Origin of the sequence: Nocardia sp. GP40 (assembly GCF_050434125.1) — a bacterium.
Taxonomy (GTDB): Bacteria; Actinomycetota; Actinomycetes; order Mycobacteriales; family Mycobacteriaceae; genus Nocardia; species Nocardia albiluteola.
In genome coordinates this window covers 113097-228439 of the sequence record NZ_JBNPVW010000012.1, presented here as the reverse complement: position 1 = coordinate 228439, position 115343 = coordinate 113097, and the positions used below count along the sequence as shown (strand labels likewise).

Genomic DNA, 115343 nt, shown 5'->3' with positions numbered 1-115343 from the left:
ACAGCAGCGGCGCGAACACACCCGCCGCCGCGCCCGCGATCACCAGCGAGCCGTTCGGTCAGGTGAGTGGTACGGCGGTGAGCCGCTACACCCTGACGAACGGTCACGGCATGCGGGTGCGAATCCTGACCTACGGCGGCATCATTCAATCCGTCGAGGTCCCCGACAAGTCCGGGCACGTCGACAACGTGACGCTCGGCCTCCCGACCCTGGATTCCTACCTCGCCCTCACCGGCTCGGCAAAGACCTTCTTCGGGGCCATCATCGGCCGCTACGGCAACCGGATCGCCAAGGGCACGTTCACCCTCGACGGCATCCAATACCATCTGCCGATCAACAACAACGGCAACAGCCTGCACGGCGGCACCGACGGCTTCGATACCAAGGTCTGGCAGGCAACCTCGCTACAGGGCGGCGGCACGGTCGGACTGAAGCTGCAATACACCAGTCCCGCAGGCGAAATGGGGTATCCGGGCACCCTGTCGACCACGGTCACCTACACCCTGAATCAGAAGAACGAGCTGAAGATCGACTATGCGGCGACCACCGACGCCCCGACGGTGATCAACCTGACCAATCACAGCTACTTCAACCTGGCCGGCGAGTCCGCGCTCAACGTCTACGACCAGAAGGTGACGATCAACGCCGATTCGTACACCCCCACCGACGCGACCCAGATACCCACCGGGCAGATCGTCCCGGTCAAGGGCACCCCGTTCGATTTCACCACGCCCACCGCGGTCGGCGCGCACATCAACGCCGATGACCCCCGGCTGCTGCTGGCTCAGGGCTACGACCACAACTGGGTCATCAACCGCGGCAGCAGCACCGGGCTCGTCGAGGCGGCCAAGGTGGAAGATCCGGCGTCGGGCCGCACACTGACGGTGTCGACCACCGAGCCCGGAGTCCAGTTCTACACGTCCAATTTCATCGTGGGAACCTTCACCGGCACCAGCGGTCACATCTACCGCCAGGGCGCGGGAATGACCTTCGAGACCCAGCACTACCCCGACTCCCCCAACCACGCCGACTTCCCCTCCACCACGCTCAATCCGGGCCAAACCTACAACTCCACAACGGTTTTCGCTTTCGGAACCGCATAGACGGCAGTGCGGGCCGCGCCGGCGCACCCGGAGCGGCCCCCGGGCCGAGCCGGAGACGGTCTGGAGATCTGCCTCGGGCTGATCACCCTGCAGGTGTGCTTCACCAGCGGGTCGGTCCGAGAAATACGCCAGTGGACCATGCGCTGCCTCGACGCCACGCGGGAGGCGATCCCACGGCCCACCGAACTCCAGATCGGGGCCATGGCCACCATCGCCTCGATCGCGCGATCGTCTCCAGGATTCCTTGGGAAAAGGCGTGTGCCGAACTCGTCAGGTCGGCCGTGACCCGATTCGGCAACCCGACCGAAGCACTGGCCCTGGAACGGTCCTCGCTGGCGTATCACCTCGCCACCAACGAGCAATGGGCCGCGGTATGGCTGGTGCAGTGGTCGCCATGGCCCTCGAAATCGCCCACCTGGCCGGCGGCACCACGACCCTGCGAGCCAAGCTCGGCATCGACACACAGGCGTCGGGCCCCCTCCTCGACGAATCCGAGAAGGCTATCGCCGCCGCCCACCGGGTACTGGGACCCGATGCCTACGCCGCGGCAGCGGCCTGGGGCATGCGTCTGCGTCCGGAGCGCAACGAGGTACTGCGGCTGGCGCTGGGCACACTGACCACCGAGACGTCAGCGGACAAGGCCCTCGAATCGCACTGGTACGACCTGTCCCACACCGAACAGCAGGTTGCGATTCTGGCCGCGGCCGGGTGGATCACCGCCGCCATTGCCGGCCGTCGTGGCAAGTCGCCCCGGACCGTCGACGCCCAAATCTCGGCCATCTTCCGTAAGCTGGACATCACCTCGCGCGGACATCACCGCGCACATACCCGGGGAATTCGCCGACCAGGTCCGGCGCGAAGCCACCCGGCGACCGCACTGACCGGACGAGACGGTCGTTGTTCGATGCGTAGCCGGTCACGACCGTGTTCGGCCCAGGCGCGCGGCGCTGCCGGGAAGGCGCTTGGGTCCGTGACTCGACCGCAGGTACGTATCAAGTATCGGTAGTCCCTAGGTATGTTACCGATGCACTCTTGCTATCATCGGCGCATGATGGTAGCCGTGTGGCGAGATGGCCGCACAGCGACAACAGATCCATCCGGCTCACCACGCAATGTCTCCGGTGGCCGGCCGACGCCAACCGGAACCGAATCACCCATGACTACTGTTCTACTACCTCTGGCATACGGATACCTGCGCGACGATCTACTCGGTGACGGCGACTCGAATTCGATTGAAGACCGGCTACGCAGGGCCGCCCGGTCGCTCGGCTTCGAACTCGCCACGGTATTTCATGAGCCCTCGCCCCAGAATGGGACGCTGCCGCCCGCGTTCGTCGATCTCGTCCAGGAATGCCGGCGAGCGGCGGCACATGTGGTGATAACCCTCCGTGGGCACCTGTCCGAAATGGCAACATGCAAGATGGTGCTGCTGACGATTCTCGATGTGCGTGCCGGCGCCGCGGTGCACGAAGTGGAGATCTGATCCGATCCTGCGGGCCGCCCCGGCTTCCGGAGCGGCCCGCATCCCCTCATTCGCTGGTCGCGATTCACCCGTCCGACGCGCGCGGCAGCCGGTATTCGGCATGCACCAGCGCCAGCAGCTCCTCCACCGAGGTCTCGGCGGAGGGCTTGTCGAAGGTGATCTCGCCGTGCTGGAGCAGATTCACCCGATCACACACGTCCACGACCTGGCTGTAGTTGTGCGCGATCAGGATGATCGCCAGATCACCCTGCTGCTTGAGCCGATCCAGCAGCTGCAGGATCTGCCCGCCCTCCTTGGCGCCCATGGCCGCGAGTGGCTCGTCGAGCAGCAGCAGCTTGGCATCGGAGTGCACCGACCGGGCCACCGCGATGGCCTGGCGCTGGCCACCCGAGAGGGACCCCACCTCAGCGGTCACCGACGGAATGTTGATTCCGATGCGGTCCAGGGATTCTCGCGCCTTGCGCTTCATCTCCGCCCGGCGCAGGAACGGCAGCGGACGATGCACGAGTTCCTTGTTCAGGTGCAGGTTCAGGTACACCGGAAGGTCCGGGACCAATGCCAGATCCTGGAACACCGTCTCGATGCCGAGCGACCGGGCGTGCACCACCGAGCGCAGCCGAGTCTGGTTGCCCTCGAACAGCAGTCGGCCTTGGTCGGGTTGATGGAATCCGGTCAGGATCTTGATCAGCGTCGACTTACCCGCGCCGTTGTCTCCGATGAGTCCCAGGATTTCGCCCCGGCGCACATGGAGATTGATATCGCGCAGCGCCTGCACCGCACCGAACCGCTTTCCGACGTGCTCGGCGCGGATGATGTCATCGGAATCACCGCCGCCGGACACGTTGTCCGGCACGGGATTCGAATCGGACTCTGTCATGTGCGACTCACTCGCTTGCGTAGGTGACCGAGGTACACGTTCAGCAGCATCGCGATCACGATCGCGATACCCAGCACCACGTCGAAGGTATTGGCGTTGACCCCGGCCAGGGCGAAGCCGTCGAAGACGATGCCCAGCAGTATCGAGCCGAGCAGAGCGCCGACCACGGTGCCGCGCCCGCCCAGCAACGCGGTGCCGCCGATCACGGCCGAGGCGACCGCGAGGAACATCGTGTTCGGGCCGCCGTTGGTCGGATCGAACGATCCCAGCCGCAGCCCGTCGATGATGCCGCCGAGGCCCGCCAGGGTGCCGGCGATCGAGAAGTTCACGATCTTCACCAGATTCACCCGGATACCGGCCTCGGCCGCCCCCACGGGATTACCACCGGTGGCCTGCGTGCTCACGCCGAATCGCGTGGCGGACAGCAGGATCTGCATCACCACCACGATTCCGAGCACCCACAGTGGCTCGGCCCAATGGGCCTTGCCGAACAGCTGTACCACCCAGCCCGAGGACGGCGCGGCGACCGGTGCACCGTTCGACATCAGCAGCGAGATACCCTCCAGCAGGAAGGAACTGCCGAGCGTCACGATGAACGACGCGATCCCGAACCGAGTGGTGACGAAGCCGTTCAACGCGCCGATTCCCGCGCAGATCGCCAGCGCCAGCAGCACCGCCAGGATCAGTGGGGTGCCGCCGTTGTAGAACGACATGAGAATGAACGGCGACAGGGTGAACATGAAGCCCGTCGACAGATCGATCTCGCCGCAGATCAGCAGCATCACCTCGCCCGCGGCCACGATCGCCCACGGCGCCAGGTAGTGCACGATCGTGAGGTAGTTGTCCGAGCTGGTGAACCCGTGGGTCGTGCCGCTGAAATAGATCGCCACCGCGACGGTGGCGATCAGGATGCTCAATTCCTTCTGCCGCACCAGCGGTTGCAGCACGGCGGCGCCGAAGGTCCGTTCCGTCACGCCGCCGCCACCTCTGCCGCCGGGGTCGCCCGTGCCCGTTGTCGCAATGCTCTGCGCACCATGCACGCTCACTCAGATCTGCACGGTCGAGGGCTGCGGTAGCGGGATCGCCGAGGGCATCGTGCCGAGGTTGTGCCCCTGCTGGCCCTCGTACGCGCTGCCCGTGTTGTACGCCGCCACATTGCCTTTCGTCACGAAGGTCAGGCCCGTGTCGGTCTGCGGCGGCGCGAGCAGCGTGCCGGACACCCGATACAGGTACAGGTACAGCACCGACAGGAAGCCCTGCATGTAGGCGGACTGGTCGATGGTGAAATCCAGTGCGCCCGAGGCGACCCCCTTGATCGTGTCGGACAGCGTGTCGAAGCCGCCGGCATGCACCTTGCCCGCGATGTTCTTGCTCGAGATCAGCTGGGCGATCGAGGCGGTACTGCCCGCGTCGACGGCGTACAGGCCCGCCGCGTCGGGCTGACCGGCGTACGCGGCGGTCATCGCGTTCAGCTCACCGGCCTGCTCCGCACCGGTATTGATCGACTTGACCACCACATTCGGCGCGGCCTGCTTCAGCGCCGCGGTGAGCCCGTCGAGGCGGGGCTGCAGATTGTTCGCGCCCGGCTGGGCGATGCCGACCAGGATCGTGCCCGAGGTGACGGTCTGCGCGATCCGCTGCCCCATGAGCAGCCCGGACTGGTACAGATCCTGCCCGATGTATGCCAGCGGATAGTTGCCCGGCGCGGTCGCGTTGTAGGCGACCACCGGAATGCCCTTGGCCAGCGCGGATTTCGTGGGCTCGATGAAGGCGTTGTTGTCGGTCAGCGGGATCGCGATGCCCGCGGCGCCGGAATTGATCGCATTGTCGAAGGCACTCACCATCTCCGAGACGGTGCCGTTCTCCGAGCCGGTCCACTGCGGGGTCGGCAAGCCCAGCAGTTTGGACGCATCGTCGAGGGCGGTGCGGGTCGGGATGAAGAACGAGTTCGTCGTGACGTGGTTGACGAAGACGAACTTCCATCCCGGCGTGGACGGGAAATTGCCAACGCCGCCACCGGATTTCGTGCCTGTCGCGCTCGCGCAGGCCGAGAGCAGCGAGCCCACCGCCGCGGCGCCGCCCACGCCACCGAGCAGCTTCAGCGCTCCGCGCCGACTGGCGGAACCGGTGATCCGGGCCGCCGTATCGGAAACATTCTCTGTCATCAGGAATTCCTCATCTACCAACTGTCCCGGATGTACCCCGGGTGTACTTCGTGTCGTCCGGCCGCGCCGGACCGGATCGAAACTCAGTCATCGGCCGCCTGGCGGCGCTCCCAGCCGGTGCTGAACAGGTTGAAGTTCACCGGCTTTCGCGGATGGTCCGCCAGCTTCTCGTGATCGAGCGCGATGCCCAGACCGGGCCCCTGCGGCAGCGGGAAGTACCCGTCGACGACCTCGGGCAGGCCCGGGCAGCATTCCTTGACGAAGACATCGGCGAAATCGTTGAAATGTTCCTGCACCTTGAAGTTCACGGTCGTCGCGGCCAGGTGCAGGTTCGCGGCGGTGGAGATGGGTCCGCCGACGTTGTGCGGGGCCATCAGGATGTAGTGCGATTCCGCCGCGGCCGCCAGTTTCTTCGCCTCCCAGAGCCCGCCGGAATGCGTGATATCGGTCTGCAGGATGTCCGCGGCCTGCAACTCGAACAGCTCCCGGTAGTCGAACCGGGTGTGCATGCGCTCGCCGGTCGCGATGGGAATGTCGGTGTGCTCGGCCACCTTCGCCAGCGCCCTCAGATTCTCCGGCGGCACCGGCTCCTCGAGCCAGGCCGGACGGTACGGCTCGAGCAGACCGGCCAGGCGGATCGCGGTGGCCGGATTGAACCGGCCGTGCATCTCGATCATGATCTCGACGTCGGGCCCGACCGCGTCGCGCACCGCCGCCACCAGCTCGAGCGAGCGCGCGGTCTCGGCATTGTCCAGCTCGAACATGCCCGCGCCGAACGGATCCAGCTTCAATGCCCGGTAGCCGCGCTCGACGACCCGGCTCGCGGCCGCGGCGAACTGCTCGCCGGTCCGCTCCACCTGGTACCAGCCGTTGGCGTAGGCCTTGATGCGCTCGCGCACCGCACCGCCGAGCAGGCGGTACACCGGGACCCCCAGCGCCTTGCCCTGGATGTCCCAGCAGGCGATCTCGACCGCGGCGAGCGCGGACATCGCGATCTCTCCGGCCCGTGCGTAGTCCAGGCGCATCATCCGGTGCACCAGCGATTCCACCTCGAAGGGATCGCTGCCGCGGATGTGATTGACGGTAGCCTCGGCCAGGAACCCGAGCAGCGCATCGGTGTGATTGAGCATGCGGACCTCGCCCAGCCCCGTCACGCCCTCGTCGGTCTGGACCTCGAGGATGGTGAGATTGCGCCACGCCGTGCCCAGGACGTGGGTGGTCAATCCGGTGATCTTCATCAGTTTTCCTGTCGTGCAGTCGAATCGAAGGGTACAACGCTTTGACATTTACCATCCAATCATTCGATGATTTAGTCATGACCGATTTCGCGGGAGGCCCACTGGGCAGGCATCGCACGATGCACGGGCGGGTGGTGGACCTGCTGGGCGCACGGGTGGTCTCGGGCATCTACGCCGAGAACGCCCAGCTGCCCAACGAATCCGACCTCGCGTCCGAGCTGGGGGTGAGCCGGGGGGGCGTGCGGGAGGCCGTGAAGGCGTTGGCCGCCAAGGGTTTGGTGGATCCGCGGCCGCGCGTGGGCACCAGGGTGCTGCCGCGTTCGGCCTGGAATCTGATGGACCCCGAGGTGATCGGCTGGCACAGCACCGATTCGTCCTTCGTGCGCGACCTGCTCGAGCTGCGGCTCATCGTCGAGCCGGGTGCCGCGCGCCTGGCCGCCGAGCGGGTTGACCCCGCCCAGATCGCTGCCATGACCACCGCTTACGACGCGATGGCCGAGCATGCGTCCCAGTTACCCGAGCGCTCGTCCGAATTCGTCGCCGCGGACCTCGCCTTCCATCTGGCGCTGCTGCGTGCCAGCGGAAATCAGCTGGTGGAACAGCTCGGGCGGCTCCTGGAGACCGGACTGCAGCACGGGCTGGAGGCGACCAGCGAGCTGCCCGGCGGGGTGGAGCGCACCCTGCCGATGCATCGGGCGGTCCTGGATGCGGTGCGCCGCCACCGACCCGAGGCCGCCGCGAAGGCGAGCAGGCAATTGATCGAGACCACCGCCGCGGCGATGGCGGCCCGAACGGAGTAGCACATGCCCGGACGAGTACGAGATTTCCTGCGGGCCGGGGGTTTTCCCGAAGCGGACGGTCCCGCCCCGGCGTCGAGCACGAAGCGCTTTCCCGACGGCGCCCAGTACCGCGTCGAAATCCCCAGTGTGGAGGGGCCCGCGGTGCTGGAGGCGGTTCTGCAGGAGGCCGCGGCGCGAGATGTGCTGCTGCACCGGATCTCCCAGGGCAGCGGGGTCATGCTGCTGACCGATACCGAGCTCGCGGCGATGGCGGCCCTGGGCGCGCGGGCCGCGGTCGAGGTGAGCCTGTTCGCGCGGCCGCTGGCCGGATGGGCCACGGGGGCCGCGGCGCTGGCGTCCGGCGCGGGTGCCCTCGCCGCGCAGGCCCGCGGTGCCGAGCAGCTGACCCAATGCCTGCTCGACATCGAGCGGGCAGCCGATTTCGGGGTGCGCAGCGTGCTGATCACCGATATCGGAGTGCTGGCCACCGCCGCGCGGATGCGCGCGGAGGGATACCTGCCCGCCGATCTGCAATTCAAGATCAGTGTGCAGATGGGCCTGGCGAATCCGGCGTCGATCCGGATCGCGCAGGACCTGGGCGCGGACACCTACAACGTCCCCACCGACCTGAGCCTGTCCCAGCTGGCCACGATCCGCGCCGCGGTCGACATTCCGCTGGACATCTACATCGAGGCCCCCGACGATCAGGGCGGATTCGTGCGGCACTACGAGATCGCCGAGATCGTGCGCGTCGCCGCGCCGGTGTACCTGAAGTTCGGGCTGCGCAACGCTCCGAACATCTACCCCAGCGGCACGCATCTCGAGGCGACCGCGGTGGCACTGGGCCGCGAGCGGGTGCGCCGCGCGCGCATCGGACTGGATCTGCTGCACCGGTTGGACCCGGATACGACCACCTCCGAGCGGGCAGCGAAGGGGTTGGCTGTGCCGGTTCCGGCTGCGAATGCCGAGGTCCCGAGATGATGTCCCACGCACACGTGGATGCCGGTAGTCAGCGGTCGGCCGAGCACCTCCACTCCGAACTCGGCCCGGACATCCGCCGGATTCCGTACCCGACGCCGAGCTCATTTACCTCGCGCAGACACTCGGTGGCGCTGTGCCGCAGCCGTTTTCACCGAGCGGCCCGCTGATGTCCTCGCGGGCGGTCTACGTCGACGCGCCGGGGCAGGTGCGGGTCGCGGAGATGGCACCGCGCGAGCCCGGGCCGGGAGAGGCGCTGGTCCGGGTAGCGTGGGCGGGTATCTGCGGATCCGATCTGGAGGTGGTAGCGGGAACCCGGCCCGCGCCGTATGTGTCCTATCCGGTGACGCCGGGACACGAGTGGTCCGGGACGGTGGACTCGGTCGGCCCGGATGTCGCGCCCGGTCTGGTCGGCAAAAAGGTTGTGGGCGAGGGCTTTCGCTCGTGCCTGCGCTGCGACGCCTGCCGTAGCGGGGATACCAATCTGTGTGTGAGCGGTTACGCGGAGACCGGATTCACCGATCCCGGCGCCTGGGCCGGCTACCTCACCCTGCCCGCGCGGCTGCTGCATGTACTCCCCGATGCGGCCGATCTGCGGGCCGCCGCGGCGCTCGAGCCGGCGGCGTGTGTCGCAGCGGCATGTCTGAAGATCGCCGTACAGCCCGGCGAGCGGGTCGCCGTGGTCGGCGCGGGTACCCTCGGGCTGCTGGCCACGCAGTTGCTGGCGGCTGTGTATCCGGGGGCACTCACCGTCATCGATCGCCGGGCGGAGCGTGAACCTCTGGCCCGGCTCTGCGGCGCAACGCATTTCACGACGCACCCGACCGATTCCGGCGCGCGTTACGATGCGGTGCTCGAGGCCGCGGGCGGCACGGCGACCGCGCGGCTGGCGATCGGGCTGGTGCGCCGGGGCGGGCGAGCGGTGCTGACCGGCATTCCGGCCGGGCCGGCGGACCCGATCTCACCGTCCGATCTGGTGCTCGACCAGATCACCGTGCACACCGTATTCGGCGCGCCCTCGCGCGCGTGGACCTACGCGGTGCGTGCCTTCGCCGCCGGAGCGCTGAATCCGGCCCCGCTGATGTCGCGGGAGTTCCCGCTCGAGGAGGTTTCGATGGCCCTGCAGGCGCTGCGCGACGGCGATTCGGTGAAAGTGCTGCTACGCCCGTGACTCTCGCAGAACAGATCACCGCGCCGGTCGCCGATCACGGTGAAGGCCCGGTATGGCACCACGGCTGGCCCGGCCTCCGCTGGGTGGACATGCTCGCCGGTGACGTGCTCGAACTCCATTCCCGCACAGGCGAGATCCGCCGACTCGGGGTCGGCACGGTGGCCGCGGCCCTGCGCCCGCGCGCGGACGGCGGCGTGGTGATCGCGATCGAGCGCGGATTCGCCCTGGCCGACAACGATTTTCACACCGTCACGCCACTGCCCGAACTCTGGTCCGATCCCGGCATCCGGATGAACGAGGGCGGCTGCGATCCGGACGGCCGGTTCTATTGCGGCTCCATGGGATACGACGCGGCATCCGGCGCGGGTGCCCTGTATCGGCTCGACCCCGACGGCACCACCCGCGCGGTGCTCGGCGGGGTCACCATCTCCAACGGCCTCGCCTGGAGCCCGGACGGAACCACCGCGTACTACGTCGACACCCCCACCCAGTGCATCGACGCCTTCGACTACGATTCGGAATCCGGCCTCTCCCACCGCAGAACCGCAATACGGATTCCCGAGGAGTCCGGCTCCCCGGACGGCCTGACCGTCGACGCCGACGGCAACATCTGGGTGGCCCTCTGGAACGGCGGCGCGGTCCATCAGTACTCCCCCACCGGCACCCTGCTCGACATCATCCACCTCCCCGCCGCCCAGGTCACCGCCTGCACCTTCGGTGGCCCGAACCTGAACGAGCTCTACATCACGACATCCCGAAACGGCCTGGGCGACAATGCCGAACCGGCGGCGGGCGCACTCTTCCGCGCCACCCTGGGCGTCACCGGCCTGCCGACCTCGACCTACCGCGGCCCGGGGTAACCTGTCCGCCGTTCGATGTGAGCCGGCCTCGTTGGATCGGATCCAGGGCCGCCGCCGCCGCGGCCATGGCGAGGCCGAAGGCGCCGTCGAGGACGGCCCGGTCCGCGGAATCCGATGCGCCGTGCTCGGCGAAGGCCGCGGTGTGGTGGGCGGCGCCGTGGACGTCGTAGCCGAGGAGGGGATGAATGACCGGCACGACATGGGACACGTTGCCCATGTCGGTGGAGGCGATCGCGTCGGTGGTCACCGCCACGGTCCGGCCACGACTGCGCATCGCATTCCGGTATGCGCCGGAAAGGAATTGGTCCTGCCGCAGGTCCGCGAAAGCATTGCCGGTCCTGCTCACCGTCAGCTCCGCGCCGGTGGCACACTGCCCCGCGGCGAGACAGCCGTGCACCCGGGACTCGACCGCTCGCAGGGTCGCGGCGTCGGGAGCGCGCACCTCGATCTCGAGCCGGGCGCGGTCGGGGATGACATTCGTGGCGCTGCCACCCTCGACGGCGATCAACGAGACGACGACCCCGGGTGGAAGCTGCTGTCGCGCAAGGCCGATGGCGGTCTGAGCCACAGTGATGGCGTCCAGCGCGTTCACACCGTCGAACGGTGCGGTGGCGGCGTGGGCCGGTCGGCCGCGGTAGAGCACGTCCCACTGCGACATGGCCAGCGAGGTCCCGCCGACCGCGTCGACGGCGGCGGCGTGGGCCATCATCGCGAAGGAGACGTCGTCGAAGAAGCCCTCCTCGAGCAGGTCCACCTTGCCGCCGGTGGTTTCCTCGGCCGGGGTGCCCAGGACCTTGACCGTCAGCCCCAGCGGCTCCGCGACGACCGCGAGCGCGAGCGCGGCGCCCACCGCGGCGGCGGCGTTCACATTGTGCCCGCAGGCGTGTCCGATGCCGGGTAGCGCGTCGTACTCGACGCAGAGTGCGGCCGTCAGGCCGCCGTCGCCCGATCGAGCGCTCAATGCCGTTGAGGCAGTGGGCTGTTCGGCATCGAGCGTGAAACCTTCGGCGAGCAGCAGCTCGCGGACGCGACGCACCGCGCGTTCCTCCTGGCCGCCGAGCTCGGGGTCGGCGTGCAGGGCATGACTGAGGGTCAGGATCGACGAGCGCACCTGGGACAGCCGTTCGGTGATGCCCTCCGCGATGTGCGGGGGTACACCCGGGACGTCGACGGTCATGCCGGAATCTCCGCCGCACCGGTCTTCATCGCTCGCGGGTACGCCGCACCGATGACGCCGGCGAACGCGGCGGCGACCCCGAGGACCGCCCAGATCGACAGCATCCCGGTCTCGGTGATCCGCCCGGTACCGGAGACGAACGCCGCGGACAGCATGCGCACCACCGCGGCGCCGACCGCGATGCCCACCGACAGGGCGAGCTCGTTCAGGCCCGCCGCGGACGAGGTCTCGTGCACCGGCACCGCCTCCACCGACAGCGCGCGGGTAGCGGCCTGATACGTGCCCAGGGCGAGGTTGAAGAACGTGAAGCCGGCGATGTACAACGCCAGGGACCGATGCCCCAGGGCCATGGTCGCGAAGCCGCCCGCGAGCAGCACACCGGCGACGACGAAGCCGCTGCGATCACCGAATCGCGCGAGCAGGCGAGCGGTGGAGACCGATGTCAGCAGCGACCCGATGGACGTGAGCGCCAGCACCAGGGCGATGGCGAACGACGACATCCGGAAGCCGTAGCCGGCGTCGGCCGGGTCCGCGTGGAGAAATATGTCGTTGGTCCCGAAGTAGCTGATCGATGCGAAGCCGAACAGGAAGGTCGAGCCGGTGACCACGCTGAGCCGCCGGATTCGCAACATGCCCAGATCGAGGAAGCGGCGCCCGGGGGTATGCGCGTAACGCAGGTCCATGCGGATCCACGCGATCAGCAGCAGCACGCCGGCCACACCGGACCCGAGCGTCTTCGGATCGGCCCAGCCCCAGTCGGGTCCCATGGACAGCGCCACCACGAGGCCGATCAGCCCCAGCGAGCAGGCGCCCAGCGGCAGCACGGCGAGCGGCTCGCGCGAGGGTGTGCCGGCATCGGGGATGACGAACGAGCAGATCACCGCGGCGGCCGCGAACGGTACCGCCACCCAGAAGCCGAGCGTGGGATCGTGCTCGCTGACGATGCCGGCGAGCAGGCCGCCGCAGCCCACCATGATCATCAGGATGCCGATCAGCACGCTGACTCCGGTGCGCGTATGCGCCGGGGCGGCCGCGCGCATGATGCCCATCATCAGCGGGATGAATCCGACCACGCAGGTGAGCGCAACGACCCCGACGGTGACCGTGAGAAGGGTGGGGTGCACGGCCATCAGCAGGGCTCCGAGCGCGACCACCAGGGTTGACCAGCGCAGCACGAGGCGGTAGCCGTAGCTGTCGCCCAGCCGGGACAGGATCGGCGTCAGCACGGCGAAGCTGACATTGGAGATCAGGAACAGCCCGTTGATGGCGGGGTCATCGATGCGGAAGACGGGGCCGAGCGCGGGCAGGATCGGATTCAGATAGCCCTGCGTCACGCCGCTGAGCGATTCGATCACCGCCATGGCCGCGAGGGTTGTGGCTATCGTGCGGCCGACCGGCGGCGCCACTGCTGCCGGAAGATTGCGAACCATGTCGACTCCTTCGTACTTCCCCGACACCCGGCTCGGCAAGCTCGCGGAGCCGGGCGCCCGATTCATGAGGTGGATCACACCGTATGGTCGAGGTTGCATAACGCGGAGAATTGAGGGGAATCAGCCATCGAAGGCAGGACAGTGCAGGATTCATCCACATTCGATGAGATCGATCTCGAGATCATCGGTGCCCTCCAGGTCAATCCGCGCATCGGCTGGGACGCGCTGGCCCAGGTGCTCGGGTCGTCCGCGGCCACCGTCTCGCGGCGGTGGGCGGCGTTGCACGACGCGCGCCTCGCGTGGGTCACCCCGGCCCCCGGGCCCCGCTATCTAGCGGCCGGCTGGTCGGCATTTCTGCAGATCGCGGCCACGCCGAACGCGCATGAGGCACTGCTGGAGCAGCTGTGCGAGGAGCCTGCCTTCGCCACCGTGTCGCTGGTGTCCGGGCGGTACGACATCCTGGTGGACTGCTTCGCCTCGTCCCCGGCGGAGCTCACCGACGTCGTCACCGCGTCGTTCGCGCGATTGCCCGGAGTGATCCGTCGCGATGTGCTCTTCACCGCGGAGGTGTACCGGCAGGCCACCGAGTGGCGCAGCGGGGTGCTCGAACCGTCCGAGACCAGGAGCCTGACGACGCCCCCGCACACCGCGTCTCCTGGCTTCTCCCCCGATCGGATCGACCGGGCCATGCTGGCGTCGCTGACGCACGATGGCCGCGCGAGCCTGGCCACGCTGGCGCAGGAGTGCGGTATCTCACCGCAGACCGTGCGGCGGCGGCTGGACCGGATCCTCGACGCGGGCTACGTGGCCCTGCGCTGTGACGCCTCCTCCGACGCCAGCCCAGGGTTCCGGGAGGTCACGCTGCTGCTCAACGTGCCGGCCGACGATATCGCCACCGTCGGCCGCTATTTCGCCGACCTGACCGCCTGCCGGGTCAGCGCCCATGTGATCGGCGCGGAAAATCTGCTGGTCACCCTGTGGGTGCGGAACTATCTCGAGGTCCGCGACCACGAGCGCGTCCTCGCCCGGCTCGCGCCGGGCAGCACGGTCGTCGGCCGCCAGGCGGTCATCCGCACCTACAAGCGTCTCGGTCACGTGCTGGATGCCCGGGGCCGGCGCACCCGGTACATCGCGTTGCCCCTGGGGTGATCTTCCCGGCGTCGATCGTCATTCCTGCCCCAGGGCGGACGGCACCGGCGTTCCCGATGCGAATCTGCGCCTTCCCGACCGGGTCGTCGAAGGGAATACGCAGCGTCTCCACCTCGGGGTCCGGACAGTAGGTCGCGTCTTAGAGAACCCAGAGTTGCCCCCTTCGTAGTCACGCGACTACAGTAATGAACACGCAAGTGTAGTCAAACGACTACATCTCGGAGTTCGAGGAAGAAGGTTGCGATGACAGTCGTTGTCGACAAAGATCCCGCTGCAGGATTCGGTGCTCAGCCGGTCCAATTGCCGGGCTACCCGGTGTGGTCGGGGCCGTTCAGCTATCTGGCCGCCGAGCGCGATCGGCTGGCCGGACTGCAGTGGGAGCATTTCGATGCCCGCCAGGTGGCCGCGACGATCGGCGCGGAGATCTCCGGGGTGGATCTGACCGCCGAGCTCCCGAATTCGGTAGTGGTCGAACTGCGTCGGGCACTGCACGAGTACAAGGTCCTGTTCTTCCGGGACCAGCCGTTCACCCCGGAACAGCAGGTGGCCTTCGCCCGTCGGTTCGGCAAGCTGGAGGTCCACCCGTTCATCCCGTCCAACACCGGTCAGCCGGAGCTGGTGCGGTTCGAAAAGAGCGCGCAGGTCAGCGGATTCGAGAACGCGTGGCATCACGACGTGACCTGGCGGGAGCAGCCGTCGATGGGCGCGGTCCTGCATGCGATCTCGGTGCCTCCGATCGGCGGCGACACGTTGTTCTCGGACATGTACGCCGCCTACGACGCCCTCGACCTCGACACCCGTGCCCTGGTAAAAAACCTCGATGCCGTACACGATTTCACCCGCGCGTTCGGCCATATGCTCGACGAGGAGAAGCGCAAGGAGATGCGCGCGCAGTACCCGCCCGTCCTGCATCCGGTCGTGTGCACGCACGCGGTCACCGGCCGCAAGCACCTCTACGTCAACCGGGTGTTCACCGACCGGATCGAGGGCATGGACCTCGAGGAGGGGCGGGCACTGATCGATCGCCTGTGCCGCACCGCCGATGCCCCCGAGCACCAGGCGCGGTTGCAGTGGCAGCCCGACACCGTCGCGTTCTGGGACAACCGCGCGGTGCAGCACTACGCCGCCAGCGACTACTGGCCCCGGATCCGGGTCATGGAGCGGGCCTCGATCGTCGGCCCGCGTCCCGCCCGCTGAATGGGAACCCGCACCGGCCGGCCCGAGCGCTCACCCGGGCCGGCCGGGGTGCGCACCGCGGCAAAGACGCTGGCACGCACGATCGTCGCGCATGGCCGGTCGATCCCCGATTTCATCTGCGTTGATATCAGCCACTGACATGCGACGCCATTCACACGAGCGCCGAAGCAGCGACACGAAGGTCGGCGTTGTCGACGGGTTCGTCCGACAGCCGGGGCCCCGTCCACGTGTACAGGGTGCCGCCCGCGGCGAGCTCGAGTAACACCGAATCCAAACCGCTTGTGCGCGACGGAGTGTCGTCGGGATAGCACAGGACGCTGGTCAACGCCCGGGGCGCGCGGAGGGCGTCGTCGGCGGGTGCGTCCATGCCGAGTTCCAGGCGGTGCCGAAGCAGGGGCGTGTCCGTGATATCGGCGATCAGGTCGCCACCCCAGTGGCCGAAATCCTCGCCGGTGCGGCCGATCTGGATGCGCTCGCGCAGGCGCAGGCGGGCATTCGGGGCCAGCAGGATGGTGCTGGCGGATTCGTGTGCGGCCCCGCCCGCGACGATCGTCGGTTCCGGGTCGAAGTCCAGCTCGGCCTGCTCACCGACCTCGAAATGCCAGTGCGCGTGCGAGATTCGCGTCGTGCGGCCGGGCAGGGCGATCGTCGCTGCCACCGAGCGCACGCGCAGGCGGGCGCCCGGTTCGACCACTATCGTGATATCGAGCCGGTCGCCGCCCAATGGTGTTGCGGCCGTGCCGATCAGGTGGACCGTGTCGGGGCCGGTGTGCCGTGCGGCCAGCCCGCCCGTGGCGTGGATCCGCGGCAGGACGCCGGGGCGGGCGACGATGCGTAGGTCAGTGTCCAATGGTCGAACCCGCGGCCGCGCTCGCCTCGGGAGCGGCGGCGGACCGCGCCTGCGCGTCCTGTGCGGCGGCCGCGCGCAGCTGCTCGCGCACCCAGGCCAGCACGGGGGACGCGGCCGGATCCTCGGTGAGCGAGGTGAACACGAACGGGCGGCCCTGGCGCACCTTTGCCGAATCGCGATCCATCACCGCCAGATCCGCGCCGACCATCGGGGCCAGATCGGTCTTGTTGATCACCAGCAGATCCGAATACGTGACGCCCGGGCCGCCCTTGCGCGGCACCTTGTCACCGCCCGCGACGTCGACCACGAAGATCTGCGCGTCGATCAGGCCGGAGGAGAAGGTGGCGGTCAGATTGTCGCCGCCCGATTCGACGAGGATCAGGTCCAGCGGCGGATTGGCATCGATCAGGTCGTCGATGGCATCGAGGTTGGCGGTGATGTCGTCACGGATCGCGGTGTGCGGGCAGCCGCCGGTCTGCACCGCGGTGATCCGCTCGTCCGGCAACACGGCGTGGCGACGCAGGAAGTCGGCGTCCTCGGTGGTGTAGATGTCGTTGGTCAGCACCGCCAGCGACAGCTCGTCGCGCAGCTGGCGGCACAGTGCGGCGGTCAGCGCGGTCTTGCCGGACCCCACCGGGCCGCCGATGCCGATCCGCAGCGGCTCGCCCGGTGTGCGCGTGCGCTTGGGGCGGTCGTGGCCGTGATCGTGCGGTTCACCGTCGATCAGATGTGGGGGCATATCGGTAACTCCTCTCGCCCGGTCATCCTGCCCGATCCGCATGACGGGCCTGTTACCCGACCGCATCGACGAGTCGGTTGCTAGGACGCGAACAGCGGCATTTCACGGTCGGGATGGCGCTGGGCGAGCAGGTCCTGCAGCGGATCGGACAGCGCGGCCGGGCCGCGCACCGCCGCCGCGGCGGTGGCGTCGCACAGCTCCGCGAGCCGGATGGTGCACGCGGCGACCGCGGCCGGATCCAGGGCCAGCAGGCGCTGCGCGGCCGTCGCGGCGCCGGTCATCGTGGTGTAGACGACGACCGCCGCGATCTCCCGTGGGCTCACAGCCGCGGCGATCCCGACCATCCCGAATACGGTCGACTGATGCGGACGCGATCGCAACGCGGCCCAATCATGCTGCGGCCATACCTGTTTCGCCAGTCGCAGCAGGCCCCGGCCCTGCGCTCGCGAGGCAGCCCGCGCCGCCGGTGCGGGCGTGCGCGCATCGGCCTCGGCCTCCGCCCGCGCGGGTTCCAGCTCCCCCGCGCAGACCGCCGCCGCCAGCGACGCCGCCACCAGCCCCGAGGTGCGAATCCGCCGCCGCAGATACAGCTCCACCGACGCCACATCGCGCACCAGCCCGGAGGTCACCGCCTCCTCGACACCGCCGGAATGCACGTGCCCGCCGATCGGCAGCCTCGAATCGGCCAGGGTCAGCAGGGTCGCGATACTCATTCGCGCATGTCCGGGTCTTGCATGCGTCCGAGCATAACCGCCTGCTCAGCGGCGAAAGGTCCGCGACATGAAGCGCTGCGCGGAACCGCGCGTGATATCCGACCACGCCTGCACCGGCCCGCTCCACCACGGCGAGATCTCCACCGGCTTCGCGACGACGGCATGGCAGACCACGTCGGCCGCCTCCTCGGCGGTCAGGCCGGGCATGTTGCCGAAGTTCGTGGGCGCGCTCATCCGGGTGTGCACCAGCGGCATGTACACCGAGGTGGTGGTGACGTTGTCACGGGCGATCTCGGTGGCGACGGTGCGCAGCCACACGTCGAAGGCACCCTTGGACGCGGCGTACGCCGACCAGCCCGGGGCCGGCGGCATCCGCAGGCCCCAGGTGGAGATGTTCACGATGTGGCCCGCACGACGCTCCTGCATGGTGGGCAGCAGGGTGAGCAGCAGCCGGACCGGGCCCAGGTAGTTGATGTCGATGGTGCGAGTGAAGTCGTGGAAGCGGTCGTAGGACCGGTCGATCGCGCGGCGAATGGACCTGCCCGCGTTGTTGATCACGATATCGACGTGTCCGTGCGCGGCGAGCAGGTCGCGCCCGAGCCGATCGGTGGCCTCCAGGTCGGTGAGGTCGGCACGGTAGACGTGCGCGACACCCCCGGCATCCGCGATCTCCGCGGCCACGGACTCCAGCTCCTGCATCGACCGCGCCACCAGCAGCACGGTCGCCCCGGCCGCGGCGAGCTTGAGCACCGTCTCGCGCCCGATCCCGTGCGAGGCACCCGTGACGAGCACGACCTTCCCCGACACCGCCTCGCGCAGGGCGTGCTCGCGCGGGCGGAAGGTGGGATACAACAGCCGTGTCGCAACCCGCTCGGCCAGCGGGCGTCCGTTGCCGGACGGTGTGTCGGTCACGACTCCACCTCGCTGGCGCTCGGCTCCGTCGCGCCCGACGCGGACTGCGCCCATGGTTCGCTCCGCTGCGCTCCACTCACGACTCGACTCTATGCGCAGGCGGTGATCTTCGCGCCCGAAAAGTGGAGTAGATCCCGCCTCCCGAGGCCCGGCTCCGGCTGCGGCACACCGTGATCACCACCGCCCGCGGCCTGTCCCCGCCAATCGCCGGAGTCCGCAGGTCTTCGACGGTCTCCCAGCAGCCCGCCTACGACCTCGTGACACCGCGGTCCGCTGTGCCGGTCTGCGGCGTGTGGGCCGCCCGGCGCCGCCCCGCGAACACCGCGATCACCGCCATGATCGCCATCAGACCCGCGCCGGTGGCCGTCGCGGCATGCAACCCGTCGACGAACGACGAGCGTGCGGCGTGCGCGAGGGCCGTATCGCCGCCGGCGCGCAGCAGCGTCTCCCCCAGCGTCGGCGCGTAGTGCCCGCCGGACCGGAACACCAGCGCCGCAAGCGATCCCAGCAGTGCCAGGCCCAGACCGTTGCCCAGTTCGAAACTGGTCTCGGAGATGCCGACGGCCGACCCGGCCCGCTCGGGCGGCACCGAGGACACCGAGACCTCCGACACGAGGGTGAACATGATGCCGTAGCCCATCCCCGCGATAGTGGAACCCGCGATGTACCAGCCGATTCCGCCGTCGACGCCGAGTCCGACGAGCATCAGGGTGCCCGCGGCCGCCGCGCTCATCGCGATCACGAACGCGGCGCGCGTGCCGAGGCGCCGGGCCACCCGTGCGCCACCCATCGAGCAGGCGAAGACCGCCGCCGCGGCGGGGATACCCAGCACCGCCGCGGTGAGCACGTCCTTCCCGGCCACCGACTGCAGATAGGTGCTGACGAGGTAGCTCGAACCCGCCAGCGCCATCATGCCGACCGTCGAGGTGCCGATCGCGACGGGAAACAGCCCGCGCCGGAACAGGCTCAGGTCCAGCAGCGGTTCGGCCAGGTGGCGCTGCCGGCGCACGAATGCCACCAGCACCACCAGCCCGAATACGCCGAGCACCACCGCGAGCGCGTCGATTCCCTCGGCCGCCATCCGTTTGATCGCATAGATCACCGGCAGGATTCCGGCGATGGACATCGCTACGCTCAGCAGATCCAGCGGCCCTCGCGCGACCTCGCGATGTTCGGGCAGGACGAAAGGACCCAGCGCCAGCAGCACCAGCAGCACCGGCGTATTGATCAGAAAGACCGAGCCCCACCAGAATTGATGCAACAGCAGACCGCCGATCAGCGGCCCGGCCGCCGAACCGCCGGCGAAGAAGGCGGTCCAGATGCCGATCGCGGCGGCACGGCGGCGCGGATCGGGAAACAGGCTCGAGATCAGCGCCAGGCTCGAGGGCAGCAGCGTGGCCCCGCCGATCCCCATCAGCGCCCGCGCGGCGATCAGCACCGCCGCATTCGGGGCGAAGGCCGCCAGCACCGAGGCCAGGCCGAAGAAGCTCGCCCCCGCCAGCAGGATGTTCCGCCTGCCGATCCGATCGCCCAGATTGCCCATCGTCACCAGCAGCCCGGCGAGCAGGAATCCGTAGATGTCCAGGATCCACAGCTGCTGGGTGGCATCGGGATCCAGGTGCGCGGTCAGCGTCGGCATCGCCAGATAGAGCACCGACATGTCCATCGACACCAGCAGCACCGGGAGGATCAGCACGGCAAGGCCCAGCCAGGCGCGCCGCGTAGTCGCGGGCACGCCGGTGTCGATATCGATCATCACCTATCCTTCGAGTCGTGCGTACGATGTACGCGGTAGTCTGGGTACAGCGTACGCAGCCCGTCGGGAAAACGAAAGCGAGTTCATATGGGCACATCGCGCAGCGAGCCCGACACCAAACTCACCCGCGCTGCCATCGTCGACGCGGCGATCGCGCTGGCCGACGAGGCCGGGGTGGACGCGGTGTCGATGCGGCGCATCGCCGACCGGATGGGTGCGGGTGCGATGTCGCTGTACCGGCACGTCCCGAACAAAGACGCGCTGCTGGCCGAGATGACCGACGAGGTGGCCCGGCGCAATCCGTATCCCGATCCGGAGCCGGGCTGGACCTGGCGCGACCGGGTGCGCATCGCCGCCGACATCGATTGGCGGCTGTACCGGGAGCATCCATGGGTGCTGTTCACATTCGCCGTGCCGAGGTACAACTTCGGCCCGTCCAGCCTGGCCTGCCTGGCGTGGCTGGTGGACGGATTCGGCGAGCTCACCGGCGATCCGCACGAGGCCACCCGGATGTCCCTATCGGTGTGGAGCTACATCGCCGGCATCGCGCTGCAGCAGGTCAGCGCCTCGATGCTGGCGCGGCGGGACGGCGATCCGGAGGAGACCTCGGGATTGTCCGCGCTCTTGGAGGGCACGCCGCGGTGGCCCACGCCCACGTCCCTGGCCGCGCTCGAGGGCACCGGCCGCGGCGATCTGCTCGATCCCGCTCACCTGCTGCGCTCCGGCCTGGATGCCATGTGTGACGGTTTCGAATCGGGGCATTGATCGGTACCGACCGCCGAATTCGTGCGGGGCTCGACGCGCCGCACGTGGAGTGTCACACAAAGGAGTTGATCGGCCCGCCCCGATTGATACGCCTGCGCGGCATCGTCTGCACCGACGCATCCCGTGCGGCCTCGCACGGTGCGCGGATCCGCACGCACCGCCTCGGACGACACTTCCAGCTGCCCGCGGATCAGCTGCAGAGTCGGCCGACGCCATGTCTCAGGCAGTTGGTCGACCAGCTCATGCAGCTTGTCAACCGCGGCGCTCATGGTGGCGAGGGCAGCGACTTGCCGCAGCGAATGTCGCGGTCAGCTCGCCATTTCGAGCCATGACCATCCATGCCCCTGGCACCGATGGCGCTTTCCAGGCCGTCCAATTCAGCGGGGAGATCGTGGCGACAACCCCGCCCCGTCCGGCATGCCGCGACTCAGACGGCGGGATAGAAGCTGCGGCCGTTCGCACCGCCCGACACCGACCACACCTCGACGATCTTGCCGTCGACGAAGCGCAGGATGTCGGTCCCGCTGATGTCCATCACACCGTCCGCCGTCGGGCGGCTCGCACCGTAAGGCCGGGCGATGATGCCCGAGCGTTCACCGTCGGCCTGCACGACCGGCACCCCCTGCGCCTCGTATCGCAGCCCGGGCCGTTCCGCGCGGAACTGGTCGATCCGCTTCGCCAGCGCCTGCGGATCGCGGATGGTGTCGAATGCGTCCGCCCCCGGCTGCGCATAGCGCAGGGTCACCTCCGGCGCGATGATCTCCTCGGCGACCACGAGAGCGCCGTTCCACAGCACGACCCAGCGCTCGAACAGCTCGATACCGAATTCGCTCATCACACTCTCCCAATAGTCTCATTGATACGGTTTCGACGGTATGAATGTATAGTCTCAATGAGATGGTGTCAATAGGAAGACGGAACGGGAGGCGACAGTGCCCGAGCTCGGACTGCAGGACCACGTCGTACTGGGCCTGATCGCGCGGCACGGCCCGCTCACCCCCTACGAGCTGAAGGCGCGGCTCGAGGAGGGGGTCGAGTATTTCTGGCCGATCCCGCACGCCCAGCTGTACCGGGTGCCGGTGCGGCTGGCCGAACAGGGACTCCTGCGCGAGGAGGCCGAGCAGACCGGACGGCGGCGGCGGGTCTTCCACCTCACCGACTCGGGCCGTGCGGCGCTGCGGCACTGGTTGTCCGATCCGGTCTGCCCGCCGCCCGAGACCCGCGATCCCGCCCAGCTGAAGCTGTTCTTCGCCGATCTGGGCGCACCCGGTGACGTGGTCGCGCTGGCCAACGGCCAAGCGGCCGAGCATCGCCATTGGCTGGAGCAGTACCGCGCACTGCATGCCGCGATCGACCCGTACGACAGCGCCCGGGCCGAATCACGCGCCCGGATACTCGAGCTGGGCATTATGCACGAGCAGGCATACATCGATTTCTGGGAAGATCTGGCGCGTCGTCCGAAGCGCTCACCCGTCCGAAACGTCGGCAACGACTAGGCCAGCCCTGGGTGTCCGGAGACAATCCGACCGGTCCGCGAACACCAGGCGACGACCCGACCGATCCCAGCTCATTCGCCCCGTTCTGGGCGGCAAAGCTCACTCGACGACGATCGCGTACGCGAAACCGTCCCATCCCTTGCTCCCGACGGTCTGCAGGGCGGTCGCATCCAGGCGGGGTTCGGCGGCGAGCAGTTCCAGGACCTCGCGGCTGGCGCGGACCATCTCGTCCGGGGAGTCCGCGTTGGCGATGCCGCCCGCGCGGACCACATTGTCGACGATGACCACCGAACCGGGGCGGGTCAGGCGCAGCGCCCACCGCACATAGTTGGCGTTGTTGACCTTGTCGGCGTCGATGAAGACCAGATCGAACGGTTCGGGCCGCTCCGCCTCGAGGACGGGCAGGCTGTCCAGGGCCGCACCGACCCGGATCTCGACGCGCTTGCCGACACCGGCCCGGTCCAGATTCCCCCGCGCGACCTCGGCATGGTGTTCCCGGAATTCCAGCGTGACGACCTGCCCCTCCTCGCCGACCGCCCGCGCCAGCCAGATCGTGCTGTAGCCGCCGAGGGTGCCGATCTCCAGCACCCGCCGCGCCCGGATCGACCGCGCGATCAGGTTCAGGAATTTCCCCTGCGGCGGCGAGACGTCGATGGGCGGGAGCCCGGCGGCCGAATTCGCCTCCCGCACAAACGAATCCCCGTCCCCAACCATGGTCTGCACCAGATAGTTGTCTACCGCGTCCCACTCGGAATTCGTCATACCACCAGTGTGCCAGCCCGCACCGACAAGATCGACGGCTTGCTCATCGAACCACGGACAGGGCGGCACTCAGAACAGGAAATACCGTTGCGCCATGGGCAACTCCGCGGCGGGCTGCTCGGCCCAAACCTCGCCGTCCACCCGGACTGTGAAGGTGTCCGGATCGACCTCGATGCGAGGCATGGCGTCGTTGTGCGGCAGATCGGCCTTGGTGCGGCTGCGGACGTTGGCGACCGGAACCAGCTTCCGGTGCACGCGCAGGCGGTCGGCCAGGCCCGATTCGATGGCCTGCTCGGAGACGAAATGCAGCGACGTGCCCGCGGCGACGGCCGGGGCCGCGCCGAACATGGGGCGCGGCAGCACCGGCTGCGGGGTCGGGATCGAGGCGTTCGCATCGCCCATGGCCGCCCACGCGATCGCGCCGCCCTTGAGCACCGCATGCGGGCGCACCCCGAAGAACGCGGGCTCCCACAGCACCAGGTCGGCTAGCTTGCCGACCTCGATGGAACCGATCTCGTGGTCCAGGCCGTGCGTAATCGCCGGGCAGATCGTGTATTTCGCGACATAGCGCCGCACCCGGTTGTTGTCCGCGGCGCCGTCGCCGGGCAGCGCGCCCCGGCGGCGCTTCATCATGTGCGCGGTCTGCCAGGTGCGCATCACCACCTCGCCGATGCGGCCCATGGCCTGTGAATCGCTGCCGATCATCGAGATCGCGCCCAGGTCGTGCAGCAGATCCTCCGCGGCGATGGTGGAGGGGCGGATCCGGCTCTCGGCGAAGGCCAGATCCTCCGGGATGGCCGGATTCAGGTGATGGCACACCATGAGCATGTCCAGATGCTCGTCGAGGGTGTTGATGGTATGCGGCCGGGTGGGATTGGTGGAGCTGGGCATCACGTTGGGATGCGCGGCGACGGTGATGATGTCGGGCGCGTGCCCGCCGCCGGCACCCTCGGTGTGATACGAGTGGATGGCCCGGCCCGCGATCGCGGCGAGGGTGTCCTCGACGAATCCGGCCTCGTTCAGGGTGTCCGAATGCAGCGCCACCTGCACGCCCGCGGCATCGGCCACCGTCAGGCAGGCATCGATCGCCGCCGGCGTGGTACCCCAGTCCTCGTGCAGCTTGAATCCGCCCGCGCCGCCGCGCAATTGCTCCCACATGGCCTCGTGGCGCACGGTGTTGCCCTTGCCGAGCAGCAGGATGTTCACCGGCCAGCCGTCGGTGGCCTCGAGCATTCGGCCCAGGTGCCAGGCGCCGGGACTGACCGTGGTCGCCTTGCTGCCCTCGGCCGGGCCGGTGCCGCCGCCGATCATCGTGGTGATGCCGCCGCCCATGGCCTCCTCGAGCAGCTGCGGGCAGATGAAGTGCACGTGGCAGTCGATCGCGCCCGGGGTGACGATGCGGCCGTTGCCCGCGATGATCTCCGTCGACGCCCCGATCACCAGATCCGGATGCACGCCGTTCATGGTGTCCGGATTGCCGGCCTTGCCGATCGCGCAGATGCGGCCGTCGCGAATGCCGATGTCGGCCTTGATGATTCCCCAGTGATCCACGATCACCACGCCGGTGATGACGGTGTCGGGAGCGCCCTCGGCGCGGGTCGCGCGGGCCTGGCCCATCGACTCGCGCAGCACCTTGCCGCCGCCGAAGACGGCCTCGTCACCGGCCGATCCCGGCCCGCCGCTGCGGTCCTCGGTGATCTCGATCAGCAGATCGGTGTCCGCCAGGCGAATTCGATCGCCCACGGTGGGCCCGAACAGTTCGGCGTAGCGGGCGCGGCTGAGTCTGCTCATAGTGTTCCGTCCACAATTCGGCGTTCGGTGGAGGCCGACAGGGCGTCCAGGGGCCCGGGGGCCTGCAGGCTGATCCCGTACACTTCGCGGGTCCCACCCAGGGGCACCAGCGAGACTCGTTGCCCCAGACCGGGTTCGAAGCGCACGGCGGTGCCGGCGGGAATGTCCAGGCGGCGGCCGTGCGCCGCGGCCCGATCGAAGTCCAGCGCGGCGTTGGCCTGCGGGAAATGCACGTGCGAGCCGACCTGGACCGGCCGGTCACCGGTATTGACCACATCGAGTTCGATCCGGTCCGCACCGGCGTTGATCTCGACGGGATCCTCGGCGTACAGAAATTCGCCGGGGACCAGCGAGCTGCGGGTATTCGGGGCGGTCGCGCCCGGATGATCGTGACCCATAACGCGTTTCAGCCGATCGGGTGGTGGACGGTGACGAGCTTGGTGCCGTCGGGGAAGGTCGCCTCGACCTGCACGTCGGCGATCATCTCCGGGATGCCGTCCATGACGTCGTCGCGGGTCAGGACCGTGCGGCCGGAGGCCATCAGCTCGGCGACGGTGCGGCCGTCGCGGGCGCCTTCGAGCACGTGATCGGTGATGATCGCCACGGCCTCGGGGTGATTGAGCCGCAGCCCGCGGGCCCGGCGACGACGGGCCAGCTCGGCCGCGTAGCTGAGCATCAGTCGTTCCTGCTCATGCGGCGACAATCGCATGCTGGCTCTCCTCGGGCGGATCAATCAGGTACATCAATAAGTGTCGGCAATTCTGGCACGGCGGGCGCGCCCCCGCGAGCCGACTCCTCACCCGGGTCGTCGGCGCAACCCGCCTCGACCTGCGGCGTCGCCCGGGCCGGGGCGGCATCACGCGGCGGCGGGCAGATTCTGCAGGCGCACCTGGCCGCGCGCGACGACGCGATCGGTTTCGTCGGTGATCACGACCTGCCACAGCTGCTGCAGGCGGCCGCGGTGCAGCGGCGTGGCGACCGCGTGCAGCACGCCCTCGCGGACCGCGCGCAGGAAATCGGTGTTGTTGTTCACGCCGACGACCGTGCCGCGATCGCCGTACCAGACCCCGCCGCCGATGCTGGCCAGCGTCTCGATCACGGTGCAGTACACGCCGCCGTTGACGATGCCCGCGGGCTGGTGCTGCTGGGGTGACACCACCCATTCCCCGACGACGCGCTCGGGTGAGATCTCCGTGTACTTCAGGCCGATCAGATCGGTGAAGAATCCCTCGCTCAACTGGGCCATGGCCTCGGGCGTCAGATCCGCCAGCGAACGGATCTCGGGCCGATCGTGCTGTGTCATGAGAAAAACAGTCGCACAGGTCCCGGACCATCCGGTTCGCGGGGTGGTAACGGGTTCTACAGCCCGGCCAGGAAGCGTGTCAGCGCCTCGTTGACCTCCGCCGGGCGCTCCTGCTGAACCCAGTGTCCGCAGCCGGGCAGCACCACCAGCAGGCCGCTGCCCGCCTCCGTGAGATGCATTCGGATACCGTTGGATTCGACGAATCGATGCGAAATGCTCACGCGGGCAGACGATATCGGCGATGCATCCGTAGGGTAAGAACGTACCCTCGGGTGCGGTGGTAACGCGCGGGTATGCGTCCAGGAGCAGGGCCGTGCCACATCACGAAGGGGTGAGGCAGACCACGCGGGCGCCGGGTTACCCGACGAGAGCGGCGGGTCCCGCCCGAAGGACGGGACCCGCCGCGGCAGTGGATCGGGGAGTCGACCGCAGCCCTCGGGACTCGCTCGCGATCCGTGCGCCGCGCTCGACTATAGGCCAGGCTTACCTAACCAGGCAAGAGCGCCGCACCGGCAGTCCCAGCTCCTGCATCGCCGCCAGCAGGGCCTGCCCCCGCTCGGCACCCCGCGTCGACGAGGTGCCCGCCAGATCCGGCACATAGGTCGACGCGCCGACCACGGTCTCGGCCACCAGCACCCAGAACCGGCGCGGGCTCAGCCCCGCACATCGCCATATGTTCTGCTGCAACAGCGTCAGCGCGGCCACACACCGATGCGCCAGCCACACCAGTAGCGCCCGCTCGCACGGCAACACGACCACGCCCGGCTCCCCCGCCAGCCGATCCCCCTCCACGACGCGAATCGTGGTATCCGACAGGCCCGCCCAGTCGACGCCACCGTCGTTGTCGGTGTGCACCCACAGGTTCTCGAGCCCGGGGTCCCACGCCCGCCCCTCGGCCACCAGCAGCGCGACCACCCGGCCGACCACGGCATGGACGAGCGCCGTGGCGACAACCTCCGCGGCGACGTCGGCACTGCTCATCTCGGCCGCGTGCCGCCTGTACATCAGCTCGATGCGGCCCTCGCGCAGCCCGTCGGACAGCCGCCACCAGCGGCGCCTGCCGTGGTCGGCCATTGCGGCCACGGCGTAGACGCGCGGATGCTCCGGCTGCAGCGCGCGCAGCCGCTCACAGACACGCCCGAAGGCCTGTTCGCAACGACGGGTCGGGCAGGCGGTGATCGGTTCGAACATTCGAACCTCCTCCTCGGTTGGCAGTGCGGACCGAAACGGAACATAGGTTAGGCTTACCAAGCTTTCTGAGCAATGCTTCGATTCGCGTCAGCAGTTATTCGTCGCCGCGACCGGGCTGGTCGCCTACGATCGACATCCGGTCGACACCGCTCACGGTCCGCCGAACGCCACGCCGCCCGGGCCGGCGCCCGAACCACCCGTGAAAAATCCCACACAGCTACCGACGGGTTACGACGACCCGTAGTACGCGTTTGTGTCGTTGACTCCGTAAGCTTGTGGGATGGCAGGTCTTGGTGAACTCGAGAAAGCGGTCATGGACCAGTTGTGGTCCGCCGATCAACCGCAGACGGTCCGGCAGGTCCACGAGGCCCTCGCAGCGCATCGCGAACTCGCGTACACCACCGTGATGACCGTTCTGCAGCGTCTGGCGAAGAAGGATCTGGTGGTTCAGCAGCGCGACGATCGCGCGCATCGCTACGCACCGGTGCACACCCGCGACGAACTGGTCGCCAGCCTGATGGTCGACGCGCTACAACAGGCGGACGAGGTGGGCAGCCGCCGCGCGGCCCTGGTGCACTTCGTCGAACAGGTCGGCAACGACGGGGCTGCGGCGCTTCGCGAGGCACTCGCTAAGCTCGAAGCCACCGAGGCCGCGCGCACGTCCGACAGGACGCGCACAGCATCCGACGACAAGGGGGGCGCCCTGCAGCAGTAGGTTTGGCTGCGGCGGCCGAATCCACTGGCCGCCGCAGCATGCGTCGCAATCTCGGGCCCTGGCCCCACAACGCAGTGAGCTGAGCATGAACGCAACCGCGCCGGTATTCGCCGGTCTCGCTTTGCTTCTCGCGGGACCGGTCCCAGCCCTGCTCAGCCGAGCCTCGTGGCCGTACCGGACCCCGCGGGCGGCACTGGTGCTGTGGCAGGCGGTCGCCCTCGCCGCGGTGCTCAGCGCGTTCGGTTCCGGCCTGGCCATCGCGAGCCTGCTGCTGGTGCCCGGCCCGGACGGGCGGCCCACCACCTCCCCTACTCGGGAGATCCATGCGCTCGGCCTGCCGCTGTGGCTGGCGTACGTCATCGTCTTCGCACTCACCCTGATCGTCGGCGCCCGGCTGATCTATATGGTGGTCCGGGTCGGCATCCACACCCGCCGTCGCCGCACCCGCCACCGGATCCTGGTCGATCTGCTGGATCAGGGCGGCGAGCTCAGCGGCCACCGGGCCGCCGACATCCGGGTGCTGGCCGCGGCCGAGCCGATCGCGTACTGTCTGCCGGGCCTGCGCCGGCGGGTCGTGCTCAGCCAGGGCACTTTCACCAATTTGTCGGAACCCGAGCTCACCGCCATCGTCAGCCACGAGCGCTCGCATCTGCGGGCCCGCCACGACCTGGTGCTCGAGGCGTTCACGGCCGCGCACGAGGCCTACCCCCGGTTCGTGCGCAGCAAGTCGGCGCTGGACTCGGTGAAGCTGCTGATCGAGCTGCTCGCCGACGATTCCGCGATCAAGGTCACCGGCCCGACGCCGCTGGCCCGCGCGCTGGTGGCCTGCTCGAACTCCACCGCGCCGCAGGGCGCGATGGCCGTGGGCGGCCCGACCACGCTGATCCGGATTCAGCGCCTGTCCGGCCCGCTCGGGGATCTGCGCATCGCGTCGGCGGCCTATCTCGCCGCCGCGGCCATCCTGATCGTGCCGACCCTCGCGGTCGCGATTCCCTGGCTGGTCGAGCTGGACCGATTGTTCAGTGTCTGAGCCGGGCGGGGCCGCGACCGCGCTCGCCGGACTGGGCCTGCCGGTGCCCCTGGTGCAGGCGCTGCGCCGGGCGGGCCTGAACAGTGCCTTCCCGATTCAGGCCGCGGCGATTCCCGATATTCTCGCCGGGCGCGACGTGCTCGGACGCGCGGCCACCGGCTCCGGCAAGACGCTGGCCTTCGGGCTGCCGATGCTGGTGCGGCTCACCCGGGCCGCCTCGGCGCCGCGCCGTCCGCGCGGAGTGATCCTCGCACCTACCCGCGAGCTGGCCCTGCAGATCGAGCGGGCTCTCGACGAACCCGCGCTGGCCTTGGGCCTGCGGCTGGGCACGGCCGTCGGCGGCGTCCCGATCAAGCGTCAGGCCGAGCGCCTGACCCGCGGCGTGGACGTGCTCATCGGCACCCCGGGCCGTCTCGCCGACCTGATCGCCCAGGGCGCCGCCGCGCTGGACGACGTTCGGGTGGTCGCCGTCGACGAGGCCGACCACATGGCCCAGCTCGGCTTCCTCGACCAGGTCACCGCGCTGCTGGACCGGCTGCCCGCCGACGCCCAGCACCTGCTGTTCTCGGCCACGCTCGACGACGCCGTCGACACGCTGGTACGGCGATACCTCACCGATCCGGTGACCCACGCGGTCGACACCGCGGTCCCGGCCGCACCGCAGGCCGCGCGAGAATCCGGTTCTGCCACAGGCGCTTCCGGCGCGAGCCCGGCGGCCGATGCCCCGGCCGCGACCGGACCGGCCATCGCGCACCACCTGCTGCACATCCGCAAGGCCGACAAGCGCGCCGTGGTCACCGAGATCGCCGCCCGCGAGGGCCGGACGTTGCTGTTCGTGCGCACCCAGTACGGCGCGGACAAGCTTGCCCGCCGGTTGCGGGAGTCGGGCATCGGTGCGGTCGTCCTGCACGGCGGCAAGGCCCAGAATCAGCGCACCCGGACCCTGGCCTCCTTCGCCGACGGGACGGCCCCGGTGCTCGTGGCGACCGACGTCGCGGCGCGCGGCATCCACGTCGACGACATCTCCCTGGTCGTGCACGTGGATCCGCCCGCCGACCCCAAGGACTACCTGCACCGCGCGGGCCGCACCGCCCGCGCGGGCGACACCGGCACCGTCGTCACCCTGGTCACCGACGACGAACGCGCCGAATTCGATGCCCTCGTCCGCCGCACCGGGGTCACCATGACCGAATCCCGCATCCGCCCGGGCACTCGCGAGCTGACAACCCTGACCGGCGCCCGCCAGCCCTCCGGCCGGCCGATCCCGGACCCCGCGGCTCCCCCGCCCGCCCCGGCGAACACCACCCGCCGAACCCAGCCCCAGCGTTCATTCTCCCGCCGGAGCAATCGGCCGTCGCGCTGACCTCGAGTTCCCCGGCCCGGCACGCATCACGCGCCTCGACCTGGTGCCCAGGCAGCAACTCTTTGGGCGCACGTCCCACCTCGATTCCGTTTGCGCGCAGCCGTTTCGGTCAGGACCGCCACCACGCTTCGGCCGCCACCGCCACCGCCGCGGCGCCGGATCGCCCAGCGCCCATTCACATTCCGATGGCGGCGTCGGCTCTCCCGAATGGCGCGCTGGGGTGAGGGCTACGTGGGCGGGTCGCTGCCGCCCGCGATGGTGGGTCCATCGTTCGACGCGGCCCGCGAGGCCTGGCGACGCGGTGGACGCGAGGGCTCGCCGCAAATCGTCGCGCTGGCGTACTACGCCCTGGGCGACGGCGACGCGGGCCGCGACAACGTCTACGACTACTACAGCGTCACACCGGATTTCGCGAAGATCACCTCCGGCGCGGTCTGCACGACGCCCGAGGCGGTCCGGGAGGCGGTCGCGGGCTTCACCGATCTGGGCGCCGACGAGATCCTGTTCAACCCGGGCACCGACGACCCGGACGACGTCGCGCGCCTGGCCGAGATCGTCTTCTGACGACCCCGATCCGTGACGGGTGCGGCCGGTCCGCCGGGCCGGCCGCACATCCGGGCACGCGCCGTTCCCGCCGCGCCTGCCCGGACACTCCCGCCGGTCCCCTACAATCGCGGGAGTGCAGTTCCTTCCCGGCCACCAGCCCCCCTACGACCTGACCTACGACGACATCTTCCTCGTCCCGAATCGGACGGATGTGGCGTCCCGATTCGACGTGGACCTGTCGACCAGCGACGGGACCGGCACGACCATCCCGATCGTGGTGGCGAACATGACCGCCGTCGCCGGCCGCCGGATGGCCGAGACGGTCGCCCGCCGCGGCGGCATCGTGGTGCTCCCGCAGGATCTGCCGCTCGGCGCGGCCGCCGACACCATCTCCTTCGTCAAGGGCCGGTCCCTGGTCGCCGACACCCCCGTGGTGCTCGGCCCGGACCACTCGGTCTCCGAGGCCCTGGCCCTGATGCACAAGCGCGCACACGGCGCGGTCGTGGTCGTGGAGAACGACCGTCCGATCGGCGTCGTCACCGAGGCCGCCTGCGCCGATGTCGACCGGTTCGCGCGGCTGCGCGCGGTCGCGGACGCCTCGTTCGTCACCGCCCCCGCCGACGCGTCGCCGCGCGAGATCTTCGAGCTGCTGGAATCCCGGCACGCCGCCCTCGCCGTACTGCTCGCGGCGGACGGCACGCTCGCGGGAATGCTCACCCGCACCGGCGCGATCCGCACGGGCATCTACGATCCGGCGGTCGACGCGGCGGGCAAGCTGCGCATCGCCGCCGCGGTCGGCATCAACGGCGACATCCCGGCCAAGGCCAAGGCACTGGTCGACGCGGGTGCGGACGTGCTGGTGATGGACACCGCGCACGGTCATCAGGTCAAGATGCTCGAGGCGCTGCGCTCGGTCGCCGACCTGCGCCTGGGCGTGCCGCTGGTGGCCGGCAACGTCGTCTCCGCCGAGGGCACCCGCGATCTGGCCGAGGCCGGGGCCGACATCATCAAGGTCGGCGTCGGGCCCGGCGCCATGTGCACCACCCGCATGATGACCGGCGTGGGCCGCCCGCAGTTCTCCGCGGTGGCCGAATGTTCCGCCGCGGCGCGTGAGATCGGCGTGCACGTGTGGGCCGACGGCGGCGTGCGCCACCCGCGCGACGTGGCCCTGGCCATCGCCGCGGGCGCGTCCAACGTGATGATCGGCTCCTGGTTCGCCGGCACCTACGAATCCCCCGGCGACCTGCGCACCGACCGCAACGGCAACATGTACAAGGAGAGCTTCGGCATGGCGTCCAAGCGCGCGGTCGCCGCGCGCACCGTCACCGACGGCGCCTTCGACCGGGCCCGCAAGGCGCTGTTCGAGGAAGGCATCTCGTCCTCGCGGATGCGCCTGGACCCGGAGCGTCCGGGCGTCGAGGACCTCATCGACCACATCTGCTCGGGCGTGCGCAGCGCGTGCACCTACGCCGGGGCCCGCTCGCTGGCCGAACTGCACGACAAGGCGGTGCTCGGCGTGCAGTCCGCCGCCGGATTCGCCGAGGGCCGCCCGCTGCCGTCGGGCTGGTAGCAGCCGAAGTCTGTGCGATGCCCGTGGCCACACGCCGCGGGCATCGCCTCGTAGTGGGCACATCGCGACCGCGTGCGGATGTGACCGTCACCGCGCGGCGCGGCCGGGATTTCGCGGGTGAGTGCCGGTAACATGATGATTGCCGGACCCGGTAACACAATTCCCGCGGACGGCGTTTATCTTGATAATCCGCTACCACCTGCGAAAGGAACCAGTTGTCACCCGCGTCCGAGGGCGCCACTACGGAGGGCTCCTCTACCGAGCCGGGTGACCAACCCGGCGCCCCCGTCATCGCAGCAATTAGAGGTCATTCGGTCCGAACCGGACATGGGGGACGGTGCTGACCGTGTCAGTCGTGCTCACAGTGCTCAGCCTGGTGGGTTTCATCGCGCTCACCGCGGGCACCGCCCTGTTCGTCGCCGCCGAATTCTCCCTCACCGCGCTAGAGCGCAGCACCGTCGAGGCGCACGCCCGCGAGGGCGACCGCCGCGCTCGCCGGGTCCGCAAGGCCCATCGCACGCTGTCGTTCCAGCTGTCCGGAGCTCAGCTCGGCATCACCCTCACCACCCTGGTCACCGGCTATATCGCCGAACCGGTCCTGGCCCGGCTGTTCGAACCGCTGTGCACCGCACTCGGCGCGAGCCCCGGTGCGGCACAGGGCATTTCCCTGGCGATCTCGCTGATCCTGGCGACCTCGCTGTCGATGATCTACGGCGAGCTGGTGCCCAAGAACATCGCCATCTCCGCCCCGCTGGCCACCGCCCGCATGACCGCCATCCCGATGATCGCGTTCTCCGGGGTCTTCGCCTGGCTGATCAAACTGCTCAACGGCACCGCCAACTGGGTGGTGCGGCATCTGGGCATCGAACCGGCCGAGGAGCTGCGTTCCGCGCGCTCCCCGGAGGAGCTGGGCTCGCTGGTGCGCACGTCCGCGCGGCGCGGCGTGCTGGATCAGCGGACCGCGCAGGTGGTGGATCGGTCGCTGGAGTTCGGCGAGCGCAGCGCGGAGGAACTCATGACCCCGCGGGTGAAGATCGAGGCTCTGGACCGGAACGACACCATCGCCGACCTGATCGCCGCCGCGAGCCGCACCGGATTCTCCCGGTTCCCGGTGATCGATGGGGATCTGGACAACACCCTGGGCATCGTGCACGTCAAGCAGACGTTCCTGCATCCGGTGCGGGAGCGCCGCACCATCCGCCTGCGTTCGATCGCGCGCCCGGTGCCGATCGTGCCGGCCAGCCTCGACGGCGACGAGGTGCTCGAGCGGGTGCGCGCCGACGGCATGCAGGTCGCGCTGGTTGTCGACGAATACGGCGGCACCGCGGGCATCGTGACGATGGAGGACATCATCGAGGAGATCCTCGGCGATGTGCGCGACGAACACGACGAGGAAGAGGTCGAGGTGCGCCGCACCGCGTCCGGATGGAACTGTTCAGGCCTGCTGCGCATCGACGAGGTCGCCCGCACCACCGGATACGACGCCCCGGAGGGCGAATACGAAACCCTCGGCGGCCTGGTGCTGACCCGGCTCGGCCGCATCCCGGAACCCGGCGACGAGGTGACGCTGCCCAATCCCGGCTCCGGGCAGCGCAATTCGATGGAGCCACACACCCGCGGCGGCTGGGTCGCCCGCGTGGAGCGCATGGACGGCCGCCGGATCGACCGGGTGCTGCTGGTGCCGGTCGACGCCGACACGATGGCCGGATGGGAGCTCAGCCATGGATAACCGATCCGGATTCACGCTCGCACCTGCACGTCGCGCCGCACCCGGGGTAGTCGACGCGCGGAGTCCATGGGCCGGATGGGAGCTCAGCCATGGGTGATCTGTTCGGGATCGTGCTGACGCTGGCGCTGCTGGGCTGCAACGCCTTCTTCGTCGGCGCCGAGTTCGCACTCATCTCCGCGCGCCGCGACCGCCTCGAGGCCCTGGCCGCACAGGGGAAACGCGGCGCACACACCGTGATCCGCGCCGGTGAGCACCTGTCGATGATGCTGGCCGCCGCGCAGCTGGGCATCACCATCTGCTCGCTGCTGCTGGGCCGCATCGGCGAACCCGCGATCGCCCACCTGCTGCACGGGCCGTTCCGCCTGGCGCACATGCCGGACCAGCTGCTGCATCCGATCGCGTTCGCGCTGTCGCTGGGCCTGGTGGTCATGCTGCACATGCTGCTGGGCGAGATGATTCCGAAGAACATCGCCCTGGCTGGACCGGAACGCGTTGCGCTGCTGCTGGTTCCGATGTTGCTCCGCTGGCTGCGCCTGGCGCGGCCGCTGATCATGCTCTACAACCTGGCGGCGAATCTGTCGCTGCGGGCGTTGCGCATTCAGCCGAAGGACGAGCTCGACACCACGGTGTCTTCGGTGGAGCTCGCCGAGATGCTGGGCGAATCCCGTTCGGAGGGGCTGATCGACGAGGAGGAGCACCGCCGGCTCACCCAGGCCCTGGGCACCACCGACCGCATCGTCGCCGATGTGATGGTGCCCCTGGCCACGACCCGATGCGTGCCGCTGCGCGGGGACGGCACCACGCTGGGCGATATCGAATCCGCCGTGGCCGAGACCGGTTTCTCCCGCTATCCGGTCCGCACCGACGACGGCTCGCTGGTCGGCTACCTGCACGTGAAGGATGTGCTGGACAAGGTCGCCGACGACGACGCGGGCCCGGCCACCCCCATCCCGCGCACCGATATCCGCCCGCTGCCCACGGTCAGCATGGGCACGACGCTGTACGAGGCCCTGGCCCGGCTGCGCCGCACCAGCAGTCACCTCGGGCGCGTGGTCGACAGCCGCGGGAACACGGTGGGTATCGTGGCCCTCGAGGATCTGGTGGAAGAGTTCGTCGGCACGGTCCGCGACGCGACGCATCGTATCGCCGAATGAGCGGAGCGTGCGCCGCGCATGCTGGAGGCGAGCGCCAGCGAGGCGCAGGCATGAGTAGTGTGAGCATTCTCGTACTGCCCGAGCGCGATTGGCGCGCTCGGGCGGCGGCCCATCGCGACCGGGTCGACGCCCTGGTCGGCCCGTACCTGCAGCGACGGGCCGCGGGCTCGAAGCATCCGGTGATCGATTTCCTGTTCACCTACTACGGCCACAAGCCGGCGCAATTACGCCGCTGGCATCCCGGTTACGGTGTGGCACTCGAAAATGCGGCGGAGTACGACGGTGCGCGGGGATACCACCGCGCACCGGACGCAACGACGGACGCCGCCGCGTGGACCGCCGATCCCGATTATCTCGCCCGCCGTCACGACACCCTCGAGTTCGTGGCAAATCTCCTGCGCGCCACCGCGTCCCGGCCCGCGCACCTGTCCTGTTTCGGCCTGCACGAGTGGGCGATGGTCTATCGCAGCGACGAGGTCCGCCATCAGCAAGTCCCCCTGCGCCTGGGCCATGCGGGCACCGACGCGGTCGTGGAGTCGATGCCCCTGCGCTGCACCCACTTCGACGCCTTCCGCTTCTTCACCCCAGAGGCCGTACCCCGCAACACCGAGCCACTCACCCGCGAATCCCAGATCCCGCGCGAACAGCCCGGCTGCCTGCACGCCAACATGGATCTCTACAAGTGGACCTTCAAGCTGGTCCCGCTGGCCGACTCGGCACTGCTGCTGGACTGCTTCGAATTTGCCTGCGCCGCGCGGGAATTGGATATGCGCGCCAGCCCCTACGAGCTGTCCGAGTACGGTTACACGCCCGTCCGCATCGAAACGCCCGCGGGCCGTGCGGAATACGTGCGAGGCCAGTCCGATCTCACCGAGCGCGCCGGCCGGTTACGCACTCGCCTGCTCGACGAGTGCACCCGCCTGCTGGCCGCCGCGCGCGCACAGCCGCCGAACGGCGCAGGTGTTCGAGACCACGAGAGCGGGTAAGGATCGATGACCGGAAATATCGGTCAGGCCCTACACTCGACGCACACGCAACGCTCTCGACGGAGGTGATCAGCGGTTGAATCCCAGGGATCCACGCGATCAGTACACCGCACGTTACGAACCCGGCTACCAGCCGGAGAACTATAGCGAATCCGCATACGGCCGGGATCCCGGACACGATCGGCGTCCCGACTATGGTCGAGACCCAGGTTACGACCGGCGTCCGGACTACGGTCGAGACCCGGGATACGATCGGCGTCCCGACTATGGCCGAGACCCCGGATACGACGCGTATCAGCAATCCGATTATCCGGAACGCAGGCCCCGGCGGTCGGGGCCCGAGGTCGACATCGGCAAGTTCGCCGGAGGCGTCTTCGCCGCGGCGGTGGTCTCGGCGCTCGCGGCCTGGCTGTGCGCATGGGTCATCGAGGTCATCGGCACGCGAATGACCCAGAACGGCAGGTTCGGGGTGTGGAACCCGATGGCGCAGGACGCGTACTGGTTCGCGGTGGCCGCCGGCCTGTGTGCCGTGCTGGCCGGGGTGCTCTACTACGCGTTACGCCTGGCAACGCCCTCGCCGGAGGTGTTCTTCACCTGGATCGTCGGCATGCTGACGGCCGCGGCGGTGATCACTCCCCTGTTGTTCTCCAACGACATCTGGGTAGGCGTCACCACCGCCATCGAGCACCTGGTTATCGGGCTCCCGATTCTCAGCATGGTCCGCATGGTCGGCATCAGGAGCGTCATCTACCGGTGAGGCCCGCCACGGCGGTCGATCTCCTCGATCCGGCGGCGGAGCTCGGCCATCCGGGCCTCGGCGTGACGACCGTCGAGCCGCGCCTCGATGGCGTGGCGGGCCGCCCGCACCGGGTCGTCGGGGACTGCACCGCGCAGGCCCAGGATCAGGTGGACGCGGCATCTGCGGTGACTGCGGAGCGACCAGCCAACCTGCCTCGCCAGCTGGCCACCTTCGGCTTCGACATCGGTGCACCGATCGCCGCCTACTATCTGCTGCACGGTCTCGGGGTGAGCAACCTGGTCGCGCTCGGCGCCGGCGCCGTCTTTCCCGCGCTCGGTGCGGGCTACAGCTTGGCCGTCAAGCGCCGCTTCTGGCCAGCGTATGGGCCCGCAGGCCGGCCGCGTTCCTGTTCGCCCGCCCGTTCATGGAGGACAGACGGGCATTCGCCGTCCGCGACTGGGACGCACTGTGGCAGGGCGAACCCCGCTTCCGGCGGCTCTGGCGGGTGTCGAGCGTGATCTGGGGCCTCGGCATCCTCGGCGACGCGGCAGTTCGGGTTGTCATGGCGTACACCCTGCCGATCCACGTCGTTCCCGGGCTCAGCGGAGCGCTCTGGCCGGTGACCTTCATCGTCCTTCAAGTCGTGACCAACATCTACTACATGGTCGCCGGCCTGAACCGGATGCTCGGCGCCCGTTGGCTGGGCCGACGGGCCAACGCGCCCGGCGACGTCCGGGCCGCGCCCCCTCAGGTAAGCACCGATTCCTCATCAGATCCGAGCGATCTCCAAGCCAACTCGACCGATCGACCCCGATAAATCCTCGAAAATCACTGTCCCAAAACGAACTTACCGGCGGGTCATGTGAGCTACTGTTCCGGACTGTCGGCGTTGCTTGCAGCACAGGCGATCGCGCGACGGGGATTACCGGCCAGGCAGTTTGGGGTTCGCGATGGGGCGATTCACGGGCATTCGGCGTTCGAAACCGGTGCTGGTGGTGTTGGCGGCGCTACTCGCAGCGGTGACGCTGCCGCTCGGCGGTGCGTCGGCGGACCTGCAGTCCGATATCGCCACCCAGGTGCAGCAATTCCTCGATGTGGGAACGGCTTCCGTGCCGCGCGCGGACTGCGGTCCCGGATCGATGCCGGAAACCGGTCTGCAGGGCGATGTTCCGGCCGCCGACCGCGACAACGGCCGCAGCACACGGGGTTACACCTGCAACATGTCGTTGGTCGGCGGATACGAGGGGCGCGGCGGCGGCATCACCTCCACCACTTACGACCACTGCTCGTACACCGGCTCGTTCTTCCCAGGCAACCTGCTGGGCCCGGCGCAGGGCGTGCAGGTGCTCGACGTGTCCGATCCGGCACATCCGGTGCTCACCGCGACGCTCACCGAACCGGCGATGCTGGCCGGGACCTGGGAGAGCCTGAAGGTCAATGTCGCGCGAAAGCTGCTCGTGGGCACCGGCGTTCCCATCGGCGAGGGCGCGGGGTACATGTCGGTCTACGACGTCTCCGACTGCGCGCATCCGCGGCTGCTCAATCCCGGGCCGGGATCCAATCTCCTGATGCCGCTGCCGATCACCACGCACGAGGGCGGCTTCTCCCCGGACGGGCGGACCTATTGGGCCTCGGGGATCGCACCGGGCTTCGTCAGCGCGATCGACCTGACGAATCCGGCCGACCCGCACGTGATCTGGCAGGGCCTGACCGGAATCGAGGCGCACGGCTTCGGGGTCAGCCCCGACGGCAACCGGATGTACCTCTCGGCGCTGGCCGGTTTCACCGTGCTCGATATCGGCGCGGTGCAGCGCCGCGACCCGAATCCCCAGGTCCAGCACATCGGCCGGGTCTTCTGGACGGACGGCTGGGCCACTCAGCACAGCATTCCGGTCAGCTACGGCGGCAGGCCGTATCTGTTCACCGTCGACGAGGCCGGGGCCGGTGGCGTCAAGCTCGTCGACATCTCCGACGAACGCAATCCGCGCGTGGTCGACAAGATCAAGCTGGAGATCGACCTGCCCAATCACCTGGACAGCAATCTGGCCTCCTCGATGGGCGGCTCGGTGTTCTCCTACGACGCGCACTACTGCGCGGCCGATCGCCCCGACAATCCGACTGCCATGGCCTGCGGCTGGGAATCCTCCGGCATCCGGGTATTCGACGTGCGGGATCCGTTCCACGCCCGCGAGATCGCGTATTATAACCCGCCCGCGCGTACCGGGCAGAACCTGCAGCTGTGGGATTCCCCGCACGCGCTGGGCTCGCTGATCGGACCGCCCGCACTGGAGGGCTTCTCGATGGCGCGGGCGGTCCTGGACGGGAAATTCGATCCGGCCAAGGCACTCTCGCCGCGCTCGGGAATGCTCGCCTTCGGCGATGTCTCCAGCGACTGGTGTTTCGCCCCGCCGGAGTGGCACGGCAGCCAGCTGTGGACCACCTGCAACGACAACGGATTCATGGTGCTGCAGCTGGGTAACGGCGTGTATTCCCCACCGGCGGATCAGCATTCGATCGTGGGCTCGTAGATGGACCGCTGGTACCGCCTGGGATCGTACCTCGCCTCCGCGCTGATCCTGCTGGTGATCGGCGCCGCGCTGCGGCCACTGATAGTGCCTGGACATCCCGCCGCCGCACCGATTCTCACCGCCACCGAGATCGGTTTCGCGCAGGACATGACCGCGCACCACGAGCAGGCACTGCTCATGGTGCAACGCCTGGACCCCGGGGCCGACCCGACGGTGCTGCGGCTGTCGCAGCAGATCGATCAGACGCAGCGCACGGAGATCGGCATACTGCTCGGCTGGCTGCGTCTGGCGAACGCCTCGCCCACCGACGACCATCCGATGGCCTGGATGCATTCCATGCCCACACAGCCGCATTCCATGGGACCCACGACGCTCGCCACATCGCCGAACACCATGCCCGGCATGGCTTCCCAGGCGGAGCTCGACAACCTCGCCGCCGCCCGCGGCCACGACGCATCCGTGCTGTTCCTGCAGCTGATGTACCGCCACCACGTGGGCGGCGTCGCGATGGCCCGGGCCGCGGACCGGCAGCTGACCTCCGGCGCGGTGAAGGAGCAGGCGCGGGCGATGATCACCGAGCAGAGCGAGGAGGTCGGGCTCATTCTCGCACTGCTGGACCGGATGGGCGCCGCACCGCTGCCGTAACACCGGACCGCGGCGATTCCGAATGACTCGGTCCCGGAAAAGAAACCGCGCCCGCCGGAATTGCGGCGGGCGCGGCTTTTTGTCCGATATGACGTCCTTTTACAGCGGCGGAAAGCCGGACGACCCCGTGGACAACCAGGTCCAGAATGCATCCACATGTGCCACGAGCACATTGAGGATGTCGATGGCGGTGCTGCTCATCACTAATCCTTACATCAGGTTATCGGTGTGCGGCACCAATGGTACTGATGTATCACAGATTTCCGACGGTGTGCTCGAGCCTGCGCGCCACCAGTTCCCGCGCCTGTTCGCGCAGCGCGGGCCGGTATCCGCTGGGGTACACCGGATCCGCGGGGGTGTACTGCTTCAGTACCTCGCGGGCGAGGGTGATCTTGTGGACCTCCGTGGGCCCGTCCGCGATGGCCATCACCTGGGCGTAGGTCATCATGTCGGTGAACGGCAGATCGGTGCTGACGCCGATCGCGCCGTGCAGATGCATGGCGCGCTGGGCGATATCGTGCATCACCTTCGGCATCGCCACCTTGATCGCGGCGATGTCGTGCCGGACCTTCAGGTAGTCCTGTTCCTTATCGATGCGCCAGGCCGTGCGCAGCACCAGCAGACGGAACTGCTCCATCTCGATCCAGGATTCGGCGATCTTCTCCTGCGTCAGCTGCAGCCCGCCGAGCACGCCCTTGCGCATCGGCCGCGACACCGCGCGCTCGCACATCATGTCGAATGCCTTGCGCACCAGGGCAACCGTGCGCATCGCATGGTGCACCCGGCCGCCGCCGAGCCGGGTCTGGGCGACGATGAAACCCAGCCCCTCGGTACCGAGCAGGGCATCTGCGGGCACTCGGACGTCGGTGAAGCGCAGATGCCCCTCGTGCTCGCTGAAGCCGGGCACCGTGAAGTTCCGGACGATCTCCAGCCCGGGCGCGTCGGCCGGGACGATGAACATCGACAGGCGCTGGTGCGGTGGGGCCTCCGGGTCGGTGACCACCATGACGATGTGGAAGGCGGCGAATTCGGCGGCGGAGTTGAACCACTTCTCGCCGTTGATGACCCACTCGTCACCCTCGCGCACCGCGCGGGTCCGGAACGCCGTCGGATCGGAGCCGCCGGTCGGCTCGGTCATCACGTAGCAGGAGCCGATCTCGCCGTCGAGCAGGGGCTGCAGATACTTCGCCTTCTGCTCGGGGGTGCCGTAGTGAGCCAGGATCTCGGCATTGCCGGAATCGGGCGCCTGACAACCGAAGACGAGCGGCGCCCACAGCGAGGTGCCGATCGTCTCGTTCAGCAGCGCCAGTTTCAGCTGCCCGTAGCCGGGACCGCCGAGTTCGGGGCCCAGGTGACACGCCCACAGTCCCTGCTGTTTCACCTGCTCCTGCAGCGGTTTCATCAGCGCCCGGATCTCGGGGTCGGTGCGGTCGTAGGGGTTCGGGTACAGCAGGTCCAGCGGTTCCACCTCGGTGCGGACGAACTCCGCGACCCAGTCCAGTTTCCACTGGTAGTCCGGATCGGTCTCGAAATCCCAAGCCATGATCAGCCTTTCGTGGGTGTGGAGGAGTGGTTGAGGACCCCGTCCAGGACGGTGGCCGTGAGTATGTCGGCGATCTCGGCCGGCGAGCGCTCCCCGTGCGGGCGATACCAGAGGGTCACCGTGTTCAGCATGCCCAGCAGGCTGTTGGTGACGACGTGATCGGCGGTACGCAGCGCGCCCGCGGCGCACCCCGCGTCGATCACCCGCTGCCAGCACCGCTGCACCCGATCGCGCAGCTCCTGCAACTCGTTCGCGCGCTCGCCGGTCAGCGCGGAACCGTCCCGCAGCTGGATCGCGACCTCGCGCCGATGCTCGACGATCAGTTCGACATAACCCTGAATCAGGTTGCGCAGCTGGGTGATCGGGTCGTCGCCGGAATCCGCGACGCGCTCCCCGTCGTCGAGAATGAGCTGAATATAGTCCCGCAGGATCTCCCACAGCAGCTCCTCCTTGGAGCCGATGTGGTAGTACAGCGCGCCCCGCTGCACCCCCGCCCGATCGCCGATCTCGGCGACGCCGGTGCCGTGAAACCCCTTCTCCGCGAACAGTTCCACCGCCGCGCTTACGATCCGCGCCCGGGTCGCGCCCGGCGTCGACTGCGCGGCGGGCGGACGGCCCCGGCGTCGCGGCGCGGCGGCCTGCGTCATCGCCAGCCGCCGTCGAGCGCAAGCGTGGACCCGGTACAGAATGCCGAGGCATCGGTCGCGAAATACAGTGCCGCGCCGACGATATCGCCCGGCTGCCCGACCCGGCCCAGGGCATTGTGCCGGACCAGCTCCGCGCGCAGCGCATCCGGCCACGCCTTGGCGATATCGGTCTCGAACGGACCGCACTGAATCGTATTGACCCGCACCGCCGGTCCGTAGGTCTGCGCGAGACCCGCTGTCAGCGCGTTCAATCCGGCCTTCGCCGCGGCATAGGGCACCGCGAGCGGCTCGGGGCGCGCCGCCTCGATCGAGGAGACGTTGATGATCGAACCGCCGCCGGCCGCGGCCAGCCGCGCCCCGATCGCGGCGGCCAGCCGGAACGGCCCCTTGAGGTTCACGGCCATCACCTTGTCGAACATCTGCTCGGTGACCTGGTCCAGGCTCGGATACAGCAGCGACATCCCCGCGTTGTTGACCAGCACGTCGACCTTGCCGAATTCGCCGTAGGCGGTCTCGATAAGCCGATCGCACTGCGTCCAGTCGCCGACGTTGCACGCCACCGGCAGCGCCCGGCGCCCGTGCTTGCGCCGCACCTCCTCGGCCAGCGCGATGCACCCGTCGACCTTGCGGCTCGCGATCACCACATCCGCACCCGCCGCGGCGAAGGCCAGCACCATCTCGCGCCCTAGCCCCCGGCTACCGCCGGTCACCAACACGACACGGCCCGCCAGCGCCTGCTCCATCCGGCCACTCCCCTCGCACAGAAATGTTCCAGTCAGTACATTAAGTCGTGCGCGACCGGAACACAAGACCCCCTCGGCGATATCCGGAACTAAAACCGCCACGACCACGTCTAATAGGAATCAGGCATAGCAACATCGACTCGAGGCGAGACGACGACGATCGCTATTTCCAGGAGTGCAACCGGGAGGGCTGGCTCGAATGACGGCCGCCTTCCATCGGGGCCGAAGCGGGCCGCGGACTACCCCCGAGTAACATGACAACCGTACTTTTTGCATCCGACTTTCTCGAAGTGAGGCAGGTAGATGACGGAGCGGATTCAGGTCGGCGGGCTTCAGGTTGCAAGTGTTCTCCACGCGTTCGTTGAGAACGAGGCGCTGCCGGGCACCGGCGTAGATTCCGCCGCGTTCTGGTCCGGCGCCGAGGCCATCATCAACGACCTGGCCCCGCGCAACCGCGCCCTGCTGGACGAGCGCGACGCGATCCAGGGCAAGCTCGACGCCTGGCACGCCGAGAACCCGGGCACCGGCTACGACAAGGCCGCCTACAAGGCCTTCCTCACCAAGATCGGGTACCTGCGTCCCGAGCCCGCCGGCTTCGCCATCGGCACCGAGAACGTCGACGACGAGATCGCCACCACCGCCGGCCCGCAGCTGGTGGTTCCGGTGATGAACGCCCGTTTCGCGATCAACGCCGCGAACGCGCGCTGGGGTTCGCTGTACGACGCGCTGTACGGCACCGACGCCATCCCCGAGACGGGCGGCGCGGAGAAGGGCAGCGGCTACAACAAGGTCCGCGGCGACAAGGTCATCGAGTGGGCGCGCAACTTCCTCGACGACGCCGTGCCGCTGATCACCGGCTCGCACATCGGCTCGCAGGCCTACAAGATCGTCGACGGCGAGCTCGAGGTCACCCTCGAGGACGGCACCGACATCGGCCTTGCCGACGCCTCGACCCTGGTCGGCTACCTCGGCACGCCCGAATCCCCGACCTCGGTGCTGTTGCGGCACAACGGCCTGCACATCGAGATCCAGATCGACCCCTCCTCGCCCATCGGCAGCACCGATACCGCCGGGGTCAAGGACGTGGTGCTGGAGTCCGCGGTCACCACGATCATGGACTTCGAGGATTCGGTCGCCGCGGTCGACGCCGAGGACAAGGTCCTGGGCTACACCAACTGGCTCGGCCTGATGAAGGGCGATCTGGCCGAGGCGGTCACCAAGGGCGGCAAGACCTTCACCCGCACCATGAACCCGGACCGGGTCTACACCGGCCTGGACGGGAAAGAGGTTGTGCTGCACGGCCGTTCGCTGCTGTTCGTGCGCAACGTCGGCCACCTGATGACCAGCGACGCGATCCTGGACGCCCAGGGCAACGAGGTGCCCGAGGGCATCCTGGACGGCCTGTTCACCTCGCTCATCGCGGTGCACAGCCTGCGCGGCCAGGCCCGGGTCGCCAACTCGCGCACCGGTTCGGTCTACATCGTCAAGCCCAAGATGCACGGCCCCGACGAGGTCGCTTTCGCCAACGAGCTGTTCGGCCGCGTCGAGGGCGTGCTGGGCCTGCCCGCCAACACGCTCAAGGTCGGCATCATGGACGAGGAGCGCCGCACCACGGTCAACCTGAAGGCCTGCATCGAGGCCGCGCGCGACCGCGTGGTGTTCATCAACACCGGCTTCCTGGACCGCACCGGCGACGAGATCCACACGTCCATGGAGGCCGGGCCGATGGTCCGCAAGGCCGACATGAAGAAGCAGCAGTGGATCGCCTCCTACGAGGACTGGAACGTCGACGCGGGCCTGTTCGCCGCGCTGCCGCACAAGGCGCAGATCGGCAAGGGCATGTGGGCGATGCCGGACCTGATGCACGACATGCTCGAGCAGAAGATCGGCCACCCGCGCGCGGGCGCGACCACCGCGTGGGTGCCCTCCCCCACCGCCGCCACCCTGCACGCCACGCACTACCACCTGGTGGACGTGTTCAAGCGGCAGGCCGAGATCGCCCGGGGCGGCGCGCGAGCCACCGTCGATCAGATCCTGGAGATCCCGCTGGCCGCGAACCCCGACTGGTCCGCCGACGAGATCGCCAACGAGCTGGACAACAACTCCCAGTCCATCCTCGGCTACGTGGTGCGCTGGATCGACCAGGGCGTGGGCTGCTCCAAGGTGCCCGACATCAACGATGTCGCGCTCATGGAAGACCGTGCGACCCTGCGCATTTCGAGCCAGCTGATGGCGAACTGGCTGCGCCACGGCATCGTCACCGCCGACCAGGTGGTCGCGAGCCTCGAGCGCATGGCGCCGGTGGTCGACCGGCAGAACGCGGGCGACGCGGCCTACCGGCCGATGGCCCCGGACTTCGCCGGCAGCGTCGCGTTCCAGGCGGCCAAGGAGCTCGTCCTCGAGGGCGGCACCCAGCCCAACGGCTACACCGAGCCGATCCTGCACCGGCGTCGCCGCGAGGCCAAGGCGCTGGCCGCCAAGGGCTGAGCCGCGCGCCCAGCCGCCACACCTCACGAGTCCCCCGGTCGAACACGACCGGGGGACTCGTCGTCTACCACCCTCGGTGACAGCTCACGACCACATCGCGCTGACGCCCGGCTCCGCCTCCCGAATCGCCGAACCCGCACGGGGAAGTGGCCGCACCCTGCTCAGCGCCGCCTACGACGCAGCGAGCGCCTCACCTTCCCGCCCAATCGTCGTCCACCGGCCACCCGTTGGCGACCAAATGCGTTCGCACACGGTGCATGTCGGATTCGTGCGGCATATCGTGGGTGAGCTTCGTGATCGCCACCCCGACATCGGCACGGTCGGCCGGCAGCGCACCGTGCTCGATGAGGGCGTCGGTCACCGTGATCACCTCGTCCTCGGTGAGGCGGCGGGTGAGCAGGGCCAGCAGCGGGACGTAGTCGTGCTCGGGCACGCCCTGCGGGTATCCCGCCCGCAACCACTCGACGATTTTCGCTAGAACCTCGGATAACGCCATGTTTTACCAGTTCTGTCGGTCCGGGTACGGACTGGTCCACGGACGGTCATATTCGGCCGTCGAGCAACACGCCCGGGGCGGCAACTTGGCTGTAATCGTCATGCCCCGAAGGGATTTACGCAAGCGCGGCGGACATTCAATTCTGTACCCGCGGCGAGGGAAATTCGTAAAAAAACACGCCGAGGGGCCGCACCGCGTCGGCGGTGCGGCCCCTCGGCCCGAATTGTGTTGTGAGATCAGCTTTTCCGGGCGAGAAACCGTCCGGGCAAGGCTCAACTCTTCTTCGCTCCGAACAGCTGAACATCGAATGTATGGCTGATGAAATCCTTGGCGATGTACAGGATTCCGAGCAGCACCGCGACAATCACGATCCCGAAGCACAGGTACGCGATCGCCTGGGCGGCCGTATTGCGCCCGCTCGGTGCGCCGTTCGCGGTCGTGGTCTCCATCGACCAGAACCGCACCCCGACGGCGAAGATCAGCGGCAGCCCGGCGCCGAGGATCAGCGCGACCAGCGCCACCTCGCCGAGCGACTTCACGATGGCATCGAGTGTATGCATTCCCGCGCTCCCCTCAGGCCGCCGTCATGGATTTCTCGGCGAGGTCGGACGGCGGAGTGAGCCCGCCCTCCCATTCCTCGTTGACATTGCTGGTGTCGACCGGGTTGCTGCGCGAGCGCAGATAGATGTAGCTCGACACCGCGATCAGGATCACCAGATCGATGAGCACACCGCCGAGGCCGCCCACCAGGTCGGTGATCCCCCAGCACAGCGCGCCGACGAGGCCGGCCAGCGGCAGGGTGATCACCCACGCGACGCACATCCGGCCGAACACGCCCCAGCGCACCTCCGCACCCGGCTTGCCCAGGCCCGTACCGAGAATCGAGCCGGTGGCCGCGTGCGTGGTCGACAGCGGCAGGCCGAACTGCGCCGAGGTGAGAATGATCGCCGCCGAGGACGCCTCGGCCGCGAAGCCCTGCGGCGCGTCGATCTCCACCAGGCCCTTGCCGAGGGTGCGGATGATCCGCCAGCCGCCGAGATAGGTGCCCAGGGCGATGGCCAGCGCGCAGCAGACCTTCACCCACATCGGGATGGAGTCGTGGTTGGTGTAGGTGCCGTACGCGACCAGGGCCATGAAGATGACGCCCATTGTCTTCTGCGCGTCGTTGGTGCCGTGCGCCAGCGACACCAGTGCCGCGGAACCGATCTGGCCGATCCGGAAGCTCTTGCGCACCTTGGTCTCGTCCGAGGCGCGAGTGAGCCGGTAGACCAGGAAGGTGCCCAGCCCCGCGACCACGCCCGCGACGACGGGCGCCAGCACGGCCGGGATGATGATCTTGTTGATCAGGCCGGTGCTCTGGTTACCGGTCCAGATCACCCCGCTGGCCCCGAGCGCCGCCATCGCGGCGCCGATCAGCCCGCCGAACAGCGCGTGCGTGGAGCTGGACGGAATACCGAACAGCCAGGTGAGCAGGTTCCACAGGATCCCGCCGACCAAACCCGCGAACACGATCTCGAGCAGCGCCATGTGATGCACGTTGTTGATGTTCAGCAGCCCACCGGAAACGGTCTTGGCGACCTCCACCGACAGGAACGCGCCGACGAGGTTCAGCGCCCCCGACATCGCCACGGCGGTGCGCGGCCCCAGGGCTCCGGTGGCGATCGAGGTCGCCATCGCGTTCGCGGTGTCGTGGAAGCCGTTGGTGAAGTCGAAAGCCAGGGCCGTGACTATGACTATTACTAGGACAATGAGTTCTGCGCTCACGACTCCACCTCGCTGGCGCTCGGCTCCGTCGTGCGCGCAGCGCACCCTGTATCTGGTTCGCTCGCAAGCTCGCTCACGCTTGAAGTTTCATGCCAACCCGCACAGCCCACTACCGCACGCGCGGGTATTCATACGACGTTCAGCAGATCATCCACCAACGGACATCCAACAGTGTCCGTACGGAAATACTACCCGCGCGTATCGGCCACGGCGGCCACCCCGCGGCGATGCGATCACGAAATTCGATGGGCGCCGGCACCTTCGCGCCAACCGCGGGCATCGGGCTCCCCGTCCGATGAGCGTGCCGCCCGGACTGCCGGTCGAAATAGCCTGGCACGCAGCCGAATCCCTGGGCTCAGCATTCGTCGGGTGCGGGCTTGCCCTGCAGGCGCTCGTCGAGCCAGGCGACCAGCTCTCCCCACGCGGTATCCCCGGCGATGAAGTGCTCGCCCGGCACGTCCCGATAGATGCCGGGCACGCCCAGCGCGCACTGCTGGCGATACAGCTCGCGCGCGCCGGCCGCCGGGATCCAGAAGTCCTGCGCGCCGTTGTAGACCATCAGCGGCATCGCGGACTTCAGTGCCGACAGGTCGGTCTCCCGGAATGTCCGCCGCGCCACGGCGCTGTGCAGCGGATCGGCGATGTCGGCGGCGATATCGATCGAGGGCTGCACCAGGCCCGGCAGCCCGAGCACGGTCATGCAGGAGTCCTTCAGCGGCGAGGTGGCGACCTGCTGCGCCAGGTTGTTCATGGTGGCCAGGATCTCGGGATGCTCACGCCCGATGCCGAATACGGCCCCCATGAATACCCCGGAGGCCAGATTGCCGTTCATCGTGGTCGAGAGCATCCGGTAGTCCGCGGGCACCCCGCCCATCGCGGCCCCCGCGGCCGAACCAGCCAATTCCGGTGCGTAGGAGCGCAACAGCACCGCCGCCGCGCGCGTGGCGATCGCCCCGCCGGAATATCCCGTCATAGCGAACCGGCTCGCACCGAGCTCGGCGGGCATCAGATTACGCACGGCGCGAATGGAATCCAGCACGGCATGTGCGGCCACGTACGGCTCGGCGTACGCCATGTCCGGGCCCTCGTGATCGGGGATCAGGACCGCGTAGCCGCGCAGCGCGGCGAGCTGGGTCAAGGGCGGGAAGAAGTCCGCGGAATTGGTGTTGGCCGAATATCCGTGGGCCAGGGTATATCCCGGGTTGCACTGGCGTCCGAGACCGTCGATGGCGAGGTTGTTCACCAGCAGCGGCCGGTCGCCCGGGCCCGTCCACGGGGTGGCGGGCAGCACCAATGAGGAGGTGGCGTAGGAGGGTTCGCCGTGTGCGCCGGTGGTACGAAACTTCAGCTGCAGCACCCGCTGCAGCGGCACGGTGAGCAACGGGCCCGCGGTCGCGGTCACATCACGGGTGGTGACGACCCGGCCCGGCGTCAGTTGCGCCAGATTCGCCGGAGGGTTGTCGAACAGCGGATCACCCACGTTGTCGGGCAGCACCGCCAGCCGCAGCGCCTCGACATCCGTTGCCGCACCGGACGATTGCGGTGCATCATTTCCGGACCGCGGTGCGGTGTCGCCGGGGTGCGGCACCGCCGGGGGCTCCGGCAGCGCCGGGCGCGGTACCACGGTGTCGATCCACTGCTGCAGATCGGGCACGCTGAGGCTGTGTGGGAGCGGAATCACCGGTGGCGCAGGCGGATTCGACACCGGCGGTTGAGCGTTCGCGGTAGCTGCCAGCGAACAGCACGAGACCACGACCGTCAGCGCCACGACACACCGAGCCCACACGGGCCACCCCACAATCCACACGAAGCCGGCATCGCGGCAAGGGCTCCAGCTCCAACCCCGAGCCTTCGTCACGATCATGTAATTCGATCGTATCGCCCACCAGCCTGAGAAATGCCACTCGTTTTCCACACTGTGACCGAGTGGCCGGGAATAAATCCGACCGCCCGCATGCTGCACCTGTCGCACGGTCGCGGGTGGAGCAAAAAATAGCCCGACAACGCGGTAACGCTGTGCCACCATGAAGACGATGAATCAACGACCCCGCCGGCGCGGGGCCGTGCACTGTTCGGCGAGCACCGGAAGGAGGTGGCTGATGTCCCCGGAGACCAATCCCCCGTCGATGAGTACCCCTGTCCCGCAGCGGCTTTACGCGGCGTGCGATGAGCGCGGAGCCCGGAAGCTCGGCCACCTCGCATTGTCAGCCTGATTCCAGGCCCCCCTTCCCGCTCCGCCTCTTCACGAAACATGGTGACACCCATGACCTTCCGTCGTGCCGCCGACGCGGCCCCCACCCCCGACAACTGGATAAACGCCGGCGTGCTGGTGCTCAACGCCTCCTACGAGGCGCTCACCGAGATCGCCGCCGACCGGGCCGTGGTGCTGCTCATCACCGGCGCCGCGGAGACAGTCGCCGAGCGCGAGCCGCGGTTCCCGATCCGCTCCAAGCACGTGGAAGTCGTGCTCCCCGAGACGATTCGGCTGCGGCGCTACGTCTACCTGGAGCACCGCGTCCTGGCGCACGACGACGAGAGCCGCGCCACCCTCGCCGCGATTCTGCGCCGCGACGACCACCGGTGCGGATACTGCGCCGGCTGGGCCCGCACGGTGGACCACATTCGACCCCGCAGCCGTGGCGGGCCGAACACCTGGTCCAACCTCATCGCCGCCTGCTCGCCCTGCAACACCCGCAAGGCGGACCGCACGCCCGAGGAGGCCGGGATGCGGTTGCTGTGGGAGCCCAAGGCACCCGACGAGATGGCCCGAACCCAACGGCGGATCTGGAAGGACCTGGCCGCCACGTAACCCCGGGAAAGGAGGGGATCCGATATGACAATCGCAGTGCAGGAGCCGACCCTGGTGGATCTGTTCCCGCTCTCGGACGCGAAGGACTGGCAGGCCGCGGCCTGCCGGGGTGACCCGAATCACGATGCGTGGTTCCCGTACCCGTCGCAGGATTTCGAGTACGCCCGCGGCATCTGCGCCGGCTGCCCCATCCGGCGCCAGTGCGGCGAGTTCGCCTCGCGCACCGGCCAGTCCGGCGTCTGGGGCGGCCACGAGTACGACCGCGGGCGCCTGATCCGCGAATGAGAGCCGAACCGTCCCGGCGCCCCGGTGGCGCCGGGACGGTGGCCGTCCGGCGCGACCATTTTCGCATGACCATACACTGACGCGGTGGGTACACATCGCAGCGCAGGCGGATCACGAGGCGTCAGCAAAGGGCTAGTTATCATCGTGGTCGCGGTGCTGTTACTGGTGGTGGCGGTTGTCGGCTGGTTCTGGCTGGGGCGGCACTCGGCCGCGCAGAGCCGCGACGCGGCCGGTGAATGTGTCGAGGGCCCCTCGACCGTGAATGTCACCGTGGATCCGGATATCGCCACCCAGGTGCGCGCGGCCGCCGATCGGTACAACGCTGCGAAACCGCACGTCCGCGACCACTGCATCACCGTCGCGGTGAACCCGCAGGCGTCGGCGGCCATGGTGGCGGGGTTCGCCGGCAAGTCCTGGGACACCAAACTGGGCGCGCCCCCGGCCCTCTGGATCCCGGACTCCTCGCGGTCGGTCCAGGCCATGCGGATCCCCGGCGTCATCGAGGGGACCCCGGCGGCGGTGGCGGTGAGCCCGATCGTGCTCGCCGTGCCGGACCAGCTGCGCCAGGCCCTGACGAGCAACAAGATCGGCTGGTCGGACCTGCCCAAGCTGCAGCAGGGGTCGCTGAGCCAGGTCGGCCTGAGCGGCTGGGGCGGGCTGCGCATGGCGATGCCCACGGGGGACGACACCGTGGCCGCGGCCGCCGCCGTCGGGGCCGCGGTCTCGGGCTCGGACCCGCTGAACGACGAGTCCGCCAAGTCCGGACAGGTGGTCTCCGCAATCTCCCGGCTGGCCCAGGGCGCACCGCAGGTCGGCGACACACTCACCGCGCTGACCACGGTGGGCACCGCTTCACCCCCCTCGAACGCAGCCATCCACGCGGTCGCAGTTAGTGAACAGCAACTGAAATCGCGGGGCGATCTGGCCGAATACCGGCCCACCGGATCCGATCCGGTCGCCGACCACCCGGCCGCCCTGCTCACCGGTACCTGGGTCGATCAGACCCAGCAGGTCGTCGCGGGCATGTTCGCCGACTATCTGCGCGCGCCCGCGCAGCAGCAGCTGTTCGCCGCCGCCGGATTCTCCGCCGCGCCACCGCAGCCCGTGCCGGTCCCGGCCAAATCGGTTCTCGACCAGGTTCATTCGGTACTCGCGAACCCGGTGCTCGGCGTGCAGTCCACCGTGCTCATCGACACGTCCGCGGCGATGGGGGCCAACGACGGCTCGATGACTCGGCTGAACAACACGGTCGGCGCGATCAGCTCCACTCTGGACACCATGCCCGGCGATTTCGGGCTCGGTGCGTGGACCTATGCCGAGGACATCGACGGTGAGCCGTACCGCGTCGTGTCCAAGACCGCCCCGCTCACCCAGCAGCATCGCTCGGATCTGGCCCAGGCCCTCGGCCAGGTCACGGCCACCGAGTCGCGCTCGGACCACACCTATCCGGCCCTCGAGGCGGCGTACAAGGCCGCGGTGAGCAACTTCGGCGCCGGCCGGACCAACAAGGTGCTACTGGTCACAGCCGGCCCGAACGACGACTCCTCGATCACCGGCACCCAGCTGATCTCCGACATCACCGCCGCGATGGATCCGGCCCACCCGGTCCGCATCGACGTCATCGTGATCGGCGGCCAGGGCGCGGCGACCCTGCAGACACTGACGCAGAAGACCGGCGGCACCTACACCAAGGTCGCCACCTCGGACAACCTGGCCTTCGGCACCGCGATCAACAACGCGCTCACCGCCCCCTGAGTCCGGCGCCCGCCCGGTCGCGGGCGCCGGTCGGGCGGCTCAGTCGGCGTACGCCTCGAGCGGCGGGCAGCTGCAGACCAGGTTGCGGTCGCCGTACGCACCGTCGATGCGGCGCACCGAGGGCCAGACCTTCGCGCGGGCCGAGCCCAGGCCCTGCGGGTAGACCGCCGTTTCGCGACTGTAGGGGTGCGTCCACTCCCCGACCAGGCACGCCGCGGTGTGCGGGGCGCCGCGCAGGGGGCTCTCCTCGACCGGCCAGACCCCGGCCTCGACCTGGTCGATCTCGGCCTTGATGGCGATCATGGCGTCGATGAACGCGTCGATCTCGTGCAGATCCTCGCTCTCGGTGGGCTCCACCATCAGGGTGCCCGCGACCGGGAAGCTCATGGTCGGCGCGTGGAATCCGTAGTCCGCCAGGCGCTTGGCCACATCGTCGACCGTGACGCCCGTGCGCTTGGTGATCTCGCGCAGGTCCAGGATGCATTCGTGAGCGACCGCTCCCCCAGCGCCCGTGTACAGCACCGGGAAGTGCGGATCCAGCCGCCGCGCAATGTAATTGGCCGAGGCGATCGCGGTCAGGGTGGCCCGGCGCAGGCCGTCCGCGCCCATCATGCGAATGTAGGCCCAGGTGATCGGCAGGATCGACGCGGAACCATAGCGTGCCGCCGACACCGCGTGCGAACCCGGCTCGAGCGGATCACCGGGCAGGTACGACGCCAGGTGCTCGCGCACGGCCACGGGGCCGACGCCCGGACCGCCGCCGCCGTGCGGAATGCAGAAGGTCTTGTGCAGGTTCAGATGCGACACGTCACCGCCGAACCGGCCCGGACGGGCAAGTCCGACAAGGGCATTCAGATTCGCGCCGTCCACGTACACCTGGCCGCCGGCGTCGTGCACCAGCGCGCACAGCTCGGCGACCTCCTGCTCGTAGACGCCATGTGTGGACGGGTAGGTGATCATGATGCAGGCCAGCCGGTCCGCGTGGTCGGCGATCTTCGCGCGCAGATCGTCGAGGTCGACATCGCCGTTCGCACGGCACTTCACGACCTCCACGCGCAGTCCGGCCATCGCCGCCGACGCGGCGTTGGTGCCGTGCGCGCTGGACGGGATCAGACAGGTATCCCGATGCGTGTCACCGCGATCCACGTGGTAGCGGCGGATCGCCAGCAGACCCGCGTACTCGCCCTGGCTCCCGGCGTTGGGCTGCAGGCTGACGCGGTCATAGCCGGTGATCGCGCACAGCCAGGCCTCGAGATCCTCGATCACCCGCAGGATGCCGGGCGCGTCGTGTTCCGGCGCATAGGGATGCAGGCGGGCGAATCCCGGCCAGGTGATCGGCTCCATCTCCGCGGCCGCGTTCAGCTTCATGGTGCAGGAGCCGAGCGGAATCATGCTGCGGTCCAGCGCGATATCCTTGTCCGAGAGCCGTCGCAGATACCGCAGCATCGCGGTCTCGGTGTGGTACAGGGTGAACGCCGGATGGGTCAGGAATTCCGACGTGCGGTCCTCGATCGCGGACGCCCCCACCACCTCGGACTCCGCCTCCGCACCGGAATCGGGTGTGGCGCCGAAGGATTCGAGCACCACCGCCACATGGGCAGCCGTGGTCGCCTCGTCGCAGGCGACCGACACGTGGTCGTGGTCCACCAGGCGCAGATTGATCCCCCGGCCCTGTGCCTTGGCCACCACGGCCTCCGCGCCGCCGGGCACCCGCACCAGCACGGTGTCGAAGAACCGTTCGTGCACAACGGCTTCGGAGTCCGCGGCGGTCAGCCCCGCGGCGAGCGAGCGGGCGTGCCCGTGCACCCGCCGCGCGATCGCACGCAGCCCGTCGGCGCCGTGGTACGAGGCGTACATCGCGGCCACGATCGCCAGCAACACCTGCGCGGTGCAAATGTTCGAGGTCGCCTTCTCGCGGCGGATGTGCTGTTCGCGGGTCTGCAGCGCCAGGCGATAGGCGGTGTTGCCGTCGGCGTCGACCGACACACCCACCAGGCGCCCGGGCAGCTGACGCGCATGCGCGGTGCGCACCGCGAGATATCCGGCGTGCGGGCCACCGAAGCCCATCGGCACGCCGAAACGCTGTGTGGTGCCGAAACATACGTCCGCGCCCTGCTCGCCCGGCGGCGTGATCAGGGTCAGCGCGAGCAGGTCGGCGCCCGTGGCCACCAGCGCACCCCGCTCGTGCGCCGCGGCGATCAGCGCCGTCCAGTCGACGATGCGGCCCGAGGCGCCGGGCGCCTGCAGCAGCACGCCGAAGAACTCGCCCTCGGGCAGTACGCCCGCGCTCAGATCGGCCTCGACGATCTCGATCCCCAGGGGCTCCGCGCGGGTGTACAGCACGGTGCGGGTCTGCGGGAACAGGTCCGCATCGATCAGCAGCCGCAGGGATTTACTCCCCCGATTCGCGCGGTGCAGCAGCGTCATCGCCTCCGCGGCCGCGGTCGCCTCGTCGAGCATGGACGCGTTCGCGACGTCCATCCCGGTCAGATCCGAGACCATGGTCTGGAAGTTGAGCAGCGCCTCGAGCCTGCCCTGGCTGATCTCCGGCTGGTACGGCGTGTAGGCGGTGTACCAGGCCGGATTCTCCAGCAGATTGCGCACCAGCACCGGCGGGGTGAGCGTGTCGTAGTAGCCCAGGCCGATCATCGAGGTGGCCACGGCGTTCGAGTGGGCCAGCGCCGCGAGTTCGGCCAGCACCTCGTGCTCGGACGCGGCGGGCGGCAGCGCGGCCAGTCCGGTCGCGGCCGGATCGTCGAGAATGTTCGCGGGCAGGGCCCGCTCGGCCAGCTCGTCGAGCGCGCGCACGCCGACAACGTCGAGAATGCGGTCCAGGCCCGCGGAGTCGGGGCCGATGTGGCGGTCGGCGAAGGGTCGGGTCACGGCAGGCTCCCAGGGGCTCGGGCGGGTGTCGACCGGGGTCGACTATCGGGCCCTCCCCCTCTGTCGTGGCGCCTGAGAGATTCGGGATGCGCGCATCCCTTTCCCCATGGGCGGATGGTCCGCATTGTGTGCGGCCATCGCTTTCCAGAGGCGTCGAAAGTCCGCACGGTCCCTTGTGCCTGAGAGATTGACGGGGAGGTGCTGCTCCTTCGGCGCCCGGGCGAACCCGGGACTCTCCCGCACGGCGTCGACGCACTGCCAGTCTAAGCCGGTTCACATGTCGAACGTATTACCGACCCCGACAACCACCGGTCTCGGACTCGAGCCCCGGCGCACTGCGCGGTGCGGCGCCAACGAGCCAACTGATCTCGTTGGCACATGGGTAACTCCATGTACTCGCATCGAAATAGCTTGCGATTGGTGTCGTTGTCAAGGGTGGACGTCTGGCCAGCAACCGCCCGCGTGGCATGACTGACCGACCACCACTGGTTGCGTCTGTGGCCGTCGTGGAGCCGTACGTCTTCCGAACGCGCGGTCTTGGGTCTAGAGGGGCTCGGCTGCGACGTCGTCGGTCATTGCCCGGCTCGGGGCCCGTCCCTTTCGTCCGTACCGCCCGCGCGACCGGGCACCCGGTGCGTGTCCTTCGAGGCCGACGGTCGGCTCACGTCCATCGCGCTGGCCGATGCCAAAGGAACGACTGCTCAGTAACCCGGGCCCAGTCAACCGACCTGTACCAGGAGCGCTTGACCATACCGTTACGGCATGCTCCACAATGTCGGTCGAGTCGACACCGCCTGTGTCAACCCTCGACCGGCCACGACAACCGGAACGACCGCGAGGAAATCTCCACCACCTCCGGCGAGGCATCGAGCACCGTCAACCAATCCCGCTCCAGCCACGACTCGTAACCCACGTGCGTACCAGTCATCGCCGACGACCATAGGCCCGGGAAAATTCCGCTGGCCCGATACGACGGGAACCCCCGCACCGGCGAGCAATCCTCGAACCGCACCGTCACACACGACAGCAACGGCAGACAGACTCGGTCCCCGTCGGCGGCCAGGAACTCGGCCCAACACTCACCGGCGGTATCCGAAGCTGAACCCGTAACGGCACCAGCCAGAACAGCGCTCCGAACAACGAGCGAAGTGAACTACCGCCCAGAACTCATCAGAAATCAAATCCAACCGCGTCACCAGCCAATCTTCGCCCGTCAAGACCCGAATATTCGCGAGACACGCCCTACACCTGGCGCGTGTGTGGGCTCTCAGATCGAACGGAATGGCGTTATATCGTGCCCGTCGGCTCGCTCGCCTTACGATACCGGCCCGCGCCGCTCGGGACGGTCGAGTCTGCCGCACGGCGTCCGGGTCCGTCTGAGCGAGCCGGTCAATGGCACCGACCGCTGCTACCGCCTCCCACTCCGAACTCGAGTCCTTGTGCGAGTTGGTCTTCGGTGGCCTCATTCCCGGCGAGAATGGCGAGGCGGAGGACTTTCAGCCTTCGATGATGCCCTGACGTGGGTGAACCGGGACATCAAAGTAGGCGCCATCGCGCGTCATCCGTAGCGGCGCGAACAACGACACCTGGAACGATCGAATGGCGACAGGGGACGTCGAGTCGGCTTGGAAGATCAGCTGTACCGATCGTGCCAATATTCCGCCCGGTGAGGAAAAATGCCACTCGCGGTTCCCCTGCGAAGAACCGTTGTGGTAGACCCACGGCGGTTCGCCTGTCCAGGTATATACCCGCAATGCAGGCGGTAAATATCTGCCGGCCAGGTCGCCGAAATATATGTCGATACTATAGATCGGCCGCACGGTGTCGTAGTCCAACCGCACCCAATAGAGTTTCAGAGCTCTGCCTTTGCTCTGGAAGTAGGTTTCGAGATCGTCATCTAATATGTTCTCCAACGGATGTCCATCGTCGACACCGAGCTCTGGTTTCACGCTGAGGACCGGCGGAGGTGACGGCATGATGATTTCTCCGAGGACCCTGAGGTTGGCGACTTCGAGGTCCGGTGTGCGGACGGTGACGGTAGTGGACAATATGCGTTCGACTGTGTTGGTGCCGACTTGGACTGTCGCGCGCAGGTAGAACACGGTGGTGTGGGTGACATTGTTGACCGGGTAGGTGTCCAGGTTCAGGACGTTGATGTCGGCGGCGTCGTAGAGCAGTCGCAGCGAGGAGGCTCCGCTGGCTTCCCAGTTGAGTTTGACCGCGCCGTTGTTGTCGATGATCAGCGGTTCGGCCATGAAGTTGGCCAAATGGAAGTCCGCGGGGAACTTCCCGATGTCGAATACGACGGTGCCGGTGTCCCATACGTCGCCGGAACCCGCTTCTCGCCATTCGAGGTCGATGCGCAGTGGCGCGCTACCGACCACGGTGTTGATACGCATGCCCATCAACTGCACGGTGACGCCTTGGTCGCGGCCGATCTCGGCGTGGCCGGAAGCGGGGGTGAAGGTGATGGTCTTGGTGGCGGTGTTGGTGACCGGTGTCCAGCCCGGCAGGCTGATTTGGGCGGTAGCGCTGTTGAGGTCTGGCGTGAGGTCGGGTGAGGTGCTGCCAGCGGGAACGGTGAGGGTGATCTTGCGGCATTCGATGGCTGAGGCGCTGCGCCGGCTGCCGACCAGGACGAAGTCCGCGGTTCGCATGTCGTTGCTGGAGGGTGAGATCCGTACCGGATCGGGGTCGGTGTTGAGGTCGAAATGCAGCGGGGAGGTGTTGTTCACCCCGCCGTCGGTGGTCGTGACGGTGGCGGCCGTGTATTGCGGAATGCTGCTCATCAGCGGGCTCCTCTCTCGTTGTGCTGCTGGGTATTTCGGCCTGCTTGCGCGCCGGTCGGCCCGGTCCACGACCAGCTGCCGGTGGCGGTGGCGGGCTGGGGCAATGTGACTCGGGAAGCCGCATCCGGCTATCCCAGCCGAGCCCGGCCGCGACGCCGGTCAACCCGAGCGCCGGGATGCCGCTGCCCGGATCGGCGCCAATGCCCACGTAGCCGAAAAACGAAGGCTCGGCCGTGGATTGAGGTACGACATAGGGTCCGGGGTCGCCATGGCACGCGCCAGGGTCACCGTGCCCCCGGCACGCGTGGCGCCGGTGGTCTCGTCGAGTAACACACTCACTACCCCGGGCGCCGGACACGGCAACACTGGCAGTTCGAAACCCTCGGCCGCCGCGTCCGGCGCAGGAAATTCCACATCGAGCCTCGCCGCGGTGCCGTCCCGATCGATGGTCAAGTTCACCGACGCGGCAGCTTCGGCCGACGATATCCAGACCGAACCAGTCGCCGAGCAAACCGATACGGACGGTCACAGTGCCCCTCTGCTGCGTCCTGCCCCGTCCGCACTCCGGACGAGAACGGTCTGCGACAACGGTAAACCGACGACAGTCGTTCGCTACGACATTTCGACATCATGCCTGCTCAGCAGCACATCACACACAAAGCGGGTTGACCACGAAGATCCATGCTTTGACCGATCAGCGCCAAGCACCGGTCGCGGTCCAGTTGACCGCCGGCCAGGCCGAGGACAACCCGCGAACCCGTAGAGGTCGTCGCAGACGCAGCACGAGGCGTGGGCTCGACCGATGAATCGGTCGAGTACGATGCGGACTTCCTGGTCGACAGCGAGCCACTCGGCGAGTTCGGCGGTGTCGAAGTTGTTGTCGGGCACCGGACGACGAAGTCATGGATCCGCTGCCCGGTCAACTGGCTCCGGTGGACTTTGGCCCGGTCTGGCGGTCGTCGGTGGGTGGTGTCCATCCGAGTGTCGTTGGGACGTAGACGGTTTTGTGGCCGCGCCAGGCGACTGTCGAGCTACTATCGAATCCGGTGGGTGCTGGCATCCACGGTCATGTCAGGGTCGTAGGTGGGGAAATTGGCCGAAAATATCAGGCGCGCAGGGATAGTCGGCGGCGGAATTGGCGGGCTCACTGCGGCGATCGCGTTGCGAGCGGCTGGTTGGGAGGTGGCGGTCTACGAGCGAGCCGCCGAGTTCGCCGAGGTCGGAGCCGGGGTCGTGCTGACCTCGAACGCGCTAGCCGCCCTCGATCTGATCGGGGTGGGCGAACCCATCCGGGCTCACGCCATAGCGGACCACATCGGCGGGTTCCGTAGTCGGCGCGGGCGCGAACTGGTGCTCGGCCGGGTGAGTGACGCGGTCGGCGGCGACGATGTCGTCGCGATCCATCGCGCCGAACTCATCGCTGTCCTGGTCGACGCGCTCCCGTCGCAGTGCCTGCGACCCGGTTCCAGGGTTATCCGCGTCGACGCGTCCGGAGACATCGAAACCGCCGAGGGCACTACCCAATTCGACCTCGTGGTCGCGGCCGACGGAATCCACAGTCTCACCCGCCGCCAAGTCTGGCCGGAGGCGGGCGCAGTCCGGCACACGGGGATCACCGGCTGGCGATGGATCGTCGACGCTCCACCACCGGAGTGGGTGGGTTTTGTGTTCGGGTATCGGGCCGAGTTCTGCATCCTGCCGATGGCGGGCAACCGGATCTGCGCCTACGCGGGCACTCACCCCGGTATCGAGAGTCTCGACCATTTCAAGGACTGGCCCGACCCCGTGCCCGCCATAGTGGCGGCAGCGGACCCGCAGCGGGTTCTCGAGAACGAGCTCCTCGAGATCCGCGTCCCCAAGTCGCTGGCTCGTGGCCGGGTGGCGCTCATCGGCGACGCCGCGCACGGGATGCATCCCACGCTCGCGCAAGGTGCCGCGATGGCGATCGAGGACGCCGTCACCCTCGCCGCCTATGCACCTGATCTGGCCGCCTATTCCAAGGCCCGGCGGCGCCGGGTCGCCCTCATCAGCTGGCTGTCGGGACGCGCGACCCTGGTCACCCGACCCACGTCCAGGTTCGTGGACGCCGCCAGGGACGCTACAGCCGCTCTGGTGCCGAACCGACTGGCCATCCAGGCCGGCAAACTGGGCATTAAGCTGCTGATCACCCGCTGGTCGCCACCCACGATTGCCGGCCGGAAATCACCCCGGGCGCGCGCCGCGGTTGCCTTGACTGCCGCTGTCGCCTCCATCCGACACTTCCCACTCTGACTGTCCGTGAGCCTTCAAGGCTTGCTCGACAGGTTGCCCGGAAAACGGGCACGGCCGGTTCTCAGAGGGCGGGGGCGCGGCAACGCGCTCCCGCTACCCCCCGCCGGTGGCAACGATTGTCCGGTTCGGTTTAGATGTGTTGGCTGAGCACACTTTTCGACGAACGTGTCCTACTTGCCGGATCTTGAAGCCTATCTGCCGGATCTTCTGCGCAGTCGCGAACGACTGCGCAGCGCGGTTCACGGCGGCCGACGATCCCCGCACCAATTCCCAACGGGTGGCCTCGGTTGCCGTCGGCGCGGTCTTCTTTGGTTGTCTGGCCTTCTTCACTACGAATCATGCATTCGCACAACAGATTTAAGGTGTGGAACACTATTTCGGCGACCATCGGGTAGATCATTTCGGGAGGACGTTCTCCCTGGCTGATCGGTTTGCCCCGGCAACGTCGATCGGGGAGGTACTCGCTCCCGACGGCACTCACCAACCGACATCACCCAAGGTACGGAGGAATCAAAATTGGCTGATACCAACATCTTCTGCGTCAGTGTGGTGTCAAATTTCTCTGATGGTGTTGTAGATGATCGATGTAATCAGTCAGGAGTTCCTGCGTGCCACGTGAAATCGATTCGGCTGTCTTCCCGCATCTGGATGCGGACTTGGACCGCGTCCGTGAGGTTCTCGGACCCGTGCAGTTCCGGGGCAGGCCAGAGCTGACCGCGCTCACCGACGAAGGGCCCGACAGCTCTCGCCGCCTGGTGCGCCCCACTTTGACGTTGCTGTCGTACTACCTGCTCACCGATCCCGCGGCCCCGGCCGACGACCGGGCGGTGCGCGCCGCCGCTGCCGTGGAATTGATGCATCTGGGCTCGCTCTACCACGACGACGTCATCGATCACGCCTACCAACGCCGAGGCCGCCCCAACGCCAACGCGGTGTGGGGCTCGCACATGGCCGTATTGGGTGGGGACTGCGTGACGTCCTCAGGCGGGCGCATACTGATCGAACTCGGCCAGCGCGAAGGGCTCGCGGGGGCGATCGCGAGTGAGCAGATGTGCGCGGGCATGGTGATCGAGGCCGCCGACCAGTACGTGGCCTCCCGCAGCGAGCAGTCCTACCTGGACACGATCGACGGCAAAACGGCGGCGGTGCTGTCGCTGGCATGCCGGGTGGGCGCGATGCAGGCCGGCCGCCCCGAGGATGAGGAAGAGGCGCTGGCCGAGTTCGGTCGCCACTTCGGACTGGCCTACCAGCTGTATGACGACATCCTCGATCTGACCTCGACCGCCAAGGAAATGGGCAAGCCCGTCAACGCGGATCTGCCCGAGGGCATCTACACACTTCCCGTGATCCGCGCCGCCGCCCGCGACCAGAATCTTGCCGGCCTGCTGCGCAGCAGAATGACACATGAGCAAGCCGCCCGTGCCCGCGAGCTCGTCATTGCCTCCGGCGCCCTGGATGAAGCACAGGCGATGGCCGAGGAATTCATGGACCAGGCCGCCGGTCGACTCGCCGCCGTACCCGTTGCCCCGAGCGCTCGCCACGCGATGATCGCCTACGCCCGGTCCATACTCGACCGGCGAACTCCCGCTCCCGCGGTCCCCCCGCAGTCGACACAGCCACCCGGAGTTCACAATGATGGGCTCCCGCCGCGGCTCACGCAATGGCTGAGGAGCTGGCTGGTGGACACCGGCCTTGTCCTCACCCCTGCCGAGGCCGACTACCACCGGTGGATAGGAGCGTTCTGGGGCCGGGCACAGATCCTGGCGCCAGCAGCGGACACAGCCCATGAACAGACCGCCTACGCCATGGCCGTGCTGACCCTTATATGGGACGACCTCTTCGAGGATCCGCAGCTGAGGGACCCGCAAGCCGTGACCGCGCTGAGGCGTGGCATGGTGGCAACACTGCGCCAGGACCCGGACAAACCGTGGAGGTCCGGCGCGCTCCCAACGGCGTGGGCGAGTTTGTGGCCGCGCCTGCGCGAGGGCCGGAGCACCCGCTGGCAGGAGCGGTTCCTCGACGGCATCGAGGAATGGTTCGAAGCGGCCGAACGCGAAGCGCACCACCGCATCAACGGCTACATCCCCTCCACGGCCGACTACCTGCCGCTGCGGACGTCGACCAGTGGGTTCGAATCCGCCCTCGCCGTCGTAGAGGTGTACCAGGACCGGGAAGTGCCCTCGAAGCTGCGCAACCACCCCGTGATCCGCCGTCTCGAGGAACTCGCCTTCTGGGTGACCTTGGTGGAGAACGACCTGGTGGGGTTGGAGCAGGACGAGGCAGACCACGTCCCCTACAACCTGGTGCGGGCGGTCTGTCACGAGACCGGCTGCACCCGCCGCGAGGCCGTCGAGCAGGTGCAGCGCCAGGTGGCCGAGCAACGCGCCCAACTCGAGGCGCTGACCCGCTACGTCCCCGCGCTCTTCCGCGTGCTTCCCGGCCTGTCGGGCCGGGGGAAGTACTACGCGGAGATCTACGTGAACATGGCGAACGTGGGGCTCTGGGGGCGTGAGAGCGGTCGGTACGAGCAAACCTCTGCTTCCGCAGCGCCGGACTTGGAACGCTTGCGCCGTGAGATCTACTACCCGGCCGACGACCTGACTCCTACCGCGCCGTAAGCCCCGCAGCTGGCAAAGTAGGGTGCGTCCCCCGCGCGGTCCACCGTGGTGGTCGCGCAGGACACACCCTCAGTGCTTCGCTGGCTGTCTGGACCTCGTCGGTCCGGGGATGCGAGGTCCGGGAATGCGGCCCTGGTATGGCCGTGGAGCAGCAGAACCTGCGGGTCGTGCATCACCGCCACCGTCAGGTTGAGCTTGTGCCGCGTGCCGCCGCTCAGCGCCGCGACCCGCTCACGGGCATACTCGGAGAAACGCAAGATCTCCATGGTCTCCTCGGCCCGCCGCAAATCCATGCCGCGGTCGACATTCCGGTTGTTGTACGACTGGGCCATCCGACGACGTCCGGACAATTCTTGACGAATCCCGACCGCCGGCCCGACACCCAGTTCTCCCTGCACCTGACGACACGCAGAAATCGCGGGGAGGCGGGGGAGCCGCATCCTCAGTCCTGCAGGGGCAGGTCGAGCCGTCCGGCGGTGAGGGTGATGGCGGCACCGGGGGCAGTGACACCGGCGTAGCGGCTGTCGTGGGTACCGACGATCAGGGTGAGCCGGTGCCCGGCCGCGACCACCCAGTCGACCGGTTGCAATTCGACTGTGACGGAACCGGTTCCGGTCACCGTGACGGGGGCGTGGCTGAGCAACACACCGCTGCCGTCGGGGCCCTCGTCGTACAGGTAGGCGACGACGGTAGCGGGGTGTGCCATGCCGACAGTCACGGTGAGGTCGGGCAGACCGACGAGCCGGCGCGGCGCGGCGAACACGGCGGTACGCCACGCCGGGGTGACAGCGCCCAATGGAGCGGGTTGCACGGTCCCCAGGTATTGCAGTGCACCGGTGAGATACACCGGGCCGCTGTCGACGCCGGCGGCGCCGCCGACGAGGGTGGTGGCGGTGGACGCCGCCGCCGGATCGAGCACGCCGGCACCGAGCGCGAGCCCGGTAGTGGCGCGTAGGTCCGCGATCGCCATGGGCGCCGAATACTGCTGGCCGCCGAGCATTTCGGCGGGCGAGCTGGTCATCGGGGCCAGGTGCAGGGGCGGTTCGCCGAGCAGGCCGGGGTCGGTGCCGCGCAGCGCGGCATCGAGCCAGCGGTAGGCGGTATCCCAATCGTGGTTGGGCAGGCCCAGATATCCGCCGGGGGCGTCGGATACCGAATGGTCGCCGGCGGACAGCTCCAGCCGCAGCGGGCCGCGATAGCCGGCGAAGGCATCCACAAGCTGCCGGGGCGGATACAGCGAGTCGCCCCACGCCTGGCCGACGAACACCGCGGGCCTGTTGGCCGCCAGTGCCCGCATGTCGACATCGCGGGCGGCGGTGAACCGCTGCGGGTCCGCCGCGTCGAGGATATGGCGGGCGTCGGCGCCGAACCGGCTGGTGGCGCCGCCCAGCAGGCGCTGGGTGCCGATGGCCTCGACATCGGCGGTACCGCCGGGGAACCACGCCCGGGTAAGGTCGGCCCAGCCGCCGAGACTGACCACCGCCCGGATTCGCCGATCGTGTGCGGCAGCCAGCAGACCGGTGCCGCCACCGTTGCCCATGCCCGCCACCGCTGCCGCGCCGGTACCGAATCGGCCACCGGCCCAGTCGATCAGTTCGGAGACGTCCTGGATCTCGCGCGGGCCGGCGAAGTCGAACTCGCCCGTGGAGCCGAAGGTGCCACGCGGGTCGTAGACGATGACCGTGTAGCCACGCGAGTGCAGCGCCTGCAGCGGGGCCTGGTACATCAGCCGCGGCACGCCGACCTCACCGGGGATCAGCACCAGCGGGCTGCCGGGCACGGCGGGTAACACCGTCGCCTCGATTCGCACACCGTCGGACATGACGACATCGACCTGCTCCGGTCCGGCAGCGGCGGCAGGACCGATCCCCAGGGTCGACAGCACCACCACCGACATCGCGACAAAGGTTTTCACCGGTCGGGCTCTCACTGGTACACCGCCGCAAGGATCTCGTCGAACAGGGGATTGGCGAAGCGTTCCCGCAGCTGCGCCGGATCCACGCCGCCGGCCGCGGCGATCCGGCGGACATGTGCGGCGAACCGGGGAATCTGCTCGGCGTAGGCGACCTCGCGCAGGTATTCGGCAGGGCGACGGCCCTCGATGCTGCCCGGCCACTGCTTGGCCCAGTGCGGGCGCACATTGAGCCGCGCGCCGTCCGCGCCGGTGATCCCGGCCCAGCGATCGTAGAGCTGCTGGATGAAGGTGTTCCAATCCGACTGCGGCACCAGCTGACTGGTGAGTACCTCGATGGAGCAGGTGCCGAACGTGTTGCCGTAGGTCGGGGACATATCCACCGACGATCCACCCATCACCCGCATCTCCAGGGCCACCCGCATCGGCGCATCAGGCCGGGAATAGACCAGGTTGATGGCCTCCCACCACGCGCGCGCCGGCACCGTCCAGTCGGGCTTGCCGTCCGCGGCGGCGGGAATCGGAATCTCGACCTCCATGTCCAGCACGCGCCAATTGCGCACCCCGCGCCGGAAATGGATGGCATCGATCAGCGGCGTCGCCACCGGTGGATCGTCCGGGCCGCAGTGCAGCAGCCCGACCGCGGTGACCGCTCCCAGCACCTCCGCCTGCGTGCGGCCGGGGGCGGCGCGCCACGCCGGCACCTGCTCGAGCATGGTGGACAGCCATTCCTCCAGGTAGTGCACGACGTTGTCGAGATAGTCGGGAGTCGACGGGGCGGGCGGGCCGTCGTTGCTCCAGGTATTGACATAGACGTCGGGACGGTAGGGGAACCAGAACCATTCGGCGTAGTAGTCCTGTTCCGCGCGGCGGGTGAACTCGCGCCAGGCGGCGTCGCGTTGCGCGTCGGTGACCGAGATCGCCAGCTCCGGCGGCACCTGTTGGCCGGGCGCGGGCGGGACCGCCAGCAGCGCCGGCACCATAATCGGCTTCATGTTCGCGTACGTCATCGGGTCGAGCCGGAAGGTGATCGCGGTGAGGATGCCGAGGATGCCGAAGGCACCGGCCGCGGCGGTGATCAGCTCCGGATCCGACACCGTCTGCAGTTCGCCGCGCGCGTTGACGAATTCGACCGCGGCGACCAGATCGCTGATCGTCTGGTTGCGTAACCCTGCCCCGTGACAAATCATCGAAATGCTGCCACCCAGGGTGATTTCGGAGAGGACCACGTTCAAGGGCAGGGTCCAGCGGCGGTTTCCACCGGAGGAACTGAGCATCCAGTCGCGAAACTGCTGATTGGTGGTGGACGCCCCAACCCGCACGAGCCCCTTGCCCTCGACGACGCCGACGAACGTGCAGCCCTGCAGCTGGTTGTCCCGGTCGACCGGCGCGAGGTCGGCGGGCAGATTGTCAACCTGCTCGAGTTGCAGCATGGAGATCAACACCCCGCCGTCGGCGCCGAAGACGTCGTTCCAGGAATGCCGGTACCCAGCCGCCCGCACCACCCGGCGCTGCCCTGCCGCCCATGCAACGACGTTGCACACCCCGGCCTTCGTGGTCGGCACGAAGGTGTATTCGGGAACGTTGTCCACGGTCAGGCCCCAATTGCGGAAGCGGTAGCCGGGCACGTACCGCACCGGGTGACCGGTGCTCTCCAGGATGCCCGAAAATTCCAGCGCCTGCGCGTCGATGAACGCCCGCAATTCGGCGACCTCGTCGGACAGCTCGAACGGTGACCCCCCGATGCCGGTGAGGCTACTCGCACCTTCCACGGCCGCGATGACATCGCGCACCGGCCGTGGCAGCGACCGCGACAGGTTCCTCACCGTCGGATCGGTTTTCAGGAATTCCAGCACCAGCCGGTCGGCCGTGGTCCGGTCGACGCCCGGGCGGCGCAGCGCCGCCAGCAGGTGCGCGACCGCATCGTCGCGCGGCGCGGGCGGCGGGTCGGCGACCGCGGCCGGGGTGAGCCGGGCCGGCGGCAGCGCCGAAAGACCCAGCAGCAGTGCGGGCAACGATTTCAGCAGCATGCGGCGTTGGGTGCGCATGGGGGTCAGCCGACCAGCGGTGCAACGAACTCGCACGGGACGGGGTGTGGATGCTCCGGATCGAGCGCGTTGAGGACATACATCGCCGCGCGCCGGCTGGCGGCAATGGACAGGTGGTCGGAATAGTCGATATCGCACCCGTCCTGCACGACGATGGTGGTTGCGTTCGGTGCATCGCCGGCGCCGGCGGTATAGGGCACGACGAACTCGTCGTATCGGGTCAGGATGTTGGTATAGACAACCCCTGGCGCGTAGAGCCCGTCGCTGTTCAGTTCTGTCAGCAGCGGCGAGCCGGCGAGCACCTGCATGCACGACTCGCACACGGCATCCATCGAGCCTTCGAAGTCCGGCCCGAAGCCGTTGCGCCGCGCGTAGTCTCGCGCGGTCACCGCACCGAACGCCGCCGATCCGGTGTGGTTGGCGCCGAGCGAGACGATCCGGTGCACCACCGCCGCCCCGCCGCGGCGCTTGACGTAGTAGTTGGCCGCCACGGTGCCCTCGGAGTGCGCCACGATGTCGACCCGATGGGCCCCGGTCGCCGCCAGTACCCGGTCCACGAATGCCGCGATCTCCGCAGTGCTGCTTGCGATGTCGCGCAATCCGGCGAACGCGGGCACCGGCCACGGCTGCTGCGGGTAGCCACCGTAGGTGACCGCGAACACGCAGTAGCCCTCGTTCGCCAGCAGCGGTACGTAGGTGCCCCAGTCGGTTTGGGCATTGGAGGCGAAGCCGTGCACCAGCACCACCGGATCGGGATGCGCCGCGCCCGGAACGCAGTGCCAGTCGTTGCTTCCCGGCAACGACCCACCGGGGTTGCGCACCTCGTTCACGATCCCGGCCCCGAACACGTAGGGCACCGGCAGCTCGGCCCGTGCCACACCTCCGCTCAACCCCGAGGCCAATACCACCCCAGCGATCACTCCCACAGCAGCCCAGTGCCGCACAGTCCCCTACCTCATGATCTAGAACGTGTTGCAGCAATATAACGTGCGGCGCAGATTAACTCCAGTACAACTCCTATTTAATGGGGAAGAGACTGCATAGAACACGTTCTGGCTGTAACGCTGTTTCACATTAACCGCAGGCCGCCTCCATGCCGAGAATTTGATGGTCCCGCAGGCCCCGCGATAGCCCGCGGATTGCAAGCGCAGCGCCTCCCGGCCACGAACCGGCCGACACCGGTATGCGCGCCCGCTACGCGCGGACACCACTGCAGGTCGCGGGTCGGTCCATCACGCCGCCCTACCGCGCGGGGTTTTTCAGGTCGAAGTAGCTAATGGAGCGTCGGGCACTCGTTCGGCGCGGGCTCTGCGCGCAGCCTGGCGTCGATCCAGCTGGCGGCGCCGTCGGCACCGCCGACCATCGCGACCACATGCTCGCCCGGTACGGTGCGGAATTCGGCCGGGACACCGAGGCTGCACTGCTGCCGGTACATCTGCTGGGCCCCCGCGATGGGAATCCAGAAGTCGCTCCCCCCGTGGTAGACGTACAGCGGGGCGGCCGACTTGCGGTCCGTCAGGTTCGTCAGCCGCTCGATGTCCTCGGCGATACCGCTCTCGAGCGGATGGTCGATATTCGCGGCGACATCGATCGGAATTCCCACCGCGCCGAGCGGTCCGTCGGCATCACCGCATATGTCCTTCAGCGGTGAAGTCGCCACCCACTGCGCGAGATGGTTCATGTACTGCAGCATCTCGGGATGTACGCGCGCCATCGCCAACGACACCGACAACAGGATTCCGGACGCGCTGCGGCCATTGAACACGTGCGCTACCGCGCCGTAGTCGGTCACCAGCCCACCTACGGCCGCACCCACCAGCACACCCCCCAGCTCCGGTGCATACTCGTGCAGGAGCATCGTCGTCGCATACGACGCGATCGCCCCACCCGAATAGCCGCTGACCGCGAAACGACTGTCACCGAACTCTTTCGGAAGTTGCGACCGGATGGCACGAATCGAATCGAGGGTCACGTGCCCCGCGACCGTGGGCTCGGCATACGCCATCCGCGGGCCTTCGTGGTCGGGTACGAGGACCGCATGACCTTTGCTCAGCGCCGCACCGACTCCCGGTAGGAAGGCGTTGATGTCGTTGTTGTCGTGGACTCCGTGCGCGAAGGTATAGCCCGGGGTGCAGCGCAGCCCGAGCGCGTTGATCGGCATGGTGGTCACTTCCACCGGCCGGGCGCCGGGTCCGGTCCATGCCGCGGCGGGAACGAGGAAGGTCGCCGTGCCGTACGACGGTGCACCTGACGCCCCACTGGTTCGGAACTTCAACAGCAGTGCCCGCGCGATCGGCGCGTTGACGAGTGCGGCAGCCGGCGCCGTCACGTCACGTGATTCGATCAGCTGACCCGGACGCAATCCGTCGAGGCCGGCGGGCCACGCGTCGAACGCCGGGTCTCCGGTCGGCGACGGCAATATCGATTTCCACAGGGCCAACTGGTCGCCGGTCGTCTGCGCCGGTGTCCGGGACAGCGGCGGCCTAGGGATGGTGTGGTCGATCCACGCCTGCAGCGGGGACGGCGCCGGATCGGCCGCGGTCGGCGGCGGCCCAGATGTGCCGGGCGGCCCCTCGTCGGCTCGTGCGGGCTGCGCGGTGACCGCCATACACCCGGCCAGCAATGTGATTACAAGCATCGAAAGTGATCTCACCGATTTTCCTCATTCCGAACGACGTTGTCATATAACTTGTTTCATCAAGCTGTCTGCCGGCAGGGCGCCGAAGATCGTCCGCACCATCGTCTTGGTGCAGAGATTCGGCCGAGCCCGGCGGTCGAACCGGTCCGAAATGTCCCCGGCGTAGTGGCCGGAACGGCAGGTCCGCACCGATCCCGCCAGCGGCCGGACGTGGCTCGTACCGGTCCGGCCGAACCCGGCGAACCTCTACCGGGCGCGCGGCCTCATCGCGTTCCGGCGGCCGACCGGCCGCCGGAACGCGCTCCTATAACGATCATCCGGCCGCGAGTTCGGGTCGGACCGGGGTTAGCGCGGCACGGTACATTCGCTCGGTGCCGGCCCACCGCGCAACCGTGCGGTGATCCAGTCGTCGAGCCCCGGCGAGCCGGTGACATAACCGATCAAATGCTCGCCTGGTACGACGCGGAAGACGGCCGGCACACCACGGCTGCACTGTTGCTGGTACACACGCCGGGCGTCCTCGAGGGGAATCCAGGGATCGAGTGCGCCATGGTAGATGTACAGCGGCACAGCCGATTTACGGTCGGCCAAATTGAATTGGCCGTACAGCTTTTCGGCGATCGGGCTGTCGAGCGGGTCGCCGATGTTCGCCGCGACATCCATCGGGAATCCGACCACACCGAGCGGCCCGTCGACGTCGCCGCAGATGTCTCGCACCGGAGAGGTCGCGACCCACTGTGCGAGATGGTTCATGTACTGCAACATCTCGGGATGTTCACGCGCTATCGCCAACGTCACCGACAGCAGGATCCCGGAGGAGATGTTGCCGTTGAACCGGTGAGCCACGTCGGCATAGTCGGTGACCAGCCCACCCGAGGCCGCTCCCACCAGCACACCGGAAAGCTCTGGAGCGTACTCGTCGAGCAGCATCGCGGCTGCATAGGAGGCAATCGCCCCACCCGAGTAACCGATGGCCACATAGCGGCTCTGACCGAACTCGCCAGGCAGGTAGGCCCGCACGGCGCGGATCGAATCGAGCATCACGTGTCCGGCGACATTCGGCTCGGCGTAGGCCATCAGCGGGCCCTCGTGGTCGGGCACGAGGACCGCATGCCCCTGGCCGAGCGCCCACCAGATGGACGGCATAAACGTGGTGAGATCGGTGTTGGGGCGGTCGAGTACACCGTGCGACAGCTGGAAGCCCGGGGTGCAGTGCGTGCCGAGCGAGTTGATCGGCAGCGCGTTCACCTCCACCGGTCGGGTCCCGGGCCCGGTCCACTGGGCCGCCGGAACGATCAACGTCGCGGTACCGAAGGAGGGCGCCCCCGACGCCGAGGTGGAGCGGAACTTCAGCAGCACCGCGCGCTGAATCGGTATCGTCATTCGCGGGGCCGTGGTCGCCGTCACATCGCGCGACTCGATGATCTGGCCCGGACTCAGGGAACCGAGGCCTGCGGGCCAGGAATCGAAGGTCGGATCCTCCGTCTGCGGTGACAACACCGCACGCCACAATGCCGACTGCGAATCACCGACGGAATGCTGCGGCCCCGGAGCCAGCTGCGGTGCCGGTACGGTGCTGTTGATCCATTCCTGCAATGGCGATGGAGCGGGATTCGCCGCCGTCGACGGCGCGGGGCCGCCACCTGGCCCGTCGTCCGCCCGTGCGGGCTGCCCGCTCGACAACACGCAGCCGACCATTATCGAAACCGCAACTACCAGAAGCGCTCGCACAACCACATCCTTCATCCCCGGACGAACCCCACCGCGAGCGTACCTACTGTCGGTCCCGCCTACAAAAGATTTATGACCGGGCTGCGATCGATCGCGATTCTAATTTGCGGCAGTAAGAGCTGAGCACCAAACCCCTTCCCTCACCTGGCCGTTCACGGAGCCGGCCGACCTCGGTGGCGATGTCGTCGGTGGCCAGCCGCGCGTCGAGTAGCCTGACCGACATCCCCACCGACTACCTATAGGTGTTGCTGCGCAGAACCTTTCAAACGTAGACCCGTACACCGACACACTCGACGCTGTCGCGCGAGACCGCGGATCCCTTCTACGGGGAAGTCAACGCTGATCGGGGAGGTTTGCGTCCCAAAGGCACTCACCCACCATCATCACCCCTATTGGGGAGACGTCAAAATTGGCCGTTACCAACATCTTCTGCGTCAGTGTGGTGTCAAGTTCTCCCACGCGGCGCGCGACCTCAGCCCATCGCTGAACCGACTGCGGTGTCGCTGATCTCGACCAGCCGACGGCGTGCCTTCGGATCGTCGGCCTGCGCGTGGGGACGGCTCTGGCTGGTGCCATTGAAATACCGGCCCGTTGTCTGCGCCAGCCCCGGATCGCAGATCAGCCGAAGTGTGGCATTCGCGCCCTGGCCGACCGTGCTGATCGGCGTGATGCCGGATTCCAGCACCATGGTCGTCGCCATGAGTGTGGCCGGGTGCAGGGCGTTCACGGTGACGCCGGTCCCGTCGAGTTCCTCGGCGTACTCGATGGTAGCCATGATCATCGCCAGCTTGGCGCGGCAGTAGGCGGTGTACACGTCGTGGCCGTTCTCGGGGGTCGGATCGCCGAGGTTGATCTCGTGCTGCCCGGCGGAGGCTACGTTCACCACCCGCGCCGGAGCCGAGGCCCGCAGCAGCGGAAGCAAGCGCCGCGTCAGTCGATACGGGGCCAGATGGTTGACTGCCCACAGCAATTCGTTGCCGTCGGCGCTGAGTTCACGTTTCCCGTCCGGGGGGCCGCCGGTTCCGGCGTTGTTCACCAGCACATCCAATCGTGAAGTGCTGGCGATGATCTCGTCGGCCAGCTGGTCCACCTGCTCGAGTCGTGACAGGTCGGCCAGGATGATCCGCGGCGTGTGTCCGCCCGCGGCCGTTACCTCAGCCGCGACCGCATCGGCCCGATCGGGGTTGCGACCGTGCAGGATCAGCCGCGCGTCCGCTGCGCCGAGACGCACGGCGAGTTCGCGGCCGAGTCCGTCCGTGGCGCCCGTGATGAGCACGGTGCGATCGGTCATGCGGTCGATGTTGGTGTCGCTCATAACTTTTGCCGAGCGGTGTGTGCACGACGCGCGGATCGCCGGTGGCCGGCATCTTCGACTCAGCCACAGGAAGCCGTGTATCCAGGCAGCACGGCGTGAGCCTGGCTGTGGTGCGGGAAGCGCTCGTGCGACTGGTCGGTGAGGGCCTGGCCGAACGACTCACCAATCGCGGCTTCGCCGTCCCGGCTTTTTCCGATCACCGTTGGCAGCAGATCGGCGAGGCCCGCCGGACCATCGAGCCGGTCCTGCTACGCATGTCGATCGAACGTGGTGACGTCGACTGGGAGGGCGATGTCCGAGCTGCCCACCACCGCTTGGCGCGCACACCGGTATTCACCCCGGAGGACGGCGAGTACTACAGCGAGGCCTGGGCCGAGGCCCATCGGGTGTTCCATCGCACCCTTTTGGAAGGGAGCGGCAACCCGGTGTTGCTGGAGACCTTCGACCGGATGTGGGTCGCGAGCGAGCTGGCTCGCCGCTGGTCGGCGTACCGTGACCCCGACCGCGACGGCATCGACGAGCATCGCCGATTGGAGGAGGCGACACTGGCCCGCGACCCCGACACCGCCGCCGACCTACTGACCCGACACCTCACCCTCACGACGGCCGCACTGGCAGAACAAGAAAGCCGCCACCGACCTGACGTAGGTCGCCCTCCGACCGGCCGGAGCGTCGTCAGGTAGTGGCGGTTGGGACTGCGGCCACGGCGGCGTGGGGATCGGGAGCCGAACGGGGCACGGTCGCTTACTGATCCGATCCCCGCGTGGGGCGGACGAGCGGCAGGAAGATCATGTCAACGATCTGCTCGATGCCTTCCTCGGGCATCGGTTCGAGTGTCATGAGGACGTGATGGCGGAGCAGGTCCATGGGCAGGGCTCGGATCCGCGGAATCAACCGGTCGGGGTCGATTTCGCCGCGCTCGACGCCGGCCGCCAGAACGTCATCCAACGCGTGGTCGTGTCCGCCGATCAGGGCTTCGCGCATGTCGGCCAGGGTTCTGCCGGTCTCCTGATAGTAGCCACCAAGCTGCACGCCCAGCATGGTCGCGAGGTCGAGGCGGGCGTTGTTGGCCCTGCGTAGCAGTGTGATCAGATCGCCGCGCAGGCTGCCGGTGTCGGGCGTCGGGTTGCCACGCTGCGCGCCGACGTGGGCGATGGTCGCGTCCAGCAGTTCCTGCCGGGTGGCCCATCGGCGGGCGATGACCGGACGGCTGGTGCCGGCCCGATTGGCCACGGCCTCGAGGGTGAATCCGGCGTAGCCGTTCTCACGCAGCACCGCCCAGGCGGCGCTCAGCAGGGCCTCCTGCAGCGCCGACCCGCGGCGGCGGTGGACCCCTCGATCACTCTTTGGATGCACTTGCGCATCTTATCAACTACTCGTATTCCGAGGAGCATAAGATGCAGTTATGCATCTAATTAGCTGTCACGGGAGGAAGTGATGAGCGACCACGACATGATCCAGACCGACGTCCTTGTCATCGGTGCTGGTCCGGTAGGACTCACGCTGGCCTGCGATCTCGCCCGCCGGGGCATCACCTGCCGCGTGATCGAGCGGGACACCGCACCGAACCGCGCGTCCAAGGCCAAGACAATCCAGTCCCGCTCGCTGGAGGTACTGGACGACCTCGGCGCCGTCGACCACGTCGTGCGCACCGGCGTCGCCGATCTGCCGGTGCGATTCCACGATCGGTCCGGAGATGTTGTCGATCGGCCCTCGATCGTGGTGCGCGCCAGGGATACCTTTCACACTCCCTACCCCGACGCGCTGTGGATCGGGCAGTTCGATGTCGAGCACGCGCTGCGCGAACGACTGCGCGAACTGGGTGGCATGGTCGAATACGGCGTGGCAGCAGTCGACCTCACCCAGGACACCGAGGGGGTCGCGGTGACCCTGCGGACGGCGCAGGGCGACAGCACGATCCGGGCGCGCTACGTCGTGGGAACCGACGGCGGCAAGAGCACGACCCGCAAGCTGATCGACTTGCACTTGGAGGGACAGACCTACGAGTCGCAGCGCTGGTACATCGGCGATGTCACCGTCGCTGACCTGGACCACAGCCACATGCACATCTGGCCGTCCGACAAGGGAATGCTCGTGCTCACGCCGCTGCCCAACAGCGACCTGTTTCAACTCCAGACCCCCATCCCGGCGCAGGCGCAGCCGGCGGAACCGAGCCTCGAGCTGTACCAGCAACTGCTCGACGAACGAGCCGCCGACGTCAAGCTGACCAGCGCGAACTGGCTTTCGATCTATCGCGTCAACGTCCGCATGGTGACCGACTACCGCCGGGGCCGCGTACTGCTAGCGGGCGACGCCGCGCACGTGCACTCGCCGGCCGGCGGTCAGGGCATGAACACCGGGATCCAGGACGCCTACAACTTGGGCTGGAAACTGGGTGCGGTCGTCGAAGGAGCAGACCCCGGCCTGCTGGACACCTATGGCGCCGAGCGGATTCCCGTTGCCCGCAGGGTCCTCGCGTTGAGCACGGACAAGATCGACCGCACGACCGAGCGGATGGGCGGCGATATCGACGAGCTGAGTTCGGCCCTGGGCGAGATCGCCGATGACGCCGTCACCACCGGCCTCGGCATCCACTACCACCCCAAACAAGCTGCGGCCAACTCCGCGGCACCGGTTGCCGGCGACCGGGCACCGAACGTCACCGGCCTGGCGGGCCCCGAGTTCAGCGGCGATCTGTTCGACCTCACCCGCGGCCCGCACTGGAACCTGATCGCCTTCGACAACGACGATCCCACCATCGCCGATAACCTCGACCCGATCCACATGCGCGTGCACCGGATCAGTTCCACGACAGCACGCGGGATTCTCGATGGCCGTGGCGAATTCCAGGAAATCTACGCACCCCGCCCGGGCGAGCTCATCCTGATCCGCCCAGACGGCCACATCGCCGCGCGTGGCACCGAAATCCAGCCGCCCCTGCTTTGGCAATAGCAGCCACCGCAACCGGGCTCCCGGTCCCACCGCGCAGGTCGGTGGCGGCTACTTCGACGCAACACGCCCAAAGCGGCCCCGATTGGACCACAATGGGGTGAGGGGGCATCGAACACATAGGCGATCGGATGGAGGTGGATACGACTCAGACCAGGTATCGGCTAGACGATGAGTCCCCTGCGCCGGCCGCGGTCGCCTTCGTGCACAAGCGCCTGGATGCGACCGATCTGCACGCGTTCATCCGGTCCTCACCGGCCAAGCTGATCGCCCTCGGGTTGCTGCTGGTGGCATTGTGCCTGCTGGCGGGTGCGGTGACGGCCACGGCGGTGAGCAGCCGCCAGCACTCCCTGGACTATCTGCTGAACACGGCCGAACCGGATGCCAATTTGGCGCAGAGCCTGTACACCTCGCTGTCGATGACCGACGCCGCCGCCGGCACCGCGTTCCTGTCCAGCGGACTGGAACCCACATCGGTGCGCGACCGCTACAACCAGGCACTCGGCGAGGCCTCGGCCGACCTGGTCGCGCAGTCGAACAGCGCCGACGACGCTCCGGACTCTCAGCTGCGCACCCGCATCGCGACCGGATTGCCCGTCTACGCCGGCCTGGTCGAAACCGCCCGCGCCAACAACCGAGACGACCATTCCGTGGGCGCCGCCTACCTGAGCGAGGCGTCGCACCTGATGCGGACCACGATGCTGCCGGCGGCGGCAGAACTGCAGCAGCACCGGTCCGACGCGATCATCGCCACCCAGCGCCATCACGTGCGGCCGCCATGGTCGGCGATCCTGCTGCCGCCGGTGGCGCTGGCCGCGTTGGTCGCCGTCCAGCTGTATCTGGCGCGACGCTGGCGCCGGGTGTTCAACCTGGGCCTGCTGCTGACCTCCGTCACAGTGGTCAGCCTGCTGACCTGGACCGTGCTCGCCGGGTCGATCTCGGCAGTCTCGACCACCGAGGCCCGCGACAACGGCATGGTGCCGGCCACCGAGCTGACCCAGAGCCGCATCCAGGTGGAGCGGGCCCGTGCCGCCGAAACCCTGAAACTTGTGCGCCGCCAAGTCGGTGGCGACTACGACCGCAACTACGACGACGCCACCACCAAAGTGGCCCAGTTGCTCAACCAATACCCGCGCCGCGCAACAGATTTCAGCGACGTCAGCACTGCCCGCGCCGCCCTGGTCCGCTGGCGCGAAGCGCACCAGCGGATGAACGACGCGCTGGCCCGCGGCGACTTCCCGGGCGCCGACGCGATCGCGGTCGGCCCCGACCCGACCGGAGCTGCCGTGAACGTGGACACGCTCGACCACGCGCTCGGTAACGGCATCGCTGAGACCCGAAACACGTTGCGCGCCGGAATCTTCGACGCGGCCCGCGCACTGGATCTGCTCGCACCGGGCGCGCTGGCGCTGTCGGTGCTGGCCGCGGCGTTCGTGGTGCTGGGTCTGTGGCCGAGACTGCGGGAGTACCGATGACTGCGCGGCGAACCTTGACCATCCTGCTGGCGGCGACCGCTCTGCTGGTGCCGGGCTGCGGCCAGGAGTTGCACTCGCCCCCCGATCGCACGGTCGGCTACAACGAACCGCCGCCGCTGCCCGTGAACGCCGCTCCGGCGGCGACCAATTCGCCACCCCCGCCGGATATCGGGCAGCACTGCGGGGATCCGACGGCCAGCCTGCGCCCGGTCGATGTCGGCCGCGGCCCCAACCTCGACGCCATTCGCGCCCGCGGCCGGCTAGTAGTCGGAACGGACGCGAGCACCAGTCTGTTCAGCTTCCGAGATCCGGTCAGCGGCACCACCCTCGCCGGTTTCGACATCGACATCGCCAAGGAGATCGCCCGCGATCTGTTCGGCGACCCCGAACGGGTGGAATACCGGATGCTCGGCTCCGACGAACGCGAGCGCGTCCTGCAAGAGCACACCGTCGATGTGGTGGTGAAGACCATGACCGTCACCTGCGACCGGCGGCAGGACGCCGCATTCTCCAGCGTGTACCTGATGGCGCATCAGCGGGTATTGGCGGCGAAGAACTCCGGCATCACCGGACTGGCCGACCTGGCCGGCAAGCGCGTGTGCGTGGTCCCCGGCACCACCTCGCTGGACCGGATCCGGCGCGAGCAGCCCGCCGCCTCCATTCTGACCGTACCGACCTGGGACGACTGCCTGGTCGTGCTGCAGCAGCGCGAAGTGGACGCAGTGAGCACCGACGACATGGTGCTCGCCGGCCTGGCTGTCCAGGACCCGAACATCGAGGTGGTCGGCGGCAATATCGCCGACGAGCCGTACGCTGTCGGCATCCCCAAGGGCAACGACGACGTCGTGCGGTTCGTCGATGCCACCCTGGAACGCATCCGCGCCGACGGCACCTGGGATCGCCTCTATCAGCATTGGCTGTCGCCGCTGCTCGGCCCCTCCCCCGGTCCGCCACAGCCGCACTATGCGGACTGATACCGACGTCCGAGCGGGGAGCTACCCGGTTTTACGATTCTCTCGTACCTTGCGGCGGAAGGCGAGTTCGTCCTCGGGGCGCTCGGTATGGCTCTCCGCCCGCTCGGCCGGAAAGGCGGCGATCGCGCCGGTCAGCTCGCGCATGGCGCCGCTGACGGCGATGCCGAAGACGCCCTGCCCACCCTGCAGTAAATCGACGACCTCCTCGGGCGAGGCGCACTCGTAGACCGTTGCGCCGTCGGAGAACAGGGTGATGCCGGCCAGATCCTCGACCCCGCGGCTGCGCAGGTGATCGACCGCGATGCGAATGTTCTGCAGCGAGATACCGGCATCCAGTAGCCGCTTGACGATCTTCAGGACCAGGATGTCCTTGAACGAGTACAGCCGCTGGCTGCCCGACCCGGTGGCGCTGCGGATCGACGGGACGACCAGGCCGGTGCGGGCCCAGTAGTCGAGCTGCCGGTAGGTGATCCCGGCCACCTGGCATGCGCTGGGCACCCGGTAGCCCACCAGTTCGTCGGGCACGGTGTCATCGGGGAACAGCCCTGGCTGCACCACCGCGGCGGGCCGCGTCTCAGATGGTGTCTGCGGTTGGTCTCCCACTGACTACTCCCTCACTGCATTGCCGAAGCAGAACAACGGCCTAACTGTCGAGGCTACCCTTCCGATTGTCTCGGCAGCACGGGCATCGAACCAAACTCCGCTCGGAGCGTGTTTCTCGACCTCTACGTGAGAGTTATTGCTACTGGCAAACTCCCGGTCATCGGCACGTTGGAGCGTGCCGAGGTGACGACCCGCTCGAGCAAGCCGAGATGCCGTCGGGCCCGCCTCAGCTGTCCGTCGCCTTGAAGTCGTCCGGGGAGACCGATTCCAGGAATTCCTTGAACTTCTCCACCTCGTCCTCGCGCTCGTCGGGCATTACCAGCCCCGCCTCCTCGAGCACCGGCTCCTCCGCGTAGATCGGGCAACCCACCCGCAAGGCGATGGCTACCGAATCCGACGGACGCGCCGAGATCCGCAGATCGTTCTCGAACACCAGGTCCGCGTAGAAGGTGCCCTCCTGCAGATCCACGATCCGGACCTCTTTGAGGGTATGCCCCAAATCGTGGATCAGGATCTTGATCAGGTCGTGAGTGAGCGGGCGGATAGGCGTGACGCCCTCCTGCTCGAGCACGATCGCCGTCGCCTCGGCCTGGCCGATCCAGATCGGTAGGTACCGATCGCCGGACACCTCACGGAGCAACAGCACGGGCTGATTCTGGGGTTGCTCGACACGGATGCCGATCACACGCATTTCAGTCATGACTCGCCACTGCCTCCCAATACTCGCGGCCGTCCAGCATGCCACCACGAGGGCCGACCGTAACACCGAGTCTAGGCGAAGATTTCAGCCTCCGAGGGTGCCCCGCACCGACGTCTTCACAAGGCTGGTATGCAGCGTCAGCGACAATGCCGCGAGTTCGCGCACGGTCTCCTCCGCGCGTGCTCGCGCATCGGCGTCGCGGCTCTTGGCGATCGGCGCCACGATCTGCGCGATCATCGCCGCCTCGCGATCCGCGGCGAGCTTGAACGCGCGCAGATGCCGCGCCTCCAAACCGAATTCACTCATCGCCTTGGCCGTGCGCGCCAGCGTCACCGCCTCGGCGTCGAAATACCCGGCCGCGCCCGGGGTAATCAGATTGGCGCGGATCAGCTCGGCCAGGAACTTCTCCTCGATCCCGGCCTGTTCGAGCAGATCCGTACGGGCGATACGGATTTCGGCGTCGAACCGGAGCTCGTCCGGGGTCACCTCACTCGGGACCACGCCCAGCCTCCGCGGCGGGGCGAGAGCCGGGCCGGGCCGGGCGGGCTCGGGCATACGCCCCGAACCGCCGGACCCGTTCGTGGCGCCGTCCGCCCGAGCGCGCGCCTCGCGCACCCCGAGCGTCGCGGCACCGCTGTCGATCGCCTCCAGCTGCTCCTTGATCACCTTCAACGGCAGGTACTGGTCACGCTGCGCGGTCAGCACGAACTTGAGCCGTTCCACATCCGCGACCGAAAACCTGCGGTAACCCGAGGGCGTACGCTCCGGGCTGATCAGCCCCTCCGACTCGAGGAAGCGGATCTTGGAGATGGTGATGTCCGGAAAATCCGGACGCAGTAGATCCAGCACGGAGCCGATCGACATCCCTCCGCGGGTCCACTGCGCAGCGCCTGTCATCTCGTGCCGAGTCCTACAGCCCGGCCGTCTCGCCGGCGGGTCGCGGGCCGGTCAGGAACACCAGGCGGAACTTGCCGATCTGCACCTCGTCACCGTTCTGCAGCTCCGAGGAATCCACCGGTTCGCGGTTGACGTACGTGCCGTTCAGGCTGCCCACATCGACCACCTGGAAGGTGTCCTCGTCCTGCCGGAACTCCGCGTGACGACGGCTCACCGTGACATCGTCGAGAAAGATGTCGCTGTCGGGGTGGCGCCCCGCCGAGGTGGTCGGCTGATCCAGCAGGAATCGCGAGCCCGCATTCGGTCCGCGCTTGACCACCAGCAGCGCCGCGCCCGCGGGCAGCCCCTCGACACCCTGCACCGGCTGCTCGCCGGTCTGCTCCCCGGAGCGCGACGCGTCGACCTCGTTGAGGAAATCAGCGCGGAATACCGATGTCGTCTCGGCCGCGCTCTCCCCGTAACCCGGGTCTTTGTTCTCGCTCACCCTTGCTCTCCTCCTCGAACCGATTATCCGTACAAGCTTCCGATTCCGACACTGCCGTCACCCAGCGCGACCGGCTGTCGCGCCCTTCGACATTCCGGACCGGCCGCCCGCACATCTGTTGGCATTGACCGTACCCTGCCAGGGCGATCCCGTGCAGGTAGAACTGTGAAGGCCGCTTCAGCCTGCGGTAACTCCTTGATAACCCGCGGCGTCGAGCAGTTCGGCGAGCGCGGAATCCAGCGTTGCCGCGTCCTGCACCTCGAGCTCGAACAGCCAGCCGTCGCCGTACGGGTCGGTGTTGAGGTTCTCGGGCGAGGCATCCAGATCGTCGTTCACCGCAACGACTTTCGCGGCGAACGGGGCGTAGATGTCCGAGACGCTCTTGGTGGATTCGACCTCGGCGATGCCCTCGCCGGACTTGGCGTCGGTCTCCACCGCGGGCAGCTGCACGAACACGATGTCACCGAGCTGTGACTGGGCGAAATCGGTGATGCCCACCCGCACGCGTGTCGGGCCCAGTCGACGCACCCATTCGTGCTCCTCGGTATAGCGCAAATCCTCGGGAAGGTCGGTCACAGCAGAAGTTCCTTTCGCGGGGCGTGCCTGTGGCGAACACTTTAATCACTGCGGCGAATTGCGCGGTATGGCCGGTATCGCGCGGCCCACCGCCAGGGCCTTGCCGAGATAGAGCACTCCGGTCCACACGTAGACCGCCGTGCCCCAGATCAGAAATGCCCACCCGAAGGCCCGCCCGAAACCTGCCAGCGGCCAATCCATCTGACCGGCCAGCAGCCACGGCAGCGCGGCCATCAGCGCGAACGTCGCGGCCTTGCCGAGATAGATCACCTCCGGCGGATCCAGGGCGCGGCGGCGATAGATCGACAGCGTCGCGGTCAGCACCAGATCCCGGCCGATCAGCACGACCACGAACGGCCACGGCAGGATCCCGCGCACCAGCAGCCCGAGCAGCGTGGCAACCAGGTAGAGCCGGTCGACGAGCGGATCCAGCAGCGCGCCCAGGCGCGAATACTGATCCAGCAGCCGGGCGAGCTTGCCGTCCAGGTAGTCGGTGACGCCGCTGGCCACCAGCAACGCGAACGCCCAGCCGTCGGCCTTGACGGCGAGCACCAGCCACAGGAACACCGGCACCCCGATCAGCCGCAGCACGCTGAGCGCATTGGGCACGGTCAGGATGCGATCCGGGGTCGCCGCCGCGCGCTCGCGCTCGGGCACCGGCTCGGTGTCCGGTGCCGGCGGCTCGGCGCCGGGTTCGCTCGTCACAGCCTGTTGCTTACCCCAATCCGGCGCAAACCGCCATTCTCCCTAGCGGTGCGCCGCGCCGACGCGGGTCGGTCACGGGGTAGGCGACGCGGCACGCCACGATGACACGGCGGTCGGTCACGGGGTAGGCGACGCGGCACGCCACGCTGACACGGCCGTCCGCGCCAGGGCTCTTTACCACGCGCGAACCCGCCCGCGGCCGCCGCACACCGCCCGGCGCGGTCGGTCAGGGGGTGGGCGGCGCGGCCAGCCGTGATGACAGAATGAGCCGGAAAGTGTTCCACGCGGCGCGCGCGTCCGGCGTGCTTGTGCGAGAGGAAGACCATGTCCGACTTCGACTACGACGTGATCGTGATCGGCTCCGGCTTCGGCGGTAGCGTCAGCGCGCTGCGGCTGACCGAGAAGGGCTACCGCGTCGCCGTGCTCGAATCCGGCCGCCGGTGGCCGGCCGAGTCCATTCCGAAGTCGAATTGGAATGTGCGCAAGTCGATCTGGGCGCCCCGGCTGGGCCTGACCGGTCCGCAGCGGATCAGCCTGCTCGGCAAGTGCGCGGTGTTCTCCGCGTCCGGGGTCGGCGGTGGCTCGCTGATCTACGGCAACACTCTCTACGAGCCGCTGCCCAACTTCTACCGCGACCGGCAGTGGGCCCACATCACCGACTGGCGCGACGAGCTCGCCCCGTACTACGACCAGGCCAAGCGCATGCTCGGCGTGGCGCCCAATCCGCGCGTCACCGCCGCGGACGACGTGATCCGCGAGATCGCGGAGGATCTCGGCGTCGCGGACACCTACCACCCCACCAACGTGGGCGTCTTCTTCAACGAGGACGATCCGGGCACGGAGGTGGACGACCCGTACTTCGGCGGCGCGGGCCCGCGCCGCAACGGCTGCATCCACTGCGCGCGCTGCTTCACCGGCTGCCCGCACAACGCCAAGAACACCACCCCCACCAACTACCTCTACCTGGCCGAGCAGGCCGGGGCGCACGTGGTCGAGCTGACCACCGCGACCAAGGTGCGCCCGATGGTCGGGGGCGGGTACGCCATCGAGACCGCCCGCTCGGATCGCTGGATTCGCAAGCAGCGCAGAACCTTCACCGCCGAGCAGGTGGTGTTCGCCGCGGCCGCCCTGGGCACCCAGAAGCTGCTGCACAAGATGCGGGAGGAGAAGGTGCTGCCGCGGCTGTCGCCGCGGCTGGGCGAACTCACCCGCAGCAACTCCGAGGCCATCCTGAACGTGGTGAGCCGCGAGCGGAGCGATTTCGCCGAGGGCGTGGCCATCACCTCCTCCATCCACCCCGAGCCGGACACCCACATCGAGGTGTGCCACTACGGCAAGGGACAGAACGCGCTGTTTCCGATGTCCGTGCCGATCGTGGACGGCGGCGCGTTCCGCTTCCTGCGGTTCCTGCTGGCGACGGTCGTGCATCCGATGGTGTTCCTGCGCAGCCTCAATTCCAGGCACGCGTCGGAGAAGTCGGTGATCCTGCTGGTCATGCAGTCCCTGGACAACTCGCTGACCTCCTACCGGCGGTGGGGGCAGCTGCGCACCAAGCAGGGCACCGGCACCCCGAATCCGACCTGGATCCCGGTGGCCCACGACATCGGCCGCCGCTTCGGGGAGAAGGTGGGCGGCGACGTGCACGGCCTGGCCATGGACGTGTTCAACATCCCCGCGACAGCGCACTACATCGGTGGCTGTGTGATCGGCGAGGGACCCGAGAGCGGCGTGGTCGACCCCTATCAGCGCGTATTCGGCCATCCGGGCCTGCACATCGCCGACGGCTCGGCGGTGACCGCGAATCTGGGCGTCAACCCGTCACTGACCATCACCGCGCAGGCCGAGCGCGCAATGGCGTTCTGGCCCAACAAGGGTGCGGCCGATCCGCGCCCGGAGCTGGGCGAGTCGTACCGGCGGATCGAGCCGGTCGCACCGATCCAGCCGTCGGTGCCCGTGTGGGCGCCGGGCGCGCTGCGGCTGCCGATCACCCCCGTCGATCCGGTCTTCCGGTAAACACTTACGGGCCAGATCCGTCTGGATTCCCGTTCGACCACTTAAGCTGTGCGATAACGAGTGTCGAGGGGAAAGGGCGGGCCGCCAATGCTCGTGCGCGTACAGAATGCCGCTGGCACCCTGGCCGAGCGGGTGCTCATCGATTGGTTGCGCACCTGGAAGGGCCCGGGCGATCCGCACGGGGTGGCCACGGTGAACTGCAGCCTGTTCCACGAGGATCGATTACATCAATTCGATGCGATCGTGTGGACCCCGTCCAGCTGCGTGGTCATCGAGGCCGAGGCGCTGGTGGAGCAGGTGTCCGGCGAGCTGGAGGTGCCGCTGGACGGTCCGTGGCGGGTGGGCAACCAGGTCGTCACCCTCGAGGGGGGCGAACGGCACACACCCCTGGACTCCTCGCGCGATCACACCTACGCGCTGCAGAGCTGGCTGGCCCAGCGCGGCCTAGGGCAGCGGGTCGTGCAGGGCGCGGTGCTGGTGGTGCCGCCGCAGGGGTCGGAACTGCGGGTGCGGCAGTTCTGGAGCGATCCCGGACTCCAGGTGGTGCTCGGCGACAACCCCCGGAATCTGTCCGACTACCTCAACGCGCAGGCCTCGCAGGGGCGCGCGCAATGGACGATCAACGACGTGGCGATGTCGTTCCGCGGGATGAGCATCCTGCCGTATCTGCCCGCGCCGCAGGACCTGGTCGCGGAGGGCTTCGGCGGCCCGGTGGACACCACGCTGTGGCACGGCGGACCGCAGCAGGCCCAGGCCGAGGCGTTCCGGGAGGAGCAGGCGCAGGCCGCACTGACCCCCTCGTCCCGGATGGCCATCGAGATGCCCTGGTACAGCCCGTGGGAGCTCTACCCGAAGCAGGAGGGCGGCATCAATCTGGGCCGGGGGTTCATGCGGGTGGCGCTGCTGCTCGGCATGCTCATCGCGGTCGCGTGGCTGCTGTGGTTCGTGGCCTCGGCGTTCGTGCAGTTCGGCCCGGGCTGAACGCCGCGTACAGCGCGGTCGTCAGGGCGACCGCGATGGCCGCGCCACTCACGATGTCCGTCGGATAGTGGTATCCGAATCCGATCATGCCGATCGCGATCGCCACCAGCAGCACCGCCGCCACGGCGAACTCGGCGGCCCGCACGCGCGCGGTCGGGGCGACGAGCACGAAACCCGTGGCGATCGCGACGAATTGAACGGTGTGGCCGCTGGGATAGGCCAGGTAGTGGTGAAGATGCCGGTGCCACACGTACTTCAGCGCGAACGTGTTGAGCGCGACCACGAGTTCCGGTGCGACGAGCAGGAATCCGGCCCGCCACCAGTCCCGCCGCCACGCGTACCACAGCGCGCCCAGCAGCATGACCGGCACGATGACGTAGGCGTCGCTGGGCGTCACCAGGATCCGGAGCACGGCGGGGTGTGCGTCGAAGGTGGTGTGCACCCAGGAGTCCACGGCCCGGTCGAATCCGGTGGGGCCGGCGCCCGGCGGAAAGGTCAGCGGCAGCAGGACGGTGATCAGCACACCGAGCAGGACGATCGTGGCGAGCAGCGCGGTGCTGCGGATTGCCGGGGTGGACGGTCGGTTCACGCCTCGACCCTAATGGGGCGTGGGGCCGAGGCGACGTCCCACTGATCTCCTACTCCCCTGGTGCGAGCTCGGATCGTCCAGCATCGCCGCGCGCAGGGTGCCGGCGGGGACGCCCATCGCCGCGACGAGGGTGGCCGCGTGCGGGCGCAGCCGGTCCACCAGCTCGTTCACCCCGCGGCGCACCAGCTTTGCCCGGTCCACCGACATGAATCGGTGCATGATGTACCAGGCCTGGTTCTGCTCCAGCGAGGAGTAGACGAACAGGTCGCAGACCGTTTCGGCCAGCGCCCGGGCCTGTGGATCCTCGATCTCGGCGATTCCCTCGATGAACGCCTCCAGCACCAGCCGCTCCATGTGCGCCTCGCCGGCCAGCAGGATGTGGTCCTGGGCGTTGTTGAACGCCTCGAAGGGCCCGGTCTCCCTGGCGCGGGCCCGCAGCCGGTGCGCGGCGGTCCGCACCAGGTAGTCCTCGCGGTCGGCCAGCAGCTGCAACTGCACCGCGCGACGGGACAGGTCACCGTCGTCGACCGAATCGCCGCCGCGGTCGCGCAGCCGCTGAATCAGCTGGCGCACACCGGAACTCTCGCGCACGACGTCGCGGGCCATCGTCGAGGCGAATCGCACCCAGCCCAGCGCGTCCAGATCCCGCACCTCGTCGGAGTAGGCCGTCAGCAGTTCCTTGGCCACCAGCTGGGTGAGCACCACGTTGTCGCCCTCGAAGGTGGTGAACACGTCGGTGTCGGCCTTCAGGGTGACCAGGCGATTCTCGGTCAGATAGCCCGCGCCGCCGCACGCCTCGCGGCACTCCTGGATGCTGCGGGTGGCGTGGCGGGTCTGGGCGACCTTGAGGCCGGCCGCACGTTTTTCCAGGGCCCGCTGCGCGCCCGGATCCAGATCCTGTCCGGTCTGCACCAGATGCATGCGGCGCACCAGATCGTTCTGCGCGAACGCCAGCGCGAAGGCACGCGCCATGTGCGGCAACAGGCGCCGCTGGTGATTGCGGTAGTCCAGCAGCAGCACCTCCTGCCCGGTGTCGGGATCGTCGAACTGGCGGCGCTTCTCGGCGTAGTCGACCGCGATGGTCAGCGCGACCCGCGCGGCCGCGGCGGCCGCGCCGCCAACGCTGACCCGCCCGCGCACCAGGGCGCCCAGGGTGGTGAAGAAGCGGCGGCCGGGATTCTCGATCTCCGAGGAATAGGTTCCGTCCGGGTCGACGTCGGCGTAGCGGTTGAGCAGATTCTCGCGCGGGATGCGGACGTGATCGAACAGGATGCGGCCGTTGTCCACACCGGGCAGCCCGCCCTTGAGCCCGCAGTCGCCCGTGGTGACGCCGGGCAGATCGTTGCCGCCCGCGTCGCGGATCGGCACCAGGAAGCAGTGCACGCCGCGGCCCTCGCCGCCGGTGATCAGCTGCGCGAACACCGCGGCCATGCGGGCGTGTTCGGCGGCGCCGCCGATGTAGTCCTTGCGCGCGGACTCGGTCGGGCTGTGCACCACGAATTCCTCGGTCACCGGATCGTACGTGGCGGTGGTCTCCAGGCTCGCCACGTCGCTGCCGTGCCCGGATTCGGTCATCGCGAAGCAGCCCAGCAGGTCCAGCGTCAGCAGCCGCTTCACCACTTCGGCGTGGCGGTCGGTGCCCAGGTTCTCGACCGCGCCGCCGAACAGGCCCCACTGCACACCGCTCTTCACCCACAGCGACAGATCCGTGTAGGCGAGCATCTCGAGCCCGGTGACCGCGCCGCCGGGATCGCCGGTGCCGCCGTGCTCGACGCGGAAACCCCGTTCGGCCACACCGAATCCCGCGACCAGGCGCATCTGGTCCAGGACCCGCGAGCGCGCCGCCCGGTAGTCCAGATACGGATCGCCGTAGAGGCCCTCGTCGTCCAGCCAGCCGCGGGCCTGCTCGCGCACGTCCCGCCACGGGCCGTCCAGGGCCGCGCGCAGGTGGTCCGCCGTCCGGGTGTCGCTCTCGGATGCCATGATCCGAGCCTATCTTCGGCAGGCCGGGTGCTCCCGCGGGCGAGGGCGCACGTCGGCGCGTCGGTGTATCGCGCGGAGAACCGTCGTCATCGGGACCGTGTGACCGCGACACCGGCGATGAGGTAGATCACTCTGCCCCGGTCGGCCGTGGCTCATATGCGTGCCGGGGCTGACACATTCTTTGCGCACCCCTAACGTTGCTTCATGTGAGTGACGAGGTGGATGCAGTCGAGATCGGAGAGGCGGCGGTCCCGCGTCGGCGGTCCCGCTGGCGACGCGCGATCGACAGGGTGATCGACAGGTTGGTGGCCGAGCGCATCGCCACCGTGGACGCGGTCGTGGAGGCGCCGGCCCCGCTGCGGCCGATCGACCTGTCCGACGACGCCGCCGTCACGCAGGTGATGGAGCTGGCCGAGCGGGTCGGCGAGGTGGTGCTGGCCTCGGGCACCGCGGTCACCGACACCACCACCCAGGTCGAATTCATCGCCGCCACCTACGGTTTGGACCGCTGCGATATCGACGTCACCTACAACTCGATTCGTATCTCCGCCGACCGCGGGCCCAAGCTGCCGCCCGCCTCGACCATGCGGGTGGTGCAGTACCGCACGCTCGACTTCACCCGGCTGGCCGCGGTCGACCGGCTCACCCGCCGCATCCGGCGCGAGGTGGTCCCGCCCGAGGAGGCCCATGCGGCCCTGGACGAGATCACCTCCGCGCCGCATCCCTACAACCGCTGGGTTGCCACCGCCGGCTGGGCGGTGCTGGCGGCCTCGATCGCCTTGCTGCTGGGCGGCGGCATCCTGGTCGCGGCGACCAGCTGCGTGGCCACCGCCGCAATCGACCGCACCAACCGGGCGCTGAACTACCGCGACCTGCCCTCGTTCTTCCAGGCGATGGTCGGCGGCGCGATCGCCACCATCCCCGCGATCCTGCTCGCCACCTTCGCCCTGCACATCGAGGCGAATCCCTCGATCATCGTCGCGGCCGGAATCACCGTGCTGCTCAGTGGATTACAGCTGGTCGGTGCCGTCGAGGACGCGATAACCGGCGCGCCGATCACCGCCTCCGCCCGCATGCTCGAGGTCATGATGATGACCGGCGGAATCATCGCCGGGGTCGCGCTGGCGCTGAAGGCGGCCGATCTGCTGCATGCGGTCGCGCCGCCGATCGACATCTCGTCCTCGACGCAGAGCATCAACAACCTTCCGATGAAGGTGCTCGCCGGTGCGGTGGCCTCGCTGACCTTCGCGTTGGCCTGCTACGCCGAGCGCCGGGCCCTGGCCGCCGCCGGGATGAGCGGTGCGTCCGCCACGGTCTGCTATCTGCTGGTGCAGCAGTCCGGCTTCGGCCCGGTGGTCTCCTCCGGTGTGGCCGCGTGCGTCGTGGGCCTGGCCGGTGGTCTCATGGCCCGCCGGGCGCTGACCCCGCCACTGGTAGTCGCGGTGGCCGGAATCACCCCGCTGCTACCAGGTTTGACGGTGTACCGGGGCCTGTCGGCGCTGCTCAACGGCCACCAGCTGGTCGGATTGAACCAGCTGCTGGCCGCGTTCGGCGTGGGCTGTGCCCTCGCCGCCGGGGTCACCCTGGGCGAATGGTTCGCCCGATTCCTGCGGCGCCCGCGAATCCTGCAGCGATTCCAGGGAATTCGACGGCCGACGTTCCACACCGGCGAGTACCCGATCGTCCCGCCGTCGTAGGCCGCCCGCCCGGTCAGATCCCGATGGTGCGGGCCAGATCCTCGAGGGTGGCGTCGAACAGCGCGTCCGGATCCTCCACGGCCATCGGGTAATTGCCGAACACCTCGAGGGTGACGTGACCGTAGATCCGGGCCCAGAACATGATCATCAGGTATGTCACGCCCAGATCGAGCTTCTCGGCCGGGAAGTCCTGTCCCGATTCGGCAAGCACGGCAAGCAATTCGGTCTGAAACCGCTTCAGATCCGCGCACAGCGCCTCGGGGATCGCGTCCGTCGGCGGGGTCGCGATGTCGTAGGCGGTCAGCAGCCGCCCGGCCGCCTGCAGGAAGATGCGGCCGAACGGCTCGTCGAATTGCCGCATGGCACTGGTGTTCCCGCCCGCCGGGGAGGCGAAGACCAGCGTGAATTCGGGCCCGTGGTCCAGCGCCCAGCGCCGGAAGCCGCGGCAGATGGCCAGCAGCTGCACCATGCCGTCGTCCGGTAGCTCCGCGACCTGCGCGGCCAGCTGAGCCGCCAGCTCCGCGCAGATGTCCAGGCGTAGCGCGGTGACCAGATCCTCGCGCGAGGAGTAGTAGCGATACAGGGCGGGCGCGGTGATGCCGAGGGCGCGCGCGATCGCGCGCAGCGTTACCGCCTCCGGGCCCTGCTCTGCCAGTAGGGTTCTGGCCTCTCGCCGGATGTCCGCGTCGCTCACCGCGGGCACCCGGCCCCGCCTAGCGGGCTCACTCATAAGCAACCTGCCAGCTCTTGATTCCGTTCAACCAACCCGAGCGTAGCCGCACGGGCTCGGAAACCTGACGCAGGTTGGGCATTACGTCGGCAATCGCATTGAAGATGAGATCGAGCTGCAGGCGGGCCAGGTTGGCCCCGACGCAATAGTGCGTGCCGGTGCCGCCGAATCCCACATGCGGGTTGGGGTTGCGCAGGATATCGAACTCGAACGGCTTGTCGAACCGCTCCTCGTCGAAGTTGGCCGAGGCGTAGAACAGCCCGACCCGGTCGCCCTTGTTGATGTGCTGGCCGCCGATCTCGGTGTCGGACAGGGCGGTTCGCTGGAACGCGATCACCGGCGTAGCCCACCGGACGATCTCGTCCGGCGCGGTGCGCGGCCGCTGCTGCTTGTACAGCTCCCACTGCTCGGGGAAGTCGACGAACGCCTTCATGCCGTGGGTCGTGGCGTTACGCGTGGTTTCGTTGCCCGCGACCGCGAGAAGGATGACGAACCAGGCGAATTCGTCCGAGCCGAGCGATTCGCCGTCCATGTCGGCGGTGACCAGCTGGCTGACGATGTCGTCGGCCGGGCACCCGCGCCGCTCCTCGGCCAGATTCCAGGAGTAGCCCATGATCTCGGCCGTGGCCATCTTGTGGTCGCCGCCGAAGTCCGGATCGTCGTAGCCCATCATGGTGTTGGACCACTCGAACAGCTTGCCGCGATCGGACTGCGGGACGCCCAGCAGCTCCGCGATCGCCTGCAGCGGCAGCTCCGAGGCGACCTGGGTGACGAAGTCGCCGCCGCCGGACTTCTTGGCCTCGTGCACGATTCGCTCGGCGCGATCGCGCAGGGCGTTGCGCAGGCTCTCCACCGCGCGCGGGGTGAAGCCCTTGGAGATGATGCGGCGCAGCTTGTCGTGCGAGGGCGGGTCCTGGTTGACCAGCATCCCGCGCTGGATGTCGATCTCCTCGCGGGCGATGTCGTCGTAGAAGCGGATCACCGCCGTGTTCTCGAAGTTCGAGAACACCTCGGGGTTCTTCGAGATCTCCTTGATGTCGTCCAGCCGGCTGACGACCCAGTAGCCGTCGTCGCCGAAGCCGGCGATGTTGTGCGGCTGCTCGACCCACCAGACCGGGGCGGTCTTGCGCAGCTCGGCCCACTCGGCGACAGGCAAACGCTTGGCAAGCAGATCGGGGTCGGTGAAATCGAAGCCGTGAGAGATGGACGGTGCGGACACGGGTGGCCTCCTCTGGAACGAGTTCAGACGAGTGAACCACACCACACCTATTTTGTGAACACCTATTATTAAACTCCGTAAACTTTCGCAGGAGTGGTCGGCGATGTTCTCGCGGACATCGCCCTCGCGCCTTGACCGTCCAACGGCGCCGACGTCGCCCTCGGTATCCAGGAGGGCCGGATTCCCCAGCGCCGGTGCATTATTCGGGAGCCGCCGGACGCCCGACTCATATCGGCGACGCGGAATCCCCGGCCAGCACCAGCTGCGGCATACGTACACCACATCGAAGCGGTCCCCGGGCCACGTCGCGGGCGGCGCGGGCGTCACCGCGCCCAGGTGCTCGATGATGGCCCCGATGTTCCGTACCCACCGGTCTGCGCGGCGGGCGGGCGATATCGGCGGCCCCCAGGGCCTACTCCGGGCCCACGACCACGTCGACCTCCGGTTCCACCGGACTCACGAGCGCCGCCAGGGCAGCGGCCGTCTCCGGGGACAGCATCGTCGCATGCGTGGCGGGCAGGGTGCGCTCGATGACGCGGCCGGTGACGAACTCGCGCCACTCCGCCGGATCGCCGTCCGGATCGGGCTCCAATTCCGGTGTGACATAGACGATATCGCCGTCGAACCGGTCGGGGACGTGGCCCGATTCGATCGGTGTCACCGCCGCGGTGTACATCCGGCGGACCTGCGCGGGCGTCAGCGCCGTCAGTTCGGCCGGAATCGCCGCCATCAGCAGCGCCAGCCGGTCGTCGGGCAGTGCGGCCAGATCCTCCTGCGTGCCGATCTCGATGCCGATCTCCCGCACGGCCGCGGTGAATTCGGCGCGGAACCGGGCCGGATCGGTATGGCAGGTACTGTCCAGCATGGTCAGACCCGCGACCTGCTCGCCCGCGGCCTGCAGTCGCGTCGCGATCGCGTGCGCGATCACCCCGCCGCGCGACCAGCCGAGCAGATGATACGGCCCCTCGGGCTGCACCGATCGGATCGCCGCGACGTAGCGCGTCGCCAGGTCGGCGATCGATCCCACCGGGGTCTGAGGCTCGCCGATCGCCGGCGTCTGCAGCCCGTACAGCGGCTGCCCCGGCAACGATTCGGCCAGCACCGCATAACTCCACGCCAGCCCGAGCATCGGATGCACACAGAACAGCGGGACGCCGCGCCCCTCGGCGCGGATCGGCAGCAGCACGCCCAGGCCGTCGTCGACGCCGGCGCCGGCCGCCGCGGCGGCCACCGTCGCGGCCAGCGCCTCCACCGTCGCCGCGGTGAACAGCCACTGCACCTGCGGACGGATCCCGAACCGCTCGCCCAGCAGGGCCACCACCCGGGTGGCGAGCAGGCTGTTGCCGCCGAGCTCGAAGAAGTTGTCGTCCAGCCCGATCCGCTCGTGATCCAGCGCCTCGGTCAGCACCTCGGCGACGAGCAGTTCGGCCTCGCTCACCGGCGCCCGATAGGCGGTCGCCTCGAACTCCGGCGCGGGCAGGGCCTTGCGGTCGACCTTCCCCGACGCGTTCACCGGCAACGCGTCCAGCGCGACAATGATGTTCGGCACCATGTAATCGGGAACATGTTCCGCCAGAGCCGCTTTCGCGGCCCGGGTGTCGAAATCGGCGGCCGCGGCCACGAAGGCGACGAGCCGGTCGCCGCGCCGGTCATCGGTCACCACGCGCGCCGCGGCCTGCCGCACGCCCTCGAGCCCCATCAGCGCCGCCTCGATCTCGCCCAGTTCGATCCGCAGGCCGCGCAGCTTCACCTGGAAATCGGTGCGGCCCAGATATTCCAGCGCGCCGGCCCGTGTGCGGCGAACCAGATCGCCGGTGCGGTACATGCGCCCGCCCGCGGGATCGTGCGGGTCGGCGACGAAGCGTTCCGCGGTCAGGTCCACCCGGCCCCGATATCCCCGCGCCAGCTGGACGCCGGTCAGATACAGCTCACCGGCCACGCCCGGGGGCACCGGGCGCAGGCGCGAATCCAAGACGTAGACACCGGTATTCATCGCCGGCCAGCCCAGCGGCACCCGCCCGGTCGCCGCGAGAACGTCGGGTGTGCACCGCTGCATCAGGGAGGTCACCGTGGCCTCGGTCGGGCCGTAGTGGTTGTCGACCGAGACGTCCGGGTATCGCCGCCGCATCCGCGTCAGCACGCTGCGCGGCAGCTCCTCGCCACCGGCCAGCACGTGCCGCAGCGACCCGGGCAGCTCGGCGTCCGCACCGAGCAACGACCCGAGTAGCGAAGGCGCACCATTCATCTGCGTGACCGAGTACCGATGCAACAGGCCCAGCAGATAGTCCAGATCCCGCTCGCCGTCGTGCCGGGCCACCACGATCCGCGCCCCGAACAGCAACGGGCCGAACAGTTCCACCACCGAGGCGTCGAAGGTGACCGGAGTCTTGTGCAGCACAACGTCTCCCGGACACAGGACGTAGTGCTCCCGCTCCCACAGCACGTAGTTGACGAGCGCTCCGTGCGGGATCATCACCCCCTTGGGCCGACCGGTCGAACCGGAGGTGAAGATGACGTAGGCGGTATTGGAGGCACGCAGCGGCGCACGGCGTTCGGCATCGCTCACCTGATCGGTACTGTACGCACTCAGCTCCGCCGGGGCGATGCGCAGTTGCCGCCAGCGATCCTCGCCCACCTCCGGCACGCCCGCGCCGAGCAGCACGCAGTGCGGGCGGGCCGTATCCAGGATGTAGCGATTGCGTTCGGCCGGGTGATCCGGATTGAGCGGCACGTAGGCCCCGCCCGCGGCGAGCACCGCGTGAATGGTCACCACCATGTCCAGCGATCGCCGCATGGCCAGGGCCACCATCGATTCCGGGCCGACGCCGTCGGCGATCAGCCGTCGCGCCAGCCGGTTCACCCGGGCCGCGAACTCGGCGTAGGTGAGCGTGGCGTCCTCGGCGACGACCGCGGGCGCGTCCGGCGTACAGGCCGCCTGAGCGGCCAGCATTGCCGGCACCAGGGCAATCGGACGCGGGAGGTGTGTACCGGCGTGCACGAGCGCGGCCTGGCGCTCCGCGGGGCTGAGCAGGTCGATGTCACCGACCGCCAGGGTCGGATCGGCCACCGCTCCCGACAGCAGCCGCTCGAAGCGGCCGGCAAAACCGGCAATGGTCTCGGCATCGAAAAGATCCGTGGCATAGGTCAATTCGGCAATGATCCCGGCGGGCGCGCCATCGGTGTCGAACCGCTCACTCAGGGTGAGGTTCAGATCGAATTGGGATATGCCCGTCTCCGCGGGCAGCAGCCCGATCGACACCTCCCCCAGGTCCAGGCTCGGGGTCTGCTGGTTCTGCAACACCAGCATCGTCTGGAACAGTGGGTTGCGGGCCTGCGACCGTGGCGGATCCAGCACCTCGACCAATCGCTCGAACGGCACGTCCGCATGGTCGAAGGCGGCCAGGTCGCCCGCGGTCACCGCGGCCAGCAGGCTCTCGAAGGAGGCGGCCGGGTCGACCCGGGTGCGCAGCGCCAGGGTATTGACGAACATGCCCACCAGATCGTCGAGTTCGGCCGCGCCGCGGCCCGCGATCGGAGTGCCCACGACGATGTCGTCGATGCCCGAGAGCCGGGCCAGCAGCGCCGCGTACGCGGTGTGTACGACGCCGAACAACGTCGCATGACGTTGCGCGGCAAGCACACCCGCCGCGCGATGCAGGTCGGCAGGCAGCACGAAACGGTGTGTCGCCCCGCGCCCCGAGGCCACCGCGGGCCGGGGCCGGTCCGACGGCAGATCCAGCTGATCGGGAATGCCGCGCAGCGCCGCGGTCCAGTAGGCGAGCTGACGCGCCGCGAGGCTGTCCGGGTCGGTCTCGTCGCCGAGCAGATGCTGTTGCCAGAGTGCGTAATCCGCGTACTGCACCGGCAGGGGGCGCCACTGCGGAGCGCTACCGGCCGCGCGGGCCGCGTAGGCGAGGGCCACGTCGCGGGCCAGCGGCCCCATCGAGAACCCGTCGGCGTTGATGTGGTGGACGACCAGCACCAGCACGTAGTCGCCGGCCTCCGGATCGGCCGACGGAGCGCTCGCGGCGTCGGGTTCCGTGCCGGGGTTCACCCGGAGCAGCGCGGCCCGGAAGGGCGGGGCCGCGGTGACATCGAATCCCGCCCCGACGATCTCGATGAGCCGCGCGGCTACCTGCTCGCCGTCGACATCCTCCGGCGTCAGCGGCGGAACGACCGCGTCCGCGGGCAGGATGTCCTGATACGCCCCCTCGACATCGGAGGGGTAGCGCGTGCGCAGCGCCTCGTGCCTGCCGAGCACATCGCCGGCCGCCGCGGCCAGGGCGGCCACGTCGAGCCGTCCGGTCAGCCGGACCGCGAGCGGGATGTTGTACGCCGGGGAGTCCGGCGCCAGGCGGTTCAGGAACCACATCCGGCGCTGTGCGAACGACAGCGGAATCCGTTGCGGCCGTGCACCGGCCACGAGTGCGGGGCGCGGCGCGGCGGCACCCGCGCCGGAGCGGGCGGCCAGCCGCGCGACGGTCGGCGCATCGAACAGATCCCGCACTCCGAGGCCCGTGCCGAGCGCCGCATTGATCCGGGCCATCGCCCGCATCCCGATCAGCGAGTTGCCGCCGAGGTCGAAGAAGTTGTCGTCCAGCCCGATTCGCGGCGTTCCGAGCAGCTCGGCGAAGACCCCGGCCACGGCGCGCTCGGCAGCGGTGGCCGGTTCCCGGATCTCCGGCCCGGCCGCCGCGTGCACCGGCGGCAGCGCGCGGCGATCGAGTTTGCCGCTCGGCGTGAGCGGCAATCGGTCGAGCACGACCAGGTGATGCGGAACCATGTAGGCGGGCAACCGCTTTCCGGCCGAGTCGCTCACCGCGGCGGTGTCGATGGTCCGTCCGGGCGCCGGCGCCAGGTAGGCGGCCAGGAACTCGCCCACCCGCTCCTGCCGCGCCACCACGACCACCGCCCGCTCGACCCCGGGGGCCTGCGCCAGTGCGGCCTCGATCTCACCCAGTTCGATGCGCAGCCCGCGCAGCTTCACCTGGAAATCGGTGCGGCCCAGGAACTCCAGCTCGCCACCGGCGCCCATTCGGACCCGATCGCCGGTGCGGTACATGCGGGTCCCCGCGCCGCCGAACGGATCGGCGACGAACCGGCCCGCGCTCTGCCCGGCGGCCGCCTCGTATCCGCGAGCCAGCTGCACGCCAGCCAGATACAGCTCGCCGGGAACCCCGGGCGGCACCCGGTGCAGCCGCGAATCCAGCACGTACGCGGTGGTATTGCGGATCGGCCGGCCGATCGGCACCCGGGAGCCCGGCCGCACCGGGCCCGCACACCGGTGCACGGTGGAGGTCACGGTCGCCTCGGTCGGGCCGTAGGTGTTGTCCACGATCGCGCCGTGCCGCTCGTGCGCCCGCGTCAGCAGCGCGGGCGGCAGCTCCTCGCCGCCGAGCGAGAAGTACCGCAGCGAGGCTGGTAGCTCCGCGGAGTCGTCGGCGAGCAGCAGCGCCAGCAGCGACGGTACGAACTCGAGGATCGCCACGTCGTATCGTCGCGCTGTCGCCAGGAGGTAGTCCGGGTCCAGATGGCCGTCGTGGCGGGCGATCACCAGCCGCGCGCCGATCTGCAACGGCAGGAACAACTCCCAGACCGAGGCGTCGAACGTGAAGGGCGTCTTGTGCAGCACCGTGTCGCCGGGGCCGAGGTCGTATTGCTCACGCATCCACCGCATCTGGTTGACCACCGCGCGATGGGTGATGACCACGCCCTTGGGCCGGCCGGTGGATCCCGAGGTGAACAGCACATAGGCGGCATTCGAATCGCGCAGCGGCGCACGCCGGTCCGCGTCGGTCACCGGATCGGGCGAGTACGGTGACAGGTCCAGTTGATCGATCCGCACGCCCAGATCCGGATCCGCGCCCGCGGTCAGCACGCAGACCGGCCGGGTGGTGTCCAGGATGTAGCGAATCCGTTCGATCGGATGATCCGGATCGATCGGCACGTAGGCCCCACCGGCGGCGAGCACGGCGTAGACCGCGGCCAGCATGTCGGCCGACCGGCGCATCGCCACCGCGACCCGGCTCTCCGGCCGCACTCCCGCCGAGATCAGCTGGCGGGCAAGGCGATTCACCCGCGCCGCGAATTCGGCGTAGGTCCACTCCCGCTCGTCGAAGACGACCGCGACGGCGTCGGGGGTCCGGGCGGCCTGCGCGGAGAAACCGTCCCACAGGGTGCCGGGCGTGGCGCCGGGGCCGCTGACCGACGCCAGCAGCGCCCGCTCGGAGGCCGACAGCAGCTGGATGTCCCCGACGGCGACCTTCTCGTCGTGGCTCACCTCGGTCAGGATCGCCACGTAGCGCCGCGCGATGGATTCGGCGGTGGCGTGGTCGAACAGGTCGGTGGCGTAGTCGATCGCACCGGCCACGGCGCCGCCGGGCTCCTCGGTCAGCGTGACGCTCAGATCCAGCTTGGCGACCGTGATGTCGAGCCCGACCGGCTCGATCTCCAAGGCGGACAACGCGATCCGCGGCTGCTCGAAGTTCTGCAGCATCAGCAGCACCTGGAACAGCGGCGCGTAGGCCAGCGCGTGGCCGGGCCGGACCAGCTCCACCACCCGGTCGATGCCCAGGTCCCAGTTGTCGAAGGCGGCCAGGTCGGTCTCCCGCACCGACTCGATGAGCTCGGAGAACGACTGCCCGGGCGGGACTTCGGTGCGCAGCGCCAGGGAGTTGCCGAACATGCCGACCAGATCGTCCAGCTCCGGCTCCCCGCGCCCGGAGATCTGGGTGCCGATGGTGATGTCGGCGGTGCCCGACAGCCGCGCCAGCAGCACGGCCAGGGCGGCGTGCGCGACCATGAACAGCGAGGCATTGTGCGCGTCGGCGATGCGCCGCAGCCCGGTGACGACGTCCGCGTCGACGGCGAACGCGACCATGCCGCCGCGGCCCGAGGGCAGCGCGGGGCGCGGGCGGTCTGCGGGCAGCTCGAGCAGTTCGGGCGATCCCTCCAGCCGTTCGCGCCAGTAGCGGGCCTGGGTGGCCGCCAGGGATTCGGGGTCGGTCTCGTCGCCGAGCAGATCCCGCTGCCACAGCACGTAATCGGCGTACTCCACCGCCAGCGGGGCCCACGCGGGGGCCGATCCGACGCTGCGCGAGTGATAGGCGCTGACCATGTCCCGCGCCAGCGGCGCGAGCGAGGTGCCGTCGCAGGCGATGTGGTGCGCGACCACGGCCAGCACGTGCTCGCGGGCGCCGATCCGGAACAGCCTGGCCCGCAGGGGAAGATCGGTGCGTAGGTCGAAGCCGGCCGCGGCGCCCAGCAGCAGGCGCCCGGAGAGCTCCTGCGCGGCTACGGGTTCGGGTGTCAGCTCGGGGACGGCCTCGCCGACCGGCAACACCCGCTGCACCGGCTGTCCCTCGTGGGCGGGGTAGATCGTGCGCAGCGGCGCGTGCCGGGCGATCACGTCGGCCAGCGCCGCGCGCAGGGCACCCAGGTCGAGGTCGCCGGTCAGCCGCATCGCGAACGGAATGTTGTACGACGGTGAGGCCGTGTCGAACTGGTTGGTGAGCCACAGCCGCTGCTGGGCCGCGGACACCGGCAGCGGATCGGGCCGCTCGCGGCGCACCAGCGGCGGGCGCCGTCGCTCGGACTGGGTACCCACCGCGGCGGCCAGCTCGGCGATGGTGTCGGCGGTGAAGAACAGCCGCGGCGGCACCCGCAGGCCGAGCTCGGCCCCGATCCGCGCGGCCGCGCGCACCGCCAGCAGCGAATTGCCGCCCAGGGCGAAGAAATCGTCGTCGAGCCCGACCCGCTCCACGCCCAGGACCTCCGCGATGGCGGCGGCGACGGCGCGCTCGTGATCGGTTGCGGGCGCGCGGTATTCGCGCATCGACAGCGGCGGATCCGGCAGCGCGGCCCGGTCCAGCTTGCCGACCGGGGTCAGCGGAATCCGGTCCAGCACCAGCACGACGGGCGGGACCATGTGGGCGGGCAGGGTGGCCGCGACGAAGTCGCGCACCCGCTGCGGATCCGGCGCGGTGCCGGGCGTGGCCACCACGTATCCGACCAGGATCGTTTCCCCCGAGGGTGTTTCGCGCCCCAGGGTGACCGCGAAATCGACCTCCGGATGCGCGGTCAGGGCCGCGTCGATCTCCCCCAGCTCGATCCGGAAGCCGCGGATCTTCACCTGGAAGTCGTTGCGCCCCAGGTATTCCACGTTCTCGCGCGCCCCGGTGCGGGCCAGATCGCCGGTGCGGTACATCCGCCCGCCCGGCAGCCCCGCCGGATCGGCCACGAACCGCGCCGCGGTCAACCCCGGGCGACGGTGATATCCGCGCGCCAGGCCCGGCCCGGCCAGATACAGCTCGCCCGCCTCCCCGCCCGGCGCCGCACCGAGGCGGGTATCGAGGATCTGCGAGGTCATCCCCCGGATCGCGCGGCCGATGGTGACCGGTTCTCCCGGCACCAGCGGATCGCTGATATTGGTCATGATGGTGGTCTCGGTCGGCCCGTAACCGTTGTGGAATCGGCGCATACCCCCGCTCGCGAGCGGTATCGCCCAGCGCTGCACCAGCTCCGGCGGGCAGGCCTCGCCCCCGGCCACGACGACGGCCAGCTCGTCGAGCCCGGCCGGATCCACAGACGCCAGCGCCGCGGGGGTCACGAAGGCATGCGTGACGCGTTCGCGCCGCAACAGCTCGGCCAGCTCGGCGCCGCCGTAGATCTCCGCGGGCGCGATCACCATGCTCGCACCCGCGCCGATGGCCAGCAGCAGCTCCAGCACCGAGGCGTCGAAGCTGGGCGAGGCGAAGTGCAGGGTCCGCGACCGCGCGGTCACCGCGTACCGTTCCCGTTGCTCGGCACAGAAATTCGCAAGCCCAGCATGGGTGACGACCACGCCCTTGGGCAGCCCCGTCGAGCCGGAGGTGTAGATCACGTACGCCGGATGCGCGCCCAGCAACGGGCGCACCCGATCCTCGTGCGTAACCGGTTCGGAACCCACGGCGTCCAATCGGCCGCCGAATTCGGGATCGTCGAGGACCAGCCAGGAGTCCCCGGGCAGCCGGTCCACCGTCGCGCGGATCGAAAGACCCAGCACCGCACCCGAATCGGAGACCAGATGTGCCACCCGATCGGGCGGGTAGTTCGGATCCACCGGCACGAACGCCGCGCCCGCCTTGGCCACCGCCCACACGGCCGCGACCGACCACACCGAGCGCTCGATGCCCACGGCGACCAGATCCTCGGGCCCGATGCCGCGGGCGATCAGCACTCGCGCCAATCGCGTTGACCAAGCATCCAGTTCGCGATAGGTGAGCGACCGGTGCACATCGCGCACCGCGACGCCGCCCGGATTTGCTTCGACCGCCAGGCTCAGCAGGGTGGGCAGCGTGCGAACCGCGGGCACCCGGCGCGGGCGCGGGCGGGGGCGGCCTGCCGCGCGCCGGGCCGTCCCGGGAGATTCATTCGACGACATTCGATCCCCCGGCTTGCGCGCGAATACTCGGTACCGCCTTTCGGAAATCGCCACCCCGAAGGGTGGCGGCGCATAAACAGTCGGTCCCGAGCATCCTTCTTTTCCCTATTCGGCGGCCCCGTCCGGGCCCATCTCAAGCGTATCGGCGCGTGATCGCGCCGAGTTACGCCCGGGCGGGCTCTTTTCCGGGGCTCGGCGGCCCGGAATCGTGGGCAAACGCCGGATCCGGGGCGATCGACCCGGCGAAATAGAGGTGGCGAATGCGCGCGATGTGGGTACCGTCACAAACCGCCCCCGTCCGTACCGGCCGAATTCCCCGGTCGGCGACCGACGGACGAGGGCGAACCGTCCGAAAGTTCGATTCGCCGCGCACGCTCCGGACGGTATCGTCGGGGCAGAACTTAGGTAACCCAAAGTAGCGCCGGACCGAAGCGAGGACTGCCCGACCATGCCCGAGACCAGCACGCCGCCCGAGATCGCGCCGTTCTCCACGCGCATCCGCACCGCTACCGAGCGGCAACACGCGGACGCGGAGAACTCCACGTTCATGAGCGACATGCTCGGCGGCGGCCTGGGCGTGGCGGCCTTCTACCGCTACACCGGGCAGCTGTGGCACATCTACCGGGCGCTCGAGGAGCACGCGGACACCCTCGCGCAGGATCCGGTGGCGGGCCCGTTCGTCCGGCCCGAACTCGCGCGGGTGGCCCACCTCGAGGACGATCTGGCGCACCTCGGCGGCGAGAACTGGCGCGCGGACCTCGAACCGCTGCCCTCGACCGCGGCCTACGCCACGCGGGTGCTCGAGTGCGCGCAGACGTGGCCGGCCGGATATGTCGCGCACCATTACACCCGCTATCTGGGCGATCTGTCGGGCGGCCAGGTCATCCGCGGCACCGCCGAGAAGCTGTGGCAGCTGCCCAAGCGCGGCGACGGCGTGCGGTTCTACGTCTTCGATCAGATCCCGAACCCGGCCGCCTTCAAGCGCGAGTACCGCGACCTGCTCGACGGCCTGGCCGTGGACGAGCTGGAGCGCCAGCGGGTCCTGGGCGAATGCCAGGGCGCTTTCGATTTCAATACGGCGATGTTCCACGAGCTGGCCGCGGAATTCCCGCTCCGGCACCAGGGTTGAGCTCGCCCCATTCCGGTCGGCAACGGATGCCGACGAGTAGCCGAGCGCTACCGCCGGTTATATGAAAACCGTTGACACGGATACCAATAGGCGCTCCCACGTGGTGACACGTCCCACACCACGGGGAGCGCCTTTGGGTTTGCAGACAATTGCGCGCGCCGGTAAAGTTACTCACCAGTTAGGCACGAAGGGGTTCCTATCCGATCCCCGAGTTTGCTAGCGGGGATCGCTCGCGTCCGCATCCACCGGAGAATGCCGGACGAACTGTGTCATGACGCACCTGAAAGTTGTTGCGTCGCACCATGTTCGACATTCAGGAGGGACGATGGTCTCCTATATCGTGACCGGCGGCACCGGATTTCTGGGGCGCCGGGTCGTCACCGAGCTGCTCGCCCGCGACGCGGGGGCGGTGGTCCACGTGCTCGTGCGCGAGGCCTCGGTCGCCAAGCTCGCCGAGCTCACCGACGGCTGGGGCGCGAGCGACCGCGTCTTCCCGCTCATCGGCGATCTGACCATGGAAGACCTAGGGCTGCACGATGATCCGCCGAGCGCCGAGCACGTGATCCACCTCGGCGCGGTTTACGACATGACCGCCGACGAGGAAGCCGCCTACGCGGCCAACGTCACCGGCACCCGCGCGGTGATCGCCCTGGCGACCGGCCTGGGCGCGATGCTGCACCACGTGTCGTCCGTGGCCGTGGCCGGGGATCACCGCGGGCACTTCTTCGAGGACGATTTCGACCTGGGCCAGAATCTCGAATCCCCGTACCACCGAACCAAATTCGCCGCCGAGAAGCTGGTGCGCGAGGCGCCGGGGCTGCGCTGGCGGGTATATCGCCCCGCGATCATCGCCGGGGATTCCCGCACCGGGGAGATGGACAAGGTCGACGGCCCCTACTACTTCTTCCCCGCCATCGCTCGCCTGGCGGGGCTGCCGTCCGAGCTGCCGATGATGCTGCCCGATCTGGGCGCCACCAATATCGTCCCGGTCGACTACGTGGCTACGGCGATGGTGCAACTGATCCGGCGTCCAGGTCGCAATCGCCGCACGTACCACCTGGTCAATCCCGAACCGCAGCCGTTCGCCGAGATCTACGCCGCGCTGGCCCGGGCCGCGGGCGCACCCTCGGCGCTGGGCACGCTGCCGGGCAGCGGGGCCGCGCTGCGCGCCCTGGCGCAGCTGCCGGGCGTGCCCCGGCTGCGCGACTATCTGCTGGACCAGTCGGGAATTCCGCCCGAGGTCGCCCCGCACGTCTCGTTCGCCTCGCACTTCGTCTCCGATTCCACCCGCGCCCAGCTGCGCGGCCTGACCCCGCCGCGCTTCGAGGACTACGCGCCGGTGCTGTGGGAGTTCTGGCGCACCTCGATGGATCCGGATCGCGCGCGGCCCGCCGACGACGGCGATCGGCTGCGCGGCCGGACGGTCCTGATCACCGGGGCGTCGTCGGGTATCGGCCTGGCCACCGCGCGCGAGGTCGCCCGGCGCGGGGCGACGGTGCTGATGGTGGCGCGCGGGACCGAGGAGCTCGAGGCCGCGGCGTCCGAGATTCGGGCGAACGGCGGTGCGGCCCAGGCGTACACGTGCGACATCACCAGCGAGAAGGAGGTCGAGCTGCTGGTCAAGCAGGTGCTCGCCGACTACCACCACGTCGATTACGTGGTGAACAACGCGGGCCGCTCGATCCGCCGCTCGGTCGCCAACTCCACCGACCGGATGCACGATTTCGAGCGGACGATGGCGGTGAACTACTTCGGCGCGGTGCGATTGATCCTGGCGCTGCTGCCGTCGATGCGCGAGCGCCGCGCCGGTCACTTCGTCAACATCTCCTCGATCGCGGTCCAGACCAAGATGCCGAGGTTCGGGGCGTACGCGGCGAGCAAATCGGCGCTGGATGCCTTCAGCGAGGTCGCGGCGACGGAGAACGCCGACGCCGGAATCACCTTCACCTCGGTGCGGATGCCGCTGGTGCGCACCCCGATGATCGCCCCGACCGACGCGTACCGTTCCTTCCCCGCGCACAGCCCCGAGCAGGCCGCGGCCATCGTGGTGCGGGCGCTGACCGATCGCCCCGCCCGCATCGACACCCCGATCGGGACCGTCGCGCAGGTGCTGGACACCGTGATGCCGTCAGTGAAGAAGGCGATCCTGAACCGGAGTTTCCGGATGGATCGGGATTCCGCTGCCGCCCGGGGCATTTCCGGGGACAGCGAGCGCGACCGACCGCAGGCGGACTCCGAGAAGCGGTCCGGCGAGGGTGGATTGCTGCTCACCCTCGCGCCCGTCATCCAGCCCATGATGGGCATGCCCGGCCCGCTCACCCGCATCACGAACCGAATCCCCGGCCTGCACTGGTGATTTCCGGTTCGCCGGAGGCACCCGATCGCTGCCCGCAGGGATGACGATCGGGTGCCCGCCGGGCCGGTAACGCGCGAAATTCACCGGCGCGCAGCGCGGATGCAGCCTCGGTCTGTCACAGTCGAGGACTATGAATCTGCGTCAGCGCGCGGTCGAGGCGACGATCGCCGTGCTCTTCGTGGTGCTCGTGGTCAGCTGCGGCGGCAACGGCTCGAAGCCCGTGACGCCGGCAACGTCGGGCATTCCGCTGGTTACCACGGACAATCTGCCACCCGCGCAACCGGGCGAGGTGCACCTGTTCGCGATCAACGATCTGCACGGCAATCTGGAACCGCCGCAGGGCAGCAACGGGCACGTCGGCGCGTACACCGCGGGCGGGGCGGCCTACCTCGCCGCCCACCTGGCGCGCCTGCACGCGGCGTATCCGGCCAGCGCGATCGTGTCCGCCGGGGACAACGTCAGCGCCAGCCCGCTGATCTCGGCGCTGTTCCACGACGAGCCGACCGTCGACTACATGAACGACCTCGGCGTCGCCGCCTCCTCGGTCGGCAATCACTAATTCGACCACGGCATACCGGAATTGCGACGGCTGCGGCAGGGCGGATGCGCCGCCACCGGCTGTTCGCCCGGTTCGCCCTTCACGGGCGCGGTGTTCCCGTATCTGGCGGCGAATGTCACCGACACCAACGGCCAACTTCCCCCGGGGCTGCAGCCGTGGACGATGCTGCGGGTCGGCGGCCACAGGATCGGGGTCGTCGGCGTCGTGACCCCGGCGACCGCGGGCATCGTCATGCCCACGGCCATCGCGGGCTACACCTTCGGCGACGAGGCCGAGGCCATCGACAAGTATGTGCCGCAACTGAAGTCCGCGGGCGCGGAAACGATCGTCGCGCTGATCCACGACGGCGGCGCGCAGCAGACCCACGGGGCTCCCTCCGATTACAACGGCTGTGCGAGCATCACCCCGAACGTCACCGCTCTGGCACAGCACGTCGATCCGGCCGTGCGTGTGCTGCTCACCGGCCACACCCACCTGGCCTACAACTGCGTCATCGACGGCAAGGTGGTCACCCAGGGCGCCTCGTACGGCCGGCTGATCACCGATGTCACGCTGCGCTTCCACGACGGCAGGGTCGATGCCGCGGCCGTCAACCGGGTGGTCACCCGCACCGTCACCCCCGATCCGGCCACACAGAAGCTGGTCGACTTCTACGCGGCCCAGTCCGCGCCGCTGGCCGCCCGGGTCATCGGCTCCACCGCCGGGCCACTGCCGAACGAACCGGCGCCGGGCGGGGATTCGCCGCTGGGCGACGTCATCGCCGACTCCATGCTCGCGGCCATGGCTCCCGCCCAGGCGTCGGTCGCGGTGATGAATCCCGGTGGCGTGCGGGCGGATCTGTCGCCCTGACCGGTGCGCAACTTCTCGCGCTACTCGAGCAGCAGTGGGACAACCGCGTCGCCCCGGGCGTGCTGTCCGCGGCGGGCATCACCTACGCGTACTCCGATGCCGCGCCCAAGGGACACAAAGTGATCGCCGACACGGTCCGTGTCGGCGATCAACCCCTCGATCCCGCGGCGGTGTACCAGGTTTCGACCAACAACTACCTCGCCTCGGGCGGCGACGGCTTCAGCGTCTTCACCCAGGGCCGGCCCAGCGGCGTCGGACCGTCGGATCTGGATGCCCTCGAGTCCTACCTCGCGGCTCACCCGAATCTGGTACCGCCACCGAGCCGAATCCAGCGCCGCTGAGTTCACCCACCCCGCCGGCTCCGCAAGCTCCGCCGACTTACCATCCCCGAGGTCCGACTTCACAACCGATTGGCCGTGAAGTCCGCGGCCGCAACGAAATCGCCGCCGTAGGCCACGTGCGCGGCCGGGTTGAGCCCGCCCGCGCAGACGGGATCGCCCGGGGCGCAATAGTTCGCGGTGCGGGCGGCGTACTCCCCCGGCACGCCGGTTCCGGCCAGCCGCAGCGGATCGCCGAACAGCAGCACCGCCGCCACCCGCGAGCCCAGGGCGCCGTCCAGCCGGACCGCACCGGGAATCGGGGCGGTGATGCCGGTGCCCAGCGCCGTGTGCACAACCACGGCGCCCTGCGAATAACCGACCAGGACGAACCGCTGACCGGGACAGGCCGCGGCCTGACCCGCCACGTGCGCGACGAGGTCGCCACTGCCGTCGCCGACGGACAGGACATTGGTCAGATCGGCCGGGTAGTTCACCCGATATCCGCTGGTACTCAGGGGCAATCGGCGTTGCAGCTGGGCGTACAGGGGATCACCGACCGCGCTGCCGAGATAGCCCGGCTCCCCGGTCCCCCTGGCCACCACCACGTCCACGGCCGCGCATCCCTGTGCGACGGCCCGCGGCGCCGGGCACAGCACGCCCGCCAGCACCAGCCAGACGGCGAATATCCCTGCGATGCGCCATTTTCCGAACAGCAAACCCTTCCGGTCGCCCATGATTCCCACCTACTCACGCCGTTGTGAGAGGCCGAGTGACACTTGTCAGTGACTATTTTCTCAGCCCTATAGGGCCCAAGGTAGGAGGTGCGCCGAGGGGCGGCAACAAACTCTGCCGGAGAGATACCCAATCGGCACGCAACCGTATCCACCCGAATCTCGTTACCGGAGGGCGACTCTCACTACCACATTGAACTGAATGACCGACCGGTTTGTGACGGATCTCCCGTCCCACTGAGCGGGAAGAATAGAACACGTTCTCATACGCTATACGCATGGAACGAATGACCGGGCTGGACGCCAGCTTCCTCTACCTCGAAACCGACACTCAGCTACTGCACGTGTGCGCCCTACTGGTCCTGGATCCCGTCGCCGCGGGCACGAACTACGAATTCGCAGAGCTGAAGGCCGAACTCGGCCGCCGCCTGCATCTGGTGCCGTCCATGCGGCGCCGGCCCCATCGGGTGCCGTTCGACCTCGATCACCCGGTGTGGGTGGAGGACAAGAACTTCGACCTCGACTACCACATCCGGCGGATCGGGGTTCCGGCACCGGGCGGGCAGCGCGAACTGGACGAGCTCACCGCCGATATCGCCGGACGGTCCATGGATCACGACCGCCCGCTGTGGGAGATGTGGGTCGTCGAGGGCCTCGCGGACGGCCGGATCGCGATCATCTCCAAGTACCATCACGCCGCGGTGGACGGCATTACCGGCACGAACATGATGATGCACCTGTGCGATCTGGAGCCCGGCGTGCGCTATCCGGAGCCCGAGCGACGGGAGATCGGCGAATCGGCGCCGAACGACGTGATGCTCGCCGCCGGGGGCCTGCTTCGCCTGCCCGCCAAGCTCGGCGTCTTCGGCATGGTGCCGAAAACCGTTGGCATGGTTGGCGGTTTCATCGAGCGGCGGCGAAACGACAAGAAGGGCATGGCGATTCCGTTCACCGCGCCACGCACGCCGTTCAACCGGACCATCACCCCGCACCGCACGATCGCGTGCACCAAGGCGAGCCTGTCGGACATCAAGGACATCCGGGCGGCCTTCGGGGTCAAGGTGAACGACGTGGTGCTGGCCGTCGTGGCCGGGGCGCTGCGGGACTATCTGCGCTCACACGGCGAACTGCCCGACACCTCGCTGATCGCCTCGGTCCCGGTGTCCACGCACGGCGCCTCCCGGCACGAGCAGGGCATCAACAAGGTCTCCTCGCTGTTCGCCCGGCTCTACACCGATATCGAGGACCCGGTCGAGCGGCTCGGGCTGATCGCCGAATTCAATCGTGGCGCCAAGCAGGAGCACGACCTGATCGGCGCGGACTTCCTGCAGGACTGGGCGCAGTACGCGCCGCCGAATCTGTTCCAGCTCGCCGCGCGCGCGTATTCGGAATTCGAGCTGGCCGACCGGCATCCGGTCGTGCACAATCTGGTCGTATCGAACGTGCCGGGACCGCAGGTGCCGCTGTACTTCCTGGGCCACCGCATCGAGGCGATGCATCCGTTCGGGCCCGTCTTCCACGGCGCCGGGTTGAACATCACGGTGCTGTCCTGCGGCGGCGACCTGAACTTCGGCTTCATCGCCTGCCGTGAGCTGGTCCCTGGCATCGAGGAGATGGCCGAGGCCGTGCACTACAGCATCGCCGAACTGCTCAAGGCCGCTCGCGCCGAGAACTAGCGGCGCCCCTACTGCCGGGCGGCCACCGCCGCACAGGCCTCGAGGAGCACCGGGACAAAGGCGTCCGCCTCGAGTACACAGGCCGCGTGCCCGGCCTTGGCCAGGAAGATCTCCGCGCCCGGGATCATCTTCGCCATCTCCAGCTGCCGATAGACCGGCAGCGCCCGATCCTGCGTCGTGATGACCACCGCCGCGGGCACTTTCAGGCCCGCCAGCCACGGCGTGGAGTCGAATCGGCCGAGCTGGGCGATCGCCTCCGCCATCGCCAGGCCGTTCACACTGCGCATCTCCGACAGCGCCCACCGATCCATTCGCCCCGTGTCCCAGGAGATCTGCGGCAGTTCGGGCAGCCGCTCCCCCGTGCGCTCCACGCGCCGTGCCACCGTGTCGGACATCATCCGCCCGAGCGCGCCCATGCCCCGGTGGAACGCTCGCTCGCGCCACTTCTCCTGGAATCGGTAGGTGGTGGCGCACAACACGATTCCACCGACGCGATCGGGATGCCGGTGCGCGGCGAGCTGTGCGACGATGCCGCCCATCGAGTACCCGGCCAGGATCGGGCGCCGCACGCCGATCAGATCGGCGATCGCGATCACGTCGTCGGCAAGATCATCCAGATCGAAACGGGGAGAACGGATTCCATGGCCGTGCCAGCGCTGGTCGAACAGCACCACCCGAAAGTGCTGCGACAGCTCCTCGAGGGCCGGGAACCAGTTCAGCATGGCGGTGGTGACCAGCCCGTGCAGCAGGATCACGGTGGGCGCGCCGTCGGGACCCGGAATATCCACCAGATAGGTCCGGCCGCGTCCCGGCAGCTCCACCATCGTTCCGGCCGGCACCCGGTTCATCCGGGTGACGCGCCGCCCGAGCCGACGGCCCGGACCGCGCCGGCGGCCGGGACGAGACGCGCTGGATAGCGGGTCCTGGTGCGCCGCCCGGTCTGCCATGTCCCGACTGCCTCCTGCCGCCCGCGTAAAATTAGAACGCGTTTCAATCGATGATGACACATCGACTGCTCGGCGGCGCGCGGGGGCGCTCACGAACAGGGCACAGGACCGGGAGTCATCGCGATCGGAGACGCCACCGGGGGCGCAGCGTCCGCCGAGGGCGCGGGCAGCGCGTAGAGGCTGTGGCCGGTGTGCTGCAGCCGCCCCGGGTCGACCGTGATGCCCGGCACCTCCGCCTGATGGCCGTCGTCGTCGGTCACCAGCACGGTGAACGGCCCCGGCCCGAGCCCGGAGATCGACCAGGAATCGTCCATGCCGCGCGTGAGGGTATATCCCGGGCCGCCGGAATCGGCGCGAATCTCTACCCGGCTCAACGGATTTCCGGTATCGGTGAACTGTATTCCCAGCCAGGCCGATGACGAGCCGTCGGCGACCTGGTACACCAGATCCGGTGGGGGCGAGGGGTTGTGCACGCGGCTGATGCCGATCCGGGCGACGCCGGCCGCGGGGTCGGCGATCCGGGCGAAGGCCACGGCGCTCAGATCGTATTGGTGCGGGCCGCATCCCGAGCAGCGGTCCACGATCTGGGCGCGCACGGTGCCCAGGGGACCGTTCAGGTCGACGTACGTCCCGCACGCGGCGCTGTCGGCGTATTCGTCGGGTGGCACCGCGACGTAGTAGCCGTCCGGCGGCAGGTCCGGGAACGAGCAGGCCACCCGCGGGCTGAAGGTGTAGTAGCGGGCCTGGCCGGCCATCGGCGGATCGACCCGCTCGTCGTCCGAGACCTGTTCGAGGGCAGGAGTGTTCGTGGTCGTCACGACGCGGACCGGCGTCGGGACGACCGGCGTCGGGACGACCGCGGAGCGGCAGGCCGCCGGATGCGGCCGTACCGCCCACACCGCCGCGGCCACCACCGCCGCGATCACCGGTGCCGTCCACAGCCACGGCGGCACCGCCTGGGTACTCTCCCGCTGCGTCACCCGATGCATCGACCCTCCTGCGCCGCGTCACCACCCTGCACCTCTCAGCAAAGCAGCAGAGACCGGGCAATCGGACACGAATCGTGATCTCTACCTGCAATACTCGGCGTGTCTTCGGCGTGTCAGGACCGATAGACACTGCACTGGCAAACTTTCCGTACGCGAGCTCTCCGCCGTCCGGGCCGACGGTGACAACCGGTGCACCGCGTACCTTCGGTTCGCGGGCGAGGCGTGTTACTTGACTTGGAGCGCACTCCAGCTCGTACCGTTCTCACCATGCGCTTTGCCTTCAAAACATCGCCGCAGGAAACCACCTGGGCCGACATGCTCGCGGTCTGGAAGGCCGCCGACGAGATCGACGTCTACGAGTCCGGATGGACCTTCGATCACTTCTACCCGATCTTCTCCGATTCGACCGGCCCGTGCCTCGAGGGCTGGACCACGCTGACCGCGCTCGCGCAGGCCACCACCCGCCTGCGGCTGGGCACGATGGTCACCGGCGTGCACTATCGGCATCCCGCGGTGCTTGCCAATATGGCCGCGGCGCTGGACATCATCTCCGGCGGACGGCTCGAACTGGGCATCGGCGCGGGCTGGAACGAGGAGGAGTCCGGCGCCTACGGCATCGAATTGGGCACCCTCACCGAGCGATTCGACCGCTTCGAAGAGGCGTGCCAGGTGCTGATCGGCCTGTTGTCCCAGGAGACAACCGATTTCGACGGCAAGTACTACCAGTTGAAGGCCGCGCGCAACGAGCCCAAGGGCCCGCAGCGCCCGCATCCGCCCATCGTGATCGGTGGCGGCGGCGAAAAGCGCACCCTGCGCATCACCGCCCGCTACGCCCAGCACTGGAACTTCCCCGGCGGCACCCCCGAGGAGTTCGCCCGCAAGCGTGACGTGCTGGCCGCCCACTGCGCAGACATCGGCCGCGACCCCGCCGAGATCACCCACTCGGTGCAGGGCCGGCTCGACCTGAGCAAGGGGTACGACGCGGTGGTCGAATGGGCCGCGTCCTTCGCCGAGCAGGGCGCGGACCTGGCGGTCGTCTACATCCCCACCCCGCACGACCCCGCCGTGCTGGAGCCGCTGGCCGAGGCGATCCGGGACTCGGGGCTGCTCTCGTCCTAGCGCACCGCCTGGTCCGAGCGGTTCCGATCACCGGGAATGGCTGTCGTCGCGGCGCCGGAATGCGCTTACCGTCGGAATGTCCCCACTACGGGGTGGGGACTACCGACAGCATTTCGGAGGTCCGTGGATGTCGCACGAGGTTGTTCGCCGAGTCGAGGAGGTCGCCCCGCAGCTGGCCGCGGCCTCCGAGGAGACCGAGCGCGGAGGCAAGCTCTCCGACGAGAGCGTCAAACTGGTGCGCCAGGCGGGGGTCATGCGGATGCTGCAGCCCGCCGACTTCGGCGGCTATGCGGCACATCCGCGCGATTTCGCCGAGGCGGTCATGGCGGTGTCGAAGCACTGCGGATCCACGGGCTGGGTCTGCGGTGTGGGCGGCGTGCATCCGTGGGAGATGGCGCTGATGGACCGCAAGCTGCAGGCCGAACTGTGGAGTGAGAACCCGGATTCCTGGATGGCGTCCCCGTACGCCGCCCAGGGCCTCGCCGTGCCGACGGACGGCGGCTACATCGTCAAGGGGCACTGGAACTTCTCCTCCGGCACCGACCACTGCGACTGGGTCGTGCTCGGCGCGATGGTCGCCGACGCCGAGGGCAAGCCCGCGGATCCGCGCAAGGTGATCCACGTGGTGATCCCGCGCAAGGACTACACGATCGTGGACGACTCGTGGGACGTGATCGGCCTGTGCGGCACCGGCAGTAAGGACGTCATCGTCGACGGTGCGTTCATCCCCGAGTACCGCACCATTGATTCCGACGAGGTCGCGCAGGGCGAGCTCGCCGCCGAGCGCGCGGGCCGCACCGAGACGGTGTACCGGCTGCCGTTCTGGGCGATGTTCCCGCTGGGCATCACCTCGGCGGTCATCGGCATCTGCGAGGGCGCGCTCGCCGCGCACCTGGACTACCAGCGCGAGCGGGTCACCGCGATGGGCACCCGGATCAAGGACGATCCCTATGTGCTGTCGGCGATCTCGGAGGCCGCGGCCGATATCGCCGCCTCGCGCACCCAGCTGCTCGACGGCATCAGCCGCGTCTACGACAAGGCCGACGCCGGTCAGGCCATCAGCTTCGAGGACCGCTCGCTGGTGCGCCGCAACCAGGTTCGCTCCGCCTGGCGCGCGGTGAGCGCCGTCGACGAGATCTTCGCCCGCTCCGGCGGCAACGCCGCCCGCAGAACCAATGTGCTGCAGCGCTTCTGGCGCGATGCCCACGTCGGCCTGCAGCATGCCATCCACACCCCCGGCTCGCTGTACCATTCGGTCGCCCTGACCTCCATGGGCGTGGAGCCGGAGGGCGCGCTGCGCGCGATGATCTGATTTCCGTACCGAAAGTGCCGGTCCCCTTCGGAAGTCCGTGGGCGACCGGCACTTTCGCGTTGTCAGTCCGCCGGGTGCGCGCAGCAGTCGTGCGGTGCCTGCTTCGCCTGGTTTCCGGCCTCGCCCTCGTCGATGGCATTCGCGACCCTGCCCAGCCACTCCGAGGCGGTCTCGTCGACCGCGGAGGCGTACTCGTCGTTCCAGTTCCACCACTCGTATGGCGCGGTCTGCGGGTAGCCCTCGGGCGAATCCTCCCAATTCTCCTGGCGGCCCAGGGCCGTCGAATCCAGGTAGCTCCAGGTGTTTCCAAAGTACTCGTCGCCGCGGCGGTTGATGAAGTAGGTGCGGTACACCCGGTCGCCCTCGCGGATGAAGACGTTGGTGCCGTGCCATTCGTCGACGCCGAAGTCCACGTCGAAGTCGTCGGTGATGGTGTACCACGGGATCCTGGACCAGCCCATCCGCGCCTTCACCTTCGCGATCTCGGGTTGCGGTGCGCGCGAGGCGAATACGAGCGTGGTGTCGCGGGCGTTCAGATGCGCGGGATTGCCCACGTGGTCGGCGATCATGGAGCAGCCGCGGCAGGCGTGCTCGGGCCAGCCGACCACGCCGGGCTCGAAGAATGCACGGTAGACGATCAGCTGACGGCGGCCCTGGAACAGCTCCAGCAGGCTCGCCGGGCCCTTGGGACCGTCGAATACGTACTGCTTACCGATCTCCACCCACGGCATCCGGCGGCGCCGGGCGGCCAGCTCGTCGTGGGCCCGCATCACCTCCTTCTCCCGCACCAGCAGCTCGAGGCGCGCGGCCTCCCACTCGTCCTGCGAAACGATCGGTGGTGTCTTCATTCCAGCTCCCTGTCGAGGATGTTCCGCAGCGCATCGAGCGGGCCGTCCCAGTCCCGCGCCAGCGCGGCGAGAAATTGTTGCGCCACTTGCATTGGCGCGGAACACAATCGGTAACGCACCCGGCGCCGCTCCCCCGGTTCCGCGGTCACCAGACCGGCCTCGGACAGTAGCGTCAGATGTTTGGCGATCGCCTGGCGGGTGATCGGCAGCCGGGCCGCCAGGTCGGTCGCCGTGGCGGGCCCGGCGGACGCCAGCGCCGCGAGGATCGCGCGCCGGCTCGGATCCGCCAGGGCCACGAAGACCTGCTCGGCAATCGCCTCCTGGTCAGGCCGCATCGAGGTAGTCGACCAGCTCGCCGAGCTCGCTGGCCCAGCCGCGGGTGTTGCCGTCGAACGCCGTCTTGTGGGCGTCATCGGTGAGTTGCGCGAAGCCGGACTCGACCACGGTCAGGCGCGTGCCCGCCGCCACCGGCTCCAGCGTGAACTCCACGTAGGTGCGGCGCGGATCCCCCTCGGGCAGCCCGTATATATGCCAGGTGAACCCGAACACCCGCGGTTCCTCCACCCGCTCGACCCGCATGTCGGCAGAGAACTCGTTCTCCTTCCACCGCATCCACGCCGTACCACCCGGCCTCAGCTCGATGCCCGCCTCGTTACCGAACCAGCTGCCCAACCCCTCGGCCGTGGTCAGCGCCGCCCACACCCTCGCGGGCGGGTGCGCAAGCTCGATAGTCCGCTCGATCCGATCAGGAAATCCCATCAGCACACCTCCGTAGTAGCAACCTATGGGTTGCAATAGTATTGCAACCCATAGGTTGCGTCAACCCTCGCGGCTACCGCACTACGCCCTGCCGACACTCGCGAGGGTTTCGGCCAGCACCAGCGGGTT

At 68.6% G+C, this 115343-nt stretch carries 101 protein-coding genes and 1 riboswitch (2 of these 102 cut by a window edge); of the genes, 45 read left to right on the top strand and 56 right to left on the bottom strand.

Annotated features, from left to right (window positions below; translation table 11 throughout):
* The 3 genes from ABH933_RS31985 to ABH933_RS31975 form a co-directional block, all read left to right on the top strand.
* On the top strand, positions 1-1103 hold the 3' portion of the coding sequence (locus ABH933_RS31985) for an aldose epimerase family protein (RefSeq protein WP_429423421.1). It extends 91 nt beyond the left edge of the window; only the last 1103 of its 1194 coding nucleotides appear in the window; its start codon lies beyond the left edge, outside the window; its stop codon occupies positions 1101-1103.
* 373 nt (positions 1104-1476) lie between these two features.
* A complete protein-coding gene (locus tag ABH933_RS31980; RefSeq protein ID WP_429423420.1) occupies positions 1477-2109 on the top strand; it encodes a helix-turn-helix transcriptional regulator in 633 nt (210 codons plus the stop codon).
* A 150-nt stretch (positions 2110-2259) separates the two neighbouring features.
* Positions 2260-2586 (top strand): hypothetical protein, encoded by a 327-nt coding sequence (locus ABH933_RS31975; RefSeq protein WP_215916881.1) that lies wholly within the window; start codon positions 2260-2262, stop codon positions 2584-2586.
* A 64-nt stretch (positions 2587-2650) separates the two neighbouring features.
* Here ABH933_RS31975 and ABH933_RS31970 read toward each other — a convergent pair whose 3' ends face one another.
* The 4 genes from ABH933_RS31970 to ABH933_RS31955 all read right to left on the bottom strand — a co-directional run bounded on the left by ABH933_RS31970 (position 2651) and on the right by ABH933_RS31955 (position 6866).
* Complete coding sequence (locus ABH933_RS31970) at positions 2651-3463, bottom strand: ATP-binding cassette domain-containing protein (RefSeq protein WP_429423418.1); 813 nt, start codon at positions 3461-3463, stop codon at positions 2651-2653.
* Positions 3460-4437, bottom strand: coding sequence for an ABC transporter permease (locus ABH933_RS31965; RefSeq protein ID WP_429423417.1), 978 nt, complete (start codon positions 4435-4437; stop codon positions 3460-3462). The genes ABH933_RS31970 and ABH933_RS31965 overlap by 4 nt, the downstream gene beginning before the upstream one ends.
* A gap of 72 nt (positions 4438-4509) precedes the next feature.
* A complete protein-coding gene (locus ABH933_RS31960) occupies positions 4510-5628 on the bottom strand; it encodes a substrate-binding domain-containing protein (protein WP_429423416.1) in 1119 nt (372 codons plus the stop codon).
* An 83-nt stretch (positions 5629-5711) separates the two neighbouring features.
* Positions 5712-6866: a mandelate racemase/muconate lactonizing enzyme family protein gene (locus ABH933_RS31955; RefSeq protein ID WP_429423415.1), complete on the bottom strand. Its 1155-nt coding sequence runs from the start codon at positions 6864-6866 to the stop codon at positions 5712-5714.
* Positions 6867-6943: 77 nt separating this feature from the next.
* Here ABH933_RS31955 and ABH933_RS31950 point away from each other — a divergent pair, with 77 nt between their 5' ends.
* The 4 genes from ABH933_RS31950 (at position 6944) to ABH933_RS31935 (ending at position 10654) form a co-directional block, all read left to right on the top strand.
* A complete protein-coding gene (locus ABH933_RS31950; protein WP_429423414.1) occupies positions 6944-7666 on the top strand; it encodes a FadR/GntR family transcriptional regulator in 723 nt (240 codons plus the stop codon).
* A 3-nt stretch (positions 7667-7669) separates the two neighbouring features.
* Positions 7670-8626, top strand: a complete 957-nt coding sequence (locus tag ABH933_RS31945) for a U32 family peptidase (RefSeq protein WP_429423413.1) — start codon at positions 7670-7672, stop codon at positions 8624-8626.
* Between the two features lie 133 nt (positions 8627-8759).
* Entirely contained in the window at positions 8760-9794 is a 1035-nt protein-coding gene (locus ABH933_RS31940) for a zinc-dependent alcohol dehydrogenase (RefSeq protein ID WP_429423412.1), read from the top strand.
* Positions 9791-10654: an SMP-30/gluconolactonase/LRE family protein gene (locus tag ABH933_RS31935; RefSeq protein WP_429423411.1), complete on the top strand. Its 864-nt coding sequence runs from the start codon at positions 9791-9793 to the stop codon at positions 10652-10654. Before ABH933_RS31940 ends, ABH933_RS31935 begins: the two co-directional genes overlap by 4 nt.
* Here ABH933_RS31935 and ABH933_RS31930 read toward each other — a convergent pair.
* Together ABH933_RS31930 and ABH933_RS31925 are read right to left on the bottom strand one after the other, a co-directional pair.
* Positions 10614-11831, bottom strand: coding sequence for an amidohydrolase (locus ABH933_RS31930; RefSeq protein ID WP_429423410.1), 1218 nt, complete (start codon positions 11829-11831; stop codon positions 10614-10616). The genes ABH933_RS31935 and ABH933_RS31930 overlap by 41 nt on opposite strands.
* Positions 11828-13261: an MFS transporter gene (locus ABH933_RS31925; protein WP_429423409.1), complete on the bottom strand. Its 1434-nt coding sequence runs from the start codon at positions 13259-13261 to the stop codon at positions 11828-11830. Before ABH933_RS31925 ends, ABH933_RS31930 begins: the two co-directional genes overlap by 4 nt.
* Before the next feature lie 141 nt (positions 13262-13402).
* Between ABH933_RS31925 and ABH933_RS31920 the strand changes: the two genes are divergently transcribed.
* From ABH933_RS31920 to ABH933_RS31910, 3 genes are all read left to right on the top strand, one after another.
* On the top strand, positions 13403-14410 hold the full coding sequence (locus ABH933_RS31920) for an Lrp/AsnC family transcriptional regulator (protein WP_429423408.1): 1008 nt from the start codon (positions 13403-13405) through the stop codon (positions 14408-14410).
* Between the two features lie 243 nt (positions 14411-14653).
* Positions 14654-15607: a TauD/TfdA dioxygenase family protein gene (locus ABH933_RS31915; RefSeq protein WP_429423407.1), complete on the top strand. Its 954-nt coding sequence runs from the start codon at positions 14654-14656 to the stop codon at positions 15605-15607.
* Positions 15608-15745 (top strand): hypothetical protein, encoded by a 138-nt coding sequence (locus ABH933_RS31910; protein WP_429423406.1) that lies wholly within the window; start codon positions 15608-15610, stop codon positions 15743-15745.
* Positions 15746-15758: 13 nt separating this feature from the next.
* Here the strand turns inward: ABH933_RS31910 and ABH933_RS31905 are convergent, their stop codons facing one another.
* From ABH933_RS31905 to ABH933_RS31885, 5 genes are all read right to left on the bottom strand, one after another.
* Positions 15759-16457: an urease accessory protein UreD gene (locus tag ABH933_RS31905; protein WP_429423405.1), complete on the bottom strand. Its 699-nt coding sequence runs from the start codon at positions 16455-16457 to the stop codon at positions 15759-15761.
* The gene (ureG, locus tag ABH933_RS31900; RefSeq protein ID WP_429423404.1) at positions 16447-17196 is read right to left on the bottom strand and encodes an urease accessory protein UreG; all 750 of its coding nucleotides are present in this window, start codon (positions 17194-17196) and stop codon (positions 16447-16449) included. Before ureG ends, ABH933_RS31905 begins: the two co-directional genes overlap by 11 nt.
* A gap of 80 nt (positions 17197-17276) precedes the next feature.
* Positions 17277-17909, bottom strand: a complete 633-nt coding sequence (locus ABH933_RS31895; RefSeq protein ID WP_215916865.1) for an urease accessory protein UreF — start codon at positions 17907-17909, stop codon at positions 17277-17279.
* A 45-nt stretch (positions 17910-17954) separates the two neighbouring features.
* Positions 17955-18821, bottom strand: coding sequence for an SDR family NAD(P)-dependent oxidoreductase (locus ABH933_RS31890; RefSeq protein ID WP_429423402.1), 867 nt, complete (start codon positions 18819-18821; stop codon positions 17955-17957).
* Positions 18822-19068: 247 nt separating this feature from the next.
* Entirely contained in the window at positions 19069-20577 is a 1509-nt protein-coding gene (locus tag ABH933_RS31885; RefSeq protein WP_429423401.1) for an MFS transporter, read from the bottom strand.
* Positions 20578-20664: 87 nt separating this feature from the next.
* Here ABH933_RS31885 and ABH933_RS31880 point away from each other — a divergent pair, with 87 nt between their 5' ends.
* Positions 20665-21342: a TetR/AcrR family transcriptional regulator gene (locus ABH933_RS31880; RefSeq protein WP_429423400.1), complete on the top strand. Its 678-nt coding sequence runs from the start codon at positions 20665-20667 to the stop codon at positions 21340-21342.
* Positions 21343-21769: 427 nt separating this feature from the next.
* On the opposite strand, the gene ABH933_RS31875 is transcribed toward ABH933_RS31880, so the two are convergent.
* On the bottom strand, positions 21770-22177 hold the full coding sequence (locus ABH933_RS31875; protein ID WP_429423399.1) for a nuclear transport factor 2 family protein: 408 nt from the start codon (positions 22175-22177) through the stop codon (positions 21770-21772).
* Between the two features lie 97 nt (positions 22178-22274).
* Here ABH933_RS31875 and ABH933_RS31870 point away from each other — a divergent pair, with 97 nt between their 5' ends.
* Complete coding sequence (locus tag ABH933_RS31870; RefSeq protein ID WP_429423398.1) at positions 22275-22838, top strand: PadR family transcriptional regulator; 564 nt, start codon at positions 22275-22277, stop codon at positions 22836-22838.
* Positions 22839-22937: 99 nt separating this feature from the next.
* On the opposite strand, the gene ABH933_RS31865 is transcribed toward ABH933_RS31870, so the two are convergent.
* The 7 genes from ABH933_RS31865 to ABH933_RS31835 form a co-directional block, all read right to left on the bottom strand.
* Entirely contained in the window at positions 22938-23600 is a 663-nt protein-coding gene (locus ABH933_RS31865) for an O-methyltransferase (protein ID WP_429423397.1), read from the bottom strand.
* Between the two features lie 69 nt (positions 23601-23669).
* The gene (locus tag ABH933_RS31860; RefSeq protein ID WP_429423396.1) at positions 23670-25391 is read right to left on the bottom strand and encodes an urease subunit alpha; all 1722 of its coding nucleotides are present in this window, start codon (positions 25389-25391) and stop codon (positions 23670-23672) included.
* Positions 25388-25789 carry an urease subunit beta gene (locus ABH933_RS31855; protein WP_429423395.1) on the bottom strand — a complete coding sequence of 134 codons (402 nt, stop codon included), beginning with the start codon at positions 25787-25789 and terminating at the stop codon, positions 25388-25390. The genes ABH933_RS31860 and ABH933_RS31855 overlap by 4 nt, the downstream gene beginning before the upstream one ends.
* Positions 25790-25797: 8 nt before the next feature.
* Positions 25798-26100 carry an urease subunit gamma gene (locus tag ABH933_RS31850; protein WP_215916837.1) on the bottom strand — a complete coding sequence of 101 codons (303 nt, stop codon included), beginning with the start codon at positions 26098-26100 and terminating at the stop codon, positions 25798-25800.
* A gap of 147 nt (positions 26101-26247) precedes the next feature.
* On the bottom strand, positions 26248-26694 hold the full coding sequence (locus ABH933_RS31845; protein ID WP_429423394.1) for a PaaI family thioesterase: 447 nt from the start codon (positions 26692-26694) through the stop codon (positions 26248-26250).
* Positions 26695-26750: 56 nt separating this feature from the next.
* Positions 26751-27104 (bottom strand): alpha/beta fold hydrolase, encoded by a 354-nt coding sequence (locus ABH933_RS31840; protein WP_429423488.1) that lies wholly within the window; start codon positions 27102-27104, stop codon positions 26751-26753.
* A gap of 73 nt (positions 27105-27177) precedes the next feature.
* A complete protein-coding gene (locus ABH933_RS31835; protein WP_429423393.1) occupies positions 27178-27885 on the bottom strand; it encodes a hypothetical protein in 708 nt (235 codons plus the stop codon).
* A 280-nt stretch (positions 27886-28165) separates the two neighbouring features.
* On the opposite strand from ABH933_RS31835, the gene ABH933_RS31830 reads away from it, so the two are divergent.
* From ABH933_RS31830 to ABH933_RS31790, 9 genes are all read left to right on the top strand, one after another.
* Positions 28166-28600, top strand: coding sequence for a BlaI/MecI/CopY family transcriptional regulator (locus tag ABH933_RS31830; protein WP_429423392.1), 435 nt, complete (start codon positions 28166-28168; stop codon positions 28598-28600).
* An 85-nt stretch (positions 28601-28685) separates the two neighbouring features.
* Positions 28686-29630, top strand: a complete 945-nt coding sequence (locus tag ABH933_RS31825) for a M56 family metallopeptidase (RefSeq protein WP_429423391.1) — start codon at positions 28686-28688, stop codon at positions 29628-29630.
* The gene (locus tag ABH933_RS31820) at positions 29623-30993 is read left to right on the top strand and encodes a DEAD/DEAH box helicase (protein WP_429423390.1); all 1371 of its coding nucleotides are present in this window, start codon (positions 29623-29625) and stop codon (positions 30991-30993) included. The genes ABH933_RS31825 and ABH933_RS31820 overlap by 8 nt, the downstream gene beginning before the upstream one ends.
* Before the next feature lie 207 nt (positions 30994-31200).
* Positions 31201-31557: a hypothetical protein gene (locus ABH933_RS31815; RefSeq protein ID WP_429423389.1), complete on the top strand. Its 357-nt coding sequence runs from the start codon at positions 31201-31203 to the stop codon at positions 31555-31557.
* Positions 31558-31672: 115 nt separating this feature from the next.
* Positions 31673-33109 (top strand): GuaB1 family IMP dehydrogenase-related protein, encoded by a 1437-nt coding sequence (locus ABH933_RS31810; RefSeq protein ID WP_429423388.1) that lies wholly within the window; start codon positions 31673-31675, stop codon positions 33107-33109.
* A gap of 346 nt (positions 33110-33455) precedes the next feature.
* Positions 33456-34838, top strand: coding sequence for a hemolysin family protein (locus ABH933_RS31805; RefSeq protein ID WP_429423387.1), 1383 nt, complete (start codon positions 33456-33458; stop codon positions 34836-34838).
* Between the two features lie 89 nt (positions 34839-34927).
* On the top strand, positions 34928-35992 hold the full coding sequence (locus tag ABH933_RS31800) for a hemolysin family protein (protein ID WP_215916830.1): 1065 nt from the start codon (positions 34928-34930) through the stop codon (positions 35990-35992).
* 50 nt (positions 35993-36042) lie between these two features.
* Entirely contained in the window at positions 36043-36978 is a 936-nt protein-coding gene (locus ABH933_RS31795; RefSeq protein ID WP_429423386.1) for a 3-methyladenine DNA glycosylase, read from the top strand.
* A 76-nt stretch (positions 36979-37054) separates the two neighbouring features.
* On the top strand, positions 37055-37735 hold the full coding sequence (locus tag ABH933_RS31790) for a DUF6069 family protein (protein ID WP_429423385.1): 681 nt from the start codon (positions 37055-37057) through the stop codon (positions 37733-37735).
* Here the strand turns inward: ABH933_RS31790 and ABH933_RS31785 are convergent.
* Complete coding sequence (locus ABH933_RS31785) at positions 37726-37995, bottom strand: hypothetical protein (RefSeq protein WP_429423383.1); 270 nt, start codon at positions 37993-37995, stop codon at positions 37726-37728. The two genes, ABH933_RS31790 and ABH933_RS31785, sit on opposite strands and share 10 nt — an antisense overlap.
* Between ABH933_RS31785 and ABH933_RS31780 the strand changes: the two genes are divergently transcribed.
* From ABH933_RS31780 to ABH933_RS31770, 3 genes are all read left to right on the top strand, one after another.
* Entirely contained in the window at positions 37896-38534 is a 639-nt protein-coding gene (locus ABH933_RS31780; protein ID WP_429423487.1) for a VC0807 family protein, read from the top strand. The genes ABH933_RS31785 and ABH933_RS31780 overlap by 100 nt on opposite strands.
* 133 nt (positions 38535-38667) lie before the next feature.
* Complete coding sequence (locus tag ABH933_RS31775) at positions 38668-40245, top strand: LVIVD repeat-containing protein (protein WP_429423382.1); 1578 nt, start codon at positions 38668-38670, stop codon at positions 40243-40245.
* Positions 40246-40890: a DUF305 domain-containing protein gene (locus ABH933_RS31770; RefSeq protein ID WP_429423381.1), complete on the top strand. Its 645-nt coding sequence runs from the start codon at positions 40246-40248 to the stop codon at positions 40888-40890.
* 253 nt (positions 40891-41143) lie between these two features.
* Here the strand turns inward: ABH933_RS31770 and ABH933_RS31765 are convergent, their stop codons facing one another.
* The 3 genes from ABH933_RS31765 to ABH933_RS31755 are packed head-to-tail and all read right to left on the bottom strand — an operon-like array spanning position 41144 to position 43823.
* Positions 41144-42433: an acyl-CoA dehydrogenase family protein gene (locus ABH933_RS31765; protein WP_429423379.1), complete on the bottom strand. Its 1290-nt coding sequence runs from the start codon at positions 42431-42433 to the stop codon at positions 41144-41146.
* 2 nt (positions 42434-42435) lie between these two features.
* Positions 42436-43080 (bottom strand): TetR/AcrR family transcriptional regulator, encoded by a 645-nt coding sequence (locus ABH933_RS31760; protein ID WP_429423378.1) that lies wholly within the window; start codon positions 43078-43080, stop codon positions 42436-42438.
* Positions 43077-43823, bottom strand: a complete 747-nt coding sequence (locus tag ABH933_RS31755) for an SDR family NAD(P)-dependent oxidoreductase (protein ID WP_429423377.1) — start codon at positions 43821-43823, stop codon at positions 43077-43079. The genes ABH933_RS31760 and ABH933_RS31755 overlap by 4 nt, the downstream gene beginning before the upstream one ends.
* Positions 43824-44126: 303 nt before the next feature.
* Between ABH933_RS31755 and ABH933_RS31750 the strand changes: the two genes are divergently transcribed.
* Complete coding sequence (locus ABH933_RS31750) at positions 44127-46310, top strand: malate synthase G (RefSeq protein WP_429423376.1); 2184 nt, start codon at positions 44127-44129, stop codon at positions 46308-46310.
* 190 nt (positions 46311-46500) lie between these two features.
* Here ABH933_RS31750 and ABH933_RS31745 read toward each other — a convergent pair whose 3' ends face one another.
* From ABH933_RS31745 to ABH933_RS31730, 4 genes are all read right to left on the bottom strand, one after another.
* A complete protein-coding gene (locus ABH933_RS31745) occupies positions 46501-46806 on the bottom strand; it encodes a DUF3349 domain-containing protein (RefSeq protein WP_429423374.1) in 306 nt (101 codons plus the stop codon).
* 272 nt (positions 46807-47078) lie between these two features.
* On the bottom strand, positions 47079-47366 hold the full coding sequence (locus ABH933_RS31740; protein WP_215916817.1) for a hypothetical protein: 288 nt from the start codon (positions 47364-47366) through the stop codon (positions 47079-47081).
* 13 nt (positions 47367-47379) lie between these two features.
* Entirely contained in the window at positions 47380-48570 is a 1191-nt protein-coding gene (locus ABH933_RS31735; RefSeq protein WP_215916816.1) for an inorganic phosphate transporter, read from the bottom strand.
* Positions 48571-48925: 355 nt separating this feature from the next.
* On the bottom strand, positions 48926-50224 hold the full coding sequence (locus tag ABH933_RS31730; protein ID WP_429423373.1) for a lipase family protein: 1299 nt from the start codon (positions 50222-50224) through the stop codon (positions 48926-48928).
* A gap of 609 nt (positions 50225-50833) precedes the next feature.
* Between ABH933_RS31730 and ABH933_RS31725 the strand changes: the two genes are divergently transcribed.
* The 3 genes from ABH933_RS31725 (at position 50834) to ABH933_RS31715 (ending at position 53419) form a co-directional block, all read left to right on the top strand.
* On the top strand, positions 50834-51379 hold the full coding sequence (locus ABH933_RS31725; protein WP_429423372.1) for an HNH endonuclease: 546 nt from the start codon (positions 50834-50836) through the stop codon (positions 51377-51379).
* Between the two features lie 24 nt (positions 51380-51403).
* Positions 51404-51664: a WhiB family transcriptional regulator gene (locus tag ABH933_RS31720; protein ID WP_215916814.1), complete on the top strand. Its 261-nt coding sequence runs from the start codon at positions 51404-51406 to the stop codon at positions 51662-51664.
* 153 nt (positions 51665-51817) lie between these two features.
* Entirely contained in the window at positions 51818-53419 is a 1602-nt protein-coding gene (locus ABH933_RS31715) for a substrate-binding domain-containing protein (protein WP_429423371.1), read from the top strand.
* A gap of 39 nt (positions 53420-53458) precedes the next feature.
* On the opposite strand, the gene gcvP is transcribed toward ABH933_RS31715, so the two are convergent.
* The 3 genes from gcvP to ABH933_RS31700 all read right to left on the bottom strand — a co-directional run bounded on the left by gcvP (position 53459) and on the right by ABH933_RS31700 (position 59091).
* Complete coding sequence (gene gcvP, locus ABH933_RS31710; RefSeq protein ID WP_429423370.1) at positions 53459-56302, bottom strand: aminomethyl-transferring glycine dehydrogenase; 2844 nt, start codon at positions 56300-56302, stop codon at positions 53459-53461.
* A 156-nt stretch (positions 56303-56458) separates the two neighbouring features.
* A riboswitch (glycine riboswitch) is annotated at positions 56459-56552 on the bottom strand.
* Positions 56553-57101: 549 nt separating this feature from the next.
* Entirely contained in the window at positions 57102-57230 is a 129-nt protein-coding gene (locus ABH933_RS31705; protein WP_429423369.1) for a hypothetical protein, read from the bottom strand.
* Positions 57231-57798: 568 nt separating this feature from the next.
* Positions 57799-59091, bottom strand: coding sequence for a hypothetical protein (locus ABH933_RS31700; protein ID WP_429423368.1), 1293 nt, complete (start codon positions 59089-59091; stop codon positions 57799-57801).
* Between the two features lie 1092 nt (positions 59092-60183).
* Between ABH933_RS31700 and ABH933_RS31695 the strand changes: the two genes are divergently transcribed.
* Positions 60184-61362, top strand: a complete 1179-nt coding sequence (locus ABH933_RS31695; protein ID WP_429423367.1) for an FAD-dependent monooxygenase — start codon at positions 60184-60186, stop codon at positions 61360-61362.
* Between the two features lie 608 nt (positions 61363-61970).
* On the top strand, positions 61971-63980 hold the full coding sequence (locus ABH933_RS31690) for a polyprenyl synthetase family protein (protein ID WP_429423366.1): 2010 nt from the start codon (positions 61971-61973) through the stop codon (positions 63978-63980).
* Here ABH933_RS31690 and ABH933_RS31685 read toward each other — a convergent pair.
* The 7 genes from ABH933_RS31685 to ABH933_RS31655 form a co-directional block, all read right to left on the bottom strand.
* A complete protein-coding gene (locus ABH933_RS31685) occupies positions 63944-64312 on the bottom strand; it encodes a hypothetical protein (protein WP_429423365.1) in 369 nt (122 codons plus the stop codon). The genes ABH933_RS31690 and ABH933_RS31685 overlap by 37 nt on opposite strands.
* 110 nt (positions 64313-64422) lie before the next feature.
* Positions 64423-65910: an alpha/beta fold hydrolase gene (locus ABH933_RS31680; RefSeq protein WP_429423364.1), complete on the bottom strand. Its 1488-nt coding sequence runs from the start codon at positions 65908-65910 to the stop codon at positions 64423-64425.
* A complete protein-coding gene (locus ABH933_RS31675) occupies positions 65907-67940 on the bottom strand; it encodes an FAD-binding protein (RefSeq protein WP_429423363.1) in 2034 nt (677 codons plus the stop codon). Before ABH933_RS31675 ends, ABH933_RS31680 begins: the two co-directional genes overlap by 4 nt.
* A 5-nt stretch (positions 67941-67945) precedes the next feature.
* Positions 67946-68818, bottom strand: coding sequence for an esterase/lipase family protein (locus ABH933_RS31670; RefSeq protein ID WP_429423362.1), 873 nt, complete (start codon positions 68816-68818; stop codon positions 67946-67948).
* A gap of 395 nt (positions 68819-69213) precedes the next feature.
* A complete protein-coding gene (locus ABH933_RS31665) occupies positions 69214-70593 on the bottom strand; it encodes a lipase family protein (protein WP_429423361.1) in 1380 nt (459 codons plus the stop codon).
* A gap of 330 nt (positions 70594-70923) precedes the next feature.
* A complete protein-coding gene (locus ABH933_RS31660) occupies positions 70924-71961 on the bottom strand; it encodes a lipase family protein (protein ID WP_429423360.1) in 1038 nt (345 codons plus the stop codon).
* A gap of 820 nt (positions 71962-72781) precedes the next feature.
* Entirely contained in the window at positions 72782-73600 is an 819-nt protein-coding gene (locus ABH933_RS31655; protein ID WP_429423359.1) for an SDR family NAD(P)-dependent oxidoreductase, read from the bottom strand.
* 119 nt (positions 73601-73719) lie between these two features.
* Between ABH933_RS31655 and ABH933_RS31650 the strand changes: the two genes are divergently transcribed.
* On the top strand, positions 73720-74307 hold the full coding sequence (locus ABH933_RS31650; protein WP_429423358.1) for a GntR family transcriptional regulator: 588 nt from the start codon (positions 73720-73722) through the stop codon (positions 74305-74307).
* A 61-nt stretch (positions 74308-74368) separates the two neighbouring features.
* On the opposite strand, the gene ABH933_RS31645 is transcribed toward ABH933_RS31650, so the two are convergent.
* Positions 74369-74980 carry a TetR/AcrR family transcriptional regulator gene (locus tag ABH933_RS31645; RefSeq protein WP_429423357.1) on the bottom strand — a complete coding sequence of 204 codons (612 nt, stop codon included), beginning with the start codon at positions 74978-74980 and terminating at the stop codon, positions 74369-74371.
* Between the two features lie 81 nt (positions 74981-75061).
* On the opposite strand from ABH933_RS31645, the gene ABH933_RS31640 reads away from it, so the two are divergent.
* The 3 genes from ABH933_RS31640 to ABH933_RS31630 all read left to right on the top strand — a co-directional run bounded on the left by ABH933_RS31640 (position 75062) and on the right by ABH933_RS31630 (position 79022).
* Positions 75062-76576 carry an FAD-dependent oxidoreductase gene (locus tag ABH933_RS31640; protein ID WP_429423356.1) on the top strand — a complete coding sequence of 505 codons (1515 nt, stop codon included), beginning with the start codon at positions 75062-75064 and terminating at the stop codon, positions 76574-76576.
* A 128-nt stretch (positions 76577-76704) separates the two neighbouring features.
* On the top strand, positions 76705-78048 hold the full coding sequence (locus tag ABH933_RS31635) for a hypothetical protein (protein ID WP_429423355.1): 1344 nt from the start codon (positions 76705-76707) through the stop codon (positions 78046-78048).
* Complete coding sequence (locus ABH933_RS31630; protein ID WP_429423354.1) at positions 78045-79022, top strand: glutamate ABC transporter substrate-binding protein; 978 nt, start codon at positions 78045-78047, stop codon at positions 79020-79022. The genes ABH933_RS31635 and ABH933_RS31630 overlap by 4 nt, the downstream gene beginning before the upstream one ends.
* Before the next feature lie 21 nt (positions 79023-79043).
* Here the strand turns inward: ABH933_RS31630 and ABH933_RS31625 are convergent, their stop codons facing one another.
* The 6 genes from ABH933_RS31625 to ABH933_RS31600 all read right to left on the bottom strand — a co-directional run bounded on the left by ABH933_RS31625 (position 79044) and on the right by ABH933_RS31600 (position 82939).
* The gene (locus ABH933_RS31625; RefSeq protein WP_308166478.1) at positions 79044-79625 is read right to left on the bottom strand and encodes a MerR family transcriptional regulator; all 582 of its coding nucleotides are present in this window, start codon (positions 79623-79625) and stop codon (positions 79044-79046) included.
* A 226-nt stretch (positions 79626-79851) separates the two neighbouring features.
* Complete coding sequence (locus ABH933_RS31620; RefSeq protein WP_215916800.1) at positions 79852-80325, bottom strand: bifunctional nuclease family protein; 474 nt, start codon at positions 80323-80325, stop codon at positions 79852-79854.
* An 84-nt stretch (positions 80326-80409) separates the two neighbouring features.
* Entirely contained in the window at positions 80410-81189 is a 780-nt protein-coding gene (locus ABH933_RS31615) for a MerR family transcriptional regulator (protein ID WP_429455186.1), read from the bottom strand.
* A 46-nt stretch (positions 81190-81235) separates the two neighbouring features.
* Complete coding sequence (gene odhI / locus ABH933_RS31610; RefSeq protein WP_429423352.1) at positions 81236-81706, bottom strand: oxoglutarate dehydrogenase inhibitor Odhl; 471 nt, start codon at positions 81704-81706, stop codon at positions 81236-81238.
* Positions 81707-81883: 177 nt separating this feature from the next.
* The gene (gene gcvH, locus ABH933_RS31605) at positions 81884-82282 is read right to left on the bottom strand and encodes a glycine cleavage system protein GcvH (protein WP_215916797.1); all 399 of its coding nucleotides are present in this window, start codon (positions 82280-82282) and stop codon (positions 81884-81886) included.
* Positions 82283-82327: 45 nt separating this feature from the next.
* Complete coding sequence (locus ABH933_RS31600) at positions 82328-82939, bottom strand: CDP-alcohol phosphatidyltransferase family protein (RefSeq protein WP_429423486.1); 612 nt, start codon at positions 82937-82939, stop codon at positions 82328-82330.
* A 372-nt stretch (positions 82940-83311) separates the two neighbouring features.
* On the opposite strand from ABH933_RS31600, the gene ABH933_RS31595 reads away from it, so the two are divergent.
* Both ABH933_RS31595 and ABH933_RS31590 read left to right on the top strand, forming a co-directional pair.
* Positions 83312-85000 carry a GMC oxidoreductase gene (locus ABH933_RS31595; RefSeq protein ID WP_429423351.1) on the top strand — a complete coding sequence of 563 codons (1689 nt, stop codon included), beginning with the start codon at positions 83312-83314 and terminating at the stop codon, positions 84998-85000.
* An 87-nt stretch (positions 85001-85087) separates the two neighbouring features.
* Positions 85088-85981 (top strand): NERD domain-containing protein, encoded by an 894-nt coding sequence (locus tag ABH933_RS31590; RefSeq protein WP_429423350.1) that lies wholly within the window; start codon positions 85088-85090, stop codon positions 85979-85981.
* Here ABH933_RS31590 and ABH933_RS31585 read toward each other — a convergent pair.
* Entirely contained in the window at positions 85917-86570 is a 654-nt protein-coding gene (locus ABH933_RS31585; RefSeq protein ID WP_429423349.1) for a phosphatase PAP2 family protein, read from the bottom strand. The genes ABH933_RS31590 and ABH933_RS31585 overlap by 65 nt on opposite strands.
* 9 nt (positions 86571-86579) lie before the next feature.
* Positions 86580-88553, bottom strand: a complete 1974-nt coding sequence (locus ABH933_RS31580) for an acyl-CoA dehydrogenase (RefSeq protein ID WP_429423348.1) — start codon at positions 88551-88553, stop codon at positions 86580-86582.
* A 281-nt stretch (positions 88554-88834) separates the two neighbouring features.
* On the opposite strand from ABH933_RS31580, the gene ABH933_RS31575 reads away from it, so the two are divergent.
* Positions 88835-90250 (top strand): threonine/serine ThrE exporter family protein, encoded by a 1416-nt coding sequence (locus ABH933_RS31575; RefSeq protein ID WP_215917315.1) that lies wholly within the window; start codon positions 88835-88837, stop codon positions 90248-90250.
* Between the two features lie 13 nt (positions 90251-90263).
* Here ABH933_RS31575 and ABH933_RS31570 read toward each other — a convergent pair whose 3' ends face one another.
* From ABH933_RS31570 to ABH933_RS31560, 3 genes are all read right to left on the bottom strand, one after another.
* Positions 90264-90980: a TetR/AcrR family transcriptional regulator gene (locus tag ABH933_RS31570; protein WP_429423347.1), complete on the bottom strand. Its 717-nt coding sequence runs from the start codon at positions 90978-90980 to the stop codon at positions 90264-90266.
* On the bottom strand, positions 90973-92199 hold the full coding sequence (locus ABH933_RS31565) for a cytochrome P450 (protein WP_429423346.1): 1227 nt from the start codon (positions 92197-92199) through the stop codon (positions 90973-90975). The genes ABH933_RS31570 and ABH933_RS31565 overlap by 8 nt, the downstream gene beginning before the upstream one ends.
* Before the next feature lie 412 nt (positions 92200-92611).
* Positions 92612-101620: an amino acid adenylation domain-containing protein gene (locus tag ABH933_RS31560; RefSeq protein ID WP_429455184.1), complete on the bottom strand. Its 9009-nt coding sequence runs from the start codon at positions 101618-101620 to the stop codon at positions 92612-92614.
* 448 nt (positions 101621-102068) lie between these two features.
* On the opposite strand from ABH933_RS31560, the gene ABH933_RS31555 reads away from it, so the two are divergent.
* The 5 genes from ABH933_RS31555 (at position 102069) to ABH933_RS31535 (ending at position 106854) form a co-directional block, all read left to right on the top strand.
* Positions 102069-102749, top strand: a complete 681-nt coding sequence (locus tag ABH933_RS31555; RefSeq protein WP_429423345.1) for a heme oxygenase (biliverdin-producing) — start codon at positions 102069-102071, stop codon at positions 102747-102749.
* A gap of 325 nt (positions 102750-103074) precedes the next feature.
* Positions 103075-105105 (top strand): SDR family oxidoreductase, encoded by a 2031-nt coding sequence (locus ABH933_RS31550; protein WP_429423344.1) that lies wholly within the window; start codon positions 103075-103077, stop codon positions 105103-105105.
* 130 nt (positions 105106-105235) lie between these two features.
* Positions 105236-105664, top strand: a complete 429-nt coding sequence (locus tag ABH933_RS31545; protein WP_429423343.1) for a hypothetical protein — start codon at positions 105236-105238, stop codon at positions 105662-105664.
* Between the two features lie 21 nt (positions 105665-105685).
* The gene (locus tag ABH933_RS31540; RefSeq protein WP_429423342.1) at positions 105686-106513 is read left to right on the top strand and encodes a bifunctional metallophosphatase/5'-nucleotidase; all 828 of its coding nucleotides are present in this window, start codon (positions 105686-105688) and stop codon (positions 106511-106513) included.
* Complete coding sequence (locus tag ABH933_RS31535) at positions 106510-106854, top strand: 5'-nucleotidase C-terminal domain-containing protein (RefSeq protein WP_429423485.1); 345 nt, start codon at positions 106510-106512, stop codon at positions 106852-106854. Before ABH933_RS31540 ends, ABH933_RS31535 begins: the two co-directional genes overlap by 4 nt.
* Positions 106855-106913: 59 nt before the next feature.
* Here the strand turns inward: ABH933_RS31535 and ABH933_RS31530 are convergent, their stop codons facing one another.
* Positions 106914-107567 carry a cutinase family protein gene (locus ABH933_RS31530; protein ID WP_429423341.1) on the bottom strand — a complete coding sequence of 218 codons (654 nt, stop codon included), beginning with the start codon at positions 107565-107567 and terminating at the stop codon, positions 106914-106916.
* A gap of 275 nt (positions 107568-107842) precedes the next feature.
* On the opposite strand from ABH933_RS31530, the gene ABH933_RS31525 reads away from it, so the two are divergent.
* The gene (locus tag ABH933_RS31525; RefSeq protein ID WP_429423339.1) at positions 107843-109240 is read left to right on the top strand and encodes a WS/DGAT/MGAT family O-acyltransferase; all 1398 of its coding nucleotides are present in this window, start codon (positions 107843-107845) and stop codon (positions 109238-109240) included.
* Positions 109241-109248: 8 nt separating this feature from the next.
* Here the strand turns inward: ABH933_RS31525 and ABH933_RS31520 are convergent, their stop codons facing one another.
* Both ABH933_RS31520 and ABH933_RS31515 read right to left on the bottom strand, forming a co-directional pair.
* The gene (locus ABH933_RS31520) at positions 109249-110187 is read right to left on the bottom strand and encodes an alpha/beta fold hydrolase (RefSeq protein WP_429423338.1); all 939 of its coding nucleotides are present in this window, start codon (positions 110185-110187) and stop codon (positions 109249-109251) included.
* 89 nt (positions 110188-110276) lie between these two features.
* On the bottom strand, positions 110277-111176 hold the full coding sequence (locus ABH933_RS31515; RefSeq protein WP_429423337.1) for an expansin EXLX1 family cellulose-binding protein: 900 nt from the start codon (positions 111174-111176) through the stop codon (positions 110277-110279).
* A 267-nt stretch (positions 111177-111443) separates the two neighbouring features.
* Between ABH933_RS31515 and ABH933_RS31510 the strand changes: the two genes are divergently transcribed.
* On the top strand, positions 111444-112295 hold the full coding sequence (locus ABH933_RS31510) for an LLM class F420-dependent oxidoreductase (RefSeq protein WP_429423336.1): 852 nt from the start codon (positions 111444-111446) through the stop codon (positions 112293-112295).
* 127 nt (positions 112296-112422) lie between these two features.
* Positions 112423-113607, top strand: coding sequence for an acyl-CoA dehydrogenase family protein (locus ABH933_RS31505; protein WP_429423335.1), 1185 nt, complete (start codon positions 112423-112425; stop codon positions 113605-113607).
* Positions 113608-113669: 62 nt separating this feature from the next.
* On the opposite strand, the gene ABH933_RS31500 is transcribed toward ABH933_RS31505, so the two are convergent.
* The 4 genes from ABH933_RS31500 to ABH933_RS31485 all read right to left on the bottom strand — a co-directional run.
* On the bottom strand, positions 113670-114455 hold the full coding sequence (locus ABH933_RS31500) for a DUF899 domain-containing protein (protein WP_429423334.1): 786 nt from the start codon (positions 114453-114455) through the stop codon (positions 113670-113672).
* Positions 114452-114790: an ArsR/SmtB family transcription factor gene (locus ABH933_RS31495; protein WP_215916781.1), complete on the bottom strand. Its 339-nt coding sequence runs from the start codon at positions 114788-114790 to the stop codon at positions 114452-114454. The genes ABH933_RS31500 and ABH933_RS31495 overlap by 4 nt, the downstream gene beginning before the upstream one ends.
* The gene (locus ABH933_RS31490) at positions 114780-115214 is read right to left on the bottom strand and encodes an SRPBCC domain-containing protein (RefSeq protein ID WP_429423333.1); all 435 of its coding nucleotides are present in this window, start codon (positions 115212-115214) and stop codon (positions 114780-114782) included. The genes ABH933_RS31495 and ABH933_RS31490 overlap by 11 nt, the downstream gene beginning before the upstream one ends.
* Before the next feature lie 81 nt (positions 115215-115295).
* A protein-coding gene (locus ABH933_RS31485; protein WP_429423484.1) for a nuclear transport factor 2 family protein crosses the window boundary here: on the bottom strand, positions 115296-115343 show its 3' portion. Its footprint extends 375 nt past the window's final position; only the last 48 of its 423 coding nucleotides appear in the window; its start codon lies off the right edge, out of view — the gene reads right to left on this strand; the stop codon is at positions 115296-115298.

Coding starts and splice junctions, on each gene's coding strand:
- ABH933_RS31980 (WP_429423420.1), top strand. CDS start 1,477: ATGGCTGGTGCAGTGGTCGCCATGGCCCTCGAAATCGCCCACCTGGCC.
- ABH933_RS31975 (WP_215916881.1), top strand. CDS start 2,260: ATGACTACTGTTCTACTACCTCTGGCATACGGATACCTGCGCGACGAT.
- ABH933_RS31970 (WP_429423418.1), bottom strand. CDS start 3,463: ATGACAGAGTCCGATTCGAATCCCGTGCCGGACAACGTGTCCGGCGGC.
- ABH933_RS31960 (WP_429423416.1), bottom strand. CDS start 5,628: ATGACAGAGAATGTTTCCGATACGGCGGCCCGGATCACCGGTTCCGCC.
- ABH933_RS31955 (WP_429423415.1), bottom strand. CDS start 6,866: ATGAAGATCACCGGATTGACCACCCACGTCCTGGGCACGGCGTGGCGC.
- ABH933_RS31950 (WP_429423414.1), top strand. CDS start 6,944: ATGACCGATTTCGCGGGAGGCCCACTGGGCAGGCATCGCACGATGCAC.
- ABH933_RS31945 (WP_429423413.1), top strand. CDS start 7,670: ATGCCCGGACGAGTACGAGATTTCCTGCGGGCCGGGGGTTTTCCCGAA.
- ABH933_RS31930 (WP_429423410.1), bottom strand. CDS start 11,831: ATGACCGTCGACGTCCCGGGTGTACCCCCGCACATCGCGGAGGGCATC.
- ABH933_RS31925 (WP_429423409.1), bottom strand. CDS start 13,261: ATGGTTCGCAATCTTCCGGCAGCAGTGGCGCCGCCGGTCGGCCGCACG.
- ABH933_RS31915 (WP_429423407.1), top strand. CDS start 14,654: ATGACAGTCGTTGTCGACAAAGATCCCGCTGCAGGATTCGGTGCTCAG.
- ABH933_RS31910 (WP_429423406.1), top strand. CDS start 15,608: ATGGGAACCCGCACCGGCCGGCCCGAGCGCTCACCCGGGCCGGCCGGG.
- ureG (WP_429423404.1), bottom strand. CDS start 17,196: ATGCCCCCACATCTGATCGACGGTGAACCGCACGATCACGGCCACGAC.
- ABH933_RS31895 (WP_215916865.1), bottom strand. CDS start 17,909: ATGAGTATCGCGACCCTGCTGACCCTGGCCGATTCGAGGCTGCCGATC.
- ABH933_RS31885 (WP_429423401.1), bottom strand. CDS start 20,577: ATGATCGATATCGACACCGGCGTGCCCGCGACTACGCGGCGCGCCTGG.
- ABH933_RS31880 (WP_429423400.1), top strand. CDS start 20,665: ATGGGCACATCGCGCAGCGAGCCCGACACCAAACTCACCCGCGCTGCC.
- ABH933_RS31875 (WP_429423399.1), bottom strand. CDS start 22,177: ATGAGCGAATTCGGTATCGAGCTGTTCGAGCGCTGGGTCGTGCTGTGG.
- ABH933_RS31865 (WP_429423397.1), bottom strand. CDS start 23,600: ATGACGAATTCCGAGTGGGACGCGGTAGACAACTATCTGGTGCAGACC.
- ABH933_RS31860 (WP_429423396.1), bottom strand. CDS start 25,391: ATGAGCAGACTCAGCCGCGCCCGCTACGCCGAACTGTTCGGGCCCACC.
- ABH933_RS31855 (WP_429423395.1), bottom strand. CDS start 25,789: ATGGGTCACGATCATCCGGGCGCGACCGCCCCGAATACCCGCAGCTCG.
- ABH933_RS31850 (WP_215916837.1), bottom strand. CDS start 26,100: ATGCGATTGTCGCCGCATGAGCAGGAACGACTGATGCTCAGCTACGCG.
- ABH933_RS31845 (WP_429423394.1), bottom strand. CDS start 26,694: ATGACACAGCACGATCGGCCCGAGATCCGTTCGCTGGCGGATCTGACG.
- ABH933_RS31835 (WP_429423393.1), bottom strand. CDS start 27,885: ATGTTCGAACCGATCACCGCCTGCCCGACCCGTCGTTGCGAACAGGCC.
- ABH933_RS31830 (WP_429423392.1), top strand. CDS start 28,166: ATGGCAGGTCTTGGTGAACTCGAGAAAGCGGTCATGGACCAGTTGTGG.
- ABH933_RS31825 (WP_429423391.1), top strand. CDS start 28,686: ATGAACGCAACCGCGCCGGTATTCGCCGGTCTCGCTTTGCTTCTCGCG.
- ABH933_RS31815 (WP_429423389.1), top strand. CDS start 31,201: ATGGCGCGCTGGGGTGAGGGCTACGTGGGCGGGTCGCTGCCGCCCGCG.
- ABH933_RS31800 (WP_215916830.1), top strand. CDS start 34,928: ATGGGTGATCTGTTCGGGATCGTGCTGACGCTGGCGCTGCTGGGCTGC.
- ABH933_RS31795 (WP_429423386.1), top strand. CDS start 36,043: ATGAGTAGTGTGAGCATTCTCGTACTGCCCGAGCGCGATTGGCGCGCT.
- ABH933_RS31775 (WP_429423382.1), top strand. CDS start 38,668: ATGGGGCGATTCACGGGCATTCGGCGTTCGAAACCGGTGCTGGTGGTG.
- ABH933_RS31770 (WP_429423381.1), top strand. CDS start 40,246: ATGGACCGCTGGTACCGCCTGGGATCGTACCTCGCCTCCGCGCTGATC.
- ABH933_RS31765 (WP_429423379.1), bottom strand. CDS start 42,433: ATGGCTTGGGATTTCGAGACCGATCCGGACTACCAGTGGAAACTGGAC.
- ABH933_RS31760 (WP_429423378.1), bottom strand. CDS start 43,080: ATGACGCAGGCCGCCGCGCCGCGACGCCGGGGCCGTCCGCCCGCCGCG.
- ABH933_RS31755 (WP_429423377.1), bottom strand. CDS start 43,823: ATGGAGCAGGCGCTGGCGGGCCGTGTCGTGTTGGTGACCGGCGGTAGC.
- ABH933_RS31750 (WP_429423376.1), top strand. CDS start 44,127: ATGACGGAGCGGATTCAGGTCGGCGGGCTTCAGGTTGCAAGTGTTCTC.
- ABH933_RS31745 (WP_429423374.1), bottom strand. CDS start 46,806: ATGGCGTTATCCGAGGTTCTAGCGAAAATCGTCGAGTGGTTGCGGGCG.
- ABH933_RS31740 (WP_215916817.1), bottom strand. CDS start 47,366: ATGCATACACTCGATGCCATCGTGAAGTCGCTCGGCGAGGTGGCGCTG.
- ABH933_RS31725 (WP_429423372.1), top strand. CDS start 50,834: ATGACCTTCCGTCGTGCCGCCGACGCGGCCCCCACCCCCGACAACTGG.
- ABH933_RS31720 (WP_215916814.1), top strand. CDS start 51,404: ATGACAATCGCAGTGCAGGAGCCGACCCTGGTGGATCTGTTCCCGCTC.
- ABH933_RS31705 (WP_429423369.1), bottom strand. CDS start 57,230: ATGACTGGTACGCACGTGGGTTACGAGTCGTGGCTGGAGCGGGATTGG.
- ABH933_RS31700 (WP_429423368.1), bottom strand. CDS start 59,091: ATGAGCAGCATTCCGCAATACACGGCCGCCACCGTCACGACCACCGAC.
- ABH933_RS31685 (WP_429423365.1), bottom strand. CDS start 64,312: ATGGCCCAGTCGTACAACAACCGGAATGTCGACCGCGGCATGGATTTG.
- ABH933_RS31675 (WP_429423363.1), bottom strand. CDS start 67,940: ATGCGCACCCAACGCCGCATGCTGCTGAAATCGTTGCCCGCACTGCTG.
- ABH933_RS31660 (WP_429423360.1), bottom strand. CDS start 71,961: ATGACGATACCGATTCAGCGCGCGGTGCTGCTGAAGTTCCGCTCCACC.
- ABH933_RS31655 (WP_429423359.1), bottom strand. CDS start 73,600: ATGACCGATCGCACCGTGCTCATCACGGGCGCCACGGACGGACTCGGC.
- ABH933_RS31640 (WP_429423356.1), top strand. CDS start 75,062: ATGAGCGACCACGACATGATCCAGACCGACGTCCTTGTCATCGGTGCT.
- ABH933_RS31635 (WP_429423355.1), top strand. CDS start 76,705: ATGGAGGTGGATACGACTCAGACCAGGTATCGGCTAGACGATGAGTCC.
- ABH933_RS31630 (WP_429423354.1), top strand. CDS start 78,045: ATGACTGCGCGGCGAACCTTGACCATCCTGCTGGCGGCGACCGCTCTG.
- ABH933_RS31620 (WP_215916800.1), bottom strand. CDS start 80,325: ATGACTGAAATGCGTGTGATCGGCATCCGTGTCGAGCAACCCCAGAAT.
- ABH933_RS31615 (WP_429455186.1), bottom strand. CDS start 81,189: ATGTCGATCGGCTCCGTGCTGGATCTACTGCGTCCGGATTTTCCGGAC.
- ABH933_RS31595 (WP_429423351.1), top strand. CDS start 83,312: ATGTCCGACTTCGACTACGACGTGATCGTGATCGGCTCCGGCTTCGGC.
- ABH933_RS31590 (WP_429423350.1), top strand. CDS start 85,088: ATGCTCGTGCGCGTACAGAATGCCGCTGGCACCCTGGCCGAGCGGGTG.
- ABH933_RS31580 (WP_429423348.1), bottom strand. CDS start 88,553: ATGGCATCCGAGAGCGACACCCGGACGGCGGACCACCTGCGCGCGGCC.
- ABH933_RS31570 (WP_429423347.1), bottom strand. CDS start 90,980: ATGAGTGAGCCCGCTAGGCGGGGCCGGGTGCCCGCGGTGAGCGACGCG.
- ABH933_RS31560 (WP_429455184.1), bottom strand. CDS start 101,620: ATGTCGTCGAATGAATCTCCCGGGACGGCCCGGCGCGCGGCAGGCCGC.
- ABH933_RS31555 (WP_429423345.1), top strand. CDS start 102,069: ATGCCCGAGACCAGCACGCCGCCCGAGATCGCGCCGTTCTCCACGCGC.
- ABH933_RS31550 (WP_429423344.1), top strand. CDS start 103,075: ATGGTCTCCTATATCGTGACCGGCGGCACCGGATTTCTGGGGCGCCGG.
- ABH933_RS31545 (WP_429423343.1), top strand. CDS start 105,236: ATGAATCTGCGTCAGCGCGCGGTCGAGGCGACGATCGCCGTGCTCTTC.
- ABH933_RS31530 (WP_429423341.1), bottom strand. CDS start 107,567: ATGGGCGACCGGAAGGGTTTGCTGTTCGGAAAATGGCGCATCGCAGGG.
- ABH933_RS31525 (WP_429423339.1), top strand. CDS start 107,843: ATGGAACGAATGACCGGGCTGGACGCCAGCTTCCTCTACCTCGAAACC.
- ABH933_RS31520 (WP_429423338.1), bottom strand. CDS start 110,187: ATGGCAGACCGGGCGGCGCACCAGGACCCGCTATCCAGCGCGTCTCGT.
- ABH933_RS31515 (WP_429423337.1), bottom strand. CDS start 111,176: ATGCATCGGGTGACGCAGCGGGAGAGTACCCAGGCGGTGCCGCCGTGG.
- ABH933_RS31510 (WP_429423336.1), top strand. CDS start 111,444: ATGCGCTTTGCCTTCAAAACATCGCCGCAGGAAACCACCTGGGCCGAC.
- ABH933_RS31505 (WP_429423335.1), top strand. CDS start 112,423: ATGTCGCACGAGGTTGTTCGCCGAGTCGAGGAGGTCGCCCCGCAGCTG.
- ABH933_RS31500 (WP_429423334.1), bottom strand. CDS start 114,455: ATGAAGACACCACCGATCGTTTCGCAGGACGAGTGGGAGGCCGCGCGC.
- ABH933_RS31495 (WP_215916781.1), bottom strand. CDS start 114,790: ATGCGGCCTGACCAGGAGGCGATTGCCGAGCAGGTCTTCGTGGCCCTG.
- ABH933_RS31490 (WP_429423333.1), bottom strand. CDS start 115,214: ATGGGATTTCCTGATCGGATCGAGCGGACTATCGAGCTTGCGCACCCG.